Source organism: Buttiauxella sp. 3AFRM03 (assembly GCF_003675305.1).
Taxonomy (GTDB): Bacteria; Pseudomonadota; Gammaproteobacteria; order Enterobacterales; family Enterobacteriaceae; genus Buttiauxella; species Buttiauxella ferragutiae.
On sequence record NZ_CP033076.1, the window covers coordinates 1,838,822 to 1,954,164 of the forward strand.

106 protein-coding genes, 1 other RNA gene and 1 other annotated feature (1 of these 108 cut by a window edge) are annotated in these 115,343 nt (G+C 50.8%); of the genes, 46 read left to right on the forward strand and 61 right to left on the reverse strand.

Annotation, left to right across the window (positions count from 1 at the left end):
* Together D8682_RS10050 and ybaL are read left to right on the forward strand one after the other, a co-directional pair.
* A protein-coding gene (locus tag D8682_RS10050) for an MFS transporter (protein ID WP_064549035.1) crosses the window boundary here: on the forward strand, nucleotides 1-1,061 show its 3' portion. Its footprint begins 148 nt before the window's first position; only the last 1,061 of its 1,209 coding nucleotides appear in the window; its start codon lies off the left edge, out of view; the stop codon is at nucleotides 1,059-1,061.
* Nucleotides 1,062-1,275: 214 nt separating this feature from the next.
* Nucleotides 1,276-2,934: a YbaL family putative K(+) efflux transporter gene (gene ybaL, locus D8682_RS10055; protein WP_121814197.1), complete on the forward strand. Its 1,659-nt coding sequence runs from the start codon at nucleotides 1,276-1,278 to the stop codon at nucleotides 2,932-2,934.
* An 87-nt stretch (nucleotides 2,935-3,021) separates the two neighbouring features.
* Here ybaL and D8682_RS10060 read toward each other — a convergent pair whose 3' ends face one another.
* The 7 genes from D8682_RS10060 to D8682_RS10090 form a co-directional block, all read right to left on the reverse strand.
* A complete protein-coding gene (locus D8682_RS10060; RefSeq protein WP_064549039.1) occupies nucleotides 3,022-4,326 on the reverse strand; it encodes an inosine/guanosine kinase in 1,305 nt (434 codons plus the stop codon).
* Nucleotides 4,327-4,390: 64 nt separating this feature from the next.
* Nucleotides 4,391-5,353 carry a ferrochelatase gene (hemH, locus tag D8682_RS10065; protein ID WP_121814198.1) on the reverse strand — a complete coding sequence of 321 codons (963 nt, stop codon included), beginning with the start codon at nucleotides 5,351-5,353 and terminating at the stop codon, nucleotides 4,391-4,393.
* A gap of 135 nt (nucleotides 5,354-5,488) precedes the next feature.
* The gene (gene adk, locus D8682_RS10070; protein WP_121814199.1) at nucleotides 5,489-6,133 is read right to left on the reverse strand and encodes an adenylate kinase; all 645 of its coding nucleotides are present in this window, start codon (nucleotides 6,131-6,133) and stop codon (nucleotides 5,489-5,491) included.
* 207 nt (nucleotides 6,134-6,340) lie between these two features.
* Nucleotides 6,341-8,215: a molecular chaperone HtpG gene (htpG, locus tag D8682_RS10075; RefSeq protein WP_121815679.1), complete on the reverse strand. Its 1,875-nt coding sequence runs from the start codon at nucleotides 8,213-8,215 to the stop codon at nucleotides 6,341-6,343.
* A 111-nt stretch (nucleotides 8,216-8,326) separates the two neighbouring features.
* A complete protein-coding gene (gene recR, locus D8682_RS10080) occupies nucleotides 8,327-8,932 on the reverse strand; it encodes a recombination mediator RecR (RefSeq protein ID WP_064549045.1) in 606 nt (201 codons plus the stop codon).
* A gap of 108 nt (nucleotides 8,933-9,040) precedes the next feature.
* Complete coding sequence (locus D8682_RS10085) at nucleotides 9,041-9,718, reverse strand: isochorismatase family protein (protein ID WP_064549047.1); 678 nt, start codon at nucleotides 9,716-9,718, stop codon at nucleotides 9,041-9,043.
* Between the two features lie 74 nt (nucleotides 9,719-9,792).
* Nucleotides 9,793-10,659 (reverse strand): pirin family protein, encoded by an 867-nt coding sequence (locus D8682_RS10090; RefSeq protein ID WP_064549049.1) that lies wholly within the window; start codon nucleotides 10,657-10,659, stop codon nucleotides 9,793-9,795.
* 110 nt (nucleotides 10,660-10,769) lie between these two features.
* Here D8682_RS10090 and D8682_RS10095 point away from each other — a divergent pair, with 110 nt between their 5' ends.
* Nucleotides 10,770-11,675, forward strand: coding sequence for a LysR family transcriptional regulator (locus D8682_RS10095; RefSeq protein ID WP_121814200.1), 906 nt, complete (start codon nucleotides 10,770-10,772; stop codon nucleotides 11,673-11,675).
* 98 nt (nucleotides 11,676-11,773) lie between these two features.
* Here D8682_RS10095 and D8682_RS10100 read toward each other — a convergent pair whose 3' ends face one another.
* The 4 genes from D8682_RS10100 to D8682_RS10120 form a co-directional block, all read right to left on the reverse strand.
* A complete protein-coding gene (locus D8682_RS10100; protein ID WP_034458087.1) occupies nucleotides 11,774-12,103 on the reverse strand; it encodes a YbaB/EbfC family nucleoid-associated protein in 330 nt (109 codons plus the stop codon).
* 86 nt (nucleotides 12,104-12,189) lie between these two features.
* Nucleotides 12,190-14,103, reverse strand: a complete 1,914-nt coding sequence (gene dnaX, locus D8682_RS10105; protein WP_121814201.1) for a DNA polymerase III subunit gamma/tau — start codon at nucleotides 14,101-14,103, stop codon at nucleotides 12,190-12,192.
* Nucleotides 12,790-12,854 (reverse strand) — a sequence feature (DnaX frameshifting element). (Overlaps the previous gene by 65 nt.)
* 297 nt (nucleotides 14,104-14,400) lie before the next feature.
* The gene (gene apt, locus D8682_RS10115; RefSeq protein ID WP_034493753.1) at nucleotides 14,401-14,952 is read right to left on the reverse strand and encodes an adenine phosphoribosyltransferase; all 552 of its coding nucleotides are present in this window, start codon (nucleotides 14,950-14,952) and stop codon (nucleotides 14,401-14,403) included.
* A 126-nt stretch (nucleotides 14,953-15,078) separates the two neighbouring features.
* Nucleotides 15,079-15,456, reverse strand: coding sequence for a DUF454 family protein (locus D8682_RS10120; RefSeq protein ID WP_064549056.1), 378 nt, complete (start codon nucleotides 15,454-15,456; stop codon nucleotides 15,079-15,081).
* Nucleotides 15,457-15,500: 44 nt separating this feature from the next.
* Here D8682_RS10120 and priC point away from each other — a divergent pair, with 44 nt between their 5' ends.
* A complete protein-coding gene (gene priC, locus D8682_RS10125; protein ID WP_064549058.1) occupies nucleotides 15,501-16,037 on the forward strand; it encodes a primosomal replication protein PriC in 537 nt (178 codons plus the stop codon).
* Nucleotides 16,038-16,189: 152 nt separating this feature from the next.
* A complete protein-coding gene (gene rsmS / locus D8682_RS10130; protein ID WP_064549061.1) occupies nucleotides 16,190-16,345 on the forward strand; it encodes a pleiotropic regulatory protein RsmS in 156 nt (51 codons plus the stop codon).
* Nucleotides 16,346-16,348: 3 nt separating this feature from the next.
* Here rsmS and mscK read toward each other — a convergent pair whose 3' ends face one another.
* Nucleotides 16,349-19,726, reverse strand: a complete 3,378-nt coding sequence (gene mscK / locus D8682_RS10135; protein ID WP_255424169.1) for a mechanosensitive channel MscK — start codon at nucleotides 19,724-19,726, stop codon at nucleotides 16,349-16,351.
* A 130-nt stretch (nucleotides 19,727-19,856) separates the two neighbouring features.
* Nucleotides 19,857-20,498, reverse strand: a complete 642-nt coding sequence (gene acrR, locus D8682_RS10140; protein WP_064549064.1) for a multidrug efflux transporter transcriptional repressor AcrR — start codon at nucleotides 20,496-20,498, stop codon at nucleotides 19,857-19,859.
* A gap of 143 nt (nucleotides 20,499-20,641) precedes the next feature.
* Here acrR and acrA point away from each other — a divergent pair, with 143 nt between their 5' ends.
* The 6 genes from acrA (at nucleotide 20,642) to D8682_RS10170 (ending at nucleotide 27,514) form a co-directional block, all read left to right on the forward strand.
* The gene (gene acrA, locus D8682_RS10145) at nucleotides 20,642-21,841 is read left to right on the forward strand and encodes a multidrug efflux RND transporter periplasmic adaptor subunit AcrA (RefSeq protein WP_064549066.1); all 1,200 of its coding nucleotides are present in this window, start codon (nucleotides 20,642-20,644) and stop codon (nucleotides 21,839-21,841) included.
* Between the two features lie 22 nt (nucleotides 21,842-21,863).
* A complete protein-coding gene (gene acrB / locus D8682_RS10150; RefSeq protein WP_121814204.1) occupies nucleotides 21,864-25,013 on the forward strand; it encodes a multidrug efflux RND transporter permease subunit AcrB in 3,150 nt (1,049 codons plus the stop codon).
* Nucleotides 25,014-25,568: 555 nt separating this feature from the next.
* A complete protein-coding gene (gene tomB, locus D8682_RS10155; protein WP_064549070.1) occupies nucleotides 25,569-25,943 on the forward strand; it encodes an Hha toxicity modulator TomB in 375 nt (124 codons plus the stop codon).
* Nucleotides 25,944-25,972: 29 nt separating this feature from the next.
* Nucleotides 25,973-26,191, forward strand: a complete 219-nt coding sequence (locus D8682_RS10160; RefSeq protein WP_064549071.1) for an HHA domain-containing protein — start codon at nucleotides 25,973-25,975, stop codon at nucleotides 26,189-26,191.
* Between the two features lie 195 nt (nucleotides 26,192-26,386).
* Entirely contained in the window at nucleotides 26,387-26,953 is a 567-nt protein-coding gene (gene maa, locus D8682_RS10165; protein WP_064549075.1) for a maltose O-acetyltransferase, read from the forward strand.
* Between the two features lie 102 nt (nucleotides 26,954-27,055).
* The gene (locus D8682_RS10170; RefSeq protein ID WP_064549077.1) at nucleotides 27,056-27,514 is read left to right on the forward strand and encodes a YlaC family protein; all 459 of its coding nucleotides are present in this window, start codon (nucleotides 27,056-27,058) and stop codon (nucleotides 27,512-27,514) included.
* Nucleotides 27,515-27,553: 39 nt separating this feature from the next.
* Here the strand turns inward: D8682_RS10170 and ykgO are convergent, their stop codons facing one another.
* Nucleotides 27,554-27,694, reverse strand: coding sequence for a type B 50S ribosomal protein L36 (gene ykgO, locus D8682_RS10175; RefSeq protein ID WP_034458060.1), 141 nt, complete (start codon nucleotides 27,692-27,694; stop codon nucleotides 27,554-27,556).
* 294 nt (nucleotides 27,695-27,988) lie between these two features.
* Here ykgO and D8682_RS10180 point away from each other — a divergent pair, with 294 nt between their 5' ends.
* From D8682_RS10180 to D8682_RS10195, 4 genes are read left to right on the forward strand one after another with little or no spacing between them, the layout of a single operon-like run.
* Nucleotides 27,989-29,026, forward strand: a complete 1,038-nt coding sequence (locus D8682_RS10180; protein WP_064549079.1) for an isopenicillin N synthase family oxygenase — start codon at nucleotides 27,989-27,991, stop codon at nucleotides 29,024-29,026.
* A gap of 18 nt (nucleotides 29,027-29,044) precedes the next feature.
* The gene (locus tag D8682_RS10185; protein WP_064549081.1) at nucleotides 29,045-29,854 is read left to right on the forward strand and encodes a MetQ/NlpA family ABC transporter substrate-binding protein; all 810 of its coding nucleotides are present in this window, start codon (nucleotides 29,045-29,047) and stop codon (nucleotides 29,852-29,854) included.
* Entirely contained in the window at nucleotides 29,851-30,642 is a 792-nt protein-coding gene (locus D8682_RS10190) for a methionine ABC transporter ATP-binding protein (protein ID WP_121814205.1), read from the forward strand. Before D8682_RS10185 ends, D8682_RS10190 begins: the two co-directional genes overlap by 4 nt.
* Entirely contained in the window at nucleotides 30,627-31,298 is a 672-nt protein-coding gene (locus tag D8682_RS10195) for a methionine ABC transporter permease (protein ID WP_064549083.1), read from the forward strand. Before D8682_RS10190 ends, D8682_RS10195 begins: the two co-directional genes overlap by 16 nt.
* A 64-nt stretch (nucleotides 31,299-31,362) precedes the next feature.
* On the opposite strand, the gene D8682_RS10200 is transcribed toward D8682_RS10195, so the two are convergent.
* Nucleotides 31,363-32,733: a PTS transporter subunit EIIC gene (locus D8682_RS10200; protein WP_121814206.1), complete on the reverse strand. Its 1,371-nt coding sequence runs from the start codon at nucleotides 32,731-32,733 to the stop codon at nucleotides 31,363-31,365.
* Between the two features lie 306 nt (nucleotides 32,734-33,039).
* Between D8682_RS10200 and D8682_RS10205 the strand changes: the two genes are divergently transcribed.
* Nucleotides 33,040-34,239 carry an enolase C-terminal domain-like protein gene (locus D8682_RS10205; RefSeq protein WP_121814207.1) on the forward strand — a complete coding sequence of 400 codons (1,200 nt, stop codon included), beginning with the start codon at nucleotides 33,040-33,042 and terminating at the stop codon, nucleotides 34,237-34,239.
* On the opposite strand, the gene D8682_RS10210 is transcribed toward D8682_RS10205, so the two are convergent.
* Nucleotides 34,227-34,949, reverse strand: coding sequence for a GntR family transcriptional regulator (locus tag D8682_RS10210; protein ID WP_064549124.1), 723 nt, complete (start codon nucleotides 34,947-34,949; stop codon nucleotides 34,227-34,229). The genes D8682_RS10205 and D8682_RS10210 overlap by 13 nt on opposite strands.
* A gap of 142 nt (nucleotides 34,950-35,091) precedes the next feature.
* Between D8682_RS10210 and D8682_RS10215 the strand changes: the two genes are divergently transcribed.
* Entirely contained in the window at nucleotides 35,092-36,663 is a 1,572-nt protein-coding gene (locus D8682_RS10215) for an EAL domain-containing protein (RefSeq protein WP_121814208.1), read from the forward strand.
* Nucleotides 36,664-36,704: 41 nt separating this feature from the next.
* Here the strand turns inward: D8682_RS10215 and D8682_RS10220 are convergent, their stop codons facing one another.
* The 3 genes from D8682_RS10220 to D8682_RS10230 all read right to left on the reverse strand — a co-directional run bounded on the left by D8682_RS10220 (nucleotide 36,705) and on the right by D8682_RS10230 (nucleotide 38,622).
* The gene (locus tag D8682_RS10220) at nucleotides 36,705-37,058 is read right to left on the reverse strand and encodes a DUF1428 domain-containing protein (RefSeq protein ID WP_064549091.1); all 354 of its coding nucleotides are present in this window, start codon (nucleotides 37,056-37,058) and stop codon (nucleotides 36,705-36,707) included.
* A gap of 96 nt (nucleotides 37,059-37,154) precedes the next feature.
* Nucleotides 37,155-37,973: a GNAT family N-acetyltransferase gene (locus D8682_RS10225; protein WP_121814209.1), complete on the reverse strand. Its 819-nt coding sequence runs from the start codon at nucleotides 37,971-37,973 to the stop codon at nucleotides 37,155-37,157.
* Between the two features lie 34 nt (nucleotides 37,974-38,007).
* Nucleotides 38,008-38,622, reverse strand: a complete 615-nt coding sequence (locus D8682_RS10230; RefSeq protein WP_064549126.1) for a YitT family protein — start codon at nucleotides 38,620-38,622, stop codon at nucleotides 38,008-38,010.
* Between the two features lie 90 nt (nucleotides 38,623-38,712).
* Between D8682_RS10230 and D8682_RS10235 the strand changes: the two genes are divergently transcribed.
* Nucleotides 38,713-40,143, forward strand: coding sequence for a PLP-dependent aminotransferase family protein (locus D8682_RS10235; RefSeq protein WP_121814210.1), 1,431 nt, complete (start codon nucleotides 38,713-38,715; stop codon nucleotides 40,141-40,143).
* A 23-nt stretch (nucleotides 40,144-40,166) separates the two neighbouring features.
* Here the strand turns inward: D8682_RS10235 and ffs are convergent.
* An RNA gene (ffs, locus tag D8682_RS10240) (signal recognition particle sRNA small type) lies at nucleotides 40,167-40,263 on the reverse strand.
* Between the two features lie 172 nt (nucleotides 40,264-40,435).
* Between ffs and D8682_RS10245 the strand changes: the two genes are divergently transcribed.
* A complete protein-coding gene (locus D8682_RS10245) occupies nucleotides 40,436-40,747 on the forward strand; it encodes an MGMT family protein (RefSeq protein ID WP_064549097.1) in 312 nt (103 codons plus the stop codon).
* 107 nt (nucleotides 40,748-40,854) lie between these two features.
* Here D8682_RS10245 and D8682_RS10250 read toward each other — a convergent pair whose 3' ends face one another.
* Complete coding sequence (locus D8682_RS10250) at nucleotides 40,855-41,391, reverse strand: YbaY family lipoprotein (protein WP_064549099.1); 537 nt, start codon at nucleotides 41,389-41,391, stop codon at nucleotides 40,855-40,857.
* A gap of 215 nt (nucleotides 41,392-41,606) precedes the next feature.
* Here D8682_RS10250 and tesB point away from each other — a divergent pair, with 215 nt between their 5' ends.
* A complete protein-coding gene (gene tesB / locus D8682_RS10255; protein WP_064549101.1) occupies nucleotides 41,607-42,467 on the forward strand; it encodes an acyl-CoA thioesterase II in 861 nt (286 codons plus the stop codon).
* A 204-nt stretch (nucleotides 42,468-42,671) separates the two neighbouring features.
* Here the strand turns inward: tesB and amtB are convergent, their stop codons facing one another.
* Genes amtB through D8682_RS10280 form a run of 6 tightly spaced genes read right to left on the reverse strand, consistent with a single transcriptional unit; the run spans nucleotide 42,672 to nucleotide 48,650 of the window.
* Complete coding sequence (gene amtB, locus D8682_RS10260; RefSeq protein WP_064549103.1) at nucleotides 42,672-43,958, reverse strand: ammonium transporter AmtB; 1,287 nt, start codon at nucleotides 43,956-43,958, stop codon at nucleotides 42,672-42,674.
* A gap of 32 nt (nucleotides 43,959-43,990) precedes the next feature.
* Nucleotides 43,991-44,329: a P-II family nitrogen regulator gene (gene glnK, locus D8682_RS10265; RefSeq protein ID WP_002891893.1), complete on the reverse strand. Its 339-nt coding sequence runs from the start codon at nucleotides 44,327-44,329 to the stop codon at nucleotides 43,991-43,993.
* 45 nt (nucleotides 44,330-44,374) lie between these two features.
* Nucleotides 44,375-44,557, reverse strand: a complete 183-nt coding sequence (locus D8682_RS26750; protein WP_162303011.1) for a hypothetical protein — start codon at nucleotides 44,555-44,557, stop codon at nucleotides 44,375-44,377.
* A gap of 25 nt (nucleotides 44,558-44,582) precedes the next feature.
* On the reverse strand, nucleotides 44,583-46,361 hold the full coding sequence (locus tag D8682_RS10270; RefSeq protein WP_064549105.1) for a SmdB family multidrug efflux ABC transporter permease/ATP-binding protein: 1,779 nt from the start codon (nucleotides 46,359-46,361) through the stop codon (nucleotides 44,583-44,585).
* On the reverse strand, nucleotides 46,354-48,132 hold the full coding sequence (locus D8682_RS10275; RefSeq protein ID WP_064549107.1) for a SmdA family multidrug ABC transporter permease/ATP-binding protein: 1,779 nt from the start codon (nucleotides 48,130-48,132) through the stop codon (nucleotides 46,354-46,356). The genes D8682_RS10270 and D8682_RS10275 overlap by 8 nt, the downstream gene beginning before the upstream one ends.
* Nucleotides 48,133-48,188: 56 nt before the next feature.
* Nucleotides 48,189-48,650 carry an Lrp/AsnC family transcriptional regulator gene (locus D8682_RS10280; RefSeq protein WP_202914400.1) on the reverse strand — a complete coding sequence of 154 codons (462 nt, stop codon included), beginning with the start codon at nucleotides 48,648-48,650 and terminating at the stop codon, nucleotides 48,189-48,191.
* A 126-nt stretch (nucleotides 48,651-48,776) separates the two neighbouring features.
* Between D8682_RS10280 and D8682_RS10285 the strand changes: the two genes are divergently transcribed.
* On the forward strand, nucleotides 48,777-49,829 hold the full coding sequence (locus D8682_RS10285; protein ID WP_064549109.1) for a PLP-dependent cysteine synthase family protein: 1,053 nt from the start codon (nucleotides 48,777-48,779) through the stop codon (nucleotides 49,827-49,829).
* 64 nt (nucleotides 49,830-49,893) lie between these two features.
* Entirely contained in the window at nucleotides 49,894-51,108 is a 1,215-nt protein-coding gene (locus tag D8682_RS10290; RefSeq protein ID WP_202914384.1) for a lysozyme inhibitor LprI family protein, read from the forward strand.
* A 61-nt stretch (nucleotides 51,109-51,169) separates the two neighbouring features.
* Here the strand turns inward: D8682_RS10290 and cof are convergent, their stop codons facing one another.
* The gene (cof, locus tag D8682_RS10295) at nucleotides 51,170-51,991 is read right to left on the reverse strand and encodes an HMP-PP phosphatase (protein WP_064549111.1); all 822 of its coding nucleotides are present in this window, start codon (nucleotides 51,989-51,991) and stop codon (nucleotides 51,170-51,172) included.
* 101 nt (nucleotides 51,992-52,092) lie between these two features.
* Here cof and D8682_RS10300 point away from each other — a divergent pair, with 101 nt between their 5' ends.
* Nucleotides 52,093-53,796: an SgrR family transcriptional regulator gene (locus D8682_RS10300; protein WP_121814213.1), complete on the forward strand. Its 1,704-nt coding sequence runs from the start codon at nucleotides 52,093-52,095 to the stop codon at nucleotides 53,794-53,796.
* Nucleotides 53,797-53,874: 78 nt separating this feature from the next.
* Nucleotides 53,875-54,570 carry a 7-cyano-7-deazaguanine synthase QueC gene (queC, locus tag D8682_RS10305; protein WP_121814214.1) on the forward strand — a complete coding sequence of 232 codons (696 nt, stop codon included), beginning with the start codon at nucleotides 53,875-53,877 and terminating at the stop codon, nucleotides 54,568-54,570.
* A 33-nt stretch (nucleotides 54,571-54,603) separates the two neighbouring features.
* On the opposite strand, the gene D8682_RS10310 is transcribed toward queC, so the two are convergent.
* The 9 genes from D8682_RS10310 to bolA all read right to left on the reverse strand — a co-directional run bounded on the left by D8682_RS10310 (nucleotide 54,604) and on the right by bolA (nucleotide 65,259).
* Nucleotides 54,604-55,002, reverse strand: a complete 399-nt coding sequence (locus tag D8682_RS10310) for a YbgC/FadM family acyl-CoA thioesterase (protein WP_064549116.1) — start codon at nucleotides 55,000-55,002, stop codon at nucleotides 54,604-54,606.
* 123 nt (nucleotides 55,003-55,125) lie between these two features.
* A complete protein-coding gene (locus tag D8682_RS10315) occupies nucleotides 55,126-55,491 on the reverse strand; it encodes a helix-hairpin-helix domain-containing protein (RefSeq protein ID WP_064549132.1) in 366 nt (121 codons plus the stop codon).
* A gap of 163 nt (nucleotides 55,492-55,654) precedes the next feature.
* Nucleotides 55,655-57,526, reverse strand: a complete 1,872-nt coding sequence (gene ppiD, locus D8682_RS10320; protein ID WP_121814215.1) for a peptidylprolyl isomerase — start codon at nucleotides 57,524-57,526, stop codon at nucleotides 55,655-55,657.
* Nucleotides 57,527-57,794: 268 nt separating this feature from the next.
* Nucleotides 57,795-58,067 carry a nucleoid-associated protein HU-beta gene (gene hupB / locus D8682_RS10325; protein WP_034457998.1) on the reverse strand — a complete coding sequence of 91 codons (273 nt, stop codon included), beginning with the start codon at nucleotides 58,065-58,067 and terminating at the stop codon, nucleotides 57,795-57,797.
* A 211-nt stretch (nucleotides 58,068-58,278) separates the two neighbouring features.
* Nucleotides 58,279-60,633 carry an endopeptidase La gene (gene lon, locus D8682_RS10330; RefSeq protein ID WP_064549120.1) on the reverse strand — a complete coding sequence of 785 codons (2,355 nt, stop codon included), beginning with the start codon at nucleotides 60,631-60,633 and terminating at the stop codon, nucleotides 58,279-58,281.
* Between the two features lie 307 nt (nucleotides 60,634-60,940).
* Complete coding sequence (gene clpX, locus D8682_RS10335) at nucleotides 60,941-62,215, reverse strand: ATP-dependent protease ATP-binding subunit ClpX (RefSeq protein WP_034457994.1); 1,275 nt, start codon at nucleotides 62,213-62,215, stop codon at nucleotides 60,941-60,943.
* Between the two features lie 130 nt (nucleotides 62,216-62,345).
* Nucleotides 62,346-62,969: an ATP-dependent Clp endopeptidase proteolytic subunit ClpP gene (gene clpP, locus D8682_RS10340; RefSeq protein WP_034457992.1), complete on the reverse strand. Its 624-nt coding sequence runs from the start codon at nucleotides 62,967-62,969 to the stop codon at nucleotides 62,346-62,348.
* A gap of 318 nt (nucleotides 62,970-63,287) precedes the next feature.
* Nucleotides 63,288-64,586 (reverse strand): trigger factor, encoded by a 1,299-nt coding sequence (gene tig, locus D8682_RS10345; RefSeq protein ID WP_064549134.1) that lies wholly within the window; start codon nucleotides 64,584-64,586, stop codon nucleotides 63,288-63,290.
* A 355-nt stretch (nucleotides 64,587-64,941) separates the two neighbouring features.
* Nucleotides 64,942-65,259 carry a transcriptional regulator BolA gene (bolA, locus tag D8682_RS10350; protein WP_064549136.1) on the reverse strand — a complete coding sequence of 106 codons (318 nt, stop codon included), beginning with the start codon at nucleotides 65,257-65,259 and terminating at the stop codon, nucleotides 64,942-64,944.
* A 305-nt stretch (nucleotides 65,260-65,564) separates the two neighbouring features.
* Between bolA and D8682_RS10355 the strand changes: the two genes are divergently transcribed.
* The 8 genes from D8682_RS10355 (at nucleotide 65,565) to D8682_RS10390 (ending at nucleotide 74,420) form a co-directional block, all read left to right on the forward strand.
* Nucleotides 65,565-66,143 (forward strand): lipoprotein, encoded by a 579-nt coding sequence (locus tag D8682_RS10355; RefSeq protein WP_064549138.1) that lies wholly within the window; start codon nucleotides 65,565-65,567, stop codon nucleotides 66,141-66,143.
* Between the two features lie 48 nt (nucleotides 66,144-66,191).
* Nucleotides 66,192-67,667 carry a muropeptide MFS transporter AmpG gene (ampG, locus tag D8682_RS10360; protein ID WP_121814216.1) on the forward strand — a complete coding sequence of 492 codons (1,476 nt, stop codon included), beginning with the start codon at nucleotides 66,192-66,194 and terminating at the stop codon, nucleotides 67,665-67,667.
* A 473-nt stretch (nucleotides 67,668-68,140) separates the two neighbouring features.
* On the forward strand, nucleotides 68,141-69,088 hold the full coding sequence (gene cyoA / locus D8682_RS10365) for a cytochrome o ubiquinol oxidase subunit II (RefSeq protein ID WP_121814217.1): 948 nt from the start codon (nucleotides 68,141-68,143) through the stop codon (nucleotides 69,086-69,088).
* A 19-nt stretch (nucleotides 69,089-69,107) separates the two neighbouring features.
* On the forward strand, nucleotides 69,108-71,099 hold the full coding sequence (cyoB, locus tag D8682_RS10370) for a cytochrome o ubiquinol oxidase subunit I (protein ID WP_121814218.1): 1,992 nt from the start codon (nucleotides 69,108-69,110) through the stop codon (nucleotides 71,097-71,099).
* Entirely contained in the window at nucleotides 71,089-71,703 is a 615-nt protein-coding gene (locus D8682_RS10375; protein ID WP_064549145.1) for a cytochrome o ubiquinol oxidase subunit III, read from the forward strand. The genes cyoB and D8682_RS10375 overlap by 11 nt, the downstream gene beginning before the upstream one ends.
* On the forward strand, nucleotides 71,703-72,032 hold the full coding sequence (locus D8682_RS10380) for a cytochrome o ubiquinol oxidase subunit IV (protein ID WP_064549147.1): 330 nt from the start codon (nucleotides 71,703-71,705) through the stop codon (nucleotides 72,030-72,032). Before D8682_RS10375 ends, D8682_RS10380 begins: the two co-directional genes overlap by 1 nt.
* A gap of 11 nt (nucleotides 72,033-72,043) precedes the next feature.
* Nucleotides 72,044-72,931, forward strand: a complete 888-nt coding sequence (gene cyoE / locus D8682_RS10385; protein WP_064549149.1) for a heme o synthase — start codon at nucleotides 72,044-72,046, stop codon at nucleotides 72,929-72,931.
* Nucleotides 72,932-73,049: 118 nt separating this feature from the next.
* A complete protein-coding gene (locus D8682_RS10390; RefSeq protein WP_121814219.1) occupies nucleotides 73,050-74,420 on the forward strand; it encodes an MFS transporter in 1,371 nt (456 codons plus the stop codon).
* Nucleotides 74,421-74,492: 72 nt separating this feature from the next.
* Here D8682_RS10390 and D8682_RS10395 read toward each other — a convergent pair whose 3' ends face one another.
* On the reverse strand, nucleotides 74,493-74,984 hold the full coding sequence (locus D8682_RS10395) for a YajQ family cyclic di-GMP-binding protein (RefSeq protein WP_034457969.1): 492 nt from the start codon (nucleotides 74,982-74,984) through the stop codon (nucleotides 74,493-74,495).
* A gap of 138 nt (nucleotides 74,985-75,122) precedes the next feature.
* Here D8682_RS10395 and panE point away from each other — a divergent pair, with 138 nt between their 5' ends.
* Both panE and yajL read left to right on the forward strand, forming a co-directional pair.
* Nucleotides 75,123-76,037 carry a 2-dehydropantoate 2-reductase gene (gene panE / locus D8682_RS10400; protein WP_064549153.1) on the forward strand — a complete coding sequence of 305 codons (915 nt, stop codon included), beginning with the start codon at nucleotides 75,123-75,125 and terminating at the stop codon, nucleotides 76,035-76,037.
* Entirely contained in the window at nucleotides 75,997-76,590 is a 594-nt protein-coding gene (gene yajL, locus D8682_RS10405) for a protein deglycase YajL (protein ID WP_121814220.1), read from the forward strand. Before panE ends, yajL begins: the two co-directional genes overlap by 41 nt.
* A gap of 86 nt (nucleotides 76,591-76,676) precedes the next feature.
* Here the strand turns inward: yajL and thiI are convergent, their stop codons facing one another.
* Nucleotides 76,677-78,125 (reverse strand): tRNA uracil 4-sulfurtransferase ThiI, encoded by a 1,449-nt coding sequence (gene thiI, locus D8682_RS10410; RefSeq protein WP_064549157.1) that lies wholly within the window; start codon nucleotides 78,123-78,125, stop codon nucleotides 76,677-76,679.
* Nucleotides 78,126-78,329: 204 nt separating this feature from the next.
* Here thiI and xseB point away from each other — a divergent pair, with 204 nt between their 5' ends.
* Genes xseB through D8682_RS10430 form a run of 4 tightly spaced genes read left to right on the forward strand, consistent with a single transcriptional unit; the run spans nucleotide 78,330 to nucleotide 82,381 of the window.
* Complete coding sequence (gene xseB, locus D8682_RS10415; protein ID WP_034493701.1) at nucleotides 78,330-78,572, forward strand: exodeoxyribonuclease VII small subunit; 243 nt, start codon at nucleotides 78,330-78,332, stop codon at nucleotides 78,570-78,572.
* Nucleotides 78,573-79,472, forward strand: coding sequence for a (2E,6E)-farnesyl diphosphate synthase (gene ispA, locus D8682_RS10420; RefSeq protein WP_064549159.1), 900 nt, complete (start codon nucleotides 78,573-78,575; stop codon nucleotides 79,470-79,472).
* A 17-nt stretch (nucleotides 79,473-79,489) separates the two neighbouring features.
* Nucleotides 79,490-81,352 carry a 1-deoxy-D-xylulose-5-phosphate synthase gene (gene dxs, locus D8682_RS10425; protein ID WP_121814221.1) on the forward strand — a complete coding sequence of 621 codons (1,863 nt, stop codon included), beginning with the start codon at nucleotides 79,490-79,492 and terminating at the stop codon, nucleotides 81,350-81,352.
* A gap of 54 nt (nucleotides 81,353-81,406) precedes the next feature.
* On the forward strand, nucleotides 81,407-82,381 hold the full coding sequence (locus D8682_RS10430) for an aldo/keto reductase (protein ID WP_121814222.1): 975 nt from the start codon (nucleotides 81,407-81,409) through the stop codon (nucleotides 82,379-82,381).
* 168 nt (nucleotides 82,382-82,549) lie between these two features.
* Here the strand turns inward: D8682_RS10430 and D8682_RS10435 are convergent, their stop codons facing one another.
* Nucleotides 82,550-83,230 (reverse strand): DUF1120 domain-containing protein, encoded by a 681-nt coding sequence (locus D8682_RS10435; protein WP_121814223.1) that lies wholly within the window; start codon nucleotides 83,228-83,230, stop codon nucleotides 82,550-82,552.
* Between the two features lie 374 nt (nucleotides 83,231-83,604).
* Here D8682_RS10435 and D8682_RS10440 point away from each other — a divergent pair, with 374 nt between their 5' ends.
* Nucleotides 83,605-84,267: a DUF1120 domain-containing protein gene (locus D8682_RS10440; RefSeq protein ID WP_121814224.1), complete on the forward strand. Its 663-nt coding sequence runs from the start codon at nucleotides 83,605-83,607 to the stop codon at nucleotides 84,265-84,267.
* A 571-nt stretch (nucleotides 84,268-84,838) separates the two neighbouring features.
* Here the strand turns inward: D8682_RS10440 and pgpA are convergent.
* The 6 genes from pgpA to nrdR form a co-directional block, all read right to left on the reverse strand.
* Nucleotides 84,839-85,345, reverse strand: coding sequence for a phosphatidylglycerophosphatase A (pgpA, locus tag D8682_RS10445; protein ID WP_064549170.1), 507 nt, complete (start codon nucleotides 85,343-85,345; stop codon nucleotides 84,839-84,841).
* The gene (gene thiL / locus D8682_RS10450; protein WP_121814225.1) at nucleotides 85,332-86,309 is read right to left on the reverse strand and encodes a thiamine-phosphate kinase; all 978 of its coding nucleotides are present in this window, start codon (nucleotides 86,307-86,309) and stop codon (nucleotides 85,332-85,334) included. Before thiL ends, pgpA begins: the two co-directional genes overlap by 14 nt.
* Before the next feature lie 57 nt (nucleotides 86,310-86,366).
* Nucleotides 86,367-86,786 (reverse strand): transcription antitermination factor NusB, encoded by a 420-nt coding sequence (nusB, locus tag D8682_RS10455; RefSeq protein WP_034457944.1) that lies wholly within the window; start codon nucleotides 86,784-86,786, stop codon nucleotides 86,367-86,369.
* A gap of 20 nt (nucleotides 86,787-86,806) precedes the next feature.
* Entirely contained in the window at nucleotides 86,807-87,277 is a 471-nt protein-coding gene (gene ribE / locus D8682_RS10460) for a 6,7-dimethyl-8-ribityllumazine synthase (RefSeq protein WP_121814226.1), read from the reverse strand.
* A gap of 76 nt (nucleotides 87,278-87,353) precedes the next feature.
* On the reverse strand, nucleotides 87,354-88,472 hold the full coding sequence (gene ribD / locus D8682_RS10465; protein ID WP_121815680.1) for a bifunctional diaminohydroxyphosphoribosylaminopyrimidine deaminase/5-amino-6-(5-phosphoribosylamino)uracil reductase RibD: 1,119 nt from the start codon (nucleotides 88,470-88,472) through the stop codon (nucleotides 87,354-87,356).
* A 5-nt stretch (nucleotides 88,473-88,477) separates the two neighbouring features.
* Nucleotides 88,478-88,927 (reverse strand): transcriptional regulator NrdR, encoded by a 450-nt coding sequence (gene nrdR, locus D8682_RS10470; protein WP_064549177.1) that lies wholly within the window; start codon nucleotides 88,925-88,927, stop codon nucleotides 88,478-88,480.
* A gap of 151 nt (nucleotides 88,928-89,078) precedes the next feature.
* On the opposite strand from nrdR, the gene D8682_RS10475 reads away from it, so the two are divergent.
* Both D8682_RS10475 and D8682_RS10485 read left to right on the forward strand, forming a co-directional pair.
* A complete protein-coding gene (locus D8682_RS10475) occupies nucleotides 89,079-89,639 on the forward strand; it encodes a DUF3251 domain-containing protein (protein WP_121814227.1) in 561 nt (186 codons plus the stop codon).
* A gap of 885 nt (nucleotides 89,640-90,524) precedes the next feature.
* Nucleotides 90,525-91,418 carry a nucleoside-specific channel-forming protein Tsx gene (locus tag D8682_RS10485; RefSeq protein WP_064549181.1) on the forward strand — a complete coding sequence of 298 codons (894 nt, stop codon included), beginning with the start codon at nucleotides 90,525-90,527 and terminating at the stop codon, nucleotides 91,416-91,418.
* 36 nt (nucleotides 91,419-91,454) lie between these two features.
* On the opposite strand, the gene D8682_RS10490 is transcribed toward D8682_RS10485, so the two are convergent.
* From D8682_RS10490 to queA, 7 genes are all read right to left on the reverse strand, one after another.
* Complete coding sequence (locus tag D8682_RS10490; protein WP_121814229.1) at nucleotides 91,455-92,171, reverse strand: YafY family protein; 717 nt, start codon at nucleotides 92,169-92,171, stop codon at nucleotides 91,455-91,457.
* 72 nt (nucleotides 92,172-92,243) lie between these two features.
* Nucleotides 92,244-92,609 (reverse strand): VOC family protein, encoded by a 366-nt coding sequence (locus D8682_RS10495; RefSeq protein ID WP_064549342.1) that lies wholly within the window; start codon nucleotides 92,607-92,609, stop codon nucleotides 92,244-92,246.
* Nucleotides 92,610-92,749: 140 nt separating this feature from the next.
* Nucleotides 92,750-93,721 (reverse strand): protein translocase subunit SecF, encoded by a 972-nt coding sequence (gene secF / locus D8682_RS10500; RefSeq protein WP_064549185.1) that lies wholly within the window; start codon nucleotides 93,719-93,721, stop codon nucleotides 92,750-92,752.
* Between the two features lie 10 nt (nucleotides 93,722-93,731).
* On the reverse strand, nucleotides 93,732-95,579 hold the full coding sequence (gene secD, locus D8682_RS10505) for a protein translocase subunit SecD (RefSeq protein WP_121814230.1): 1,848 nt from the start codon (nucleotides 95,577-95,579) through the stop codon (nucleotides 93,732-93,734).
* A 27-nt stretch (nucleotides 95,580-95,606) separates the two neighbouring features.
* Nucleotides 95,607-95,939 (reverse strand): preprotein translocase subunit YajC, encoded by a 333-nt coding sequence (gene yajC / locus D8682_RS10510; RefSeq protein ID WP_034457929.1) that lies wholly within the window; start codon nucleotides 95,937-95,939, stop codon nucleotides 95,607-95,609.
* A gap of 21 nt (nucleotides 95,940-95,960) precedes the next feature.
* Entirely contained in the window at nucleotides 95,961-97,088 is a 1,128-nt protein-coding gene (gene tgt / locus D8682_RS10515) for a tRNA guanosine(34) transglycosylase Tgt (protein ID WP_064549189.1), read from the reverse strand.
* Nucleotides 97,089-97,168: 80 nt separating this feature from the next.
* On the reverse strand, nucleotides 97,169-98,239 hold the full coding sequence (queA, locus tag D8682_RS10520; protein WP_064549191.1) for a tRNA preQ1(34) S-adenosylmethionine ribosyltransferase-isomerase QueA: 1,071 nt from the start codon (nucleotides 98,237-98,239) through the stop codon (nucleotides 97,169-97,171).
* Between the two features lie 107 nt (nucleotides 98,240-98,346).
* Here queA and acpH point away from each other — a divergent pair, with 107 nt between their 5' ends.
* Nucleotides 98,347-98,928: an ACP phosphodiesterase gene (gene acpH, locus D8682_RS10525; RefSeq protein WP_121814231.1), complete on the forward strand. Its 582-nt coding sequence runs from the start codon at nucleotides 98,347-98,349 to the stop codon at nucleotides 98,926-98,928.
* A gap of 200 nt (nucleotides 98,929-99,128) precedes the next feature.
* A complete protein-coding gene (locus D8682_RS10530) occupies nucleotides 99,129-99,731 on the forward strand; it encodes a peroxiredoxin C (protein ID WP_064549195.1) in 603 nt (200 codons plus the stop codon).
* A 51-nt stretch (nucleotides 99,732-99,782) separates the two neighbouring features.
* Here D8682_RS10530 and D8682_RS10535 read toward each other — a convergent pair whose 3' ends face one another.
* The 4 genes from D8682_RS10535 to malZ all read right to left on the reverse strand — a co-directional run bounded on the left by D8682_RS10535 (nucleotide 99,783) and on the right by malZ (nucleotide 104,905).
* Complete coding sequence (locus D8682_RS10535) at nucleotides 99,783-101,651, reverse strand: amidohydrolase (RefSeq protein ID WP_121814232.1); 1,869 nt, start codon at nucleotides 101,649-101,651, stop codon at nucleotides 99,783-99,785.
* Nucleotides 101,652-101,674: 23 nt separating this feature from the next.
* Nucleotides 101,675-102,217 carry an antibiotic biosynthesis monooxygenase gene (locus D8682_RS10540; protein WP_121814233.1) on the reverse strand — a complete coding sequence of 181 codons (543 nt, stop codon included), beginning with the start codon at nucleotides 102,215-102,217 and terminating at the stop codon, nucleotides 101,675-101,677.
* A 55-nt stretch (nucleotides 102,218-102,272) separates the two neighbouring features.
* Nucleotides 102,273-102,914 carry a hydrolase gene (locus D8682_RS10545; protein ID WP_121814234.1) on the reverse strand — a complete coding sequence of 214 codons (642 nt, stop codon included), beginning with the start codon at nucleotides 102,912-102,914 and terminating at the stop codon, nucleotides 102,273-102,275.
* A gap of 173 nt (nucleotides 102,915-103,087) precedes the next feature.
* Nucleotides 103,088-104,905, reverse strand: a complete 1,818-nt coding sequence (gene malZ / locus D8682_RS10550) for a maltodextrin glucosidase (protein ID WP_121814235.1) — start codon at nucleotides 104,903-104,905, stop codon at nucleotides 103,088-103,090.
* Nucleotides 104,906-105,090: 185 nt separating this feature from the next.
* On the opposite strand from malZ, the gene D8682_RS10555 reads away from it, so the two are divergent.
* A complete protein-coding gene (locus D8682_RS10555; protein ID WP_064549205.1) occupies nucleotides 105,091-105,384 on the forward strand; it encodes a YicS family protein in 294 nt (97 codons plus the stop codon).
* A 45-nt stretch (nucleotides 105,385-105,429) separates the two neighbouring features.
* Here D8682_RS10555 and proY read toward each other — a convergent pair whose 3' ends face one another.
* The 4 genes from proY to phoB form a co-directional block, all read right to left on the reverse strand.
* Nucleotides 105,430-106,797 carry a proline-specific permease ProY gene (proY, locus tag D8682_RS10560; RefSeq protein WP_064549207.1) on the reverse strand — a complete coding sequence of 456 codons (1,368 nt, stop codon included), beginning with the start codon at nucleotides 106,795-106,797 and terminating at the stop codon, nucleotides 105,430-105,432.
* A gap of 71 nt (nucleotides 106,798-106,868) precedes the next feature.
* The gene (gene brnQ / locus D8682_RS10565) at nucleotides 106,869-108,191 is read right to left on the reverse strand and encodes a branched-chain amino acid transporter carrier protein BrnQ (RefSeq protein WP_121814236.1); all 1,323 of its coding nucleotides are present in this window, start codon (nucleotides 108,189-108,191) and stop codon (nucleotides 106,869-106,871) included.
* Nucleotides 108,192-108,757: 566 nt separating this feature from the next.
* Nucleotides 108,758-110,056, reverse strand: coding sequence for a phosphate regulon sensor histidine kinase PhoR (gene phoR / locus D8682_RS10570; protein ID WP_121814237.1), 1,299 nt, complete (start codon nucleotides 110,054-110,056; stop codon nucleotides 108,758-108,760).
* Between the two features lie 22 nt (nucleotides 110,057-110,078).
* Entirely contained in the window at nucleotides 110,079-110,768 is a 690-nt protein-coding gene (gene phoB / locus D8682_RS10575; protein WP_064549213.1) for a phosphate response regulator transcription factor PhoB, read from the reverse strand.
* A 191-nt stretch (nucleotides 110,769-110,959) separates the two neighbouring features.
* On the opposite strand from phoB, the gene sbcD reads away from it, so the two are divergent.
* Both sbcD and sbcC read left to right on the forward strand, forming a co-directional pair.
* The gene (sbcD, locus tag D8682_RS10580; protein ID WP_064549215.1) at nucleotides 110,960-112,177 is read left to right on the forward strand and encodes an exonuclease subunit SbcD; all 1,218 of its coding nucleotides are present in this window, start codon (nucleotides 110,960-110,962) and stop codon (nucleotides 112,175-112,177) included.
* Nucleotides 112,174-115,329, forward strand: coding sequence for an exonuclease subunit SbcC (gene sbcC, locus D8682_RS10585; protein ID WP_121814238.1), 3,156 nt, complete (start codon nucleotides 112,174-112,176; stop codon nucleotides 115,327-115,329). Before sbcD ends, sbcC begins: the two co-directional genes overlap by 4 nt.
* The last annotated feature ends 14 nt before the right edge of the window (nucleotides 115,330-115,343 follow it).

Genomic DNA, 115,343 nt, shown 5'->3' on the forward strand with positions numbered 1-115,343 from the left:
AGTTCTCGCTGAGTTTTGTGCAGATAGGGATGATCACGCTGACCTTCCAGGTCACCTCATCGCTTCTTCAGCCGGTGGTAGGATACTACACAGATAAATACCCGATGCCATGGTCATTGCCGATTGGCATGTGCTTCACACTTTGCGGATTGGTCATTCTGGCCCTGGCGGGTAGCTTCCCGATGGTACTACTGGCAGCAGGCCTGGTGGGCACCGGTTCTTCAGTATTCCACCCGGAATCCTCCCGTGTGGCGCGTATGGCATCCGGCGGTCGCCATGGTCTTGCGCAGTCGCTGTTCCAGGTTGGTGGCAACTTCGGTAGTTCATTAGGTCCGTTGTTGGCCGCGCTGATTATTGCTCCGTATGGTAAAGGTAACGTCGGCTGGTTTGTACTGGCTGCGCTGTTGGCGATTATTGTCTTGCTGCAAATTAGCCGCTGGTATGCCGCGCAACATCGTATGGCGAAAGGTAAGACTGCGGCTCCCGTAGTAAACCCACTGCCACGCAAAAAAGTGATTCAGGCGGTGAGTGTGTTGCTGGTGCTGATTTTCTCTAAGTACTTTTATATGGCGAGTATCAGCAGCTATTACACCTTCTATCTGATGCACAAATTTGGTTTGTCAGTACAAAACGCCCAGTTCCATCTGTTCGCCTTCTTGTTTGCGGTAGCCGCTGGAACTGTGATTGGCGGGCCTGTTGGCGATAAAATTGGCCGTAAGTATGTCATCTGGGGTTCGATTCTGGGTGTCGCGCCATTCACGCTATTCCTGCCGTACGTTTCGCTGTACTGGACAGGCATACTGACAGTAATTATCGGCTTTATTCTGGCCTCGGCATTTTCCGCTATTCTGGTTTACGCGCAAGAACTGATGCCTGGACGTATCGGTATGGTTTCCGGGCTGTTCTTCGGTTTTGCCTTTGGCATGGGCGGGCTGGGCGCTGCGATATTGGGCTTAGTGGCTGACCACACAAGTATCGAGTTAGTCTATAAAATATGTGCTTTCCTGCCACTTCTTGGCATATTGACCATATTCCTGCCTGACAATCGCCATAAGTCTTAGTTATAAGGGCCAGATAGTTTCTCTGGCCCTGCACTTCCCGCATGTTCCTCAATGTCTTTTAGAGATTAACCTTGTAAAACCCCCTTCCTGCACCCATTTTTGTCTAAATGCGCCTTTTCTTAAAAAATCACTTATTTAACACCCACACCGATTAAAAAATTGTCATAAACTAAAAGTAGAGTATTGGATCTTATTTGTTACGAAAGGAGACTGAATGCATCATGCCACCCCGCTTATCACCACCATTGTCGGAGGCCTTGTCCTGGCCTTTTTACTCGGTATGCTCGCCAACAAACTGCGAATATCGCCACTGGTGGGCTATTTGTTAGCTGGGGTATTAGCTGGCCCTTTTACGCCAGGTTTTGTCGCAGACACTAAACTGGCCCCGGAACTGGCCGAACTGGGCGTTATCTTGCTGATGTTTGGCGTTGGTTTGCATTTCTCTTTAAAGGATTTGATGGCGGTAAAGGCCATCGCCATCCCCGGAGCTATCGCCCAGATTGGTGTGGCGACGCTGCTGGGTATGGCGCTTTCATCGCTGATGGGCTGGTCATTGATGACCGGTATCGTGTTCGGCCTGTGTCTTTCCACCGCCAGTACCGTGGTGCTGTTACGGGCGCTGGAAGAGCGGCAATTAATTGACAGCCAGCGCGGGCAAATCGCGATTGGCTGGTTGATTGTTGAAGATCTGGTGATGGTGTTAACGCTGGTTCTGCTGCCCGCAGTTGCCGGAATGATGGAAAAAGGCGACGTAGGCCTGGCTTCGTTGTCACTGGATATGGGTTTGACGATAGGCAAAGTGGTCGCGTTTATCGCCATTATGCTGATTGTTGGCCGCCGTCTGGTGCCGTGGATTCTGGCACGTAGTGCTGCGACCGGTTCACGCGAGCTGTTTACGCTGGCGGTTCTCGCGCTGGCGCTGGGTATCGCTTTTGGCGCGGTTGAGCTGTTTGATGTGTCGTTTGCACTCGGTGCGTTCTTTGCCGGGATGGTGCTCAACGAATCTGAGCTGAGCCATCGCGCGGCACACGACACCCTGCCGCTACGCGACGCGTTCGCGGTGCTGTTTTTTGTTTCGGTCGGCATGTTATTCGACCCAATGATTCTGATTCAGGAACCGCTTGCGGTGCTGGGTACTGTCGCCATCATCGTGTTTGGTAAATCCCTGGCGGCCTTCTTCCTGGTGCGCCTGTTCGGCCACTCGCAACGCACCGCATTAACCATTGCAACAAGCCTTGCGCAGATTGGTGAGTTTGCCTTTATCCTGGCTGGGCTAGGAATGGCGCTGAATCTGTTGCCGCAGACCGGGCAAAATCTGGTGCTGGCCGGGGCGATTTTGTCGATTATGCTCAATCCAATTTTGTTTGCCATCCTTGAGCGTTATCTCGCCAAAACCGAAACGCTGGAAGAGCAGACGCTGGAAGAAGTGATTGAGGACGAGAAGCAAGTCCCGGTCGATATTTGCAATCACGCCTTGTTGGTTGGGTTTGGGCGCGTAGGGAGTTTGCTGGGCGAGAAATTAATAGCGCAAGGCATTCCACTGGTGGTGATTGAAACTTCACGTAGCCGGGTTGATGAACTGCGCGAGCGTGGGATCAGTGCGGTGTTGGGGAATGCTGCCAATGAAGAGATCATGAATCTCGCCCATCTTGATTGCGCGCGTTGGTTGTTGTTGACCATCCCGAACGGTTACGAAGCCGGTGAAATTGTCGCGACAGCGCGAGCGAAATGCCCGGACATCGAGATTATTGCCCGCGCTCATTATGACGATGAGGTGAATTACATCACCGAACGTGGTGCCAATCAGGTCGTTATGGGTGAGCGTGAAATTGCTAATACTATGATGGGAATGCTGGATAAAGCGGTGGTGTGATTAGCGCCCTCATCCCGGCCTTCTCCCCCAGGAGAAGGAGTAAACCGGATAGTCCCCTCTCCTGGGGGAGAGGGTGAGGGCGTTTGATTAGCGATCCCAGTAAGACTCTTCGAGGCTGTCTTCACGCTCGGGCAACCCACGAGTCAGACGCGGAGAATGCTGGTTCAGCACCTGATAACTCACGCGATTGGCGTATTTACACACCTGTGCCAAAGACGAATAGGTCAGCCAGGTGAACTGGTGTTTGCTGGAATTTGGCACGTTAGAACGGTGGTAATTATTCGCTGTAATATCGTGCAGCAGTGCCGCCAGCGCACCATCACCCGCGCCATTGGTATTCATGATTTTCTCAGGCCCACCCATATATGGCGCAATGTGCGAGAAAATACGCTTCGGGTTCTGGCAATCTTTATGGCGCATCGCACGGCTAAATTCGTACTGGTTAAATTCAGCAATCGCCCCTGGCAATAGCGGATGCTGCGTAGTGCGTTTAGCAGATTCTTCAGTAAAGGCCGCCATGTACAACCCAACTGGCCCCGCGGTACATAAGACTAAATCGACCCAATCCAGCGCCTTATCGGCCGCCAACAGCGGATCGTTTTCACCAGTCAGCGCCAGCCCTTCTTCTTCGTTCATCGCCAGAATCGAGACATGCTCTTTCAGGAACGCCTGCCACCATTCTGGGTTTTCAGCGATAACGTATTTGGTGCCGAGTGTGAGTACCACCGGTACGTTGTACTTTTTCGCGTAAGCGATAGCCTGCATGGTCGCTTCCGGCATCGGCTCGCCGTCTTTGCAACGCACCAGATAGGAAGTCAGCACCAGCGCGGAGGCACCGGCAATCACCTCTTCGGGAATGCTGTCGGCGCGAAGCTGGTTCATGTGGCCAGGGCTGATGGCAAAGGTGCGTTCGCCCTGCTCGCCAATCAGCGTAAAGCAGCGGCCAATCGCGCCATTCACGCCTTGCAGGTAGTTGAGGTCGGTACGGCTGGAGGTGTTGCACAGATAGCGGTAGGCGTAGCTACCAATTTCGATATTGCTGCACATCACGCCCAGTAACACCGAGCGGTCATCGGCTAATACCGAATAGTTATGCATGGTGTTACCAATGGTGCCACCGGCAAACTGATGAGTAATCAGATCTTTTTTCACCAGATCCTGATATAAGGCTTCGGCCACATCATCTTCAATCACCAGCGAATGGCCAAAACTCAAACCGTAACGACGAACAAACTCGTCATCCACTTTTGCTTCAATATCCACCAGCGTTTGGTCAATCCCGACAATCCAGGAGGTGCCAGTTTCATGTTCAGGCTGAACCTGTTGCAGAAGAGGGTCGCGCGCGCTAACAGGGAAGTAGTGTTTGGATTTTCGTTTGCCGGGAAATTTCATGATGTTGTTCGAAAGGTTGCTAATCAGGCCGGAAATGGTAGCACATTAACGGCCATAAGCGGGATTAGCGATATTTATCTACCAGATTGATCATCATGGCGATGTGTGCCGGATCGTCGTTAAGCGCAGGAATATATTCATATTTGGTGCCACCCGCTTCAATGAAAACTTCACGGTTTTGTACCGCCATTTCTTCAAGCGTTTCCAGGCAATCGGCTGAAAAACCTGGGCACATCACCTGGATGTGTTTCACCCCTTTTTCCGCCAGCATCTTTAGCGTTTCGTCGGTGTACGGCATTAGCCACGGCTCGCGCCCAAAGCGTGACTGGTAAGTCATCATCACTTTTTCAGGTGGCAGTTCGAGTGCTGAAAGCAGCTCACGCGTGGTGTCGCGGCAGCGCTGTGGATAATCATCGCCTTCATTGGCATAACGCTGCGGAATGCCATGGTAGGAAAGCAGCAAAACATCCGGCTCACCGTGTTGGGCGAAAGAGTGCCTGACCGAAGCCACCAGCGCATTTATGTAGGAGGTATCTTCAGCGTAGTCGCGGATCAGCGAGATCGACGGCAGCGAGCGGTAGTCGGCAAAAATGCGCCCTAATTCATCCCAGACGGCGGCGACCGTCGAGCAAGAAAACTGCGGATACAGCGGCAACACAACGATGTGATCGACGTGGTGGGACAAAAGTTCATCCACGGCACTTTTCAGCGATGGCGAGCCATAGCTCATGCCGAGTGCGACGGGGGTATCAGGCAGTTGTGCTGCCAGGGCAGCTTGCTGGCGACGGCTATACACCAGCAGCGGTGAGCCTTCGTCCATCCAGACAGACTGATAAAGTTTGGCTACGCGGGCAGAACGCAGCGGCAGAATCACGCCACGTAATAGCGGCCACCAGATTAAACGCGGGGTATCCACGACACGTTTGTCGCTGAGAAACTGGCGCAAGTAGCGTTTCACCGCCGCCGGAGTGGGGGCATCAGGTGTGCCGAGGTTTGCCAGTAAGATGCCCACTTTTTCCTGATTCATTTCCACTCCTTATCAACAAATTACTGATAATTGTAACGTAAAAGTGCTTCAGGAAAACCGATTACAGCGAAAGGGCAAAATTTGGGCAAAAAAATACCAGGAACACGTCCCGGTATTTTTTGTATCAGCAATGAATTAGCCGAGGATTTTAGCCAGCTCTGCGCTAACTTCGGTCACTTTACGAGTGCCGTCGATTTTCGCATATTTGGTGTTACCGGCAGCCGCTTCTTTGCTGTAGTAAGAGATCAGCGGAGCAGTCATCTGATGGTATTCCACCAGACGCTTACGCACGGTTTCTTCTTGATCGTCTTTACGGGTGGTCAGCTCTTCGCCAGTCGCATCGTCTTTGCCTTCCACTTTTGGTGGATTGAAAGTGACGTGGTAAACGCGGCCAGATGGCGCGTGTACGCGACGGCCAACAATACGCTCAACAATCAGTTCGTCCGGTACGGCGAATTCCAGAACCACGTCCACCTTGATGCCAGCTTCTTTCATCGCATCAGCTTGTGGAATAGTGCGTGGGAAACCATCAAGCAGGAAACCGTTACGGCAATCTTCCTGGGTAATACGTTCTTTAACCAGAGCAATAACCAGTTCATCTGTAACCAGTTTCCCGGCGTCCATGATGTCTTTTGCTTGTTTACCCAGCTCTGAGCCAGATTTTACTGCGGCACGCAGCATGTCACCGGTGGAGATTTGCGGAATGCCGTATTTCTCCATGATGAACTGAGCCTGAGTTCCTTTACCTGCGCCCGGAGCGCCAAGCAGAATAATACGCATTGCGTAATTCCCCATTCGTTTGGATTTTTGATTTTTTAAAGCAGAAGTTGAGACCTTACCATTAAAGGCGTATTCAGCTCAAGAATGGCGGGTATTTCGGAGTGGTTAGTTGATTAGGACGCCCTCACCCCGACCCTCTCCCCCAGGAGAGGGGGAATAATGGCGATTCCCTCTCCCAGGGGAGAGGGTTAGGGTGAGGGGAAGAACTTAGGAAGCCAGCAGCTGGTTCATACGACGGATAAACTGGTTTGGATCTTCCAGCGTACCGCGTTCAGCTAACAGCGCCTGATCAAGCAGCAACTCAACCCATTCAGCAAACTGGGTTTCGTCCTGGGTATCCGCGACGCGTTTCACCAGCCCGTGATCCGGGTTCAGCTCGAAGATGTACTTCACTTCCGGCACTTCCTGGCCCGCCGCAGCAAACAGTTTTGCCATTTGCGTGCTCATGTCGTTGCTGTCGGTGGTCACAATAGCTGGCGTGTCGGTCAAACGGTGCGTCAGACGCACTTCTTTCACACGCTCGCCCAACAGGTTTTTCACACGATCAACAAACGGCTCAAGGGCTTTTTCAGCTTCTTTCGCTTCCGGAGTTTCTTCGTCGGCCATTTTTTCCAGCGACTCGTCAGTTTTGCTGACTGACTGGAACATTTTGCCGTCGAATTCGGTCAGGTAGCTCATCATCCACTCGTCGATGCGGTCAGAAAGCAGCAATACTTCGATGCCTTTCTTACGCAGCAATTCCAGATGCGGGCTGCTTTTCGCGGCTGCATAGCTGTCGGCGGTGATGTAGTAAATCTTCTCCTGCCCTTCTTTCATGCGTGACACGTACTCTTCCAGCGACACGGTTTGTGCAGCGGAATCGGTATGCGTGGTCGCAAAGCGCAGCAGTTTAGCGATAGCTTCCTGGTTGGCGTTGTCTTCAGCAGGGCCTTCTTTCAGCACCAGGCCGAAGTGTTTCCAGAAGGTCTGGTATTTTTCGCTGTCGTCTTTCGCCAGTTTTTCCAGCATCTGCAATACGCGTTTGGTCAGCGCGCTACGCAGGTTTTGCGTTACGCGGCTGTCTTGCAGAATTTCACGCGATACGTTCAGCGGCAGGTCGTTGGAATCTATCAGTCCACGCACAAAACGCAGGTAGTTCGGCATGAACTGTTCAGCATCGTCCATGATGAATACGCGCTGCACGTACAGTTTCAGGCCGTGTTTATGGTCACGGTTCCACATGTCCCACGGAGCCTGGGATGGGATGTACAGCAGGCTGGTGTACTCTTGTTTCCCTTCCACACGGTTGTGGCTGTATGCCAGCGGGTCGGTGAAGTCATGCGCTACATGCTTGTAGAACTCGTTGTACTCTTCGTCTTTAATTTCAGACTTGCTACGAGTCCACAAAGCCTGAGCTTTGTTGATTTTTTCCCAGCCGAGAATGGTTTCGCCGTCTTTTTCTTCACGGGTTTCAATCTCAACCGGCAAGGCGATGTGGTCGGAATATTTGCCGATAACATTGCGCACACGCCAGTCGTCGAGGAACTCGTCTTCACCTTCGCGCAGGTGCAGGGTAATTTCAGTCCCGCGATCGGCTTTAGTGATATGCGCGACGGTATATTCACCCGCACCTTCAGATTCCCAGAACACCGCTTGATCGGCTGGAACACCAGCCGCACGGGTGCGCACGGTGACTTTATCAGCCACGATAAACGCAGAGTAGAAGCCGACACCAAACTGGCCAATCAGTTGGCTATCTTTCGCCTGGTCAGAACCCATAGATTCCAGGAACGCTTTGGTCCCGGATTTTGCGATGGTCCCGAGGTGATCAATGGCTTCGTCACGTGTCATACCGATGCCGTTATCGGCAATCGTCAGGGTGCGTTTTTCTTTATCGAAAGAGACACGCACGCGCAGTTCGCCGTCACCTTCATACAAGTCAGCATGTGACAGCGCGCGGAAACGCAATTTGTCTGCCGCATCAGAGGCGTTGGAGATCAGCTCACGCAGGAAAATTTCTTTATTTGAATAGAGGGAGTGGATCATCAGGTGCAGAAGTTGTTTCACTTCGGACTGGAAGCCACGAGTCTCTTGTCCTTTCATGGTCATTGATACCTCAACAAAATACATAGGGGTGATGAAAACGTTGAGGGTGATATGAGGATAGAAACGGAGGTTTTCAAGCGGGGAGCCTAATAAACTCCCCACAAGTGATTAAAAAACAATCTTGTGGCGGCCCGCTAAAGAATGCGAAAGCGTGGTGCCATCGACCATTTCCAGCTCGCCACCAACCGGCACCCCATGCGCGATTCGGCTGGCATCAACACCATATTGCCCACACAATTCAGCAATGTAGTTTGCAGTGGCTTCACCTTCAACCGTTGGGTTGGTCGCGAGGATCAGCTCTTTGATAGTCTCGCGCTCAAGGCGCTGTTCCAGCCTGTCGAGGCCGATGTCTTGCGGGCCGATACCGTCGAGCGGGGACAGATGCCCCATCAGCACAAAATAGCGCCCGGAAAACTGGCCGGTCGCTTCAATAGCGTGAATATCCGCCGGGGTTTCCACCACGCAAATCTGGCCATTTTCCTGGCGGCGTGGGTTGGCGCAAATGGCGCAGATTTCTTGTTCGGTAAAGGTACGGCAATCCGCACAGTGCCCAATTTCGGACATTGCGCGCGTTAATGCTTGAGCCAGACGCATCCCACCACTGCGGTCACGTTGCAGTAGCGCAAACGCCATACGTTGGGCAGACTTCGGGCCAACACCTGGCAGGCAGCGCAGGGATTCCATAAGGGCAGTAAGTAAAGGACTGGTTTGCATCGCTCAGACTTCTGAAAAAAGAGTGGGACATAGCCTAACATTAGCCCGGAGCAAGGGGATAGAAAAAGATATTCCCCCTGCGCGATGTCTCGCAAAGGGGGAAATATATTAAGCGCGCTGGGAGTCGAGTTGCTCTTGATTACTCACCACATCTTGCGCTTTCTGGTAGCTTTCCATCAGCAAGCCGTACTCAATGAATACGCCGCCCCACAGATTTGCCCAGTCCATCGCATCGTCGCGATTCCAGGTATGCTGGATTTCAGCAACAACCGCTGCGGTATCCATCGGCACCACTCCAGCCTGAACCACACGCGCCAAAGTCACTTCCTGCGCCATTTTGGAATAAGTGCCTGAAGCATCAATCACCGCAAAGACTTTGAAACCTTCCGCCACAGCACTGATGGCCGGGAACGCCATGCACACGCTGGTCACGGTACCGGCAATAATCAGAGTTTTGCGACCTGTCGCTTTAACAGCGGCGACGAAATCCGGATTGTCCCAGGCGTTGATTTCGCCTTTACGCGGCACATATTGCGCATGGGGAGCGTACTGGTGAATCTCAGGAATCAGCGGGCCGTTCGGGCCTTGTGGTACGGAAGCGGTGGTGATGACCGGAATATTCGCCAGTGTCGCAACTTTGGCCAGCACCGTGGCGTGAGTGCGTAAAGTCGGCATTGGCATATCGTGGACCAACTGGAACAAACCGCTCTGGTGGTCGATGAGCAGCATGACCGCGTCGTTGGCATCGATGGTCGGGATTTGTCCGTTAAAATTTGCAGGTGCCATGTTTATATCCTCTTTGCTATCTGAATAAACTGCTGAAAATTAACGGCTACCGGAACGATAGCCGTTTGAGTTTGTTAAACTTTCTGACCAAATTTGCCCTGATTAAAATCGTCAATGGCCTCTTTGATTTCCTCGCGGGTGTTCATCACAAACGGCCCGTAACCGACCACTGGCTCGTTTAGTGGCTCACCGCTCAACACCAACACGACGGCGTCGTTATTGGCTTCCAGGGTGACGGTTTCGCCTTTCGCGTCCAGCACTACCAGTTGCGCTTCACGTGCCACTTCCTGACCATTGACCTGCACGGTGCCTTTAAGCACCACCAGTGCGGTGTTCCAGCCATCAGGCAGCGTCAGTTGGGTGGTGCTGTGCGCATTGAGCCGCATATCCAGCACACGCAATGGTGAAAAGGTGTGTGCCGGGCCTTTTGCACCATCCATTTCACCCGCGATAACCCGCACCTGGCCGGCGTTATCCGGCAATGTCACCACCGGAATGTCCGCATCGGTAATCGACTGGTAGTTCGGTGGCGTTGATTTGTCTTTGGCTGGCAAATTGACCCACAGCTGAACCATTTCCAGCGTACCGCCCTGCTCGCTGAATGCCGGCGAGTGAAACTCTTCATGCAGAATGCCGCTACCGGCGGTCATCCACTGCACGTCGCCTGGGCCAATTACCCCGCCGCTGCCGGTGGAGTCGCGGTGTGCCACTTCGCCTTTGTAAACGATGGTGACGGTTTCAAAACCGCGATGCGGGTGGACGTCTACACCGCGTTGCCCTTTATTGCTCGGTTTAAAGTCTGCCGGACCTGCGTAATCCAACAGCAGGAATGGGCTGAGCTGTTTTTCGAATTTTGAGTAAGAAAACAGTGAGCGAACCGGGAAGCCATCGCCCACCCAGTGGGACGCCGGTGCTGAATAAACGCCAAGAATTGATTTCATCGTTATCTCCATTGAGTGTCGATTTCTGTTGAGATAAAGCTTACTCATAAGACGAAATCCGCGGTAGACTCTGAAAATGAACTCAGTGTTCCATATACAGGACAATAGCCATGCAGGACCTCAACGATCTGTGGTACTTCGTGCAAGTGGTGGATAACGGCGGTTTTTCTCCGGCGAGCCGCGTTATCGGTATTCCCAAGTCGCGCCTGAGTCGGCGTATTGCTTTGCTGGAAGAAAGCCTGGAAACCCGCCTGATTCAGCGTTCAACGCGCAGTTTCACGGTGACCGAAGCCGGGCAGATTTTTTATCGCCATTGCAAAGCGATGATTATTGAAGCCGAAGCGGCACAGGAAGCCATCAACACACTGCGTGCCGAGCCGCGCGGGCTGATTCGCCTGACCTGCCCGGTTGCTTTGCTGCATGTGCATATCGGCGACATGCTGGCGCGATTTATGACGCTGTATCCGCAGGTAACGGTGCAGCTTGAAGAGACTAATCGCCAGGTTGATGTGCTGAATGAGAATGTCGATTTAGCGGTGCGGGTGCGCCCGTTGCCGCTGGATGACAGCGATCTGGTGATGCGTAAATTGGCCGATCGCGGCATGTGCCTGGTCGCCAGCCCCGAGTTAGTCGCGCGTTTTTCCCAGCCGAAGTCGCCGGCCGATCTTCAACACTGGCCGAGCCTGGCGTTATCCAAACCACAGCAGGTTTACCGCTGGTGTCTGTTTGGCCCGGATAATCAGGAAGTGACGCTGCACCATACTCCGCGTTTTGTGACCACCGATATGATTGCGTTACGCGCCGCCGCGCTGGCGGGTGTGGGAATTGTTCAGTTGCCGATGTTGATGATTCACAAGCAAATCGCAGAGGGAACTTTGGTGCATTTGTTACCGGACTGGCGGGCAAGACGGGAGGTGATACATTTGGTGTTTCCTTCACGGCGCGGTCAGTTACCGGCGGTCAGGGCATTGATTGATTTTCTGGTGGAGAGTTATGCGGCGTTTGAGGAGGAGTGAGAATGTCATGTCGGGTGACGCTGCGCTTACCCGACCTACAAAAGACAAACAGTGTCAATCGTAGGGCGGATAAGCGCATGCGTCATCCGCCAAACTGATCAGAATGGCATTTTGAAGCCTGGTGGCAACTGCATCCCGCTGGAAACACCCGCCATTTTCTCTTTCTGCGCTTCGCCAATACGACGTGCGGCATCGTTGAAGGCTGCAGCAACCAGGTCTTCAACCATTTCTTTGTCATCTTCCATCAGGCTTGGATCGATTTCCACGCGACGGCAGTTGTGAGCACCGTTGATGGTTACTTTCACCAGACCCGCGCCAGATTCGCCAGTGACTTCCATTTGGGCGATTTCTTCCTGAACCTGGGCCATTTTTTCCTGCATCTGCTGGGCTTGCTTCATGATGTTGCCCAGACCGCCTTTTCCAAACATAGTCTTCTCTCTTTTGCTCGGGCCGTTAATCGTACTTAACGATTAACGGCTATCAGGGTTTACAACAAACCGGCATGACCAGTCTGTCAAATAGGTCGAATACTGTCTTCATCCAGTTCTGCATCAAAAAAACGACGCAGCGTTTGGATATTGTTGTCAGTAGTCATAGATTCCCGCGCTTGTGCCAGCTTCTCTTCGTAGATAGCCTGGCGCCACTCCAGCGGGGTGCGTTGTGCAAGATTATCATCTTCAATAATAGTCAGCTCAACAGTTTCGCCGCTAAAAGTACTCATTGCGTCAGACAGTGTTTGCTGTGCCGACGGTGAGTTCAAATGGCGTAATGCCGGGCGCAAGTGCAAACAAACGCGGCTGCCATCCTGCTCTTTCCAGGCGTTTAGCGCCAATTGTTGCACCAGTTTTGGTAGCACCAGTTGGCTAATTTCCGCCGCCCAACTGTCACGTTCAATGGCTTCCTGCGCCAGCTTCAATGCGAGCTCTGGTGTTTTCTCATGCTCCATCGCGCGCTTTAATGCTTTTGGCGTGGCAACCGGCTCTTCGACAACCTCAGAAACGTTCTGCGACTTCCAGCGATACGCCTCCGGCTTCTCGACTTTCTCTTCGGTTACCGCAGCGGGCCGGGACTGGATACGATCGGTGACTGATGCCAGACGTTCCAGGGCAGTACTCTTTGCCGGCCGCGCTTGATTTGGCGCTGCCGGCTCACTCTTTTTTGCTTTGTTGGCTCCCTGCTGGCGCATTAACTGTGTTCGCGCTTGCAGCACCTGGCTTGTGGTGTCCGGCAACGGGGTTTCATTTTGCCGTGGCGGAGGTGACGCTTGTTGCCGAACCGGAACCGGGTTGATGACCGGAATACTCGGAGCCTGACGCGGTTGTTCTGGTTCCGGTAAAGGTTTTCTCGGATGGAATGCCAGCGCGCGCAGCAGTGTCATCTCAATGCCCATGCGGCGGTCGGGAGCCCAGGAAAGCTCTTTGCGACCAATCAGCAAGGTTTGGTAATAAAGTTGTACTTCAGCAGGCGGCACCACGCGCGCCAGCTCACGCATACGCTGTTCGATGGCCGCCATGTCGCTGCCCAATGCGGCAGGAGACAATTGCACCATCGCCACACGGTGCAGCAAGCCGAGCATTTCCACCAGCAACGCTTCCCACTCAATTCCGCGACTTGCGGCATCGTTAAGCAAGCTCATCACGCGCTCGCCATCTGCCTGCACCATCGCTTCTATCAGCGCCAGAGCCTGGTCGTCGTCCAGCGTGCCGAGCATGGTGCTAACAGCCGCAGTGGTCACTTGCCCATCGCCGCTGGCAATTGCCTGGTCGGTAAGACTTAGCGCATCACGCAGGCTGCCATCTGCGGCACGGGCCAACAGTTGCAAAGCGCGAGTTTCGCTGGGGACTTTTTCTTCGCCAAGAATGTATTCCAGCTGATGGCGGATTTGTTCGACATCCAGCGCTTTCAGGTGGAATTGCAGGCAGCGAGAAAGAATAGTGACCGGCAGTTTTTGTGGATCGGTGGTCGCCAGCAAGAATTTGACATGCGAAGGTGGCTCTTCCAGCGTCTTCAACAGGGCGTTGAAGCTGTGGCGAGAGAGCATGTGGACTTCATCGATTAAATAGACTTTGAAGCGGCCACGCGCCGGTGCGTACTGAACGTTGTCCAGCAAGTCACGGGTGTCTTCGACTTTGGTACGCGAGGCGGCGTCAATCTCAATGAGATCAACAAAGCGCCCCTGCTCAATTTCGCGGCAGTTATCGCAAACACCACAAGGCGTGGCGGTAATGCCTGTTTCACAATTTAACCCTTTCGCCAGCAAGCGAGCGATGGACGTTTTCCCCACGCCGCGCGTCCCTGAAAAGAGATAGGCGTGGTGGATTCGGCCCATGGATAAGCCATTAGCCAGCGCAGTCAACACGTGTTGCTGGCCGACAACATCAGCAAAAGTTTGTGGCCGCCATTTGCGGGCTAAGACCTGGTAGCTCATTCGAGATAGGCTCTACATCGCGGGTGTGAATTCAGGGGGTAATGCTAACATAAGCCTCACCCATCGGGCGAGGCTTCTATACCCATCCTCCTTCAAGCTGCAGGGGTGTTGGCTGCATACGCTCATCCCAGTCACTTACTCAAGTAAGCTCCATGGGATTAATGAGAGACTCCTGTCTCTCACCGGAGGCCAGCCTTCGGCTGGTCAAATTCGTTCCCGACGAATTTGTCTCGTCCTTACCGCCTACCTGCAACTCGAATGCTAACGGGTATAATTTGGGGAATACGGAGGCAGGACTCAGTGGCCAGGGAACAGTACGAGGCTGTAGCTTTTCACGCCCATTTTTTCCAGACGTTGCTCACCACCAATATCAAACAGATTGATGATAAACGCAGCGTCGGTCACTTCACCACCCAGACGACGGATCAGCTTAACGGTCGCTTCAATGGTGCCACCGGTTGCCAGCAGATCGTCAACCACCAGAACTTTGTCACCAGGCTGGATCGCATCAACGTGGATTTCAAGTTGATCGGTGCCGTATTCCAGTTCGTAGTTTTCAGCGATGGTTTCACGCGGCAGTTTACCTGGCTTGCGTACTGGCACAAAACCCACGCCTAATTCCAGCGCAACCGGTGCGCCGAACAGAAAACCACGCGCTTCAGTGCCCACCACTTTGGTGATACCGGCATCTTTAAAGCGTGAAACTAAGAGTTCAATGCTGGTGGCGTAGGCTTTCGGATCTTCAAGCAAGCTGGTAACGTCACGGAATAAGATCCCAGGCTTTGGGTAGTCTGGAATGCTTTTGATGCTGTTTTTCAGATATTCAAGCTGCTGCGCAGTCGCGGTCATAATTAATGCCTGCTAAAAACATGGTTCTAACAAAGCACGAGACTACTTATTAAACAGTCATACCGTGCTCGAAAACGGTCGAATTTACTGGCTGGCATCAACAATTGCAACCACTGCAAATGCGGATTATGGCTTTTGTTGCTTTTCGTCAATGACCGGCATGCGCCACATAAAGAACAGCAGTGCGCACATCATCATCAGTAAGAGTAGTCTGACCCAAAGAATGTTGACCAGATAAAGGGAGACAGCAAAGGTGATAACAATAAAAATCAATGCTCTGGGTTTCGCTCCCGGTGGTAGCGCACGATGTTCTTGCCAGTGACGAATGTAACTACCAAACCACGAACGATACAGCAGCCAGTGATGAAAGCGCGGCGAAGAACGGGCGAAGCACCAGGCCGCCAGCAGTAAAAATGGGGTGGTAGGCAGCAAAGGCAACACCACACCCAGCGTCGCAAGGACTACCGCCAGCCAACCGATGATGATTAAAATGGTCCGTTTCATTCATTCCTTAAATTTAAACACCTGCAACCCTGGAGAGCCATTTTGTGAAAACCGCTTCGCTGTTACAAGCCCTGGATGTTCGCGTCGCGGATCTCGCCCAAGCCATTGCGCCCATTTCGTTGCAACGCGCCTCTCAGGCCCGCTTCGATCGTAATTTATTTTCCACTCACAGCACACAACTTAAAGATTATCTGAGCGAAGTTCAGGCTAATCTCGCACAATTACAGCTTAGCGTGAAAGTCGGAAAAGCAGATCAAGTGGCGTATCTTGCCGAAAAACTGGTGGCGCAAATTGCCGCTTTGCAGCGTGAACTGGCGACGTTGCAGATGCGCAAAAACGATCCCCAACCGCCGGTGGTTGAAAACCTGTATGAGAAACTCTCCACTCATCAGGATTATGAACGCCGTCTGCAAACGATGATTAGCGATCGTGACAGCCAACTTGCGATTCAAACGACGCTCGTTGGGCAACAAAAGATCCAGAAAGAAATCGCGGCTCTTGAAGGTCGTTTGCAACGCTGCCGCCAGGCGATTACGCGAATTGAACGTGCGATTGAACGGCGGGAACGTGGGCTAAGCTAATCACAGCCACTAAATTGGTGTTGTAGGGTGGATAAGCGATAGCGTCATCCACCACCTGCGCTGGTTGTGTCGGATGGCGCTGCGCTTAGCCGACCTACGAAAAAGGTTTCGTCAGCCGTCTCTTTTTATTTCGCAAATTACGGGTTAATACAATGTCGCTGGAAAATGCACCAGATGAAGTGAAACTGGCTGTCGATTTGATAATGCTGCTGGAAGAACATGAAGTCCCGACGGAAACCGCGCTTGCTGCGTTAGAGATTGTCCGTCAGGATTTTTTGCGTAAGCGGGAAGAAAGCACCTCCCGCTAATTTTTACTGCACCGGGACGATGCCGCCGTTCGATTTACCGTTGTTATCGCGTTTCACTTCTGTCAGTTCATCGCCTTTGTCATTACGCAGATGCACTTCGAGTTGGTTGAAGGCGATGTTAATGCCATTTTCACGGCACAGACGATCGATGGTCCGATTCAGTTCATCAACCGTATAACTACGATCGCGCAGTTCGCGCACATACAGGCGCAATTCATGATCCAGCGTGCTGGCCCCGAAGGTAGTGAAGAACACGGTCGGTTCAGGATCGTGCATCACTTTCGGATGTTCATGAGCGGCTTTCAGTAAGATTTCACGCACTTTATCCAGATCCGATCCGTAAGCAACGCCAAGGCGGATAACCACGCGCGTGATGGTGTCGGACAGCGACCAGTTGATCAAACGTTCGGTCACAAAGGCTTTGTTCGGGATGATCACTTCTTTCCTGTCGAAGTCAGTGATGGTGGTGGCACGAATACGAATCTTGCTGACGCTGCCCGAGAAGGTGCCGATGGTTACGGTATCGCCGATACGCACCGGGCGCTCAAACAGGATAATCAAGCCGGAAACAAAGTTACCGAATATCTCCTGCAAACCGAAGCCCAGGCCGACTGATAACGCCGCTGCCAGCCATTGCAATTTATCCCACGACACACCGAGCGAACCAAAGATGGTCATCGCACCAGCGCCAATAATCACATAATTAAGAATAGTAGTGATGGCGTAAGAAGCGCCCTGGCGCATCTTCAGACGCGAGAGCACCAACACTTCCAGCAAACCCGGTAAGTTGCGTATCAGTACCCAGGCAATCGCGAAGGCAATCACCGCAAATAACAAGCTGCCCATGGTGACGTTTTTCACCACCGCGGCCCCCGCTTCAGTGCCGTTGTAGCTCCAGAGCTGGATGCTGTCGAGATAACCGAATACCCCAAACAAGTCTGACCAAATGGTGTAGAAGAAGATGGCAAATAGCGCAAACAGCGCAATGATCGCCAGGCGCATGGTTTGCTGGTTGATTTGATCCAGAGCCAACGGCGGTTCTTCTACCGGCTCGCCCCCTTCAGCCCCCTCTCTCACCAGGTTTTCACGGCGCAACACGGCGCGACGATAAGCCATACGGCGCGCCGTCACACTTAGCCCACGCAGTACGGTCTGGTAAACCAGATTCCAGATAAGCACCAGGTAGATGGTTTCAATCCAGCGGCCGGCAAGGCGCAAAGTGGTATAGAAGTACCCCATCGCCGTCAGCACAATTAACACCGCAGGCACCACCCCCATCACCGTAACGGTAAAGAGCTGCATAGTATGGTTATTTTTGTTGCGCCAGTTTTCACGGCACATTGGGAAGACAAATGCGGTGATCAGCAACAGGTTGAAGAAGATTAGCAACTGACCAAACGCATCTTCCACGAGGTGCAGCGGCGAACGCTCGCCCAACACCGACCAAAACAGCAACGGCATGAGTGCAAAGCCAATGCGCACTAATTGGCGGCGATAATGGCTACACAGTTGTGGGGGCATATTAAAGTGGCGAACCGCAACACCATCGCTCGACAACACTTTGTAGGTCAGGCCAAAAACAATCCAGAACAGGGAAAGCTTTTTACAAAACGCCAGTATCGATTCGCTGATATTCAGGTCAATGCCAGCAAATACTAAGCCGATGGCATAGATGATAAGCGCCCCCGGTAAGACTTTCACCAGGGTCAACGCAATGGCTTTCGGGGTCAGCATTTGGCTGTCGTTACGCAGTTGCCCCACTCGACTTGCCTGCTTCTCCAGATAGCGGTCGATTGCTTTAAAGCGCCAGCGAATCCCCCCTGCCAACAGCAATGCGGGAATCATCAACAAGAGAATCGCGAGAATTTTAAACGAGTTTTCCGCTCCATTAAAATTGATATGGCTGTTTTTAAACTGATCGCGTAACGAAGAAGGCAACGATTTCAGCCAGTCCCAGTCCATCGGCTTATTACTGGTGACCCAAAAAATCTGCTCGGTCAGAATTTGGTCGAGGGATTTGGTCACGTTTTGCAGTTGCTGTTTATTATTCTGCAGGTTGATTGCCAGCATTAGCTGCATGCCGAGCTGTTTATTCAACTGGTCGAGTAATTCGCGGCGCGTATCCAGAACCTGTAACAGTGCATCGTGAACGTCAGGCGTGACTTCAGCGCTGTGCCCTTCTTCAATTTTCGCCACCATTTCGTCAGGCTGGAATAGCGCGTCACGCTGCTGATTGATATCAAACTGCTCGAGGCGAATATCCGCAATACGGTTGGTCAGGTCTTCTGTGTCTTCCGCTGAAGGCATGTTCTGTTGTTGCTGCTGATACAAAATGCGCGATAACAGCAAGCTGCCTTTCAGGACGGCGATTTGCTCTTTCAGATTGCGTTCCGATTGCACCGCACGATCCAGCGTGTTTTTGATGCGGATACTCGGCGGCACCATCTCATTGGCTCGCTCGGTGGCATCGATCAACCGCTGACTTAATTGGTGGTTAATATCCAGCTCTTGTTTCACCAACGGGTTTTGCTGAATTTTAACCGTGTCTTCGGAGTCGATGGCTTCTTGCGCGGTCTGCTGGGTTAGCGTCAGACGCTTGCTGCTGACTGCCTTTTGTAACAGTTGCAGCGTGTGTTCCATCTGGTTGATATGGGCGTTGGTGTAATCACGTTGTTTTTGCAGGGTATCTTGCAACAGCGTGTTGCCTTTCAGGCTGTCACGTTGCTGGTCGAGTTGCGCATTCAGTAACGCCTGCTGCGCCAGTAATAAGGTTTGCTGGCTGGGGCGTAATTCTGCTGCACCGGGTGCGACACCATTCAGCCGGTTACGGATGGTTTCGAGTTGCGCCGACGCGGCCATCATCGCATTCTGCACACGTTCTGGCTGCGTTTGCAGCGAAATCAGTTGGCTATTCCAGGTGGCTAAATCGCTCTGTGAATTCTGTAAATCCGTCATCAAATCATTCAGGCGAGATTCGAGCTGGCGTAAGTTCAGCGCTTCAATTTCGGCCTCTTCATTGGCCTGGTTATCTCGCTGATTCTTTATCTCATTTAAAGCATCGGTGGCTTTGCGCAGCGTTTTTGGTGCTTCAGTGATCTGCTGATGCAGTTTTGCCGCTTCATCCTTGACCCGGTCAATTTTGTCCAACACTTCAAGTGTTTCATTGAGATCTTGCTGGGTGAGTTTGTCATTAGGTGACAGCGTCTTTTGCTTATTAAGCGCAGTTAGCTGGTTTTGAATTTCATCGCGGCTCGGGAGATCGCTGCTGTTATTTTTCGCCCAAACTGGCTGCGCCAGCAGGCAAAACAGGCTCATAAAAGCGATAAGTAAAAACCGTGCAGATAAGCGACGCGAATACAGTGAACACAAGAGTTGCGGCATAGTTTGACAGTGTTTGAGAACAGGCCGAAAGGATGGCGAGTTAAAGACGAAATACGAGCGCTCAGATTAGCACGTCTTGTCAAAAAATCCTTGGTCAACTCGCTTCGGAATTGCCCTAATAAGCATATTTTTAGTGTGGAGTATTTCTCAGGGTTGGGCAGGTCTGAAACATTTCTATCAAAATAGCGATGTAGTCTTCGGCCTGGCCGTGGAGATCAAAGCTATCTGGCGCAACCAGCCAATTTTCGATGAGGCCAGTGATATAACTGCGCATCAGAATAACCGCGACAGGGATACGTAAACCCTTTGGCAACATTTCTGCATCAATACAACGCTGCAAACTGCTCTCGATTCTTTCGTTTCCTTCGAGATGAAGTTTGCGTCTGGCCTGTTGTAATACCGCAAGTTCTCCAACAAATTCACATTTATGGAAGATGATTTCCGTCATTAAGCGGCGACGTTCATCAGTGACAGTTGCTTGTAATATGTAAATTAATAACTCTCTTACAACAGAAAGTGGATCGTCAGGAAATTTTGCCTGATACTCAGTCTCTAAATCACCAATACTGGATTCAGTTAGCTCCCAGATTTCATTAAACAAATCCGACTTATTTTTGAAATGCCAATAAATTGCACCACGGGTGACGCCTGCCGCTTTAGCAATATCTGCCAGCGAAGTTGATGAAACACCGTGTTGAGAAAACAAGCGGATTGCCACATCAAGAAGATGCTGACGAGTCTCAAGAGCTTGTTGTTTGGTTTTTCGTGCCATAAGTGGGTGAAAGTAAGGTGGTTAGATTTACATACATTTGTGAATGTATGTACCATAGCACGACGATAATATAAACGCAGCAATGGGTTTGTGGACATTTGATCCATTGAACAACTTTGAAATCGGACACTCGAGGTTTACATATGAACAAAAACAGAGGGTTTACGCCTCTGGCGGCCGTTCTGATGCTTTCAGGCAGCTTAGTGCTTACAGGATGTAATGACAAAGATACACAAAAGAGTGCGCCGCATACCCCTGAAGTGGGTGTCGTCACGCTAAAAAGTGCTCCTTTGCAGATAACCACAGAGCTTCCAGGCCGTACAAGTGCTTATCGTATTGCAGAAGTTCGCCCGCAAGTCAGTGGCATCATTCTGAAACGTAACTTCGTAGAGGGAAGTGAAATTCAGGCTGGTGTGTCGCTGTACCAAATTGACCCGGCCACCTATCAGGCCGCATATGACAGCGCCAAAGGCGACCTCGCGAAAGCACAGGCGAGTGCAAATATTGCTCAGCTGACGCTGAAACGTTATGCGAAGCTTTTGGGTACTAAGTACATCAGTCAACAAGACTACGACACCGCTCTTGCCGATTCTCAACAGGCAAATGCGGCAGTTGTTGCTGCTAAAGCCGCTGTTGAATCGGCACGCATTAACCTGGCTTATACCAAAGTGACTTCACCAATTAGTGGTCGCATCGGTAAGTCTTCTGTTACTGAAGGCGCGCTGGTAACGGGAGCCCAGGCCACCGCTATGGCGACCGTACAACAGCTTGATCCTATCTACGTGGATGTCACCCAGTCCAGCAACGATTTCTTGCGCCTTAAGCAAGAGTTGGCTGACGGCAAACTGAAGCAAGAAAACGGCAAAGCGAAAGTCAAATTAGTCACTAACGACGGTATTACATTCCCGCAAGAAGGCTCTTTAGAGTTTTCTGATGTGACAGTTGACCAGAGCACCGGCTCTATCACTCTGCGTGCCATCTTCCCTAACCCAGATAAAACGCTGCTTCCGGGCATGTTTGTCCGCGCACAACTGGAAGAAGGTACTAATCCAAACGCACTGCTCGTTCCGCAACAAGGTGTCACTCGTACACCGCGTGGTGATGCTTCCGCCCTGGTCATTGGCAAAGATGACAAAGTAGAAGTTCGCGATATCACAGCAGCTCAGGCTATCGGCGATAAATGGCTGGTTACCAGTGGGTTGAAGGATGGCGATCGCGTAATTGTGACCGGTTTGCAAAAAGTGAAACCCGGTGTTCAGGTGAAAGCGCAGGAAGTAGCGGCAGATGATAAAGGTCAGAATCAAGCAGCCGCTGGCACTCAGTCTGAACAAACGAAGTCTTAACTTAAACAGGAGACGTTAAGACATGGCTAAGTTTTTTATCGATCGCCCGATTTTTGCCTGGGTAATCGCCATCATTATTATGTTGGCGGGCGGGCTTGCGATCATGAAATTGCCTATCGCGCAATATCCAACCATTGCGCCACCGGCGATTTCGATCTCAGCAAACTATCCAGGTGCAGATGCGAAGACGGTACAGGATACCGTGACACAGGTTATCGAACAGAACATGAACGGTATCGACAACCTGCTGTACATGTCCTCTTCCAGTGATTCCTCTGGTTCTGTCACCATCACCATTACCTTTGATTCTGGTACTGACGCGGATATCGCCCAGGTACAGGTTCAGAACAAACTGCAACTTGCGATGCCGCTACTTCCTCAAGAAGTACAGCAACAAGGTGTTAGCGTTGAGAAGTCTTCCAGTAGCTTCCTGATGGTTCTCGGTATGATCAACACCGATGGCTCCATGACCCAGGAAGATATTTCGGACTACGTTGGCGCAACCATTAAAGACCCTATCAGCCGTACTCGTGGTGTCGGTGATGTTCAGCTGTTTGGTGCTCAGTACGCGATGCGTATCTGGATGGATCCGAACAAACTGAACAACTACCAACTCACGCCGGTCGATATTATCAATGCTATTAAAGCGCAGAATGCCCAGGTAGCAGCAGGTCAGTTAGGTGGTACGCCACCGGTTAAAGGTCAGCAACTTAACGCCTCTATCATTGCTCAGACCCGTTTGAAATCTGCCGATGAGTTCAGCAAAATTCTGCTGAAAGTGAATCAAGATGGCTCACGAGTTCTGCTCAAAGATGTGGCAAAAGTTGAGTTGGGTGGCGAAAACTATAACGTTGTTGCACGTTACAACGGCCAACCGGCTTCTGGTTTAGGTATCAAACTGGCAACCGGTGCTAACGCCCTGGATACCGCCAACGCGGTACGCGCCACAGTTGAAAAACTGCAACCGTACTTCCCGGCTGGCCTTAAAGTGGTTTATCCGTATGACACCACGCCATTCGTTAAAATCTCTATCAAAGAGGTAGTCAAAACTCTCGTTGAAGCCATCGTGCTGGTGTTCCTGGTAATGTATCTGTTCTTGCAGAACTTCCGCGCCACATTGATTCCAACGATTGCCGTGCCGGTGGTACTACTGGGGACGTTCGCTATCCTTGCCGTCTTTGGCTATTCGATAAACACCCTAACGATGTTCGGGATGGTGCTGGCGATAGGCCTGTTGGTTGATGACGCCATTGTGGTAGTAGAAAACGTTGAGCGTGTGATGGTGGAAGAAGGATTGCCACCGAAAGAAGCCACACGCAAATCGATGGAGCAGATTCAGGGCGCTCTGGTCGGGATCGCGATGGTTCTGTCCGCGGTATTTATACCGATGGCATTCTTCGGCGGTTCTACAGGGGCAATCTATCGTCAGTTCTCCATTACCATCGTATCGGCAATGGTGCTTTCTGTACTGGTAGCAATGATTCTGACACCAGCACTTTGCGCCACCCTGCTCAAACCGGTTGCTAAAGGCGAACACCACGAGAAGAAAGGCTTCTTCGGTTGGTTCAACAACATGTTCGATAAGAGCACGCATCATTATACCGACAGCGTCGGTAACATCTTGCGTAGCACTGGTCGTTACCTGGTGTTGTATCTGCTGATTGTGGTTGGCATGGCCTTCCTGTTTATTCGCCTGCCAAGTTCCTTCTTGCCAGATGAAGACCAGGGCGTATTCCTGACTATGGCTCAGTTGCCTGCGGGTGCGACACAAGAACGTACCCAAGCCGTTCTTGATGAGGTGAGCAAGTATTACCTCGAAAAAGAGAAAGACAACGTTAACTCGGTATTTACCGTTAACGGCTTTGGCTTCTCAGGCCAGGGGCAGAACACCGGTCTGGCATTCGTTTCCTTGAAAGATTGGGATGAGCGTCCTGGTGAAGAGAACAAGGTTCCGGCAATTGCTGCTCGCGCCAGTGCCCAATTCTCGAAAATCAAAGATGCCATCGTGTTCGCATTTAACCTGCCAGCGATCGTAGAACTGGGTACCGCAACGGGCTTCGACTTCCAGTTGATTGACCAGGCGAACCTTGGACACGAAAAACTGACTCAGGCGCGTAACCAGTTGTTTGGTGAAGTCGCTAAACACTCAGACCTGTTAGTGGGCGTGCGTCCAAACGGTCTGGAAGATACGCCGCAGTTTAAAGTCGATATCGACCAGGAAAAAGCGCAAGCATTGGGCGTTTCTATCAGCGACATCAACACCACTCTGGGTGCTGCATGGGGCGGTAGTTACGTAAACGACTTCATCGACCGTGGTCGTGTGAAGAAAGTTTACCTGATGGCTGATGCTCCATTCCGTATGCTACCAAGCGATATCAACGACTGGTATGTGCGCGGTTCTACCGGCCAGATGGTACCATTCTCAGCGTTCTCTACCGCGCACTGGGAATACGGTTCACCACGTCTGGAACGTTACAATGGTTTGCCATCCATGGAAATCCTTGGTCAGGCGGCGCCAGGTAAGAGTACCGGTGAAGCGATGGATCTGATGCAGGAACTGGCGAGCAAATTGCCAACCGGTATCGGCTACGACTGGACGGGTATGTCTTATCAGGAGCGTTTGTCTGGTAACCAGGCCCCTGCCCTGTATGCGATTTCCTTGATAGTGGTATTCCTGTGTCTGGCAGCACTGTATGAGAGCTGGTCAATTCCGTTCTCGGTCATGCTGGTTGTTCCATTGGGTGTTGTCGGTGCACTGCTGGCCGCCACATTACGTGGGCTGACTAACGACGTATACTTCCAGGTAGGCCTGCTGACAACCATTGGTTTGTCGGCGAAGAACGCGATACTTATCGTAGAATTCGCCAAAGACTTGATGGAGAAAGAAGGTAAAGGCTTGATTGAAGCTACGCTTGAAGCGGTGCGTATGCGTCTGCGTCCAATTCTGATGACATCACTGGCGTTTATCCTCGGGGTAATGCCGCTGGTCATCAGCTCCGGTGCAGGTTCCGGTGCGCAGAACGCCGTAGGTACTGGTGTAATGGGCGGGATGGTGACTGCAACTGTTCTGGCTATCTTCTTCGTACCTGTGTTCTTCGTGGTAGTACGCCGTCGCTTCAGCCGTAAGACTGAAGACCTCGAGCACGCTCACCCGGTTGAGCACCACAAGTAAGTCTTAGACTGCAAGTACAAGGCCGCGCAAGCGGCCTTTTTTATATCTGTGCCCCATCCTCATTTGCTATATTATTAAATATCGAAAATGCTGACTCTGGCCCTGAGTAGGTTTCAAAGTGTTGCCGTTCAGGAGATGTTTCATTCGAATATCATGACAAAATATTTCCCAAACTGACTGGTGAATTTGTAAATACGGATTCATACTTATTTATTAGGAACATTCCTAGTCGATTTTTTATTTACACCTGCCCGCGAGATATTACAGCAACAGGAGATTAACCTGTTGAAAGCAAACTGTTTTCTTAAGTACCCTTTTAGGATAATTTATAAGACATTGCTTTTAAAAAACGTGAAAGTCTTTATAAACATTACGTTAGGGTAAACACATTTGCTACAAATGTAATTTTTCGTAATAGTGAAAGGAAATCTACTGCAGATTGATTTATAGTGAAAGTATATGGAATAATCGTTGTTATTGATCCCCACCTCATCCAGGTGTGTCCACCCCAACGCGTAGTGTTTATCAATTTTCTTCGATAAAAGGGGCTGCATTATGGACGAATACTCACCAAAACGGCATGATATTGCGCAGCTTAAATTTCTCTGCGAAAACCTGTATCATGACTGCCTTACCAACCTTGGCGAGAGTAATCATGGTTGGGTTAATGATCCTACTTCGGCCATTAACTTGCAGTTGAATGAATTGATTGAGCACATAGCTGCCTTCGCACTTAATTACAAAATTAAGTATGATGATGAGAGTAAATTGATTGAACAAATTGACGAATATTTGGACGATACCTTTATGCTGTTCAGCAACTACGGCATCAATGCACACGATTTGCAGAAATGGCGTAAGTCCGGGAATCGATTATTCCGATGTTTCGTCACAGAGAGCCGCGCTAACCCTGTAAGCCTCTCCTTTTAAAAATATTACAAGATGTATAAGGTGATTTCATGACTACTAAACCATTAACTAAGACTGATTATTTGATGCGTCTGCGACGCTGCCAAACAATTGAGACCTTAGAACGTGTAATTGAAAAAAATAAATACGAATTATCAGATAATGAATTGGCGGTATTTTATTCAGCTGCCGACCACCGACTTGCTGAACTCACCATGAATAAGCTTTACGATAAAATACCACCCTCTGTATGGACATTTATCCGCTAATACCTCGTAATTGTTATTAGGTTCATGGTTTAAACAGTTAACTGCTGAATGCGTCAGTCGCGGTTCATTGTTAGTGATTGTTGATTACCAGCTTTGCAATGTGATTAAAGTCACAAAAAGAAACAACATTTTCATCAATAACAACCTCATCGCTTACGGTAACCACTGTTCTGTCTATTTAATTGAGGCATCGCGATGAGTGAAGAGAAACAGAAAATGATTGCCGGCGAACTTTATCGCCCTGGTGACCCACAACTTCGTGACGATAGTATTAAAGCGCGTCATTTGATTTACCGTTTTAATCACACCGAACCCGATGAACAAGCTGTGCGTGCACAATTGCTTGAACAACTGTTGGGCCAAAGTCTGAATGCTTATATTGAGCCAACGTTTCGCTGTGACTATGGTTACAATATTTTTCTCGGCAAAAACTTCTACGCCAATTTTGACTGCGTCATTCTCGATGTTTGCCCGGTTCACATTGGTGAAAACTGCATGTTGGCGCCAGGCGTTCATATCTATACTGCAACACACCCGCTGGATGCTGAAACACGCAACAGTGGCGTTGAGTTTGGCAAACCCGTTACGATTGGTGATAACGTCTGGATTGGCGGACGTGCGGTCATCAATCCCGGTGTCACCATCGGTGATAACGTGGTGATTGGCTCGGGTTCTGTCGTCACGAAAGACATTCCAGCCAACTCAGTGGTTGCAGGAAACCCGGCACGAGTGATTAAAACGGTTCCCGTCATCGGCCACTAACTGTTATGGTTTTTTTTGGCATAACTGTTACTTTTTTACCCGTACAGGGCTTCTTAAAATAACAGTTCTCTGCCCGTAACGTTTCCGTTCAGAAGGCTCATCATGACCGAAATTCAGCGCCTGCTCACCGATACTATCGAGCAACTTAATGCCGAAGAAAAACGCGATAACCGTCCGCGTTTTAGCATCAGCTTCATTCGCAAACACCCGGGGTTGTTTATCGGCATGTGGATAGGCTGGTTTGCCACACTGTGGGTGATGCTGGAATCAGATACTCTGGCAGGCTCGGTCTGGTTACTGGTGGTGCTATTTGCGCTACTTAATGGTTTCTTCTTTTTTGATGTGAACCCCCGTTATCGCTACGACGATATCGATGTACTGGATTTACGCGTTTGTTACAACGGCGAGTGGTACAACACGCGCAATGTCCCGTCGACATTGATTGATAAAATCCTGCATTCCCCTGGTGTTGACGAACAACAAAAATCTTTACTGCATAAAATGGTTGCCACAAAAGGCGAACTCTCTTTTTACGATATCTTCTCTCTTGGGCGTTCGTAACCCTCTCATTAAGAAAGAAAGGGGCCAAAGCCCCTTGTTTTAACGCCGTTTTTTCCCGCCCTGCACCGCTTTAAAACGCGGATTACTTTTGCAAATCACATACAGCCGTCCTTTGCGTTTCACAATCTGGCAATCCGGATGACGCTGCTTTGCGCTGCGTAATGAATTCAAAACCTGCATAAATCTACGCCCAATAAATTATGTTATAACATAACAATAAATAACGAATAAAAAGAATGCAACTCTGTTTTGTTGGCATTGCTGAATTTCGCAAAAGCTTAGAACCCAACACAACCATAACTTAGAAGATAACAATATTGGGCGGCACGACGCGCTTACGGCAATGTAATTTCCATGTACTCCACCTCAGTCAGAAGGGTTAAACCATGAATCAGCGCTGTCGTTGTGAAAATTATTGTTGGGACAAAAAATCAGAGTTTGTCGGGAAAACATTTGTCTTACGCGGAGTTCATTATGAGCAACACAACGACCCAGGCCTTGCCAATACTCGATCTACTGGCCCTTAACGGCACCGCGACAGATCGAGCCGCATTTCTTGAACAACTGCGCCATGCCGCGCGTGACATCGGTTTCTTCTACCTGATCAATCACGGCATCAGCCCAGAATTGCAACAGGCCGTCCAGGATGAAGCGCAGCAGTTTTTCGCTTTACCCGCAGCTGAAAAACAAAAAGTGGCGATGATCCACTCCCCTCATTTTCGTGGTTACAACCGTGCTGCCAGCGAATTAACTCGTGGCAAACCGGACTGGCGCGAACAGTTTGATATCGGCGCAGAACGTCCGGCGCTGGCAATTCATGAAGATCAGCCAGGCTGGCTGCGCTTACAAGGCCCAAATTTGTGGCCAGAATCGTTGCCTTCTCTAAAACCTACCCTGTTGCAATTTCAGCGTGAAATGACGGCGGTGGCACTCAAGCTGCTGCGTACTTTTGCGCAGGCGTTACAACTGCCGGCCAACAGTTTCGATAACCTGTACGGCCATCAACCCAACGAACACATCAAACTGATTCGTTATCCAGGCCAACAAGCAACGGAAGGCAATCAGGGTGTCGGTGCGCATAAAGATTCAGGCTTCCTGAGCTTCCTGTTGCAGGACCAGCAGCAAGGTTTGCAGGTCGAAGTCTCACCAGATAACTGGATAGATGCCGCCCCATTGCCAGGCAGTTTTGTGGTGAACATCGGCGAGTTGCTGGAACTGGCAACCAACGGCTATTTACGCGCCACGGTTCATCGGGTGGTTTCCCCATTACCTGGGCTGGAACGTCAGTCGATTGCCTTTTTCCTCGGCGCGCAGTTAGACGCTGTCGTGCCCGTTTATGCTCTGCCACCCGAACTCGCTCAACAAGCTCATGGGCCAGAAAGTGACCCAGACAACCCGTTGCTGCGCGATGTCGGCTGGAATTATCTCAAAGGTCGCCTGCGGTCGCATCCCGACGTGGCGGAACGTTATTACCCGGATGTCTTGCGTAACAGCAGTGAACTCATCGCTTAAACCTTAAAGGAAAACACCATGAAAAATGCCTCTTTTAAACTGGCAGGGATCGCGCTGTCTTTGACTCTGGCCTTCAGCGCTCACGCAGCAGAAACTTTGCGCATCGCCGCTGACGCAGTACCGCATGCCGAGATCCTCGCTTTTGTGCAGAAGCTCGATCCGAATTTAAAACTCAAAGTGGTTGAGTTGAGTAACGGTGTGAATGCCAACGAATTGCTGGCAAACGGGGATGTGGATGCCAACTATTTCCAGCACGTTCCTTATTTGCGCGATCAGGAAAAAGCGCTGGGTAAAAAATTCACCGTCGCCGCAACCGTGCATATCGAGCCGCTCGGAATCTATTCACACAAATATAAAGACCTGAAGTCGGTGCCGGAAAACGCCACCATTGCCCTGCCGAACAACGTCACCAACTTGAGTCGCGCACTCTATTTGTTACAGGACAAAGGGCTGATTACGCTGAAGCCGGAATTTAAAGATGCCGCGCAAAACCAGGCCACACCGCGTGATATCGCCAGTAATCCGAAGAAGCTGAAGATCGTCGAGATCGAAGCCCCGCAACTGCCGCGTTCGCTCGATGATGTTGATCTGGCGGTGATTAATGGCAACTACGCGCTGGAAGCCGGGTTAACGCCGTCGAAAGACGCACTGGGTCTGGAAAGTGCCACGCATAATCCTTACGCCAATATTCTGGTTACCAACCCAAATCTGGCTAACGATCCGCGCATCAAAGAGCTGGCGAAAGATCTGCAATCCCCACAAGTTGCTGACTTTATTCGCAAACAGTTCAATGGCTCAGTCATCCCTGTCGCTACTCCGCAATCATGATTACCGTTGAGCGGCTGAGCAAAGTGTATGCCGGAGGAGGCCAACCGGCACTGGATGATGTCTCGCTGACTGTGCCAGACGGTGCAATCTACGGCATTCTCGGGCGCAGTGGCGCGGGGAAAAGCACCTTGATCCGCTGTCTCAATTTACTGGAGCGGCCCACTTCGGGCCGTATTCTGATGCAGGGCGTGGACATTACCACGCTCAATAACCGCGAATTGCGCACCCATCGCCAGCGTACCGGAATGGTGTTCCAGCACTTCAACCTGATTCATGCGCGTAATGTCACGGACAACATTGCCGTACCGCTGGAAATCGCCGGGCAACCGCGTGAGGTGCGCCAGAAACGCATTATCGAGTTGCTTGAATTAGTTGGGCTGAGCGATAAAGCCCAGGCTTTTCCGTCGCAGCTTTCCGGCGGGCAGAAGCAGCGCGTAGGCATCGCTCGTGCCCTGGCCGCGCATCCTGATGTGCTGCTTTGTGATGAAGCCACCAGCGCATTAGATAGCGAAACCACCACTTCCGTACTGGCGCTGCTGATGGATATCAACCGTAAACTGGGCGTCACGATTGTGCTGATTACCCATCAACTGGAAGTGGTGAAAGCAATATGCGATCACGCGGCACTACTGGAAAACGGCAAATTAGTGGAAAGCGGTTCGTTATCTGAATTGCTGGCAACCCCCTATTCCCGACTGCGCCAGGCGCTATTACCTGGCGACGCTGCGGAACAAGCATTTTTACGCCGAATCGGTGTGTCAGGGAGAGTGTTATGCGAAGTCGCCTAGCCTGGGAAGATTTGTGGCCTTTATTGCTCGATGGCACGCTCGATACGTTATATATGGTCGGCCTTGCCGCGCTTTTCACCGTGATTATCGGTTTGCCGCTGGGCGTGTTGCTGTTTCTCACCCGTCGTGACGGCGTCCTACCGGCACCGGTTTTGAATCAGGTTATTGGCAGCGTGGTGAATGTTGGGCGTTCACTACCGTTCATTGTGCTGTTGATTGCCTTAATCCCATTCACCCGCATTATCATCGGCACTACGTTGGGCAGCACGGCGGCAGTGGTCCCCATCACCATTGGTGCGTTTCCATTTTTTGCCCGAGTAGTGGAAAACGCCCTGGATGAAGTCGATAAAGGCCGTATTGAAGCCATTTTGTCGATGGGTGGAAATGTCTGGCATATCGTCGGCAAAGTGCTGCTACCCGAAGCGCTACCGGCCATTCTGGCAGGGATTACGCTCACCGTGGTGATGCTGATTGGCTTTTCCTCGATGGCAGGTGTGATTGGCGGTGGCGGTCTGGGAGATCTGGCGATTCGTTACGGTTACCAGCGTTTTAACGACCAGGTGATGGTCGGCACGGTGGTGATTTTAGTGGTGATGGTGCAGCTTGTACAAAGTATTGGTGACCGCCTGGTACGCCGTCTCGCGCACCGGCGGTAAAGCGTCGGATGACGCTAACGCTTATCCGACCGACAAGACACATTGGTCGGATAAGCGCCTGTTTTCAGTTCTTCTCGCGCACCAGTAAAGTTGTCAGCGTAAACGACAGTCCCAATGCCAGCGCCACGCCCATCAACGCAAAGATAAAGTACGGGCCGATGTACGCCGGCAAACTGAAAATGCTCGACAAAATATAGCCATACAAACGCACACCGAAGAAAGCAATGAATGCCGAAGCGAGGGAGCTGGCAACCGTGGCGGCAATAAACGCTTTCTTGTAGCGAGTCAGTACACCAAACAGTGCCGGTTCAGTGATACCCAGCAGCGCGGAAATTGCCGCTGGCAGAACCACAGCACGTTCTTCACGGGATTTGCTCTGCTTCCAGATGGCAAACGTGGAACCGGCAATCGCCATATTGGCCATGAACATCATTGGCATCAGCATGTCGTAGCCGCGATCGGTAAAGTTTTGCAGTGCGATTGGCGTCATGGCGTGGTGCATACCGGTCAGAATAGCCACCGGACGAATCGCCCCTACGACTAATCCGGCAAAGCTCGCCGACACCCCAAATAGCCCTTCAATAAACCACGCCAACCCTTTGCCAAGATAAATCCCCAGCGGCCCAATCACCACCAGCGCCACTAACGCCGCAAGGAACAGGGTGAGCGTCGGGGTAAACACCGTTTTCAGCACATCCGGCATGATTTTATCCACCCAGCGATGGATGTAACTTAATGCCAGAACCGAAAAAATCACCGGAATCACGCTTGAGGCGTAGTTGAACACCGAAACGGGGATCACATTCAGGAAGTAAAACGCACCGACCGCATCAGGTGCGTGGCCCGCCAGTGCTTTGGCGGCTTCAATCAGCGATGGATACATAAAGCATGCCGCGACAGCCGCAGCCAGGTATTCATTGGTCTTGAAGATTCGCGCCGCGGAGATGGCCAAAAAGAACGGTAAAAAATAGAACACGCCACTGGCGATTAAATCGATAACGATCACCGTGTCGCTTTTCGCCGAAACCACTTTCAAGGCAATCAAACCCGCCAGCAGGCCTTTAATCATCCCGGCACCGGCAATGGCGGGAACAATCGGGCCAAACACGCCCGACACGGTATCCATAAACATTGACACCAGGCTTTTGCGCGCTTTCTTCGCGTGGGTTGGCGCAGTTTGTTCAGGAGTGGAGCCAAGCTCGTGGGTCAGTTGTTCATACCAACTGTTGACCTGCGGGCCAATAATTATCTGGAATTGATCGCTCTGAATCTGCGCCCCTAAAACACCAGGGATTTTTTTAATCCCGGACTGATCAATTTTATTCTCGTCAATCAGAGAGAAGCGCAAGCGCGTCATACAGTGCCAGGCTTTACTAATATTATCCGCCCCACCAATCAGGTGAATAATATTATTAATGGCATCACGGGTCCCCATCTGTCACTCCCCAAAAAATTGCTTATTGTTATGTGTTGAATGCCCATGATGGTAGGGAATCGCAACCACTAAAACAAACCAATAAACTTTGAACAACATCACAATTAGCCTATACAAAAGCCATGAAACCACCTAAAGAGACAAATTGGTACGGTTTTTATGTTCACCGCACACCTTTTCCTGACCAATAAAAATAAGCAAAAAAAATGATTTACCCGCAGTCAAAAATAGGGTGATAGTAAAAAGCAGAAGCCTTAAACCTGAAAAGCCAATGAACGTTTTTAAAACGCATTGCGGAGTCATCTTGTGCAGCCAACCATTATTGAAAATATCGAATGTTTTATTACCCGCCCCGACCGTCACAACCTGGTCACAGTGCGAGTTACCACCAATAAGGGTGTGACCGGCCACGGCTGTGCCACCTTCCAGCAACGCCCGCTGGCCGTGAAAACCATGGTCGATGAATACCTCAAACCACTGCTTATCGGACGCGATGCCAATAATATCGAAGACTTATGGCAGATGATGACCGTCAACGCTTACTGGCGTAACGGCCCGGTCATCAACAACGCCATTGCCGGTGTGGATATGGCACTTTGGGATATCAAAGGCCAGCTTGCCGGAATGCCGCTATACCAATTGCTGGGCGGAAAATCGAAAGACGCTATCGCCGCTTACAGCCACGCCGCCAGTGAAACCCTGGAAGGGTTGTATCTGGAAGTGGACAAACTGCTGGCGCAAGGTTACCGCTACATTCGCTGCCAGTTAGGTTTCTACGGTGGCACGCCGCAAGGTTTGCATGCCACTCGTGAGCCAACGCCTGGCGCCTATTACGATCAGGACGAATATATGGCGAATACCGTGGCGATGTTCAAAGCGCTGCGCGAGAAGTACGGCAACCAGTTCCATATTCTTCACGATGTGCATGAACGTTTATTCCCGCAGCAAGCGGTGCAGCTGGCAAAAGCGCTTGAGCCTTATCAACCGTGGTTTATCGAAGATATTCTGCCGCCGCAACAAAGTGCCTGGTTAGAGCAAGTCCGCGCGCATTCATCAGTGCCGCTGGCAATGGGCGAATTGTTTAATAACCCGGCTGAATGGCATGATTTGATTGTGAATCGGCGCATCGATTTTATTCGCTGCCACGTTTCACAAATTGGCGGGATAACTCCAGCGTTGAAACTCGCCATTCTTTGCCAGGCATTTGGTGTGCGTCTGGCCTGGCATGGCCCATCTGACATGACGCCAATCGGCGTGGCGGTGAATACCCATTTAAATATTCACCTGCACAATGCGGCGATTCAGGAGTTTATTCCGAATAAACCGAATACCGAAGCGGTGTTCCCCGGCGCGCCAATTGCAGAGCGCGGTTATATTTATCCGCTTGAAAAGCCGGGCATTGGCGTCGGTTTCGATCAACAAAAAGCGGAAGCCTTCCCGGTGGAATATCGCCCACACGAGTGGACGCAAAGTCGCTTGCCTAATGGGGCGATTCACACGCCTTGAGTGCCCTGCCGATACGCTAAATTGTCATGGTTATAGGGGATGACGTAGGTGCAGGAATAGTTGATGTCGATGATGTCGCTGATTTCAAAAACGCGCCCCCCTTCCAGAATGCCCCGGTTGATGATGTGCATCGCCGGGATACCTTTTTTACATTCCAGTAAGGCCGCCTGTTCTTTGCTAACCGCCACCGCCTGATAACTGGTTAGCAGGTGAGAAATTCGCAACCCCTTGCTCAGCACATATTGTTGAATCGAGCGTTCAATCACTTGCTGGTTTAAATCAGGGAAATCCTGTACCGGCATACGCGAAATCTCGATTTGTACCTTTTGATTATCGACATATCGCAAGCGGCAAAACTGCCAGATGTAGTCATTTTCACCCACACCAAAAACTTGCTGCTCTTCGCGATTAGGTAATTTCTTATGCAGATTCACCATGCGAAACGCCATCTGATCAAAACGCTTTTCGGTGATGGAGTTATAGACCAGCGGGTTATTACGGGCCTGTGGGTTAATCCAAATTCCAGATCCCTGGACAATTTCCACGACCCCAATACTCACCAGTTTTTCCAGCGCTTTGCGAATAGTAAAACGCGAAACATCATATTCCATGGCAAGCTGGCGTTCAGGGGGTAATTTGCGTCGCTGTGAATCATTATGTTGATAAATCTTGCTCAACAAATCCTGAATAACAAACTCTTTTTTCTTCATTTTATGCTCACCAGATGCTCGCATCTCAAGACTCCATGCCCACTCAGCATGAAAACATAACATCCCTCATTCATGTGAGATAGACTAACCTCTTCTATGAAAAACCATTATAAAAACGAAATTTCTCACGGGGTCTAAAAGAATGACATCCCGAAAGCTTATTAGCCTGGTCAGTGGCATACTTATTTTGGCGGTTTTGCTGCCTATTTTGTTAAGCATTTATCTTGCTCATCGTAATGCCGAGCAAGTTTTTCATAACGAACTGGGAGAGTTTGCCGATCACGCCTTGTACCGCACCGGCAATGTTATCGAGCAGGCTGTTGCTGCTGTTGATGATATTAACCTCAATAAAGACAATACCTGCTCTCCGGCTCATGCGGAGGCCATGCATCGCATCGCCCTTGAATATCGCTATGTGCAAGAAGTGATATTTCAAAAGGATGACCATCTTCTGTGTAGTTCGCTGGAGTTATTCAGCCACGGTGAAACCCTGGGTAAACCCGAACATTCTGGTAGTTATGGCTTTAATGCATGGTATACCACGCCACCGCTGCCAGGCTTTAAACGCAAGATGATCTATATTGGCAAGTTCTCTCATGTTGCCTTAGTTGACCCGATGTCCTTTATTGACGTACTACCATTTGGTAAATACACGCTAAATATTGCCATGGTCGGTCTGGCTAAACAGAGAATAATTGCCAGCAATAGTCACTATATTCCAGACGCGTGGCGTGAACCGCTGAAACAAGGTGTAGAGGAATTTCAAAGCGAGAACGATTTTTATGTTATCCGTCGCAATCCAGAAACTGGCCTGGCCATGGTGGCCTGGGCTTCACTGGAGCCGCTGAATACGGTTTGGTATGAGCAACTATTGATTTGGCTACCCGTCGGTTTAGTGATTAGTCTTCTTGCGGGTACATTCTTAATTCGTGTTCTACGCCGGTTATTATCACCACGTAACCGCTTGATGGACGCCATTAAAAACCGTGAAATTAGCGTGGTATATCAACCTATTGTCCATCTTCAAAGCGGTGAAAGCGTTGGAGCTGAAGCATTAATTCGCTGGAAGCAGCAAGATGGTTCAATGCTGAATCCTGATGCGTTTATTCCGCTGGCGGAACAAACCGGGCTGGTCACGCAATTAACTGAACAAGTCATTGAGCTTATTTTCCTCGAGCTTGGCGAGTGGCTTAGCCAAAACCCAGACCACCATATTTCGGTTAATCTGGGCGTGCGCGACGCAAGAAGTCTACATATTCTTGAAGTCATTACCCCTTATCTAAGTCGTTATTCCGTTAAACCAGAGCAAATTGCACTTGAAATTACCGAGCGGGGTTTTGCCGATCCGAAAGTGACAGCACCGATTCTTGCGCAATATCGCAAAGCGGGCCATGCCATTTATATTGATGATTTCGGTACTGGTTACTCGAGTCTCAGTTATTTGCAGGATCTCGATGTCGATATCATTAAAATAGATAAGTCGTTTGTCGATGCGCTGGAATATAAAAACGTCACGCCACATATCATTGAAATGGCCAATACTCTGGGGGTTTTAATGGTGGCCGAAGGTATTGAAACCCCCGCTCAGGCCTCGTGGTTACGCCAGCAGGGTGTGCAGTACGGGCAAGGTTGGTTGTACAGTAGAGCGCTGCCGAAAGAGGAGTTTATTGCCTGGGTGGCGAACTATCACGCCAGGGCAACGAAGCGCTCTTGACGCCAGATCAGGCTACCTGGCCTGGCGTCACCCACCCTTTTTTACTCGTCAAGCAGTGGTGCAAAGCCACCATATATCATGCGCTTGCCATCAAATGGCATTGACTCACCAAACTCTTTCATCCGTGGGTCAGACATCATTTTGGCATTTGCTTGATCGCGAACTTCTTTGGAAGGATATTCAATCCAGCTGAAAACCACTTCTTCTTTCTCTTCAGCTTTCACCGCCATACGAAAATCAGTGAGTTTGCCATCGGGCACATCGTCAGCCCAACATTCTACTACGCGTAACGCACCAAACTCTTTGAATAGCGGCGCCGCTTTCGCGGCCATTTGCTTATACGCATCTTTATTTGCTGCCGGTACAGCAACAACGAAACCATCAACATAATGCATGGTGAACCTCCACGGTGTGGTGAAGACGGGCAGATGTTTTCCACCCGTGATGATTGCGATTGATAAGTTTAGTCGTTGAGAATGAAAACTGCTTACTCAGAGTTTGAGTAGCATTTCATATTGCGTAATGGGGTCTTGACGGTAGCCGCAGCTCAGGAAAAGAGGAGACATTTGTTCAGGGATAGCCGCTGCAGTTGCAATACCTGGGAAGCGCTCACGCAATAACATCAGCAGCTTTTTCGCCAGCCCTTTGCCTCGCGCAGCCGGATCTACATACAGCATTCGTAACCTGAGGTATGGCGCCGTCACTACCATGGCGTAAGCGGCATCTTGCAGCGAAAATGCCTGGCCGGGTAATTTAAACAGCGTCTCCCCCCCGCTTAACCACGGCAAACGCAGGTGCGTATCGGCCATCATTTTTTTGGCAACCATCAGAGGATCGACTTCAGTTAATTCGTTGGTGGCAATAAAGCGCGCCGGGCTTGTAGCGTAAAATCCGACGAACGTATTCTGACGCACAAATCCCATACGCTCATACAGTGCCAGCCCACTGTCGTTACCGACGATGACTTCCAGCCACATGTTGCGGTCGCCACGCGCTTTCGCTTCATCAATTAATTGCTGCATGAATTGCCTGCCAAACCCCTGCCCACGCAGTTCAGGGCGAATAGCAAATGCGGCGAGGCGACAGGATTGGCCACGGCGACTGATGATCGCCAACGCTTTCGGTTCATCGTTTTGCATCCACACACGGCTATCATTGAGGCTCATATCTTCAGCGGCAAAACGCGAGGCAAAGGCCTTGCCGTCAATGGTGAAAGGGACTAAATACCCTTCAAAACAGTGAGATAAAATTTCTGCTAACTGATAGCTACTAAAATGTGCCGCCGCTTTGCTAATGACCGTGTTGTGCATCGTGACCTCAAACTGTCGGTTTTAGGTTTCAACATTAGGGTACTATTGTCGGTTCAACCAGTTTTTTCTCCCGTTGAATATGAATACGAAACCACGGTAAACAGAGTTGAATTAATGGGCCAATCGCCAGCGCGTATAACACCGTCCCGACGCCAAATGTGCCGCCCATCAACCATCCCGCCAGTAAAACCGTCAATTCGATGGCGGTGCGTACACTGCGCACCGACCAACCCGTTCGCGCGTTAATCCCGGTCATTAAGCCATCTCGTGGCCCTGAACCAAACCCAGCGCCGATGTACATCCCCGTGGCAATCGCATTCACCAGTATCGCTGCCAACAGCAAAATACTGCGCGCTGCCAGCGATTCAAGCGGCGGCATTAAGGCTAACGCGGCATCAGCGGCCAACCCCAACACAATCACGTTGCTGATGGTCCCAAGCCCAGGTTTTTGGCGCAACGGGATCCACAGCAGCAGCACCAACGCGCCGACCACAATCATCACCATGCCAATATTAAGAGAGAAGATTCGCGCCACACCAAGGTGGAACACATTCCATGGATCGGCCCCTAAATTGGCTCGCACAAACATGGCGGTAGAGACACCGTATAGCACCAGACCGGTATACAGTTGCAGCAAGCGACGAGCGATCATAATCTTCACCTCAGAAATCTTTTGTGGCTTTACTTTCACGCAAAATGGATCTGATATTAAGGTCCAGTTAATACAAAGTGGATTGCTATGACACAGCGCAGAACCGGTTCATCATCGCTGACAAAATTGCTGGGAAACTGGCAACAGGATTTACCGCGCTCCCCGGTTTATCGCCAACTGGCGGATGGGCTACGGTTGCTGATTCTGGATGGACGCTTGCCGCTCGATTGCCGCCTGCCTGGCGAGCGAGAACTGGCAGCCGCACTCGGTATTAGCCGCACCACGGTTGCCACCGCGCTGGCTCAGTTGCGGGATGAAGGATATCTGGCAAGCCGACAAGGTTCAGGTTCTGTCACCATGCTGCCGGAAGGGCGGCAAACCGTCTCTCCTCTTCCTGGCCGGGCGACCACATTAGATCTTTCCACTGCGGCACTCACTGCCGGGCCAGAAATTCATCAGGCCTATGCTCAGGCACTGATTGCCTTGCCAGAACATTTAGCGACGACCGGTTATAACCAGCAGGGTTTGCCTGAACTGCGTGAGATTATCGCGCAACGCTATGCCGCCCGCGGGCTGCCAACTGACGCCGATCAGATTATGATCGTCAACGGTGCGCTGAGTGGTTTTGGCTTGATCTTACGTTTGTTAACCGGCCCTGGCGACCGCGTGGTCATCGACCAGCCTACTTACCCGATGGCACTCGCCGCCATTAAAGGAGCGTCATGCCGTGCTGTTCCCGTTAGCCTGACACAACAAGGTTGGGACACTGAAGGAATGGCAGCCACCATTGCACAAACTTCGCCACGGCTGGCCTACTTGCTGGCCGATTTTCATAATCCTGTCGGCTGCTGTATGGATGCCACAACTCGTGCAACCATCGCTGATATTGCCGCCCGAACACGCACCACGATAGTGGTCGATGAAACCATGGCCGACCTGTGGTACGACGCCCCACCACCGCCACCACTGGCCGCTTTTGATGATGCCGACCGGGTGATTACGCTAGGTTCCGCCGGAAAAAGCTTCTGGGGTGGTTTGCGCCTCGGCTGGATACGCGCCAGTACACGCACCATTGCTTCGCTGATACAAATCCGCGATTCGCTGGATTTAGGCTCGCCAATCCTTGAGCAACTTGCCGCGATTAACCTGTTTAACGACGCTGAAAACTTTTTACCCCAACGCCGTGAAATTTTACGCCAGCGCAGAGATGCCTGCGGTGCAGCCATTAAAGAACTGTTTCCCGACTGGAAACTGACCGTGGTGCCACAAGGGGGATTATCGTGGTGGATTGAGTTGCCAAAACCATTGGCGACGGTGTTTGCCGCAAGTGCAGAATCGCAAGGCATCCGCATTGGCGCAGGGCCACGTTTTGGCATTGATGGCGCATTTGAACGCTATTTAAGAATGCCGTTTACGTTAGAAACCACGGAAATGCGCATCGCGCTGGAACGATTAAAACCGATTTGGGAGAGTGTTGCGCAAGCAGGTAGTGAATATCTAAGAAGAACGGTGGTTTAGCAGACCGCAGAATTGGGTGGGGGCCCTGCCAGCTACATCCCGGCACACACGTCATCTGCTGCGGCTGCTTCCTTCCGGACCTGACCGAATTCACAAATTAGTGTTGCGGGAGAACCAACAGGGCCCCCATTGAGAGCGCTAGTTACCTAACGCGCTGGCGCATTATCCATGTTGCCCCCGGCAATTGCAAGCAAGGAGCGGTCAGGTGTTGCTTTCTTGCGCACCCTCAGTTTTTCTTTCTAGTTTAGTACACGACGATTATCCTTACCGGCATCCTGATTTGGAGTTTGCTATGGATAACAACGATTCATTCCCGCAGCGTGTTTATCAGATTATTGCCGCTATTCCTGAAGGTTGCGTCACCACATATGGCGATGTGGCGCGCCTGGCGGGTTCACCGCGTGCCGCACGACAAGTCGGAGGTGTTCTCAAGCGCTTACCTGAAGGCAGTAAATTACCGTGGCATCGCGTCGTGAATCGTCATGGCACGATTTCGCTGACCGGTCCGGATCTACAGCGCCAGCGGCAAGCTTTGCTATCAGAAGGCATTATGGTGTCTGGGGACGGGAAAATTGAGATGGAACGTTATCGCTGGAATTACTAGCAGCGCCTCCGTGAGGGGATTAGCCAGTTGTGTCGGATGACGCTGCGCTTATCCGACCTACGATATCAGCGTCAAGCGCCTCCGCAGAGGCGCTTATGTGCTTAGTATCAGTACTGCGTTGGCGCAGGAACGGTCGATACCGCACCACCGTTATCCTGGACTGGAACCGCCGTTTGCTGAACGGGCACCAGGGTCAGGTCTGCTTTGGTCCCACCGTTGTTAATGACCGGCTGAATGGTATCGGTGATAAACATCAGCTGATTGTTTACAGTGATCGCCGCACTCAAGATGATGCGAGCGTTAGGCTGAATATCCGCTGGGTTAAACGGCAACACAAAGCTGAAAGGTGATTGCTTCCCTTCAGTACGGACCGCTCTTTGCGACAGCACTCTTGACGGAGCATCTGCCAAAGATGCGTCAGACAATGTCACCGTTAGCACCGCATCCGGCGGAAGCGCAATACGCTGACGAATCCAGACTGTCCCCGATACATTCGGCTGTTGAATATCAGATTGTGCTAATGCCGCCGCTGACGACGTCGTCGCAGCTGGGGCTGGCGTTGGGATGTCAGCACTTTTGTTATGCGCGCATCCCGTCAACGCAACTGCCATGGCTAAACCACTTAACGTGTGCACAAGTTTCATTGATTTGTTCTCCTTTTATCAACGCACCAGCAGGCTTCAGGCCCACGAGTAATGAGTGGTTAAATATACTTATCATGCTAAGTGTGGCACAAACTTCTGACTTTTTCTGAAAACTAAGACATTTCGTCAGGTCGGGCCACTGAGTGGCGATTACAGGAAACCTGTTATAATCAGGCCAATTGCGCGATTTTTGTTAATTCCATTGAGGACCTTTTATGAGTCAGGCGCTCAGCAATTTGTTGGCATTACTCAATCTGGAAAAGATTGAAGAAGGTATTTTTCGTGGCCAGAGCGAGGACTTAGGTTTACGTCAGGTATTCGGTGGGCAAGTTGTTGGCCAGGCGTTGTATGCCGCCAAAGAAACCGTGCCAGCTGAACGTCTGGTGCATTCATTCCACAGTTATTTTCTGCGTCCCGGCGATAGCCAAAAACCGATTGTTTATGACGTCGAAACCCTGCGTGATGGCAATAGTTTCAGCGCTCGTCGCGTGGCGGCGATTCAAAATGGCAAACCCATTTTCTATATGACCGCCTCTTTCCAGGCGCCAGAACCCGGTTTTGAACATCAAAAAGCTATGCCTGGAGCCCCTGCGCCGGAAAACCTGAAGTCAGAAACAGAAATCGCCATGGCGTTTGAAAAGCTGCTGCCTCAGAGCCTGAAAGAGAAGTTTCTCTGTGAAAAACCGCTGGAGATCCGCCCGGTAGTGTTCCACAACCCGATGCAAGGGCATGTCGATGAGCCGGTACGCCAGGTGTGGATGCGTGCCAACGGAAAAATGCCAACCGAGTTACACGTCCATCAGTACTTGCTGGGTTACGCCTCTGATTTTAACTTCCTGCCCGTCGCCCTTCAGCCTCACGGCGTAGGTTTCCTGGAGCCGGGCATGCAGGTGGCGACAATCGATCATTCGATGTGGTTCCACCGCCCGTTCGATATGAATGACTGGCTGCTTTACAGCGTGGAGAGTACTTCGGCTTCTAGTGCGCGCGGTTTTGTTCGAGGTGAATTCTATTCACGCGATGGCGTGCTGGTGGCGTCTACGGTGCAAGAGGGGGTTATGCGTAAGCGAGGTTAAGATTGGCTCGCCCTCACCCCGACCCTCTCCCCCAGGAGAGGGAGAAGGTCAGAGAAAACACCGGTTATCCCCTCTCTCTGAGGAGAGGGAGAAGGTCAGAGTAAACACCGGTTATCCCCTCTCCCTGGGGAGAGGGAGAAAGTCAGAGAAAACACCGGTTATCCCCTCTCCCTGGGGAGAGGGCCAGGGTGAGGGGGAAATCATTTATGCGTTGTAAGCATTCTCACCGTGGCTGTTCACATCCAGGCCTTCACGCTCATGTTCTTCTGGTACACGCAGACCAACTGTCAGGTCAGCCACTTTGAAGCCAATGAACGCGACTACCGCAGACCAGACAATCGTCACACCGATACTTTCCAGTTGCACCAGGATTTGATGGCCCATAGTCACGCCTTGTGCATAGCCCACACCACCCAGTGAAGTTGCGGCAAAGATACCGGTCATGATGCAACCTACGATACCGCACACGCCGTGGACACCGAACACATCACAAGGGTCATCGACACGCAGCCATTTTTTCAGCAGCGTCACACCCCACAAACCGGCCAGACCCGCTACGATACCGATAATCAGTGCACCGCCGACGCCAACATAACCACACGCTGGAGTGATACCGACCAGACCTGCAATGGCACCGGAACACGCGCCCAGCAGAGAAGGTTTGCCACGCAATGCCCACTCACCAAATACCCAGCCGAGGACGGCAGCGGCAGTTGCAACAACCGTGTTCACAAAGGCCAGAGCGGCGATTTCGTTTGCAGCACTTGCCGAACCGGCGTTGAAGCCAAACCAGCCGAAGTAGAGGATCGCAGTACCGGTAAACACCATCGGTAAGTTGTGCGGTTTGAACGCTTCTTTACCGTAGCCAACACGTTTGCCAATCAGGTAAGCACCTACCAGGCCCGCAACCGCGGCATTGATATGGACGACAGTACCACCCGCGAAGTCCATTGCACCGTGTGTTGCCAGTAAGCCACCACCCCACACCATATGGGCAATCGGCACATAAGAGAGCGTCAGCCAAATCACGACGAAAATCAGCACCGCTGAGAAGCGAATACGTTCAGCCAGCGCGCCAACAATTAGGCCCACGGTGATACAGGCGAAGGAACCCTGGAACGCCACATGAATATATTGGTAGAAAGAGCCCATCAACGCGGTGAGCTGAATATTCTTCAGCAATACCCAGTCGAAGTTACCAAAGAAGCTGCCACCGGAGCCAAAGGCCAGGGTATAGCCATAAACCACCCACAGCACACAAACCAGCGCAAACGTGACCGTTATCTGAGTCAGCATCGACAGCACGTTTTTGGAGCGAATCAGGCCACCGTAAAACAGCGCCAGCCCAGGTATTGTCATAAACAGCACCAATGCGGTGCTAATCATCATAAAGGCGTTGTCTGCTTTATCGGCCACAGCGGGTGCCGCAAGCGCGATTGATGGCGCAAGTGCCAGGGCTACAACGCCTAAGATAGAGGCTAATTTCTTCATTTTTTCCATCCCTTTCACGAGTGGCAAGACGATTACAGTGCAGCTTCGTCGGCTTCGCCGGTACGAATGCGGATGACGCGTTGCAGTTCAGCAACAAAAATTTTGCCATCGCCAATCTTGCCGGTGTAGGCAGCTTTGCTAATGACATCAATCACTTCATCAAGTTGATCATCGGCAATTGCCACATCAATTTTCACTTTAGGCAGGAAATTGACGCTGTACTCAGCACCGCGGTACAACTCTGCGTGACCTTTCTGGCGGCCAAAGCCTTTAACCTCGGTAACAGTCAGCCCTTGAATACCGATTGAAGACAGCGCTTCGCGTACATCTTCGAGTTTGAACGGTTTGATCACCACGGTAACCAGCTTCATAGATCCCCTCCAGTCAGAATTGGGTAATTGCCCTTGCAACACTGATTACATAAAGCAAAGGCCATGCCAAAAATGAAAAACAGGTTTTTTCAGCGCGTTAAGCCGCGCCGAATAAGGGTTGATGGGGAAGGAATAACGATGACTGGGATTAAGAAAGTTCTTAGGTAATAAAAACGCACCATTCCAGTGCATGGTGCGTTTCGCTTCTGCACCAATGGAGATACCCATTGGATTTATGCGTGCTTTTGGTGCATCAAGCCGTGGCAGGCTCTTCGCGAGTTGCCGCGGCTAATTCTTCACCTGCCAGTTGCAGCTGGTACATCTGCCAGTAACGGCCCTGTGCTGCCAGCAATTCACTGTGCGTACCACGTTCAACAGCCTGCCCACGGTGCAACACCAGAATGGTATCGGCATCGGTAATGGTCGATAAACGGTGAGCAATCACCACCAGCGTGGTGTGCTCACGCACCGCGGCCAGCGCATGTTGAATGGCCTGCTCGGTGCCGGAGTCGATATTTGCTGTTGCTTCATCGAGGATCAAAATCTGCGGTGCATCCACCAGCACGCGTGCCAGAGCCAGTAATTGCTTCTGACCAACAGACAAGTTATTGCCCTGCTCGCCCAACCGCGTGTAGATGCCATCACTCATGGTGCGAGCCAGTTCTGCCAGTTGCACCGTTTCCAGCGCTTGCCAGACCGCCGCTTCGCTGATGTCGCGCCCTAGCGTGACGTTAGCAAAGAAAGAGTCCGCCAGTACCACTGGATCTTGTTGCACCATCGCTACACCCTGGCGCAACACACTATGGCTCAGCGTATCCAGAGGGCGGCCATCAAGACGAATTTCACCGTTGGTCAGCGGGTAATAGCCCATCAACAAGTTTGCGAGGGTACTTTTCCCACTTCCGGTATGTCCCACCAGCGCCACAAAACTACGCGCCGGGACATCAAGGTGAATATCCTGCAATACCAGACGGTCACCGCGATAGGCGAAAGAGACGTTATCCACCTCGATATGGCCGCTTTCCAGCGGGCGAGTATCGTTGCCGTAATCCTGGCGCTTACCGTCCATTAATTCGAACACGCGTTCACCTGCCACCACTGCCTGTTGCAGCATCGATTGTTGCGTGGTGAGTTCAATCAGCGGCTCGTTAAGACGCCCCAAATAGTTGATAAACGCGTATAACACGCCAACTTCAATGGTGCCAACTGAGGTGAAACCGAACAGCATCAGCAAGCCGCACAGCACCATTGCGGAAAACAGGCTCAACAACGGTCGTAATAAAAAACCATCGAGGCGCAAGGTTTGCATCCGCGCTAAATAGTGCGAACGGCTCGCCGCCCCCATCCGCTCGCCAAATCTTGCCTGTTGGCGGAACTGCTGGATGACGCTCATCCCGTTAATCACTTCGTTAAAGCCATCGTTGATATCCGCCAGATAGCTACGCACCCGGCGCACAATCGGTGTGCTGTAACGCTGGTAGATAAACATCACGATGATCACCGCCGGGAAGATGCAGACCGCCACCGACGCCATGCGCCAGTCGAGGCTGAACATCGCCACCAGCATCGCGCCAATCAGTGCGGCACTGCGCAATACTGTCGCAACGACCGTCACGTAGAGATCGCGAATGACTTCGGTGTCGTTGGTAACACGGGAAATTAATTGCCCAACCGGCTGGGTATCAAAGGTACTCAGTGGCTGGCGCAATGCGGCATCCATCACGTCAGTACGCAGCTTTTGTACTACGCCAACAGCGGCCTGGTTAAATAATAAAGCCTGCCAGTAATGCAGCGTCGCCGCCGAAATTGACAGCAACAGGTAGGCTGTTCCTAGCCCCGCTGCCGCCGCAATCGGCATGCGATGCTCAGACACCATGTTATCAATAAAATAACTCACTAAAATCGGGCCGCTGACTTCGGCTGCCGCCGCAATCCACAACATCACTACCGCCCCTGCGAGCGGTTTACGCCACGGTGAGCCATATGCCAGCAGGCGTTTGATGGTTGGCCATTGCTGTATGGATTTACGCATTGGCAGGTTCCTCGTCTACCGTCGTTTCTGGCGCATCATCCAGCGCCGCTTCCAGTTGTTGATAACGATACATGTCGCGATACCAACCAGACTTCCCTACCAGCACATCGTGATTGCCGCGTTGGGCAACATGCCCGTGCTGCATCACGAGGATTTCACTGGCTTCGGTCAAAGCCGACAGACGGTGCGCGCTAATAATAACGGTGCGGTTTTCGCCCCACTGGCGCAGGTTATGCAGGATTTGGTGCTCGGTACGCCCGTCAACGGCAGAAAGCGCGTCGTCGAGGATCAAGATTTCTGCATCAAGCAATAATGCACGAGCGATAGAAATACGCTGTTTCTGGCCGCCGGATAGCATCACGCCACGCTCACCGACTTCAGTTTCGTAACCTTGTGGTAAACGCAGAATATCGTCATGAACGCTGGCAAGCCTGGCAACATGTTCAATTTCCTGCTGCGTGGCGCCCGGTTTACCCAAAGCAATATTGCTGGCCACCGTGTCAGAGAACAAGAATGGTGTCTGGTTGACCACCGCCAGACGGCTACGCCAGGAATCGAGCTGCATCTGCACCAGCGGAATACCATGGAAACAAATCTCACCCTGGTCGATGTCAAAATGACGCTGGAGCAAGGACAGAATGGTACTTTTCCCGGCGCCCGTTGGGCCACATAACCCCAACATTTCGCCTGGTTTTAAGGTGAAGGAGACATTTTCAAGTGTCGGGCGTGCGGTTTGCGGATAATGGAACGCCTGAATATTCGCTTCAACTGTACCGCGACCGGCTGGCGCTTCTTTAGTGCCATCGGTGACTGACGGCGCTTCGGAGAGCATGCTGCGAATTCGGCTGTACGCCGCACTGCCGCGCTCAACAATATTGAACATCCACGCCAGCGCCAGCATCGGCCAAATCATCAGGCCGAGGTACATCACAAAGCTGGTGAGTTGCCCAAGGGTGAGCGAACCCTGAATCACCATCCAACTGCCGCCGCCGATCGCCAGCAGGTTTGCGGTGCCGATGGTGATATAAATCGTCGGATCAAAGCGTGCATCCACCCGCGCCACTTTCATGTTTTTCTCGCCAGCATCTTTGGCTTCAGCGGCAAACAGCGCGGATTGGCGGTCTTCAAGACCAAAGGCTTTAATCATGCGGATGCTGGATAAACTTTCCTGCGTGCGGTCATTTAGCGTTGAGAATGCGGCCTGGGCGAGTTTGAAGCGTTGATGTAATTGGTCGCCATAACGTTTGATGACCAGCGCCATAACTGGCATAGGTAACAGCGCGAGCAGCGTCAACTCCCAGCTGATTTGCGTCGACATCACGATTAATACCGCGCAGCCCATCACCAGCGAATCCACCAGCGTTAACACGCCTTCACCTGCAGCAAAAACCACGCGATCAACATCGTTTGTCGCGCGTGCCATTAAGTCACCGGTGCGGTGACGTAGATAAAACTCGGGATGATGGCGGCTCAACTGGCGGTAATAATCTTCGCGCAATTCAACGGCAAGCTGGTAGCTTGCCCCGAACAACAGCACGCGCCAGACGTAACGTAGTATGTAGACGATCACCGCGATAACCAGTATCACGCCAATCCACATCAGTACGTCGCTGCCAGAAAGGCGCTGTTGAGTCACACCATCGACAATTACGCCCACCAGTTTTGGCGGCACAAGTTGCAAGATAGCAATGATAATAAGCAAGGCGACAGCCCCGAGATAGCGTCGCCATTCGCGGGTGAAGTACCAGCTTAATTGAGCAAATAATCGCACGCAGTCAAATTCCTGAGAAATACTAGTGAAATGCTATTGAGGCCGGAGAACCTAACTTAGCGTTCCAGTGGCAAGGCCGTGGTGTATTTTATCTGTTCCATGGCAAAACTCGAAGTCACGTCGGTTAAACCTGGAATACCATTCACCAGCCGTTTGTAAAAATCATCGTACCGTTTCATGTCTTCTACCTGTACACGCATCAGGTAGTCGTACTCCCCCGCCATGCGCCAGAAACCGAGCACTTCAGGCATCTGCTCCACGACAGAAACAAATTTGCAGTACCACTCACTGCTGTGGTGTTGGGTTTTTATCAACACAAATGCTGTCAGACCGAGGCCGAGTTTTTCCGGGTCTAATAACGCAACTTTGGCGCGGATGATGCCGTCGTCTTCCAGCCGTTTCAGGCGTTTCCAGCAGGGTGTGGTGGTCAGATTAACGGCATCAGCGAGTGCCTGCAAAGAGAGGGTGCAATCGTTTTGCAGCAAGGATAGCAGTTTGCGGTCAATTTTATCTAACATGGCGACCTCCGGGAGAAATTTTTTCTCCATTGAACGTTCCTGACAGGCTAAAAGGCAACTTTTTTATCTCATTTTTGCATTACTCTAGGCACAAATAGACAAACGAAAATTCATACGGACAACAACATGACCAGCATCTGGGTAAACCACGCAATAAGCGAAATTAACGCCGATTACCAACGTTCCGCCGATACACATTTAATTCGCCTGGCGCTGCCTGGTTTTCCCGGTATTCAGCTGTATCTGAAAGATGAAAGTACACATCCGACAGGTAGCCTGAAACATCGTCTTGCCCGTTCGCTGTTTTTATATGGTTTGTGTAACGGCTGGATTAAAGAAGGCACCACCATCATTGAGGCGTCTTCCGGTTCTACCGCTGTTTCAGAGGCCTATTTTGCCCGTTTGTTAGGGCTGCCTTTTATCGCCGTGATGCCCGCCTACACGGCGAAACGTAAGGTTGAACAAATTGAGTTTTATGGTGGCCGCTGCCATTTCGTGGAAAACGCCTGCGAAATTTACGCGGCTTCTGAAACGCTGGCTCGCGAACTGAACGGCCATTATATGGATCAGTTTACTTACGCCGAACGCGCCACCGACTGGCGTGGCAATAACAACATTGCCGACAGTATTTTCCGCCAAATGGAACATGAGCCTAATCCAGTGCCTGAGTATATTGTGATGAGCGCCGGTACCGGCGGCACTTCCGCAACGATTGGCCGTTATTTGCGCTACCTGGGGTATCCGACGCAGCTGGCGGTTGTCGACCCGCAAAATTCAGTGTTCATGGATTATTGGCAGAACCGCGATTGCAGCCTGCGCAGTGCTATCGGCAGTAAAATTGAAGGGATTGGCCGCCCACGCTGCGAGCCGTCGTTCATCCCGGATGTTATCGACGAAATGATGCGTGTCCCTGATGCGGCCAGTATTGCCACGATGCAATGGCTGGAAACGATACTGGGCCGTAAAGTCGGCGCATCGACCGGCACCAATATGTGGGGTGTGTTGCAGCTTGCCGCACGGATGCGTGATGAAGGGCGCACCGGTTCTATTGTGACGTTGCTTTGTGACAGCGGTGAACGTTATCTGGAAACCTATTACAACACGGATTGGGTGAAGGCGAACATCGGCGATGTTGCGCCGTGGATGGCTGAAATTCACAAACAGGTGGCTGCACAATAGAATCCACAGGCGAGAAGTGAGGTATTATTGTTCTCCCCAAAAAGGACACTGAAAGGAACTCACTGTGCATATTCACGCTTCTCTTCGCTTTCCACGCCGGTTAGTTGACCGGCGTTTGTTACTGAGTCTCAGCCTGGCAGGCTTCTTCGTAGTTCATTCAACACATGCGGCCTCGTTCGATTGCAGCAAAGCGACAACGGCCATCGAACACGCTATTTGTGATAACGAAACACTGAGCCAGCTCGACAGTACTCTCAATGAAAAATACCAAACGGCAATGGCGAACCTGTCTGATGAAGGGGCAAGTGAGTTACGCAAAAACCAGCGTAGCTGGCTAAAAGAACGCGATGCGTGTAACGCCGATGCGGCTTGCTTGGAAAACCTGTTTAACCAGCGTAAATCCAGTCTACAAGCAACAACGCAACAGGCGGAAACTCAACTCGACGCGATTATTGCCAGTATTCCTGCCGATCCGGCAAATGCCGCTTATCAGTTGAAGCAGTATCGTGGCCCGCTTGCCTCCGCATGGCTGGTCTACCTCAATCGTTTTGAACCCACCAGTGGCGTCACGGCGGAAGAAGCGAAACAACGCCACCAGGTTGCGGTCACCGCGTTAAATAAACAGAACGACTTTGCAGCCTCATTGCTGAAAGATATTGAGAACGATCCTAAAACCAGCAAGAACGTTGCCGTACTGACCTTTCTGCGCATGACCATTGAGCAGGGCAGGTATGATGAAGTCCCTCCCCGCCCTGATGTTCATTGCTTTGTTTTTAGCCGCCAGGGCGATGCGGCTTATCGCGCTTTTGGGGCATTATGGGGTTCCTCTCGCGATAGCCAGGCCCCTATCTGCCCACCGCAAGGCAATCTTTTTGAACTACCTGCGTGGAAGCAGCTTAATAAAATCCTCGATCCAGTCATGAGTGCTGCGTACCCAAATTCGGGTACCATTCGTTATGCCAGCTATGCGGATTGGGCGATACTCCGGCTGCGTGCAACGCTCTCACCCACCGATTTCCTTAAGCCAATTGAAGGTCAATCGCAGGAATCCCCTGAGAAGAGAATTAGCGAATGGGATGACAAAAGCTGGCCAAAGGTGCAACGTGAACAGCTACTTATCGCGATAGATCCGGCACGTAAAGCGACGATGGAGTGGCTACAAACAGAGCGAAAATTCACCGCCAGCGATGCCAGTAAAGCCTCAACAGCTATCGTTAATGCGTGGTTAAATGAGCAACTGGATTATCTCAGCGAGAATTTGTCGACAGGGGATCAGTGACGAGTTTTTCAGGCAATAACGAAAAAAAGCCGGGCTAATGCCCGGCTGGCTTAATGCCTTATCATTCGGGGGAATAAGTGAGGTTTGGTGTATCAAGCCAATGAGTCAAATAATGAGAAACGGCCTGTTTTTGGCAATGACCAATAACAGGTAAATGCGGTAAATCTGCTTTCAGTTGTGCCATCGCGTTGCCCATGATTAATCCATGACCCACGCTTGAGAGCATTTCGCGGTCGTTCATCGCGTCGCCAAATGCCATACAATCTTTCATCGTCAGGCCAAGATGCTGACTTAATACCTTCAGCGCCGAGCCTTTGTTGCAGCCCACCGGTAACACTTCTAAGCAATCTACCGCCGAGAAACAGAGAAACGCGCGGTCACCCAGCGCCTCTTCCAGTTGAACTTTCAGCCGTAGCAGGTCATCGTGCGGGCCACAGAAACAGGTCTTCGTCACTTCATCAGAAGGGATGCGTTTTACATCAACAATTTTCGGGCTAAAGCCGCTGTAAACGTGGGCGTTGAGCATTTCCCCAACTGCATATTCCGTTAACCAGCCGGTGTCATTAAACACGTGCAGGCTAGCCTGGGTTTCCCACTGCCCGTGAATCACGGTTTCCGCTGCCTCTGCTGCAAGATCCTGGCGGTGCAGAAGTTCGCCTTCCGTTGAGTGAATGCGTGTCCCGTTGCCGGTTATCAAAAACGCTTCCAGTGAGAGTTTGTTCAGGACATGGCGCATTTCCAGCACATGGCGACCCGTGGCAAATGCGAGTGTCATCTGGCGTTCATCGCGCAACCGGTTTAGGGTACGCACCGTTTCTTCGCCCAAAAGATGATTGGGCATTAACAGCGTACCATCCATATCAAATGCAGCCAGACGAGCCATGTTTACTCCGATTTGTGACGACTAAAACACAGCTGGCAGTATCACCTGGTATATACGGAACTAATAGTGAATACTTTTTTAAAATTGTTCCGGGTTTAACTATGCGACTACTCAATCGACTCAACCAATTTCAACGTTTGTGGCAACCCTCGGCGGGGGAAATTCAACACGTCACCGTAGCGGATTTGGCCGCTCGCTGTTTTTGCAGTGAACGCCATGTGCGAACGTTGCTCAATCAGCTACAGGATGCGGGGTGGTTAACCTGGGAGGCGAAGTCCGGGCGCGGGAAACGCGGCACCCTGACATTTTTGGTGACGCCGGAAAGCGTTCGTTCAGGAATGATGGAACAGGTGTTGCACAAAGGACAGCATCAGAATGCGCTCGAACTGGCGCAGATCGCACCGGAACAACTGCGCCATTTGCTGCAACCATTTTTAGGTGGGCAGTGGCAAAATGATACGCCGACGCTACGTATTCCCTATTATCGTCCGCTAGAACCTTTGCAGCCGGGTTTTCTGCCAGGTCGTGCCGAGCAGCATTTAGCTGGGCAAATCTTTGCTGGCCTCACCCGATTCACCTCCTCTGGCACGCTCCCACAACCTGACCTTGCTCATCATTGGGAAGTCTCCGAAGACGGCCTGAACTGGAACTTTTTTATTCGCTCCACACTTCACTGGCACAACGGCGAGCCAGTGGAAAGCACGCAATTACAGCAACGTTTAATGATGCTGCTGGCACTTCCGGCAATGCGGCATCTGTTTGTCAGCGTGAAAAGCATTGAGCTCGCCCATACGCAATGCATCCGTTTTGTGCTGCATAGCCCCGACTACTGGCTGGCTCATCGGCTGGCGAGTTATTGCAGCCGCCTGGCCCACCCAGAAGATGACCAAATCGGCTGCGGGCCATTTCGCATCAGCAGCTATAAAGAGAGTCTGGTACGCATCGAGAGCTTTGAGTCTTACCATCTCGGCCATCCGTTACTCAAAGCAGTGGAATACTGGATTACCCCACAATTGTTCGACACCGAACTAGGCACCAGTTGCCGCCATCCGGTGCAAATTGCCATTGGGCAACAAGATGAACTGGTCCATCTTCGCCCTGTCAGCAATAGCATCAGCCTCGGCTTTTGTTATCTGGCAGTGAAGCAAAACAGCAACTTGTCACCAGAGCAGGCGCGCTTTCTGATGCAGGTAATCCACCAGCAACAGTTGATCGCCAGCCTGCCCGTCGATGAATCGCTGATCATGCCAAGCGTTGAGATGATCCCCGGCTGGAAAATTCCCGAGTGGACTCAGTGCGACGCGATTGCGCTGCCGCCACAATTGACGCTGCTTTATCATTTGCCGGTTGAATTGCACGTGATGGCCCAGCAGCTTAAAACATCTCTTGCTGCCTTAGGTTGTGAATTAACGCTAGTCTTCCACGACGCGAAAAACTGGACCGGGTGTGATGCGTTAGCTGAAGCTGATTTAATGATGGGCGACCGGTTAATTGGCGAGGCACCGGTCTACACGCTGGAGCAGTGGTTACGCAGCGATGTGCTGTGGCCTGCGGTTCTGACTGAAAACCAGTACACCCATTTGCAGGCAACACTCGATACCGTGCAAATCCACCCCGACGAAAATGCCCGCAATACTGGTTTGCAAGAAGTGTTCAGCGCATTAATGCGCGATGCCATCGTGTCGCCACTGTTTAATTACCGTTACCAGATTAGTGCGCCGCCAGGTGTAAATGGCATTGAATTGAACGCCTGGGGTTGGTTCGATTTTACTCTGGCGTGGTTACCGCCACCGACCATGGTTTGAAAACAATGGCGTCAAGGAGCTGGGCAGCCATACGCCCACGCGTTACCATATATTTTTAGTTGTTTAACAGGATTACACATGAAACGTGCAGTTGTCGTCTTTAGTGGTGGCCAGGATTCCACAACCTGCCTGATTCAGGCATTACAACAGTATGATGAAGTCCACTGTGTGACGTTTGATTATGGCCAGCGCCACCGTGCTGAGATTGACGTTGCCCGTGAGCTTGCTCTGAAACTGGGCGCGCGTGCGCATAAAGTTCTCGATGTCACTTTGCTGAACGAACTGGCTGTCAGCAGCCTGACGCGTGACAGCATCCCGGTGCCCAATTACGATCCGACAGAAAATGGCATTCCAAGCACTTTCGTACCCGGTCGTAATATTCTGTTCCTGACGCTAACCGCGATTTATGCCTATCAGGTTGAAGCGGAAGCGGTGATTACCGGCGTTTGCGAAACTGATTTCTCAGGTTACCCGGATTGCCGCGATGAATTCGTGAAAGCGCTCAATCATGCAGTCAGCCTCGGTATGGCGCGGGATATTCGTTTTGAAACGCCGCTGATGTGGCTGGATAAAGCAGAAACCTGGGCGCTGGCAGATTACTGGCAGCAACTGGATTTGGTACGCCAGCAAACCCTGACCTGTTACAACGGCATTCAGGGGGATGGCTGCGGTGAGTGTGCGGCCTGCAACCTGCGGGCTAACGGGTTAAACCATTACCTGGCAGATAAACCCGCGATCATGGCGGCCATGAAGCAGAAAACGGGTCTGAAGTAATTCAGCGGGCGTGGTTTTGCCACGCCCCATCAGTTATTCCATCATCTGCACTAACTTCTCGCGCAGTTCTCCTTCCAGCGGCACCGACTTCTGAGTTTTCAAATCGATACACACGAATGTCAGCAGCGCGTCCGCCACAACCTCGCCTTCAGGCTCAAGTTTAACCACCTGGCTTAAAACACCGCTTTTGCCATTGAGTTGTTGCAGGGAGCTTTCAATGCGTAATACATCACCAAGCACTGCCGGACGGCGGTAGTTAATATTGATGTTTACCACGATGAACGCAATGTTGTGGGCCGTCATCCATTGGAAACCCGCTGCGTTCTCCAGCCCTTCCCAGCGGGCTTCTTCAAGGAACTCAAGGTAGCGGGCATTGTTAACATGCTGATAGAAATCAAGATGGTAACCCCGAACTTTGATTTGTGTTTGCATAGCGCTAAAACCCTATTTTTAGTTTTGGTCATCAGGTGAAGTAAACAGGCCACACCAAACTGGTATGACCTGTCATTTAGCATAGCAAACTTTTTAACGTATGCGAGTAACGGGGCTAATCCGTCAGAGCTTAATGCGAGACAGATTGCGTTCGACTAACGCGCTGCCAATCCCTGGCACCTCCTGTAATTGCTCAATCGCCTTAAATGGGCCGTACTCTTCACGATAGCTCACAATCGACTGAGCTTTCTTCAGCCCCACACCATTCATCGCCTGCGCCATAGCTTCTGCACTGGCAGTGTTAATACTTACTACGCCATCGTCGGCATCACCTTGCTTCGCGGTGGTGACAGGTGCGGCTGGGGTTTTATCGCTTTGTTGCTGAGCCGCTTCATTTTTGACGGCAGCCGGTGCTGCTGTAGCCAGAGAGCACGCGCTGGCACCGATAAGAGCTACCGCAATGCAGACTGCTTTCATTCCGCTTTTGATTCCTGTTTTCATGCTGTTCCTCCTTGTGTGTTGACAGCGAATTAACCTTAACGGGAGGGAAAAACAGGGGCAAATGGCAATCTTCAAATGTGGAAAAGGCCGCGAAAGCGGCCTTTGAATGTTGCAGAGCGTTGCACTGGAGTGCGAGCAACGCCGAAGAACGTTACTGCTGTTCGATGCTGTCGCCCATCTTGATTTTGGCTTCTTTGCGCAGATTGGTCATCAACGCTTCGAAAGCAATTTGGGCATTGTTCTGGGTGATACCTTGTACCATTGCTTTTTTCTGCTCAGCTGGCATATCACCGGGTTTAACTTCATCGACCGCTAACAGAACAACGTTACCCTGCATGTCGTTAGCCACGCCGAAGGAAGGCTTGTCTTTAGCTGGTAATGGCAGAGTTAAAGCAGCCTGGCTGATTGGGTCCTGGCCAGTACGCGCCAGCGTTTTTGCGGAACCGAAGCTCAAACCTGCAACTTTCATCGCTTCGTCGCCTTTACCCAGTTTCAGTTCGTTCAGGATTTTATCTGCATTCAACTTCGCTTGTTGCTCAGCTTTTTGGTGTTTAACCTGCGCGATAACCTGCTCACGAACTTCAGCTAACGGTTTAATTGCTTCTGCTTTATGTTCTGCTACACGCACCACGAAAGCACGGTCACCCTCAACGGTAATGATGTCAGAGTTGCTTCCTGGCGTACCGTTAGCACCGACCAGAGCACCATTGAAAATAGCATCTGAAACCGGTTTGAAGTTCAGCTCAGCAGGTAGGTTATCGTGACCGAACCAGCCAGTCTCAACCGCTTTAACGCCAGCGACTTTTTCAGCACTTGCCAGAGATTCGTTATCGTTGCTTGCCGCGTCGCTTACTTTCTGTTGCAGCGCATAGTAAGCATCAACCGCTTTATCTTGCTTCACTTTCGCCGTAATCGCGTCTTTTACTTCAGACAGCGGCTTGGTTTGCGCAGGTTGAACATCATCCAGACGAACCACCAGGAAACCAACTGAAGATTTGATTACCCCAGAAAGTTGGCCTTTATCTTTCAGACCTGCATTTTTCAGCTCGTCCGGTGTAGTGCCTGGCTCCAGCCAACCCATGTCACCCCCCTTACGTGCAGAGATGATGTCCGCAGATTTTTCTTTAGCCAGTGCAGCAAAGTCAGCACCTTTGCTCAGCTCATCAAGAACCGCTTTAGCTTCGGCTTCAGTTTTGGTCTGAATCACGCTGTAGCGATTACGCTGAGGCTGGGTGAACTCGTCCTGATGCTGGTCGTAGTACGACTGGATATCAGCATCTGCGACTTCCACTTTCTGAGACGCCGCATCAAGCATGATGTAGCTGACCCGGAATTGCTCAGGAGCGATGTAGTTGTTTTTGTTTTGCTCGTAGCTGGAGTTAATTTCCTGCTCGGTAACTTCTTGCTTCGCAGCCAGTGCGTTCACATCAATTGTCGCTTCACGAACAACACGCTGCTGTGATACCAGGGCTGCCAGCTCATCAGTTTCACCGGTCAGCATGAAATCGGTGCCAACGACGGCGTTAATCAGTTGCTGAGTGGTCAGTTGATTGCGAAGTGCCTGCGCGTATTGATCGGGTGTCATGCCCATGTTGTTGAGGATGGAGGTATAACGCGCGTTATCAAACTTGCCGTTGTTCTGGAATGCCGGCTCTTTAAAGATGGCTTGTTTGATTTGTTCATCGCTGATACCAAGGCCAAGGTGTTTGGCGTATTGATCCATTAACGCTTCATCAACCATGCGTGACAGCACCTGCTGACGCATCTGCTTAATGTAGCCTTCGTTGCCAGCCAGCACAGAGTACTGTTCGCCCAGTTGCTGCTGTTGACGATTACGTTCGCTAGCAACGGCGTTTTCAAACTGACCACGGCTGATTTCTTGACCATTCACTTTTGCGGCATAGTTGGCACTACCGCCAATCAGGTAGCCACTCACGCCAGTCAAAATGAATGACACGATAATGATGCCGAAAATTATCTTGATTACGAGGCTGTTTGCCGCCGTACGTAAATTGTCCATCATGGTGTAACAACACTCCACTGTAGTGTGAATGGTAAACCCAGCGCAGCCGCTAAATGGGCATCCCTGAATATGCGTACTGCTGTGCCGCTGTGTGCAAGCGGGTATTGTGACAAGAAAATGGGTTCAAATCATCAAACATGCGCAAAATTAGGCATCAGCCATAAAAAAAGGCACATCTAACGATGCGCCCTGACCTAACTTTACTCGACTTGCCCTATATCCCCGTCATCATTCAACCCGAATCACGCAGGTTAGGGCTCGCGATATATCAGTTAACAGCTTCTTTCAGCGCTTTACCAGCACGGAAGCCTGGTACTTTTGCAGCCGCGATGGTGATTTCTTTACCTGTTTGTGGGTTACGGCCAGTACGGGCAGCACGTTCACGAACAGCAAAAGTTCCAAAGCCAACCAGTGCCACGTCTTCCCCGGACTGCAGAGATTCGGTAACAGAAGCAATCACAGCGTCTAATGCACGTCCAGCCGCGGCTTTAGAAATATCAGCACCTGCGGCAATTTTGTCTATCAGTTGAGATTTATTCACTCTTCTCTTCCTCTCTTTATAATTTATATCGCACCAGATATCCTTCAAAGTGCGACCGCGCAGCAGTTATATCAGGCCTGTCATGCCCTTACAACACCCGTTGTTCAGGACATGCCTCACCAGCAGTCTAAAGTAGCGATACAAAAAAAAGCTGGCAAGTGACAATTCACCAGCCAGCTCTGATTTTATTGACCGAATATGCGTCAGGTCACTATTTTGCAGTTACAACCTGCATTCCGTAGGGTTCGTTTTGCAATGCAAGAGCCAAAACTTCCTCGATGCGCTTCACCGGATGGATATCCAGATCGGCGATAACATTGTCAGGAATCTCTTCCAGATCACGTTTATTTTCATCCGGAATCAGAACAGTTTTAATTCCACCACGGTGTGCCGCGAGCAGTTTTTCTTTCAAACCACCGATTGGCAGAACCTGACCACGCAGCGTAATTTCACCGGTCATCGCCACATCTGCACGAACAGGGTTACCAGTCAGGCAAGATACCAGCGCAGTACACATCGCAATACCCGCACTTGGGCCATCTTTCGGTGTTGCACCTTCCGGTACGTGAACGTGGATGTCGCGTTTTTCGTAGAAATCAGCATTAATGCCCAATTTCTCTGCACGCGCACGCACCACGGTCAACGCAGCCTGGATAGATTCCTGCATAACTTCACCCAAAGAACCGGTGTAAGTTAATTTGCCTTTGCCCGGCACACATGCGGTTTCAATGGTCAGTAAATCACCACCTACTTCGGTCCACGCAAGGCCTGTTACCTGCCCTACACGGTTTTCGCTCTCTGCACGGCCATAGTCAAAGCGCTGCACGCCAAGGAAATCTTTCAGGTTATCGCCGTTGATGGTGATGTGCTTGAGCGTTTTATCCAGCAGTAGCTGTTTAACCGCTTTACGGCATAGTTTGGAGATTTCACGTTCCAGACTACGCACACCCGCTTCACGGGTGTAATAACGGATAATGCCGCTAATGGCGCTGTCTTCAACCGTCAGCTCACCTTTCTTCAATGCGTTACGTTCGATTTGCTTGGTCAACAGATGCTGTTTAGCAATGTTCAGTTTTTCGTCTTCGGTGTAACCGGACAGACGAATCACTTCCATACGATCCAGCAGCGGTGCCGGAATGTTCATGGAGTTTGACGTTGCTACAAACATCACGTCGCTCAGATCGTAATCTACTTCCAGATAGTGGTCGTTGAACGCCACGTTCTGTTCTGGATCAAGAACTTCCAGAAGTGCAGATGCCGGATCGCCACGCATGTCTGAGGACATTTTATCGATTTCATCCAACAGGAATAATGGGTTTTTAACGCCCACTTTCGCCATTTTCTGAATCAATTTACCCGGCATGGAACCGATGTAAGTACGACGATGCCCACGAATTTCAGCTTCGTCACGTACGCCACCCAAAGCCATGCGCACATATTTACGCCCGGTCGCGCGAGCGATGGACTGACCCAGTGAGGTTTTACCCACACCTGGAGGCCCAACCAGACACAGAATTGGCCCTTTGAGCTTGTTAACGCGGCTCTGGACTGCGAGGTATTCCAGGATACGATCTTTCACACGCTCAAGGCCGTAATGATCGGTATCGAGGACTTCCTGCGCCTGACGCAGATCTTTTTTCACTTTGCTGCGCGCATTCCACGGTACCTGCACCATCCAATCGATATAACCACGAACTACGGTTGCTTCCGCAGACATTGGCGACATCATTTTCAGTTTTTGCAGTTCCGCTTCGGTTTTTTCACGCGCCTCTTTCGGCATTTTAGCCGCGTCGATTTTGCGTTTTAGCGCTTCATTTTCGTCTGGAGCGTCGTCCATTTCGCCGAGTTCTTTCTGAATCGCTTTCATTTGCTCATTCAGATAGTACTCACGCTGGCTCTTTTCCATCTGCTTTTTAACACGGTTGCGAATACGTTTCTCAACCTGCAGCAGATCGATTTCTGACTCCATCATGGCCATCAGATATTCAAGACGTTCGTTAATATCGGACATCTCAAGAACGGACTGTTTGTCAGTCAGTTTCAATGGCATGTGGGCCGCGATGGTGTCTGCCAGACGCGCAGGATCGTCAATGCTGTTCAACGATGTCAGCACTTCTGGCGGGATTTTTTTGTTCAGTTTGATATAGCCTTCAAACTGCCCAATTGCGGTGCGTACCAACACTTCCTGTTCGCGCTCTTCGATAGCTGGCGAATTCAGGTACTCAGCCTGGGCTGAGAAATGGTCACCGTTGTCAGAAAGCGTGGTAATACGCGCACGCTGTAACCCTTCAACCAGCACTTTAACGGTGCCGTCTGGCAGTTTCAGCATTTGCAGGATGGATGCCACGGTCCCCACTGAGAACAGGTCATTGATACCTGGCTCATCTGTCGAGGCTTCTTTCTGCGCCACCAGCATGATTTTTTTATCATGATCCATGGCCGCTTCCAGGCAACGAATGGATTTTTCTCGCCCGACAAACAGTGGAATTACCATGTGCGGATAAACCACCACATCGCGCAACGGCAATACGGGGATTTCAATGCGTTCAGAACGCTCAGGATTCATAGAGCTCTCTCTTAGTTAAGGTCCGCCTGGTGATGGGGCGATGCCTCAGTCTATATTCTAAATCATTCAAATTGCAGCAAGGCGACCAGACCACGAATCTCCAGGAGCATAGTTGACTATGTGACTGGAGCGAGTGGGTGCAGTCAACGCACCTGCGGTTTGAAGGATGACGAATATCATGACATCACCAACAAGTAAGTCAGTATATGGGGATGTTTCCAGAGCATTCAATGCCAGGAATGAAGGAAAAGCAAAAGGGGGATATAAATCCCCCTTTTTATACTAACTGACTGGTTATTTTGGCGAATTATTCACCGGATGCTTGCTGTGCTTCCGGCTTACCATAAATTAATAATGGTTTGCTTTGACCGTCGATGACGGACTCGTCAATCACCACTTTCTCGACATCTTCCATAGAAGGAAGGTCGTACATGGTATCCAGCAATGCGCCTTCTACGATGGAACGCAGACCACGAGCACCCGTTTTACGTGCCATTGCTTTCTTAGCAATCGCATCCAGTGCTTCGTCGCGGAATTCCAGATCCACGCCTTCCAGATTGAACAACGCCTGGTACTGCTTGGTCAGGGCGTTTTTCGGCTCTTTCAGGATTTGAATCAGCGCTTCTTCGCTCAGTTCGGTCAGCGTAGCAACCACTGGCAGACGGCCGATAAACTCAGGGATCAGACCAAACTTGATCAAATCTTCTGGCTCAACCTGGCCTAACAACTGGCCTTCGGTCGCCTTCTGAGATTTACCTTTTACGGTCGCACCAAAGCCAATGCCTGAACCGGTTTCAACGCGGTTAGCAATAACTTTATCCAGCCCTGCAAATGCACCGCCACAGATAAACAGAATCTTAGAGGTATCAACCTGCAAGAATTCTTGTTGTGGATGCTTACGGCCACCCTGTGGTGGAACCGCCGCAACAGTACCTTCGATAAGTTTCAGCAACGCCTGCTGCACACCTTCACCAGACACATCACGGGTGATGGACGGGTTATCAGATTTGCGGGAGATTTTGTCGATCTCATCGATATACACGATACCGCGCTGTGCTTTCTGCACATCGTAATCGCACTTCTGTAGCAGTTTCTGGATGATGTTTTCGACATCTTCACCCACGTAACCCGCTTCGGTTAACGTTGTGGCATCAGCCATGGTGAATGGAACATCCAGCAAACGCGCCAGGGTTTCAGCCAGCAGGGTTTTCCCGCTACCGGTCGGCCCGATGAGCAAAATGTTACTTTTGCCCAGTTCGATACCGTTGGTGCTGTCGCCGTTACGCAGACGTTTGTAATGGTTATAAACCGCAACCGCCAGGACTTTCTTAGCCTGTTCCTGACCGATGACGTAATCATCGAGATGGTGACGGATTTCATGCGGAGTCGGCAGCGCACTACGTTCGCGATGCGGCGCGACTTCTTTAATCTCTTCGCGAATAATGTCGTTACATAAGTCGACACACTCATCGCAGATATACACTGACGGCCCGGCAATCAGTTTACGCACTTCATGCTGGCTTTTGCCGCAAAAAGAGCAGTACAGTAATTTGCCTGAACCGTCTTTGCGCTTATCTGTCATCGGTAAAACCTCTTTTCTGTTTCTTTGCACCGTACTGGACGGCACAAGTGCCATTCTACGGCGCAGCCAATCGTAAGCGCGCTATGAGCCGCTACTTCAACTATAGTATACGGCTCACTGTTTTCGGGCGTTAGCTACGGTGAGTCAGGATTGAGTCAACTAATCCGTACTCTACCGCCTCGCTTGCCGCGAGGAAACGGTCACGCTCGGTGTCTCTTTCGATTTCTTCCAGAGACTTACCAGTATGTTGCGCCATGAGTTCGTTCATACGAGCTTTCACTTTCAGAATTTCGCGCGCATGGATTTCGATATCCGTTGCCTGGCCCTGATAGCCACCCAGCGGCTGGTGAATCATCACTCGTGAGTTCGGCAAGCAGAAACGCTTACCTTTAGCCCCAGCGGTCAGCAGGAAGGCGCCCATTGAACAGGCTTGTCCCATACAGATAGTGCTGACATCTGGTTTAATAAATTGCATCGTATCGTAGATAGACATACCAGCGGTAATGACGCCACCTGGTGAGTTGATGTAGAGATAGATGTCTTTTTCTGGGTTTTCAGCTTCCAAAAACAGCATCTGCGCCACAATCAGATTAGCCATGTGGTCTTCGACCTGGCCTGTCATAAAGATGACACGTTCCTTGAGCAGACGGGAATAGATATCGTATGAACGTTCGCCACGCGATGTCTGTTCAACAACCATCGGCACCAGGGCCATATGGGGTGCAAATTGATCTCTTTCGCCACTGTATGACATTTCCGTCTCCTGGAATAATTTTGCCTTCGATACCTGCTGCACTGATTCTACTTGAGGCGCCAAAAGAAGACTACGCTCCTTGCCGCCTATCACCTTATCTGGACGGATTATCAGTCAGGGATCCATGTTTGAGCCATACCCGTATTTATGGGGATGAGCTTACCCTGTTTCAAGCATAACAACCTTTTCTTGTTACGCTAACCCTGAAACTGCGTTTTATTGATGGGTTTTCAGAGAGTCACTGATAAAAAAAGCCCGCCACCAGTAGGTGACGGGCTTGATGCAGCAATATTTTGGCGATGATGCCAAAAATTATGCTTACGCTTGCTGGTTCATCAGTTCGCTAAAGGTAGTCGCTTTTTCAGACACTTTCGCTTTAGACAGTACGGCTTCAACAGCTTGTTCTTCCAGAGCAACATTACGCATGTTGTCCATCAGTTCTTTGTTTTTGCCGTAGAACTCGATAACTTCAGTCGGATCTTCGTAGGCAGAAGCCATTTCTTCGATCAGACCTTTAACGCGTTCTTCGTCAGCTTTCAGCTCATGGGTACGAATCACTTCGCCCAGCAGCAGGCCAACAACTACGCGACGTTTAGCTTGTTCTTCGAACAATTCACGTGGCAGTTCCAGCGCTTGTTTCTCGTTGCCACCAAAACGCTGTGCAGCCTGGCGACGCAGAACGTCGATTTCGCTGTCGATCAGTGCTGCTGGAACGTCGATATTGTTCGCGTCAACCAGACCGTCGATTGCTTGCGACTTGATGCGGTTACGCACAGCACCTTTCAGCTCACGATCCATGTTTTTACGCACTTCGGTACGCAGGCCTGCAACAGAACCATCTTCAACGCCAAAGCGCTTGATGAATTCTTCAGTAAATTCTGGCAGTTCACGCTCTTCAACTTTCTTCAGAACGATGTCGAACTTAGCCGCTTTACCTTTCAGGTTTTCAGCGTGGTAATCTTCCGGGAAGGTCACTTCGATAGTGAATTCTTCGCCAGCTTTGTGACCAACCAGACCGTCTTCGAAGCCTGGGATCATACGACCCTGGCCCATTGCCAGTACGAAGTCAGATGCTTTGCCGCCTTCGAATACTTCGCCGTCAACAGAGCCGGTGAAGTCGATAGTTACGCGGTCTTCTGCAGTTGCAGCAGCTTCTGAATCTTTCCAGGTCGCTTGCTGTTTACGCAGGGTGTCCAGCATTGCATCAACGTCTTCGTCAGTCACTTCAACAACCGGTTTTTCAACTTCGATTGCTTCCAGACCTTGCAGCTCAACTTCTGGGTACACTTCAAACTCAACCGCGTAGGTGAAGTCTTCGCCCAGTTTGTATTCGCCTGGAACGTAGTTCGGTGCACCAGCTGGATTGATTTTTTCTTTGATGATCGCGTCAACGAAGTTGCGGCTCATCAGTTCGCCCAACACGTCCTGGCGAACAGAAGCGCCATAGCGTTGTGCGATAACAGTCATCGGCACTTTTCCTTTACGGAAACCGTCGATACGGGCTTTCTTTGCCACGTTGACCAGCTCGCTTTTTACAGCGGTTTCGATGCTGTCTGCAGCGATAGTAATCGTGAGACGGCGGCCAAGGCCCTGAGTGGTTTCAACTGAAACTTGCATCTTGTTACCTCAAAAAATCACAGTGCTCGGTCAACTCTGGAAACGCTCAATTGCGCTTCACAGAACCGGGATGCCTTCTGAATCAGAATCACATTCCCTGTCGTCAGAATCGTCCCGAAGACATTCCGAAAAATAAGACGCAGCATTATAGCGGCATCACCAAGGTGAGTCGAGAACGGCAACACAGTGTTGCTGCGGCCCTTTTCACAGTTCTTTTGGATTTATTGCCCAAGCCTTGCGTTAACAACGGCTATTTCAGACAAAACAAAACGGCCCGCAGGCCGTTTATAAAACACGATTCATATACCGCAACATAAAGGAAAAGTTCCCTCAGTTGCAAGCCTGAAGGTTAACTTCAGGCGATTGTTCCTGCTCCACGGCAAGGTGGAGAGGCGAAAATCGTATCCTGCAACCCTTCCCATTCCTTAATGGTGTAGGTGTGCAGAGCCAACGCATGAACAGTGGTAGAGAGTTCAGCACTTAAGGTGCCGTAAATCATTCGATGGCGATTTAAAAAACGCTCGCCGGCGAAACGGTCACTCACAAGAACCACTTTGAAATGGCTCTCCGAACCCGCCGGGACATTGTGACGATAGCTTTCATCCACGACTTCCAGGAACACGGGTTCAAACGCTGCCCTTAATTTTGATTCTATTTGCTCGCGTATCATCATGAACTTTCTCCTCGACTGCGTAGAGATGCCACTCATCCCTTTAAATGTTAGCCGCTTTTTGCCGTTTTAATAACAGAATAACAACAATTATTTAGCTTTCGTCTGATTTTCTTACCCAAGCCCCTGTAGCTTAATGTGATTACGGCACTAATCGAGACCAAAATGGTCAGATTGCTTTGCAACCGCTCAGAAAAAGCGCAACGCGATGAAATTACGTGCGTTAACTGCTTCCACTGGGCATCCGCAGTGTTATGATGGCGTGATTTTTTATCTGCCTGCCCCTTGAGTACATTGAGATAGCGAACATGTTAAAAAAATTATTCTTCCCGTTGGTTGCCATTTTTATGCTGGCCAGCTGCGCAACACCACCAACCACCATTGATGTTTCTCCAACTATCAGCCTGCCACAGCAAGATCCAAGCCTGATGGGCGTAACTGTAAGTATCAATGGTGCAGATCAGCGCAAAGATCAGGCTCTGGCAAAAGTCAGCCGCGATAACCAATTAGTGACGTTGACTCCATCACGTGACCTGCGTTTCCTGCTGCAAGAAGTGCTGGAAAAACAGATGACTGCTCGTGGTTATATGGTTGGGCCAAGCAGCCCGGTTGACCTGCAAATCATCGTAAACCAATTGTATGCTGACGTGTCTCAGGGCAGCGTGCGTTACAACATCGCCACCAAAGCTGACATCATGATTATTGCGACGGCGAAAAATGGCAACAAGCTGAACAAAAACTACCGTTCTAATTACAACGTAGAAGGTGCTTTCCAGGCGACCAACAAGAATATCGCCAATGCAGTAAACTCTGTATTGACTGATACCATTGCTGATATGGCCCAGGACACCAGCGTTCATGACTTTATTAAGCAGAACGCTCGTTAATTAATACCCCACCAGCCCGTGTCATGCGGGCTGGCTGCAGAGCAAAGTATGCCCAACCATTATCTTCGTCTTTTTCAGCAGCCTAAATCAGCCATCCTGTTGATTTTAGGCTTTGCTTCTGGCCTCCCTCTCGCTCTCACCTCCGGCACACTTCAGGCATGGATGACGGTTGAGAACATCGATCTTAAAACCATTGGTTTCTTCTCGCTCGTCGGGCAAGCCTATGTGTTTAAGTTCCTGTGGTCGCCAGTGATGGACAGATATACGCCACCGCTGCTCGGTCGGCGGCGTGGTTGGTTGCTGATTACACAGATACTGCTGTTGGTTGCGATTGCCGGTATGGGTTTTCTGGAACCCGGTTCGCAATTGCGGTGGATGGCGGCACTGGCCGTTATTATTGCTTTTTGCTCTGCCTCGCAAGATATCGTCTTTGATGCCTGGAAAACCGATGTTCTCCCGGCCGAAGAACGGGGTACAGGCGCGGCAATCAGCGTGTTGGGCTACCGCCTGGCGATGTTAGTTTCTGGTGGTTTAGCGCTCTGGCTTGCCGACAGATACCTCGGCTGGCAAGGCATGTACTGGCTGATGGCGGCACTGATGTTGCCATGTATCATCGCAACTTTACTGGCCCCAGAACCGACTGACGTGATACCGGTTCCCAGAAGCCTGGAACAAGCAGTCGTCGCCCCGCTGCGTGATTTTTTTGGTCGCAACAATGCGTGGCTCATTCTGCTGCTGATTGTGATGTACAAACTTGGCGATGCATTCGCCATGAGTTTAACCACCACATTTTTGATCCGTGGTGTGGGTTTTGACGCGGGTGAAGTCGGCATGGTGAATAAATCACTGGGTCTGATTGCCACCATTATCGGTGCCTTGTACGGCGGCATTTTGATGCAGCGCCTGTCGCTGTTCCGCGCCCTGCTAATATTTGGCATTTTACAGGGGGTTTCCAACGCGGGTTATTGGCTCCTGTCGATAACCGATAAGCATATGATCAGCATGGCTTCAGCGGTCTTCTTTGAAAATCTCTGTGGCGGTATGGGCACAGCAGCATTTGTCGCGCTGCTGATGACGTTATGTAATAAATCGTTTTCTGCGACCCAATTTGCGCTGCTATCTGCACTCTCCGCCGTAGGGCGAGTTTACGTGGGGCCGATAGCCGGTTGGTTCGTTGAAGCTCAGGGCTGGCCGACGTTTTATTTATTCTCCGTTGTTGCAGCAGTGCCGGGCATCCTGCTCCTGCTGGTTTGCAGAACCACGCTGGAATACACCCAGAATAACAATAGTTTCTTACCGCGAAGCGAGTTTTCTTCAGCCTATCGCATTGCGCTAAGAGCGTTAATGCTAGGTTGTGCACTTCTGGCGGTCTGGCTTGTGGTGTTGATTACCAACGCTACGGGTCTGACTAATTGGGCGTTCAACATTCAGTTCCTGGAGTGGGGAGCGTTGTTTGCTATCGGTGGGATTGTGTTTGGCGGGTTACTTGATTACCTGGCCTTACGGAAAACAGCTTTAATGTAGAAGTCGTAGGTAAATAAAAATAATAAGTTTCGGTGTGTAACTATATTGTTCGATTAACACACAACGTTGTCTGGGGTGAATTATTTCTCGTCAGCAAAACTCTTTTTTTACATTATTAGCAGGAAAATTATTTCCCCCCTGCCTTTAACCGATTCAGCTTTTGGTTAAATAAATTTGTAGATCATTTCGTTTAGCAATTGATGCTAATTTGTTAAAATTATGTTTATTAAAATGATTGGTTATACCAATTAACCTGTACTATTTGTGACAAAGCAGGTTTTCGTTATAACTCAGCCAGCCTGCGGGCTATCTCGATATTTTACAGTTTGTTGCATTCTATGTGACATTGTTGGCAGAACCCGGTAACACCCTACTGACACTACGCCATTCATGTTTACAGTAATGTAACCTTCCCGTAAAATGCCTTCACACTTTAAACGACAATTAGAGCTCCCCGGAATTGAGGTCGTTAAATGAGACTCAGGAAATACAATAAAAGTTTGGGATGGTTGGCATTAATTACAGGCACTTTTTTACTGAGTGGCTGTGATTCTGCGCTTCTGGACCCCAAAGGACAAATTGGACTGGAACAACGTTCATTGATACTGACAGCTATTGGGCTGATGTTGATAGTCGTTATACCCGCTATCGCAATGGCTATCGGTTTTGCCTGGAAGTATCGTGCTTCAAACAAAAACGCCAAATACAGCCCCAACTGGTCGCACTCGAACAAAGTTGAAGCTGTGGTCTGGACGATTCCTATCCTTATCGTCATCTTCCTCGCGGTACTAACCTGGAAAACCACGCACGCTCTTGAGCCAAGCAAACCGCTTGTTCACGATGCGAAGCCGGTGACCATCGAAGTTATCGCTATGGACTGGAAATGGTTCTTCATCTATCCAGAGCAAGGTATTGCAACGGTTAATGAAATTGCCTTCCCGGCCAACACCCCGGTGGAATTCAAAATCACTTCTAACTCGGTGATGAACTCCTTCTTTATTCCGCAACTGGGTAGCCAGATCTACGCAATGGCAGGTATGCAGACTAAATTGCACCTGATTGCAGACGAAGCAGGCACCTACGACGGTATTTCGTCTAACTACAGCGGTAAAGGTTTCTCCGGTATGAAGTTTAAGGCTATCGCCACACCGGATATGGATACCTTTAACCAATGGGTTGCTAAAGCGAAACAATCTCCAGAAGTCATGAATGACATGGCGACTTACGAGAAGCTTGCAGCACCAAGCGAATACAACAAAGTCGAATACTTCTCCGCTGTTAAACCTGATTTGTTTAAAGACGTTATTAACAAATTCATGGGACACGGGAAGAGCATGGACATGACCCAGCCAGAAGGTGAGCACGCAGCACATGAAGGTATGGAAGGCATGGACATGAGTCACGCGGAAACCTCTCACTAAGGGGCCGAGGAATAATACGATGTTCGGAAAACTTACACTGGATTCAGTCCCATACCATGAACCCATTATCATGGTTACGGTGGCAGCAATTATCGTCGGGGGACTGGCGCTAGTTGCAGCTATCACTTACTTCGGTAAGTGGGAATATTTATGGAAAGAGTGGTTCACCTCGGTTGACCACAAACGCCTCGGCATCATGTATGTGATCGTCGCTATCGTCATGCTGCTGCGTGGCTTTGCCGATGCCATCATGATGCGTAGTCAGCAAGTGCTGGCCTCCGCCGGAGAAGCAGGCTTCCTGCCACCTCATCACTACGACCAGATCTTTACCGCCCACGGCGTAATCATGATCTTCTTCGTAGCGATGCCATTTGTTATCGGCCTGATGAACGTTGTCGTGCCGTTGCAGATTGGTGCGCGTGACGTAGCCTTCCCATTCCTGAACAACCTGAGCTTCTGGTTCACCGTTGTGGGTGTGGTGCTGGTTAACCTGTCTCTTGGGGTAGGTGAATTCGCGCAAACCGGTTGGGTGGCTTATCCACCGCTATCAGGCATTGAATACAGTCCGGGGGTCGGCGTCGACTACTGGATATGGGCACTGCAACTCTCGGGTATTGGTACGACATTAACGGGTATTAACTTCTTCGTTACTATCCTTAATATGCGTACGCCTGGCATGACAATGTTCAAAATGCCGGTGTTTACCTGGGCTTCGCTGTGTACCAACGTACTGATTATCGCGGCATTCCCAATCTTCACCGTGACCGTCGCACTGTTAACCCTTGACCGCTACCTTGGCACCCATTTCTTTACCAATGATATGGGTGGCAACATGATGATGTATATCAACCTCATCTGGGCATGGGGCCATCCGGAAGTTTATATTCTGGTGCTGCCGGTGTTTGGTGTGTTCTCTGAAGTGGTTGCGACATTCTCGAAAAAACGCCTGTTCGGTTACACCTCTCTGGTGTGGGCGACCATCGCGATTACGGTACTGTCGTTCATCGTTTGGCTGCACCACTTCTTCACCATGGGCAGCGGCGCGAACGTTAACGCCTTCTTTGGTATCGCCACCATGATTATCGCCATCCCGACCGGGGTGAAGATCTTCAACTGGCTGTTCACCATGTATCAAGGCCGTATTGAGTTCAACTCCGCAATGCTGTGGACCATTGGTTTCGTCGTCACCTTCTCTATCGGTGGCATGACCGGTGTTCTGTTAGCGGTTCCGGGTGCTGACTTCGTACTGCATAACAGTCTGTTCCTGATTGCTCACTTCCATAACGTGATTATCGGTGGTGTGGTATTCGGTTGCTTCGCAGGCCTGACTTACTGGTGGCCAAAAGCCTTTGGCTTCACGCTGAATGAAACCTGGGGCAAGCGCGCCTTCTGGTTCTGGATCATCGGCTTCTTCGTAGCATTTATGCCGTTGTACGTGCTGGGCTTCATGGGTATGACCCGTCGTCTGAGCCAGCAGATTGATCCGCAGTTCCACACTCTGCTGGTTGTTGCAGCTTGTGGTGCCGCGCTGATTGCTCTGGGCATCCTGTGCCAGCTGATTCAGTTCTACGTCTCAATTCGTGACCGTGAGCAGAACCGCGACCTGACCGGTGACCCGTGGGGTGGCCGTACGCTGGAGTGGGCAACCTCCTCCCCTCCTCCGTTCTACAACTTTGCCCACTTGCCACACGTTCATGAGCGTGATGCATTCTGGGAAATGAAAGAGAAAGGCGAAGCGTACAAACAGCCAGCGCATTATGAAGAAATTCATATGCCACGTAACAGCGCTGCGGGCATCATTATTGCCGCGTTCGCTACCGTGTTTGGTTTCGCGATGATCTGGCACATCTGGTGGCTGGCGATTGTTGGCTTTGCCGGCATCATCATCACCTGGATTGCGAAAAGCTTCGACGAAGATGTGGATTACTACGTTCCGGTTGCGGAAGTCGAAAAACTGGAAAACCAGCATTTCGATGAAATTACCAAAGCAGGGCTGAAAAATGTCAACTGAAACTCTCACTCACGCTAACGCCCACGCCGCTGAGCATGGGCATCACGATGCAGGAACCAATAAGGTCTTTGGTTTCTGGATCTACCTGATGAGCGACTGCATTCTGTTCTGTTGCTTGTTTGCTACTTATGCTGTTCTGGTGAACGGCACTGCCGGCGGCCCGGCAGGGAAAGACATTTTCGAACTGCCGTTTGTGCTGGTCGAAACTGCCCTGCTGTTGTTCAGCTCCATCACTTACGGCATGGCGATCATCGCCATGAACAAAGACAACAAGAGCCAGGTTATCTCCTGGCTGGCGCTGACTTTCCTGTTTGGTGCGGGCTTCGTCGGGATGGAAATCTATGAATTCCATCACCTGATTAAAGAAGGTTTCGGGCCGGATCGTAGCGGCTTCCTGTCAGGCTTCTTTGCCCTGGTCGGAACGCACGGTCTGCACGTGACTTCTGGTCTGGTCTGGATGGCGTTGATGATGTTCCACGTCTACCGTCGCGGCCTGACCAGCGCTAACCGTACTCGCCTGATGTGCCTGAGCTTGTTCTGGCACTTCCTGGACGTAGTATGGATCTGCGTATTCTCTGTTGTTTATCTGATGGGGGCGATGTAATGAGTCATTCAACTGAACACGCAGGCGCCCACCACGGTAGCGTTAAAACGTATCTGACCGGCTTTATCCTGTCGATAATCCTAACGGCAATCCCGTTCTGGATGGTGATGTCAGGAACAGCCTCCCATGCCGTGATTCTCGGCACGGTACTGGTTAGTGCCGTGGTACAGATTTTGGTTCACCTGGTGTGCTTCCTGCACATGAATACCTCTTCTGAAGAGCGTTGGAACCTGGTGGCCTTTGTCTTTACCGCACTGATAATAGCCATTCTGGTGGTCGGCTCTATCTGGATTATGTGGAACCTCAACCAGAACATGATGGTTCACTAAGAGCAGCCTATATGATGAAGCGGTACCTACAAGTCACTAAACCAGGAATTATTTTCGGCAATTTAATTTCTGTCATTGGGGGATTTTTACTGGCCTCAAAGGGCAGCATTGATTATTCCCTGTTCATCTCCACTCTTGTTGGGGTGTCGTTGGTCGTGGCGTCGGGTTGTGTATATAACAACTTCATCGACCGCGACATCGACCGCAAGATGGAGCGAACCAAGAACAGGGTTCTGGTCAAAGGCCTGATTGCGCCGAAAACCTCGCTGGTATACGCCACCTTGTTGGGTATTGCTGGCTTCATGCTGCTGTGGTTTGGTGCTAATCCGCTAGCCATGTGGTTAGGCGTGATGGGCTTTGTGGTTTATGTCGGCGTTTATAGCCTGTACATGAAGCGCAAATCTGTCTACGGCACACTGATTGGCAGCCTTTCCGGTGCAGCACCGCCAGTGATTGGTTACTGTGCGGTGACCGGCGAGTTTGACACCGGTGCTTTGATCCTGCTGGCTATCTTTAGCCTGTGGCAGATGCCGCATTCCTATGCGATTGCCATCTTCCGCTTTAAAGATTACCAGGCTGCTAACATTCCGGTGTTGCCAGTGGTTAAAGGGATTTCGGTCGCCAAGAACCACATCACGCTGTATATCATTGCGTTCGCTGTTGCCACGCTGATGCTGACTCTGGGTGGTTACGCTGGGTATAAATATCTGGTGGTAGCTGCTGCGGTGAGCGTCTGGTGGTTGGGCATGGCATTACGCGGATATAAAGTGGAAGACGATAAAGTCTGGGCGCGCAAACTGTTCGTCTTTTCCATCGTCGCTATCACTTCACTGAGCGTGATGATGTCGGTCGATTTCATGGTGCCAGATTCACATAATCTGCTGACTTACGTCTGGTAAGTTCTGAACCTGATAAAAGGGCACTTCGGTGCCCTTTTTTATTAGTACTATCAATGTATCCATTTACCCCCCTTTACCCACGCACTACACTAAGGCCTGCATTTTATCTGAGGTGGTAATGAACGATTATAAAATGACGCCCGTCGAGTTACGTGCGACGTGGGGTTTAGGCACGGTCTTTTCACTGCGCATGCTCGGCATGTTTATGGTGCTGCCCGTTCTTACTACTTATGGGATGGCCTTACAGGGCGCAAGCGAAGCACTGATTGGCATCGCCATCGGTATTTATGGCCTGGCGCAAGCTATCTTCCAGATCCCTTTTGGCCTGCTTTCTGACCGCATTGGCCGCAAACCGCTGATTATTGGCGGCTTGCTGATTTTCGTTCTCGGCAGCGTGATTGCGGCACTTTCTGAATCTATCTGGGGCGTGATCCTTGGCCGTGCGTTGCAAGGCTCGGGTGCCATTGCCGCAGCCGTCATGGCACTGCTTTCTGATTTAACCCGTGAGCAAAACCGAACCAAAGCGATGGCGTTTATCGGTGTGAGTTTTGGGGTTACGTTCGCCATTGCGATGGTCCTCGGCCCAATCATTACTCATAGCCTTGGCTTAAATGCTTTGTTCTGGATGATTGCGATTCTGGCAGCCTGCGGCATTCTGATAACTCTGTTGGTGGTGCCAAATTCCAAAAATCATGTGCTGAACCGCGAGTCAGGCATGGTCAAAGGCTGCTTTAGCAAAGTGCTGGCGGAGCCGAAATTACTCAAGCTCAACTTTGGCATCATGTGCCTGCACATTATGTTGATGTCGACGTTTGTCGCCCTTCCGGGCCAGCTCGAACAAGCCGGTTTCCCGGCAGCTGAGCACTGGAAAATTTACCTCTGCACCATGCTTATTGCTTTTGCATCGGTGGTGCCTTTTATCATTTATGCAGAAGTAAAACGCCGCATGAAGCGCGTGTTTGTTGGCTGCGTGGCACTGCTGCTGATTGCTGAAATCGTGCTTTGGGGCTCAGGCCCGCACTTCTGGGAACTGGTGTTGGGTGTGCAGTTGTTCTTCCTCGCCTTTAACCTGATGGAAGCGATTTTACCTTCGCTGATCAGTAAAGAATCGCCAGCGGGTTACAAAGGTACGGCGATGGGGATTTACTCCACCAGCCAGTTCCTGGGCGTGGCGATTGGCGGTTCGTTGGGTGGCTGGATTGATGGCTTGTTTGATTCGCAAACCGTCTTCCTGGCGGGAGCATTACTGGCAATGATATGGCTGCTGGTCAGTAGCACCATGACAGAACCACCTTATGTCGCCAGCCTACGAGTTGAGCTGCCTGAAGATGTCGCCGCCGATGAATCTTTGAAGCAGCGTTTGCTGGCTCAAGCGGGCGTAAGTGAAGTGAATATTATTGCGCAGGAGCGCAGTGCTTACGTGAAGATCGACAGTAAGCTGACGAACAGGTTTGAGATTGAGCAGTTGGTAAAACAACCCTCACCCTAACCCTCTCCCTGAGGGAGAGGGAATATTCTTTTCCCCCTCTCCTGCAGGAGAGGGCCGGGGTGAGGGCGAGCTTTAATCGCGGAAGTTCTTAAACTGGAACGGCTGACCCAAATCACCACCACGAACCAGCGCCATTGCGGCCTGTAAATCGTCGCGAGACTTGCCCGTTACGCGCAGTTCTTCACCCTGAATCTGCACCTGAACTTTGGCCTTGCTGTCTTTAATCAGCTTGACGATTTTCTTGGCGATAGCAGATTCAATGCCCTGCTTGAGCTTAGCTTCCACGCTCCAGGTTTTACCGCTGTGCACAAACTCTTCCGGCACATCAATTGAAGCCCCTTCGATACCGCGCTTGAGTAGCTTGGCACGAAGAATATCCAACAGTTGGTTAACCTGGAAATCAGACTCGCTGGCAACTTTAATGGACTGATTTTTCTCATTCAGTTCAAACGTTGCTGGCACATTACGGAAGTCAAAACGAGTTGCAACCTCGCGCTCCGCGTTTTCAATCGCGTTACGTACTTCCTGGATATCAATTTCAGACACGATGTCAAAAGATGGCATGCTTTCTTCTCCCTCTCTTCTTGTTGCGTTGCATAATACCTGCTGAGCCGAGCAAAACAACCCGTTAAAGCAGCCCAGAGCCCTGTATAATAGAGAATATGTACAACATCAGTGGCTAAACGCTGATGGGGAGGCAAAATGAAAATTACCGTGCTGGGTTGCGGTGCGCTCGGCCAACTTTGGCTGGCATCACTTTTTAAACAAGGACATGAAGTTCAGGGATGGTTGCGTGTGCCCCAGCCATTTTGTCATGTCAACGTGATTGAAACCGATGGCAGCGTCTTCAATCAAACGTTTATCGCCAACGATCCTGATTTTCTCGCCAATAGTGATTTACTGCTGGTAACGCTGAAAGCCTGGCAGGTTTCAGGTGCTGTGAAAACCCTGGCCAGTACTCTACCGGTACACTGCCCTATTCTGCTGCTACACAACGGCATGGGTACACTTGAAGAATTGCGCACAATCCCGCAGCCGCTGTTGTCTGGCGTCACCACTCATGCGGCGCGTCGTGACGGAAACCTGATTATTCATGTCGCGAACGGCATCACGCATATTGGACCAGGAAACGAAGCGGGCAACGATTTTAGTTTCCTTGCCGATATGCTGCACCACGCATTACCTGAAATGGCCTGGCATAACGATATTCAGTTCGCCAACTGGAAAAAGCTAGCGGTAAACTGTGTGATAAACCCACTGACCGCACTCTACAATTGCCCGAACGGTGAGCTGCGCCATCATCAATTTGAAATCACCGAGATTTGCCAGGAAGTCGCCGTGGTGATGGAGCGCGAAGGCCACCATACCTCTGCCGAAGACCTGCTTTATTATGTCAGCAACGTTATCGAAAGTACGGCGGCGAACATCTCATCAATGCTTCAGGACGTGCGAGTCGAACGCCACACCGAGATTGATTACATCACGGGTTATTTACTGCAACGCGCGCGCGCCCATGGCCTGTCTGTGCCAGTGAACAGCCGCTTGTATGAACAGATTAAGCGTAAGGAGAATGAATATGAGCGCTCGAGCACTGGTTTGCCTGGCTCCTGGAACTGAAGAAACAGAAGCGGTCACCACAATTGATCTTCTGGTTCGCGGTGGTATTAGCGTCACCACAGCAAGCGTTGCCAGCGACGGAAACCTGACGATAACCTGTTCACGTGGGGTAAAACTACTGGCGGATGCCCCGCTGATTGAAGTGGCAGACGGAGAGTTCGACATCATCGTGCTACCCGGCGGATTGAAAGGCGCGGAGTGTTTTCGCGATAGCCCGTTGTTAGTTGAAACCGTGCGCCAGTTCCATCTTTCAGGGCGTATTGTCGCCGCCATTTGTGCCGCAGCCGGTACGGTACTCGTTCCACATGAGCTATTTCCAGTGGCGAATATGACTGGTTTTCCTGGCCTGAAAGAAACCATTCCGGAAGCCCAGTGGCAGGATAAACGAATAGTCTGGGACCCGCGAGTCAACTTGTTAACCAGCCAGGGGCCGGGAACGGCAATTGATTTTGCACTGAAGATTATTGATTTACTGGTGAGCCGTGAGAAAGCTCATGAGGTTTCACAACAGTTGGTGTTGGCGGCAGGGATTTACAGTTACCGGGATTATTAATACTGACGTTTCGGTGGATGACGCTGCGCTTATCCACCCTACAACTTCTTGCTGTAGGTCGGATAAGCGCAGCGTCATCCGACAAATTACGCGCGATAAACCTTCACGTTCTCAAAACCTTGCTCGCGCAGATACAGCGCCTGCAAACGGCTCATCACACCGCGGTCGCACCACAGCAAATAATTTTTGCTCTGATCCAAATCACCGAATGCGGTGCTCAGTTTATAGAATGGCAGTGAAGCCACTTCCACGCCTTCTGGCTTAAATGGCTTATCGTCTTGTTCGTCGATAGAACGAATATCCAACAGCACATCATTCGGGCCAAATGCGTCAACGGTTTCAACTTCCGTTACCACTTCTTTGGATTGATTGGCTATCTCACGGATGTCGATATTGGTTGCTTCTTCAACCACGCGGTCAAGAATGGAGAAATCGAAATTGGCTTCTTCTGCTTCAATCTTCGCTTTCACCGCTTTGACGGTTGGGCTTTTCGAAATCACACCGCAGTATTCCGGCATGGTACGCGCAAAGTCAGCGGTACCGATTTCACGTGCCAGATCGATGATGTGCTCTTTATCGTGAGAGATCAGCGGACGCAAAATCAGCGTATCGGAAACGTTGTCGATTAAACGCAGGTTGGTCAGCGTCTGGCTGGAAACCTGGCCCAATGCTTCGCCGGTCACCAGTGCCTGCACGCCATAACGCTCGGCCACTTTGGAAGCCGCGCGCACAAACATACGCTTCAGCACCACGCCCATCTGGCCGTCTTCCACTTTCTCGAGGATTTCGCCAACCACAGGTTCGAAGTTAATCGCCACGAAACGCACGCGGTGCGAACTACCAAAACGGTTCCACAAATAGTGCGCCACTTGTTTAACGCCGATTTCGTGCGCTGCACCACCGAGGTTAAAGAAGCAATAGTGCACACGGCAACCACGGCGCATCAGCATGTAGCTGGAAACACCGGAGTCGAAACCACCGGAAATCAGCGACAGCACATCTTCTTGCGTGCCAATCGGGAAACCGCCAATGCCTTCATAACGGCCTTTCACCAGCAGCAGGCGATCGTTTTCAATTTCCAGATTAACGGTCACATCAGGTTTAGTCAGTTTTACACGCGCTGATTCAATGTGTTGATTCAGGCCGCCACCAACATAACGTTCAACTTCAATTGAGCTGAACTCATGCTTACCACGACGTTTCACACGCACACAGAAGGTTTTGCCTTCCAGTTGCTCGCGATAAAGCTCCAGCGCCTGTTCAAAGATATTGTGCAAATCGGTAAACGGCACATCTTCGACTTCCAGAATATGGTGAATCCCAGGAATGCGGGTCAACGCTTCACGAATGGCGATACGCTGATTTTCATCTTTAGCGCGAACTTCAATGTTGTCCCAGTGGCGAACAACCGCCAGATCTTCATCGTAGTGTTTTAAAACGTTGCGAATGTTCCCGGTGAGCATTTTAATAAAGCGTATGCGCACAGATTGACTCTTGATGGTGATTTCCGGGAACAATTTAATGATAAACTTCATGGCGGCTTAGATTCGTTGATGAGCCAGGCATGACTAATCATGCGGGCTGGAAGACTTAAAGAACTGCAACGGCGAGTTGCCGCTGCATCCGAGGCGCGCAAGTATATCACTAACCTCTGCTAACCAACATGCTCATGGTTACTTGCTTGCCAGTTTCCGCTACCATTGCAGAGTCGCAAAAATTATTAGAGTCAGACATTCACTATGCCGAAAAAAACCGAAGTCCCGGCCAGTTTTGAAACTGCGCTTGTGGAGCTTGAGCAGATAGTTACTCGTCTTGAGAGCGGCGATTTAGCACTCGAAGAGGCGTTAAATGAATTTGAACGTGGTGTGCAGCTCGCACGTCAAGGTCAGGTGAAACTGCAGCAAGCAGAACAACGCGTGCAAATCCTGCTAAACGATAGCGAAGACGCTCCACTCAAGCCTTTTACCCCGGATAACGAGTAAATGGATTTTAACCATCAGTTGCAGGCCCACGCCGAGCGGGCCAACGATGCGCTGCTGCGTTTTTTAGCGCCGCTACCGTTTCAGAACACTCCTCTGGTTGAGGCCATGCACTATGGTGCACTATTTGGTGGCAAGAGACTGCGCCCTTTCCTGGTCTACGCGACCGGGGAAATGTTCGGCATAGCGCAAGAAACTCTGGATGCCCCAGCTGCGGCAATCGAATGCATCCACGCTTATTCATTGATCCATGACGATTTACCTGCCATGGATGACGACGATTTGCGTCGTGGCCAACCGACCTGCCACATCAAATTCGGTGAAGCGAGCGCCATTTTAGCCGGAGATGCCCTACAAACCCTGGCGTTTTCTATACTAAGTGATGCGCCAATGGCTGGCGTGGCGATTGCAGACAGACTGGCGATGGTAAAAGAACTGGCAACCGCCAGTGGCGTTGCCGGTATGTGTGGCGGCCAGGCGTTAGATTTGGAAGCCGAAGGCCAGCATGTTGACCTACAAAGTCTTGAGCGTATTCATCGTCATAAAACCGGCGCGTTAATTCGTGCAGCAGTTCGCCTGGGCGCATTAAGCGCAGGTGATGCGGGCCGTAACGCCCTGCCGTTACTCGACCATTATGCCGACAGCATCGGCCTGGCATTCCAGGTGCAGGACGATATTCTCGATGTCATCGGTGATACCGCGACACTGGGTAAACGTCAGGGCGCGGATCAGCAACTGGGTAAGAGCACTTATCCGGCACTGCTAGGGCTAGAAAATGCCAAAACCAAAGCGTGGGATCTCTATCAGGAATCTCTCCGGGCGCTGGAAGGCCTGGCTCGCCAGTCGTTAGACACTACCGCACTTGAAGCGTTAGCGAGCTATATCATCCAACGTGATAAATAAGATGAGTTTCTAATTTAATGAGTTTTGATATTGCCAAATACCCGACCCTCGCACTGGTGGAATCAGCCCCTGAGCTACGCCTGTTGCCAAAAGAGAGTTTACCGAAACTGTGCGACGAGCTGCGTCGTTACCTGCTCGATAGCGTAAGCCGTTCCAGCGGGCACTTTGCCTCAGGTCTTGGCACGGTAGAACTGACCGTGGCGCTTCACTATGTGTATAACACGCCGTTCGACCAGTTAATCTGGGACGTCGGACATCAGGCTTATCCGCATAAAATCATTACTGGCCGCCGTGACAAAATTGGCACCATTCGTCAGAAAGGTGGCCTGCATCCTTTCCCATGGCGCGCCGAAAGCGAATATGACGTATTGAGCGTCGGCCATTCGTCGACCTCAATCAGTGCCGGAATTGGCATTGCAGTGGCCGCCGGAAAAGAAGGTAAAGACCGCCGTACCGTCTGTGTGATTGGCGATGGCGCAATCACCGCGGGTATGGCGTTTGAAGCGATGAACCACGCGGGTGACATTCGCCCGAACATGCTCGTTATACTCAACGACAATGAAATGTCGATCTCCGAAAACGTCGGCGCGCTGAATAACCACCTCGCGCAACTGCTTTCCGGGAAACTCTATTCTTCGCTGCGTGAAGGCGGGAAAAAAGTGTTCTCCGGCGTACCGCCGATTAAAGAACTGCTCAAACGCACCGAAGAACACCTGAAAGGCATGGTCGTTCCTGGCACTTTGTTTGAAGAGTTAGGTTTTAACTATATTGGCCCGGTTGATGGGCATGACGTTGTCGGCCTGGTCAATACGCTGAAAAACATGCGCGACCTGAACGGCCCGCAATTCCTGCACATCATGACCAAAAAAGGCCGTGGCTACGCGCCAGCTGAAAAAGACCCAATTAGCTTCCACGCGGTGCCTAAGTTTGACCCGCAAAGCGGCACGCTGCCGAAAGCCGCTGGCGGCCTGCCAAGCTATTCGAAAATCTTTGGCAACTGGTTATGCGAAACCGCAGCCAAAGACGACAAACTGATGGCCGTAACGCCTGCGATGCGCGAAGGCTCAGGCATGGTCGAGTTTTCACGCCAGTATCCGTCACAATATTTTGATGTCGCTATCGCAGAACAGCACGCTGTGACGTTCGCCGCTGGTCTGGCGATTGGCGGTTATAAACCCGTTGTCGCCATTTACTCCACCTTCCTGCAACGCGCGTACGATCAGGTGATTCACGACGTCGCTATCCAGAAGTTGCCGGTGTTATTTGCCATCGACCGCGCTGGTATTGTCGGCGCTGACGGGCAAACCCACCAGGGCGCGTTCGACATCTCCTTCCTGCGCTGCATTCCAGAAATGGTCATCATGACACCCAGTGATGAGAACGAATGCCGCCAGATGCTGCACACCGGTTATCACTACAACGACGGCCCATCAGCGGTGCGTTATCCACGTGGCAACGGTACTGGCGCTGAATTACAACCGCTGGAATCGCTGCCAATCGGTAAAGGTGTTAAGAAACGCGCAGGTGAAAAAATTGCGCTGCTGAACTTCGGCACATTGTTGCCAGAAGCCGAAGCCGTTGCTCAATCCCTTAACGCAACGCTGGTCGATATGCGTTTTGTGAAGCCGCTTGATGAAGCGTTGATTCTTGAGTTGGCTGCCAGCCATGAATCGCTGGTCACCATCGAAGAAAATGCGGTAATTGGCGGTGCTGGTAGTGGCGTCAACGAAGTGTTGATGGCTAACCGTAAGGTGGTTCCGGTGCTGAATATCGGTTTGCCTGATTACTTCATCCCGCAAGGTACACAGGAAGAGGCACGCGCCGCCATCGGCCTTGATGCAATCGGTATGGAAACGAACATTCGCGACTGGCTTAAATAATTCCCTGCTCCACTCCTGCTATGCTTAAAGAACCTGAATAGCCGGAGTGGAACCATGCAATACAACACGTTAGGAAAAACAGACCTCAAGGTTTCCCGTCTTTGCCTGGGTTGTATGACCTATGGTGAGCCAGACCGTGGCAATCACGCCTGGACGCTTCCTGAAGAGAGCAGCCGTCTCATCATCAAACACGCCATCGATAACGGCATTAATTTCTTTGATACCGCCAATAGCTATTCCGACGGTAGCAGCGAAGAGATTGTCGGGCGCGCCTTGAAAGATTTCATGCGCCGTGAAGATGCCGTCCTCGCCACCAAAGTTTACTTCCCGGTTGGTGATTTGCCAGAAGGACTTTCGCGCGCGCAGATTATGCGTTCGATAGATGACAGCCTGAAACGCCTGGGAACCGATTACGTCGATCTGTTACAAATCCACCGCTGGGATTACAACACGCCAATTGAAGAGACCCTTGAAGCACTCAATGACGTGGTGAAAGCGGGCAAGGCGCGATATATCGGAGCTTCATCGATGCACAGTTCACAACTGGCTCAGGCGTTGGCTTTGCAAGATCAACATGGCTGGGCGCGGTTTGTCACTATGCAGGATCACTACAATCTGATCTATCGTGAAGAAGAACTCGATATGCTACCGCTGTGCTACGAACAAGGGATCGCGGTGATCCCATGGAGCCCGTTGGCCAGAGGCAAATTGACTCGTCCGTGGGGTGACACTACGGCGCGCTCAGTCTCTGATGAAGTCGGTAAAGATCTATACGATGCCAGCCATGAAAACGATGCGCTAATTGCGGAGCGGCTGGCGAATGTTGCAGATGATAAAGGCGTTACGCGCGCGCAAGTAGCACTGGCGTGGTTGCTGAGTAAACCGGGGATTGCTGCACCGATTATTGGCGTTTCTCGTGAACATCAGTTGGATGATTTATTGGCAGCGGTGGATTTAACACTGAAGCCTGAGGAGATTGCGGAGCTGGAAACGGTATATCAACCGCATAAAAGGGTCGGATTTAAGTAACGCCCTCACCCTAGCCCTCTCCCCCAGGAGAGGGAACAGAACCAGGTAAGCGGGGCCGGGTCGCCCACAAAAGCCCCGCTAATTTTGTCACAAGGATGTACGCTACTTTATAAACTTAATCTCAACTCATTCGCTCTTGCGAGGGTATTAAATTGTTATATTACGAAATTAAAGATATACCATACTGATAGTGAGTTCACCATCCAGAATGGCTTCATCGGTAATCCCTAAAGTATCCGTTGGAGCAATAGCCATTGCAACTTCCAGCGGAATAGTCGCGGTTGTAAATGCCACTGGAACTCCATCAATCCCAACAGTCATAGTACGAATGTTCGCTTCCTGGAAATACACCCCGGCACCCGCATCAGTGATCACTGTCCAGGAGCCAGATAAACTTTGTTCGTAAATCATTTGAGCAGAAACACCATCAGCCAGGGCCTGGTCATATTTAACCTTCACCCCATAAGCACCGATTTTAGCCCCTTCGGCAGTGGTACCTAAACCATTAATATAACCCGTATACGACTCACCTGCCTTTTTACCGTTAGCAAACACTACATCCATCGGCACTTTAGTATTTGGGCGATTATCAATTGATGTAAAACCGACTTTCACTGGAGATTCACAATTAATTTCAAGCGTGACATCTTTTGAGCCCATTTGATTATCTTCTGTAGCTGACAAGTCACCTAAAGTTATATTTCCGTAATCAATCACGCCACCATTGCTGAGAACGGGTGTACAGGCCCCCATAGTTAACGTGCCATTAACGTTCAGAGTGGCGGTATTAGCCGCATAAGATGAACAAGTAGCGGTAGCAATAAGACTAGCCAGAATGATTTTCTTCATTGTAAAACCTTTATGTAATTAAGTGATTTATTTATTTTATAAATACATGTAACACATACATATAATTTATCTATAATTGCCATGTGTGATTGACAATTACATTCTACTCAGAAAAAAGATTATACATATTTGCTTGCCGCTTGATATATGCACTTACAATAAAAATATAATAAGGTTTGGATTTTTAATGTATTACAACCTGCTCAATCAACCATTCGAATTAATGCCAATACCCTGGTGTTTTAAATATAGTTAAAAACTTAATTATTACCTGCATCACTACTCTAAAAAAATGTTTTCGTAGATAATGCCTGGTTCGAAAAAAAACAAGACGCAAATATATTTATATTAATCACCTATCACCAGGAATTACTATGAAAAAAATTATTCTGGCAAGCTTGATTGCTGCCACTTCTTCATCCTCTTATGCTACAGATACAACAGCATTGAAAGTTCAGGGCAAGCTGATTATGGCTGCCTGCACACCAAACATGAGTAACGGCGGGGTAGTTGATTTTGGTTCTCTTTATGTAGGCTCAATGAACTCAACAGAAATTAATGAAGTGGCTGTTCAGCATATGAATTTTACTATTGAGTGTGGTTCTACTGTCAAAGTGGGTTTTACTACAACAGACAATCGTCAGGATAGCGATGCTGGCCTACCAGTAAAATTTAGCGATGGGGTTGTTGTAAGCGATATTCAAAGCCTCTTTGGTTTTGGTAAAACAGCGAGTGGTGTTGATATTGGTTCTTATAGTATTCGAATCGATGAAAATAATGTCACTATTGACGGCGTTATTACACCGATTCTTTCTCGGGATCATCATGCTGCTACTGGATGGGTTCTCAGCGATGGTATTCTGGCAGAGGGTGATCTTCGTACCATAGCCGTTGGTTCTGGTCTGATGCCACAATCCTTTACCACATGTGCTTTCCCTCTAACGTTGGCTGCGACTGTTCAGCCAACAAATACACTGGGCATTACTGATAAAACGGAACTGGATGGAGAAATAACGTTTAGCCTGACTTACCTCTAATAACCAGGTTACATGTTGAGTGCTTTACTGGGGTGATGCTTCCCCCAGTAAAGACCGGCCAAAATGAAGATTGCTTTTAACCAGCACCAGGATATTCCATTCTTAATAGTGCATAAATCTGATTAACCTATTTTCTACTCTCCTGAAACTTGAACTTTTCTTTAAACTTGAAAAAACTGATTAAAAAAATTCATAACAAGTTGTTTTTAAAGATATTTAAAGGGTCTGTTTATGTTCCCTCTCCCTTAGGGCTGTCTCTTAGTCACATCTGCGTGAGTCGGGAGACAGTTCCGTTCACCCGATGTTCAGTGTTTTACATAGCCACTGAACCGGTGAACGTCTTAGGGTGGCCACCGTCGCCACCCTAAGAACCCGGACTCCCGGCAAATCAAGGGGTTGGCGTTAACCCCTTGATTCGCTCACCGTTTTCTGGAATTAAAGAGATAACTGAACTCACGGGTGAACGGAAAATCAGCGAGGCTTAAAGATCTCACCCTGATAAAATTGCCAGGGCGAGTTGTGTATAAGAGACAGCCCTTAGGGAGAGGGCTGGCGTGAGGATTGTCCTAAATCAGAACAAGCCAATCGGCCAATGGTGCCCAATCAGATAAATCACGCCCGCAGAAATAACACCCGCGACAATGTCATCTACCATGATCCCCATACCGCCGTGAATATTGCGGTCAAACCAGCGGATTGGCCACGGCTTCCAGATATCAAAGATGCGGAAAATCACAAAGCCTGCAGCCACCCAGCGCCAGTCGTTAATTGGCAGCGCCATCAGGGTTATCCACATGCCGATGAACTCATCCCACACGATGCTGCCGTGGTCATGAACGCCCATATCACGTGCAGTCTGGTGGCAAAGATAAACCCCGATACAAATGCCGAGCATGATAACCATCGAGTAGAGCTGCCACGGCAGCAGGGTCATCAGATACCAGAACGGGATCGCCGCGAGCGACCCCGCTGTACCGGGCATAATCGGGCTTAATCCGCTACCAAACCCGGTGGCGAGCAAGTGCCACGGGTTGCTAAGCTTTAGACGGCTTTTAGCCACATCTTTAGAGCGAGGCAAAGTGGTCGTATCCTTTTAAATCCAGGGTTACCGGTTTGCCATTTTGCAGGAACTGTAGCCCTTCAGAAGCGGGTCCAACCTGGCCGATACAGGTAAACGGAACGCCAAGATTGCCGATGGCGACGTCCAGCGCACCGCGATTAACTTCTGGCACGGTGAAACACAGTTCGTAATCTTCGCCGCCAGAAAGCGCCCATTGCAAAGCTTGATCAGCACTGACATTCGCTTTCAGGGCATCAGAATATGGCAGAGCATCGAGATCAACGCGTGCACCACATTCACTAGCTTTAAGGATATGACCCAAATCGGAAATTAGCCCGTCAGAAAGATCAATTGCGCTGCTCGCCAGATCGCGCAAGGCCTGGCCCTGTAAAATCCGAGCTGTTGGGCGTAAATGCCGTTGTTTCAGATAGGCCGCTTGAGCGGGATCTTTGACGGTTAAACGGTCCTGCAAGATAGCCAGGCCCGCGGCGCTATCACCAGGCGTGCCGGTGACATAAATCCAGTCGCCAATGCGCGCACCGCTGCGTTTTAGCGCACGGCCAGCAGGCACCAGGCCATGAATGCCAAGCGTCATGGAAAGTGGCCCACGGGTCGTGTCGCCGCCAATCAGCTGCATATCGTAGTATTCGAGTTGCTCAAACAGGCTGTCGCTGAAGGCTTCAAGCCAGCTTTCATCGACTTCAGGAAGGGTAATAGCCAGCGTTAGCCAGGCAGGATCAGCGCCCATAGCGGCCAGATCGCTTAAATTTACCGCCAGCGCTTTGTAACCCAAATCGCGGGGGTTAATATCAGCCAGGAAATGAATGCCCGAGACAAGTGTATCGGTACTGATCGCGAGGACCTGCTTTTCGGCTACCGTTAGCAACGCACAATCATCGCCAATTCCGGTTTCCACATCGCGGCGGGAACTGCTTACGCGATCAAAATAACGGGCAATTAAGGAAAACTCACCGCATGCCATGCGTTATGCCTATAAATGAAATAGATAAAGAAAGGCCGGAATTAACCGGCCAGAAGATTACTTTTTGCGGGGACGAATTTGCGGAGCAGCTTTATCAAGAACACCATTCACGAACTTGTGGCTATCTTCGGCACCGAAGGTTTTCGCAAGATCGATGGCTTCGTTAATCGCCACTTTGTATGGCACGTCATCACGTTTAGCCAGTTCAAACAGTGCGATACGCAGAACCGCTTTTTCTACCTGACCCAACTCTTCGAGCTGGCGAGACAGGTAAGGCTTCATCAGCCCATCCAGATACGCGCTGTTAGTAGCCACCCCGACCAACAGTTCGCGGAAGTAGTTAACGTCAACGTCTTTGACGTCCTGTTCCGCCAGGAACTGGTATTCGACATCAGCGATGTCATTTCGAGATAACTGCCAGGAGTATAGCGCCTGAACGGCACACTCACGGGCACGGCGACGAGCAGCAGGTTTCACAGATTTCCCCTTACAAAAAATCAGGCCTTGATGGCTTTCAATACATTAATCATTTCAAGCGCGGTCAGTGCAGCTTCTGCACCTTTGTTACCGGCTTTTGTGCCAGCGCGTTCGATGGCTTGTTCAATACTTTCGGTGGTCAGCACGCCAAAGGCGACTGGAATACCACTTTCCTGCGCAACATGTGCCAGGCCATTGCTGGCACCACCAGCAACATATTCAAAGTGAGCTGTGCCGCCACGGATAACCGTACCCAGCGCAATAATCGCGTCGTAACGACCGGTTTTCGCCAGTGCGTCAGCCGCAAGTGGCAGCTCATAAGCACCCGGAACCCAGACCACGGTGATGTTTTCATCTTTAACCTGGCCGATACGTTTCAGGGCGTCAATCGCACCATCCAACAGGCTGTTATTGATGAAGTTGTTAAAACGCGCGATGGTGATGGCGACGCGAGCGTCTGGAGTTGCAACGGCTGCTTCAATAATGTTCATAATCTTCCTTTACGGGTTCTGTTTAGCCCCGCAGGGGGGCGGATTTTATCATAATCTTTTCGCGGCTGCTTACGTTTTACAAGCCGGCGTATCGCGGCGTCAAATGCAGACACAAATCAGGGCCAACCTGACGGACTTCACTAAAGCTAAATTCAGGCGCATCGGCTAATTTTTCAAGCCCAGGCAGGTTACATAAACCCCGCGCGTCATTACCCAATAATTTCGGCGCAACGTAGACAATCAGCTCATCAACAAGGCCTGCCTGTAGCAGCGCACCGCCAAGCGTTGGGCCAGCTTCCACCCAAACAGAGTTTATCTGACGCTTGCCAAGCAACATCATCATTACCACCAGATCAAGGTGGCCTTTATGTTCTGGCACGATAAATTGTTCAACACCCGTAGGCCAGGTTTGCTGATCGGCCTGGCAACGGGCAAGCCAGGTCTCACCTGACTGAGCAATAATTCTGTGCTGTGGCGTCACCCGGTTTTCACGATCGAGAATAATACGCGTTGGCTGACGCAAATTTTCTTCGGCGTAAACCGCCTGAGTCGCGCTATCTAATTCATTCCAGCGCACTGTTAAAGAAGGGTTGTCCGCCAGAACGGTAGCGCTGCTGCTAAGAATCGCTGAACTTTGTGCGCGCAGACGCTGCACGTCACGGCGTGATTCAGGCGAGGTAATCCATTGGCTTTCACCGCTAGCCATCGCAGTGCGCCCATCCAGAGAAGCCCCAAGTTTGAGCTGAATAAACGGGAAACCTGTGCGCATGCGCTTGAGGAAACCGCGGTTAATCGCCTCAGCTTCGTTCATCATCAAACCGTGGCTGACTTCAATACCCACCTGTTGCAGCGCATACAACCCGCGACCAGCCACTTGCGGATTCGGATCCTGCATCGCGGCAACAACACGCGAAACACCAGCAGCAATTAACGCTTCACAACAAGGTGGCGTGCGCCCGTGATGGCTGCAAGGCTCGAGCGTGACATACGCCGTGGCACCGCGAGCTTTTTCTCCAGCCATCCTTAAAGCATGCACTTCCGCGTGGGGTTCACCGGCACGAAAATGAAAGCCCTCACCGACAATTTCACCACCTTTGGCAATCACACAGCCGACATTCGGGTTAGGTGACGTGGTAAAACGGCCATGCTTTGCCAGTTGCATTGCACGAGCCATAAATTTTTCATCAAGCGACATCAGCATTAATCCTGTAAGCGGGCAATTTCTTCGCCAAATTCGCGGATATCTTCAAAGCTGCGATAAACCGAGGCAAAGCGGATATACGCCACTTTATCGAGTTTTTTAAGCTGCTCCATCACCAGATTACCAATCATTTTGCTTGGTACTTCTCGCTCGCCGGTTCCGCGCAACTGGGATTTAATATGGTTGACTGCCATTTCCACGTCGTCGGAACTGACCGGACGTTTCTCCAGCGCTTTTAGAATACCGCTTCGCAGCTTGTCTTCGTTAAATGGCTCGCGAACATCATTACTTTTTACTACCCGCGGCATCACCAACTCCGCCACTTCAAAAGTCGTGAAACGTTCATTGCAAACCAGGCACTGACGGCGACGACGCACGGAAGACCCTTCGCCAACAAGACGGGAATCAATCACTTTGGTGTCTACTGCGAAACAGAATGGGCAATGCATGGCGCGTCCTGAAGGATTATTCAAATGAACAATAGTTTACCGCGAAGTGGCAGGAGTACAAAGGCAACGCCGCCTCATCCCGCGAAATATGACTTTTCAATGGCGAACAGCTACGCTTAAATCAGGACAAAACCTTAAGGAAAAACTATTCATGACAAAGAGTTACCTAAGAATTATCCTGGTTACCAGCCTGGTGAGTCTCAGTGCTTGTGCCCAACAAACTGAAGTGCGCCAGATGAAGAGCGAAGTGGGTTCATTGAATAAAGAGATGACACAACTCACTGACCAAACCGTCAAACTTACGCAGCAAAATGCGCTGAATGCCAAATCAACAACCGGCGTCTATTTATTACCCGGTTCAAAAACGCCAGCGCGCCTGAATAGCCAAATAGGCAATTTGCAAATGTCACTGAGCAGCATCACCCAGGAAGCGAACGGTAGCCGCGTCATGCTGATTATCAAAGGTGAATCCAACGATCCGCTGCCTGCTTTCACCGGCAAAGTCGAATGGGGGCAGATTCAAGGCACCACGGATAACTACCAGGAAGTTAACGTGCAATCGCAGCAATTCGATGCACCTGCGAGTGTATTAGCGCCGAGTGATATCAGTATTCCGTTACAGCTTTCCGGGCTTTCACCTAATCAACCAGGTTTTGTTCGTATTCATGACATTCAGCCTGTAGACCCTTCACAGGCATTGCCCGCGCAATAATAGCCACAACCCTCACGCTTGTGCCGTCTCTTAGTGACATCTCTGTGAGTTGGGAGACTGTTCCGTTCACTCGGTGTTCAGTGTTTTATATAGCCACTGAACCGGTGAACGTCTTAGGGTGACCACCGTCGTCACCCTAAGAACCCTGACTCCCGGCAAATCAATCGCCGCAAGCGGTAAACACCGTTTTTCACCCAACATTCGCGGTCGTTCGCGATTCGTTCCCGACGATCGCTCACTCACGTGGTTCCCGACCACGTGACCCCGATTGAAGGGTGAAAAATGGCGCGATTGAAGCCGGAACCCAGGGTCAACGTCAAAGGCTAAAGACAGCACCGAGCCGGTTTTGACCTTGTTCCCGGTATAAATTGCCCCGGTGTTCCCCATAAATCAGGGTTGAGCTGCCGGAGCAGCGAAAGAGAGCGATCGTCAGACAAAAATGTCAGGAACATTTTTGAACAACGCTTGCGTTGGCCACGAAGTGGTTCGGCACAGGGATGTGCCGAATATAAGAGACAGGTCTTTGCGGGGGGTAAGCCACAGTCACATCTACGATTTTTGTTACATCTCCCTGGACGCTATGCGTTAAAAACCCTCTCATCACAGCATTAAATCTAGTGATCTTAATCACATAAACTTGTAACCAATTAGCTTCTGTTTGCTTAAATTGGCGATACAGGTAAAATCTCGCCCGTTTTTAATGTGCGCAAACGTGAACGCAATCGATTACGCATGCAGCGATAATGTGAAATGAAGCATATTTTTGTGAGCAGGGATTTCTATAATAGGCGCGTCAATAAGAAACCAGCTGAATGGTTGATGACTTTAGGTGATCACTCGCTCCCTGCCCTCACGGGAATCATGTAAAAAACAGTGGCATATAAAATGAAAAAAATTATTTTGGCGGCTAGCACCGTCCTGGCGCTTTCAAGTTCTTTCACGGCTCACGCCGAAGATACAAAAAATTCCGAATATGTTTCCGACTGGTGGCATCAAAGTGTCAACGTTGTGGGCAGCTACCACACCCGCTTTGGACCACAGATCACTAACGACGTATATCTGGAATATGAAGCATTTGCCAAAAAAGATTGGTTAGATTTTTATGGCTACATCGATATTCCAAAAACTTTCGGTTGGGGTAACGGCAACGACAAAGGTATCTGGGACGACGGTTCACGTATGTTCATGGAGATCGAACCGCGCTTCTCTATTGATAAGCTGACCGGCACCAGCCTGGCATTTGGCCCATTCAAAGAGTGGTACATCGCCAACAACTATATCTATGATATGGGCGCGCACGGTAACGATGCCAGCAAACAAAACACCTGGTACATGGGTCTGGGCACCGATATCGACACCGGTCTGCCAATGAGCCTGTCTCTTAACGTGTATGCGAAATACCAGTGGCAGAACTATGGCGCATCCAACGAAAACCAGTGGGATGGCTACCGTTTTAAAGTGAAATACTTTGTACCGATTACCAGTCTGTGGGGTGGTAACCTGAGCTACATCGGCTTCACCAACTTTGACTGGGGTTCAGATCTGGGCGATGACAACTTCATCGACAATAACGGCAAACATGCGCGTACCAGCAACTCTATCGCTTCCAGCCATGTCCTGGCTCTAAACTACGATCACTGGCACTACTCAGTTGTTGCCCGTTACTGGCACAACGGTGGTCAGTGGGCAGATAACGCCAGCCTGAACTTCGGTGAAGGTGATTTCAACGTGCGCTCTACCGGTTGGGGTGGTTACTTAGTGGTTGGGTACAACTTCTGATAACCGTCTGAAGCTTTAGAAAAAGCCGATCTGCTCTTAGCCGATCGGCTTTTTTGTTTCCGGCAAACATCCTTCACTTTGCTGCAATTGGATAAAATGGGCCAATGAACGATCTGGCCGCTCTGAAAAGTATCGTCCTGTTGGATCTACCGATACACAGCGATCGAGTCGAAAACTGCGGTAATCCTCACGCACTTCGCACCAGGCGACTAGCAGCCATACCTCGCCCCAAAATGTCAGCCCAAGTGGATGGACATTCCTGTTCGACGCTCGCCCCTTCTCATCTTCATAACAAACATGAAGCACCTGTAACTCCCCGATTGCACGATGAAAAATATCAAACCAGGTCTTAACCTGCGGGTATTTGTTAAAGTCTGGCGAAATGATGCGGCAACGCTCCGCAACAACTCGCCGCTGCGGCGTCAGTACCCCAAGCAACTTTTCCTCTGCTGTGCCCGCCGCTTGCGCAAGTGTTTCACCACTCCACGTTTGCACTAAACGTATCGCCGCAACTAACGCTTCCACTTCACCAGGGGTGAACATCAACGGCGGCAAATCGTAGCCGGGTAATAAGCGATAACCGCAGCCCGCTTCACCCTCAATGGGAACGCCAGACAGGGACAAATCACGAATATCACGGTAGATAGTACGCTCGGATACTTCGAGGCGTTCGGCAAGCAGAGCCGCCGTCGACAACCGACGTCCACGCAGAATTTGTACTATTTGAAAAAGGCGATCCGCTCTTCGGCTCATAGGTTTCTTTTGTGAACGATGTGATGCCTGCCAGCATAACCGGCAGGCGTTTTCTGTTCAGTATATCCGTACTCAAGACGGTTGATGTAAGCCAACCCGATTCCCTTCGCTGTCGGTGATGAGTGCAAAAGTACCAATGTCATCCGGTAATTCCTGCGGGCCGAACACACATTCGCCTCCAGCCTTGGCCACCCGTTCAAGCATGGCGCTTAAATCAGGCGCATGCAGGTAAACCACCGTGCCTTGCGCAGAAGGTTTAAACGCATCAGATTTTAGTAGTGCTCCACCGGGATTCGGCTTGGTATGTGGGAAGATTGCCATTTCCATTCCAGACATCGTTTCACGATGAAAATCAGTCGCGAAAACAGCCTCATAAAATGCTGTTGCACGTTCCAGATCCTGTACCGGGATTTCAAACCAATTGATGATAGTGCTCATGTTTAACTCCTCATTGATGATGTTCAACATTGAGTCTAACTAGCCCCTCCTGACAGCATACTGTCAGGAGACTTTTACTCAGACGAAAAAAAACCGCAGCACAATGGCTGCGGTTTTAGCTTCCAGCAAAACCCTAAAGGTTAAGGCAGAATCGATGGCTGATCCGCACCTTCTTTTTCCACTTTCTGCTGCAACATGTGCTCGCGCTTCATGCCCAGCTTCAACGCCAGCGCGGACGCGACGTAAATGGAAGAAACAGTACCGATAGAAACACCGATAAGCATCGTCAGGGAGAAGCCTTTCAGCATTGCCCCACCGAAGAGATACAACATCAGAATCACCACCAATGTGGTACCAGAGGTGATCAACGTACGATGCAGAGTCTGCGTCAAAGAAACGTTGAAGATCTCATATGGAGTCCCGCGACGGATCTTACGGAAGTTCTCACGGATACGGTCTGATACCACGATACTGTCGTTCAGTGAGTAGCCGATAACCGACATCAATGACGCGACGATGGTTAAGTCTATCTCAATGTGGAACAACGACAGCACACCCAGAGTGATAACGACGTCGTGCATCAACGCAATAACCACACCGGCAGCCAGACGCCACTCAAAACGGAAACCGACGTATACCAGAATGGAGATAAGCGCAGCTAACAACGCCAAAGCACCATTCTGAGCCAGATCCGCACCCACGCTTGGGCCAACGAACTCAATACGTTTTACACCGGCATTCTGGCTGGTTGCTTCGTTAATGACCTTAACGACCTGGCTACCCAGCACCTGACCACCGGTTTCCCCTTGGGCAGGTGGCATGCGCACCATGATGTCACGGCTGCTACCAAAATTCTGAACCAACGGATCCTGGAATCCAGCTTTCTCCAGTGCACTACGCATCATGTCCAAATCGGCTGGTTTTTCCAGCGAGATTTCGATGACGGTACCGCCGGTGAAATCCAGACCCCAGTTAAAACCTTTCACCCCGATAATCACGACGGAAAGGATTAACAGGAATCCGGAAATACCGAAAGCCCAGAAATCCCAGCGCATAAAGTCATGGACTCTACGGCCGTAGTTTAATTGTTCAACAGTATATTCCTGTGCCACAACGCACTCCTCAGATAGACAGCTTGTTGATGCGTTTGCCGCCGTACAACAGGTTTACGATGGCACGGGTACCGACAATTGCGGTAAACATGGACGTCGCCACACCAATACCGGTCGTGATCGCAAAGCCTTTAATTGCCCCGGTGCCTACGGCATACAGGATGATGACCTTGATAAGCGTCGTGATGTTAGCATCGAAAATAGAGCTGAACGCGCCCTGATAACCTTCGTGGATAGCCTGTTGCACCGAACGCCCGTTACTAAGTTCTTCCTTAATACGTTCGTTTATCAGTACGTTAGCATCGACGGCTACCGCAAGGGTTAACACGATCCCCGCAATCCCCGGCATGGTCAACGTTGCCCCTGGAAGCAGGGACATAATCCCGACAATCATCACCAGGTTTACCAACAATGCGGAAGTCGCAATCAGACCAAACTTCTTATAGAAGAACAGCATAAAGATGATTGAAACTGCCAGACCTGCCAGACACGCTTCCAGACCTTGCTTGATGTTTTCCATACCAAGGGTTGGACCGATGGTACGTTCTTCAACAATTTGGATTGGTGCGATCAATGCACCCGCACGCAGCAGCAAAGAGAGCTGACGCGCTTCGTTCGGGTTGCTGATACCGGTGATACGGAAGCTGTTACCTAAGCGCGACTGAATGTTTGCCACGTTGATAACTTCTTCTTGTTTCGCCAGAATTGAACGACCAGTTGCATCTTTCTTACCGCTGTCTTTGTACTCCACAAACAGGGTTGCCATCGGTTTACCGATGTTGTCCTTGGTGAAGTTAGACATGATGTTACCGCCAGCACTATCCAGTGAAATATTCACCTGTGCCTGGTTGTATTCATCGGTGCTCGAAGTGGAGTCAGTGATATGGTCACCGGTCAGAATCACACGCTTGTACAGGACAACCGGTTGACCTTCACGGGTATTTTTCACTTCGGAGTCACCCGGCACGCGGCCAGAGGCAGCAGCGGTGGCATCCACGTTGGTGTTAACCAAACGGAACTCAAGTGTTGCTGTCGCGCCGAGAATTTCTTTCGCACGCGCAGTATCCTGAATACCAGGTAATTCAACCACGATACGATCTGCACCCTGGCGTTGTACCAGAGGTTCAGCCACACCCAGTTGGTTTACACGGTTACGCAGGATATTAATGTTCTGCTGAACAGCATACTCACGCGCTTCGCTCAGACGAGCGTCCGTCATTACAGCACGCAATGCGCTGCTGCCCTGAGCGGAAATCACCAGGTCACGATGGCGTGGAGATAAATAAGAGATAGCGTCATCACGCGTTTTGCTGTCACGGAAGACAACATCAGCACCATAGTTATCGGCTTTACGCACGTTGGTGTAAGCGATGCTCTTTTCGCGCAAGTCAGTACGCAGGTTATCAATGGTTTGTTCCTGCAACTTGCTCAGTGCGGTATCCATGTCGACTTCCATCAGGAAGTGCACGCCACCACGCAGATCAAGACCCAGTTTCATTGGTTCTGCGGAAATAGCGGATAACCAGCGAGGAGTAGCCGGAGCAAGGTTAAGTGCGACGACATATTTGTCGCCTAATACGCCCATCAGCGCTTCACGAGCGCGCAGCTGCGTATCAGTGGTGTCAAAGCGTGCAAGAATTGCACCCTCGGATAGCGCCACAGACTTAGCGGTGATTTTATCTGCTTTTAAGGTGTTCTGGACCTGGATCAGCGTTTGTTCACTGGCGGCGACGCCGCGCGCGCCAGTGATCTGAACTGCCGGATCCTCACCATATAGGTTGGGAAGTGCGTATAGCAGACCGACGATAAAGACGACGATCAGCATGATGTACTTCCACAAAGGATAGCGGTTTAGCACGGTAGTTCCCTTAGGGAAAAACGAAAATTACAGCGCCTTCATAGTGCCTTTCGGCAGAACGGCAGCTACGAAATCACGCTTGATAACCACTTCAGTGGTGTCGTTTAGCGCGATTGAGATATAGCCAGTTTCAGCTACTTTCACTACGCGACCAACCAGACCACCAGTAGTCAGCACTTCATCCCCTTTAGAGATAGAGTCCATCAACTTTTTATGCTCTTTGGTACGTTTTTGCTGTGGGCGCAGGATCATGAAATAGAAGATCAGACCAAATACCACCAGCATAAGAATCAAAGAGTACGGGCTACCTTGCGCCGGAGCACCTGTTGCAGCAACCGCATCAGAAATGATAAAGCTCATTCAAAATCCCTCATTATTAAATTAATCAACATTCAAAGGTGGAACTGGTTTACCGGTTCGCTCGTAAAAATCACTCACGAAGTGCTCTAATTTACCCTCTTCAATGGCCTTGCGTAAACCAGCCATTAAACGCTGGTAATAGCGCAGGTTATGAATCGTGTTGAGTCGTGCGCCGAGTATTTCGTTGCAACGGTCAAGATGATGCAAGTAGGCACGTGAATAATTGCGACATGTATAGCAATCACATTCAGAATCCAACGGCGAAGTGTCATCTTTATGCTTCGCATTGCGGATTTTAACCACACCATCGGTGACAAAAAGGTGACCATTACGTGCATTGCGGGTTGGCATCACGCAGTCGAACATATCAATACCGCGACGAACACCTTCAACAAGGTCTTCCGGTTTCCCTACGCCCATCAAGTAACGAGGCTTATCTGCAGGGATTTGCGGGCATACATGTTCCAGAATCCGGTGCATGTCTTCCTTCGGCTCACCTACAGCCAGGCCGCCGACAGCGTAGCCATCAAAGCCTATCTCTACCAGACCTTTTACCGAGATATCTCGTAAATCTTCGTAAACGCTACCCTGAATAATGCCGAACAGCGCATTTTTATTCTCAAGAGAATCAAAGCGATCGCGGCTACGCTGTGCCCAGCGCAGAGACATTTCCATGGAACGCTTCGCGTAATCCCAGTCAGCAGGATATGGCGTACATTCGTCGAAGATCATCACGATATCGGAACCGAGATCGTATTGAATTTCCATGGATTTTTCTGGATCGAGGAAAATCGCGTCGCCGTTAATTGGGTTGCGGAAATGCACACCGGCTTCGGTGATTTTACGGATATCGCCCAGGCTAAATACCTGGAAACCACCGGAGTCAGTCAGGATTGGACCTTTCCACTGCATGAAATCATGTAAGTCACCGTGCAACTTCATGATTTCCTGACCAGGACGCAGCCACAAGTGGAAGGTGTTGCCCAGAATAATCTGTGCGCCAGTGGCTTCAACTTCTTCTGGCGTCATCCCTTTTACGGTGCCATAAGTGCCAACAGGCATGAAAGCAGGCGTTTCTACAACGCCACGGTCAAAGACCAGGCGGCCACGACGAGCGCGTCCGTCGGTTGTATCTAATTCAAATTTCACATTTCCTCCAGCATCAGAGAAACAGTCTGATGGTTAAGACAAAACGTCGTCGGATTGACCGGCGACGTAGAATTGACTGATTAGGCGCCAGGGCGCTCATTTATCGCCTGCGGATTGTACGTGATGTACATGGCATCCCCGTAACTAAAAAATCGATATTCGGAGTTAACAGCGGCTTTATAGGCGTTCATGGTGTTTTTATAACCAGCAAACGCGGAAACCAGCATGATCAGAGTCGATTCCGGCAGGTGGAAGTTGGTCACCAGTGCATCAATCACTTTGTATTGATAGCCTGGATAGATGAAGATTTGGGTATCACCGAAGAACGGTTCGATCAGGTCGTTTTTTGCGGCCTGCGCCGCACTTTCCAATGAGCGAACTGAAGTGGTTCCTACTGCGATAACGCGATTACCACGCGCTTTGCAGGCTAGCACCGCGTCAACCACGTCCTGTGGCACTTCCGCATATTCGGAGTGCATGATGTGGTCTTCGATGCTATCCACGCGCACAGGCTGGAATGTTCCGGCTCCTACGTGCAACGTCACAAACGCCTGCTCAATGCCTTTATTGCGCAACGCTTCAAGCAATGGCTCGTCAAAGTGCAAGCCGGCAGTAGGCGCGGCAACCGCACCAGGTTTCTGGCTATAAACGGTTTGATACAGCTCGCGGTCAGAGTCTTCATCCGGGCGGTCGATGTACGGCGGCAGCGGCATATGGCCGATGCTGTTGAGAATATCAAGGACACTGCGCTCGTCTTCAAACTGCACTTCAAACAACGCATCGTGGCGCGCAACCATCGTGGCATGTACGCTTTCATCATCGCCCAGCAACAATTCAGCACCCGGTTTAGGGGCTTTAGAAGCACGGATATGCGCGAGGATACGTTTGTCGTCAAGCATACGTTCGACCAGCACTTCAATCTTGCCGCCGCTGGCTTTACGGCCAAAAAGGCGCGCCGGGATCACGCGGGTATTGTTAAAGACCAGCAGATCTCCAGGGTTGAGCTTATCGAGCAAATCGGTGAAAGTGCCATGCGTTAAATTACCCGAGGGCCCTTCCAGAGACAGCAAACGGCACCCACTGCGCTGTGCTTGTGGATAGTGGGCAATCAAGGATTCAGGTAATTCAAAGGAAAAATCGGCAACACGCATGGTTTAGAGCTCAAGACTTAAAAAGTGGCGCTACAGTCTAGTGCCAGGGGACACTCCCTGCAAGGAAAAGGACGCCCGTTAATGCTGAATCGACAATTAAGGTTACTATGAATTTTCTCGCCCATTTACATCTTGCAAGCCTTGCTGACAGCTCACTTCTGGGGAATTTGCTTGCCGATTTTGTCCGTGGCAACCCGAATGAAAGCTATCCGGGTGACGTCGTGGCGGGTATCCATATGCATCGTCGCGTCGATGTGCTGACCGATAGCTTGCCGGAGGTGGCGATTGCGCGACAATGGTTCCGCCCTGAAACTCGCCGTGTCGCCCCGATAACATTAGATGTGATGTGGGACCATTTCGTTTCACGCCACTGGCAGACACTCTGCCCAAACACGCCGCTGCCAGAATTTGTCGCTTACGCGCGTGCCAATATCGAACCCTTTTTAATCGATACCCCAGAACGCTTTATCAATCTTAATCACTATCTGTGGGACGAGCGCTGGCTCGAGCGTTATAGCGACATGGCATTTATTGCTAATGTTCTCAATGGGATGGCTACGCGTAGACCAAAACTCGATGCTTTGCGAGCTTCCTGGCAAGATCTTGATACCCATTACGCTGCGCTTGAAGAATTGTTCTGGCAGTTCTACCCACGCATGATGGCGATGGCAGAACAAAAAAGTTTGTAACCGATCTCAGCGTGGTTATTTACTTCTTGCCCTTTTATAAAAAAGGGCTACTTTGGATCGCTGCTGTGCGAATATTCATTTTTTGATAGGTAATTCCTATCTGATTAATCGGCACAGTATGCTTGAGTTAGAGGGATTGCCGCCCCTATACTCCCCCCGTTGCGTTAACACTCACTTTAACAAAATTAACAGGAGTACATATGGTCCTGGTTACTCGTCCAGCCCCTGACTTTACAGCTGCAGCCGTACTCGGCAGTGGCGAAATCGTTGAAAACTTCAACTTCAAAGCACACACCAATGGTAAAACCACCGTTGTGTTCTTCTGGCCAATGGACTTCACTTTCGTATGCCCGTCTGAACTGATTGCGTTCGACAAGCGTTACGAAGAATTCCAGAAACGTGGCGTAGAAGTCGTTGGTGTATCTTTTGACTCCGAGTTCGTTCACAACGCATGGCGTAAAACCCCTGTTGATAAAGGCGGCATCGGTGAAGTGAAATATGCGATGGTTGCTGACATTAAGCGTGAAATTCAGAAAGCTTATGGCATCGAACATCCAGACGCAGGCGTTGCTCTGCGCGGTTCTTTCCTGATCGACAAAGCCGGTATCGTGCGTCACCAGGTTGTTAACGACCTGCCGCTGGGCCGTAACGTTGATGAAATGCTGCGTATGGTTGATGCGCTGCAATTCCACGAAGAGCACGGCGAAGTGTGCCCAGCTCAGTGGGAAAAAGGTAAAGAAGGCATGAACGCATCTCCAGACGGCGTTGCTAAATACCTGAGCGAAAACGTTTCTAGCCTGTAATTGCTAAACGTTTTTGACGAGAAAGGCCGCGCAAGCGGCCTTTTTTAGTTTCTAGAAAGCAAAACAAGAACAGCCCATCACGCCCCAGAATGCGCCTTCATCAGCAACAGGTATCGCTGATTTACGCGCCGTATCATGTTGATGACCATGCACATTACAGCTTCCGCAGCATTGGTGAACTTGCGCCATCATCCCCACTTTCCCAGCCTCTGGCGGTGCCGAACGGTAATGCCCAGGAACGTTCACCACAGGCGACCATTCGGGTAGCACTGGAATCGGTGGTGGAGCAAGCGCGGTAAAGGCACCTGCTGCATAAACCACTTTGCCATCCACCAGCGTTAACAGCGATTCAATGCCTTTGATTTCCTCTTCTGGCACCTTAAAGAAATCTTTTGAAAGCACGACTAAATCGGCAAGTTGCCCGGCTTTAATACGCCCTTTTTTACCCTGTTCACTGGAAAACCACGCGCTGCCAGCCGTCCATAGCTCAAGCGCCACATCACGCGAAAGCCGGTTATTGTCGTCATACATTTGCATCCCGCCTACCGTGCGCCCCGACACCAGCCAGTAAAGCGCCGTCCACGGATTATAACTGGCGACACGCGTCGCATCCGTCCCCAGCCCAACTGGTAATTCAGCGGCGAGCATTTTCGCGATAGGCGGCGTCTGTTTAACAGCTTCGGCACCATAACGTGCCGCGTAATATTCGCCCTGAAAAGCCATGCGATGCTGGACCGCGATACCGCCTCCCAACGCCTTAACGCGCTCAATATTCTTTTCACTGATGGTTTCGGCGTGGTCAAAAAGCCAGTGCAGGCCGTTAAACGGAATCTCACGATTCACCTTCTCAAACACCTCCAGCATACGGCTGATGGATTCGTTATAAGTCGCATGAAGACGGAATGGCCAACGATGTTCCACTAAATGGCGCACCACACGTTCCAGCTCTTGCTCCATACCGTCTGGTAAATCCGGACGCGGCTGCAAGAAATCCTCAAAGTCGGCGGCTGAAAAGACCAACATTTCCCCGGCACCATTTGCACGATAGAAATCAGTGCCCTGCCCCGGTTTCAGCATATCGGTCCATTTTTCAAAATCTTCCAGCTCATGCTGCGGACGCTGGGTAAACAGGTTGTAGGCGATACGCACCGTCATCTGCTTTTCGGCATGAAGCTGGTCGATTATCTGATAATCCTCCGGGTAATTCTGGAACCCACCACCGGCATCAATCGCGCTGGTAATCCCTAATCGGTTAAGCTCACGCATAAACTGGCGCGTCGAATTGACCTGTAAATCGAGCGGTAATTTCGGCCCTTTCGCCAGCGTCGAGTACAGAATCATGGCATTCGGTTTGGCGATAAGCATGCCGGTTGGATTACCGTTGCGGTCACGCATAATCTCGCCACCCGCTGGATTGGGCGTGTCTTTGGTGTAACCCACCGCTTTTAGTGCCGCCTGGTTTAACAATGCGCGATCGTAGAGATGCAACACAAAAACCGGCGTATCCGGTGCCGCCTCGTTGAGTTCTTCAAGCGTTGGCATACGGCGCTCGGCAAACTGAAATTCCGTCCAACCCCCGACCACGCGCACCCATTGTGGCGACGGCGTGCGTAATGCCTGCTCTTTGAGCATACGCAATGCATCGGCCAGAGAAGGCACACCTTCCCAACGCAGCTCCAGGTTGTAGTTCAAGCCGCCACGAATCAAATGCAGATGTGAGTCGTTCAGGCCTGGAATCACCGTATAACCTTTGAGATCAACACGCTGCGTTTCTTCATTGGCAAAATTCAGCACCCAGGATTCGCTGCCCACGGCAACAATTTTACCGTCTTTGATCGCCACGGCTTCGGCGAGCGGCGTTTCGCTGTCGAGAGTGTGAAACTGACCGTTAGTGAGAATGAGTGAGGCAATTTGCGACATAACCTGTACTCCTCAGTAAAACGTTATTTTTTCAGCCAACCGGCAAACAGCCGCGTCATGACTGGCATCCACAGCCACACCACCAGCGCGACAACCAGCGCATCATTGATGAGGTGCAACAAAAGCGAGCCATGCAGCGAAGGAAAAAGCATCGCGGTAACACGCGGAACGACGTTGGTACTCGGGAAAATGACTGCCAGGGTGATCAGGAATTGCTTCCATTGCGCGGGGCGTTTCAGCGCTGGGGTTTCCGGGGTAAACCAGAAGGCATTTTCGGTGCGAACTTCCAGATGATCGTCAAGGCGCAGCGCGGGTTTTATCTCCTCAACCAGCGTTTCTCGCTCAGCCGATTTAGTCCAGGCGGTGAGATTCTCCAGGGTGTCGAAACGAATCACGATGTTGTAAACATCGTTTCCGGTGGTGGGGCGAATAACGTGCACGCCAAGGTGTCCGGGATAACGCGCAGCGGCTGGCATGATTTTCGCCAGCCATTGCTCATAATGCGCCGCCTGGCCTGATTTAAGAGCGTGGGTTATCACCAGCGTGACAGTATTGTTGTCAGCCATAGGCTATTCCTGATGCAAAACAAGCAAAAGGCAGGAGGCTTCCTGCGGCGATAAATCAGGCTTTCCGTTCTGGCGCGCCATGGACCATGGTGTAAGCATAATCGACGCCTATGCCATAGGCACCGCTGTGCTCGCGCACCAGATCCATCACCGCATCGTAAGTGTCGCGGCGCGCCCAGTCGCGTTGGTATTCGAGCAACACCTGCTGCCAGGTCACCGGAACGGCCCCGGCCTGTACCATGCGGTCAATTGAGCGTTCGTGAGCATCGACCGACGTGCCGCCCGAAGTATCAGTCACAACGTAAACTTCAAAACCTTCGTCGAGCGCCATCAAGGCAGGAAACGTCAGGCACACTTCGGTCCACAAAGCAGAAATAATCAGTTTCTTGCGCCCGGTCGCTTTCACCGCCGCAACAAAAGCCGCATCTTCCCAGGAGTTCATTGAAGAGCGTTCGATAGGCGTAATTTCTGGGTGTATCGCCAGCAATTCAGGCCAGATATATCCACTGAAACTCTTCGTTTCTACCGAGGTAAAAATAGTCGGAACGTTAAAGATCTTTCCGGCCTTAGCTAGCGCAACGGTGTTATTTTTCAGCGTCTGGCGGTCGATATTCGCCACGCCAAAAGACATTTGAGGCTGGTGATCGATAAAGATCAGGGTGGAGTTGGTGGGGTCGATCAGTTCACGTATAGACATAAATTTTCCTTAAATTTCATCTGAATGATTAAGGAAGCGGCACAAGGTACAGCCTCCCAAATGGTATGAGATCTGGAAATGTCTAACTTAAGCAGAGGTTATTGATGAGAGGGAAAAGTAAGGATAGCACCGGTATTCCCCTTTGCCTGGCAAAAGGGAAACCGGTTGCAGAGCTAGAGACTATGCCACAATGAAACGGAGACCGCAGGTAGCGACAGTGCGCAATTTTCTAACGTCGCCTCGCCTTCAAGCTGTGTCCACGCTTTGCCGTGCAACAGCGGGTTCCACGGCAGCGTTCTCAGTGCTTCATCACCACGGTTAATCGCCACCAGCACACGTTCGTTTTGCCAGACACGAACGAATACCACCACGTCGCCCTCGGCGTAAATTACCTGGCAACCGCCGTGGCGCAAGGCGCGGCTTTTGTGGCGTAATTTTCCGAGCCGTTGATAAAGTGCCAGCAGCCCCAGATCTTGTTGATCCGGATTCCATGGGAAAGGTTTACGGCAAAACGGATCGTTATTGCCATCTAAACCCACTTCATCACCATAGTAGACGCAAGGCACGCCGGGCCAGCAATACAGCCACACGACGGCCAGAGGTAAGCGTGCCGCATCCTTGCCAAGGATCGACTTGAAGCGTGCGGTGTCGTGGCTGTCGAGCTGGTTAAACATGCGCAGTTGCTGCTGATGAGAAAGCCCCGCACGATATTCATCCATCCACGCCATACAGGTTTGTGCGTCGATATGTTGCGGATCATAGGAAATATCGGTGTTGGCAAGAAATCCCCACAGCGGGAAGGTGAAACCGCGATAGTTCATCGCCGCATCTTCGGCATCTGTCTGCAACCACTGGCGGGCGTCGCCAAAATGTTCACCCAAAATATAGGCATCAGATTTGGTTTCTTTCGCCGCTTTGGTGATACCGGAAACGTGCAGCAGGTTGTTTTTCGCGCCACCCTCTTCGCCTAGCATATGCACCACATCCAACCGCCAGCCGTCTATGCCCCACGGTTCACGCAACCAATGGCGCACCACGCTTTCGTCGCCCTGGTAAATCTCGTCAACCAGGTTGGAGGAGTGGTAATCCAGCTTTGGCAAACTGGAATAGCCGAGCCAGTCGAGCGCTTGCCCCTCCTGGTTATAGCTGTAAAAATCGCGCCAGGGTGATTGCGGGTTGTGGCTCGCACCGCTGCCGTGTGTTTGTTGGCGGTCAAACCATTGGTGAGTATCGCCGCTGTGGTTAAACACACCGTCGAGCATCAGGCGCATACCGTAACGCTGAGTGTTTTTACGCAACCGCAAATAGGCGTGATCGCCACCAAACTGCACGTCGACGTGGCGATAATCCTGAGTATCGTATTTATGGACGCTCGGCGCGGTAAAAATCGGGTTGAGATACAGCGCAGTGACACCCAGCTTCTTCAGATACGAAAGATTTTCACTGATACCGTCAAGATCGCCGCCATAGAAGGTCGATCCACCTGCGTCCGCGATCAGCGGCTCATCCCAGTCACGCAAGATAATGTCGCGCTTTGCGGCGTGGTGATAATAGATCCGATCCTGTTCCGGAGTACGTTGTTCACTGCGGGCAAAACGATCGGGGAAAATCTGGTAGAAGATCTGATCCTGTACCCATTGTGGGCCATCGTCAGGCAGATCGACCGCAAACTGCTCAAGACGTGCCGGCGGGATCGACCCGATACCTTGTGGCGTTAACCAGCGCTGTTTATCCAGCCACAACATTTTAAAACTGTAGCGGCGTCGCGGTTGCCCTTCCGATAAATCAATCACTCCGCGCCAGGCGACAATACCTTCAGCGGGTGCGGCTTTCTGGCGAGTCATCTGTACCGAGGTTTCTTCGTTATCCTTTTCATAACGGAGTACCACGCGGTGCGGCAAATCATCACCAGAAACCCACAAACTGATGTACAGCTTGTCTTTACGTGTCTGCATAAAAGGGGGCACCGGAAGGTGCCAGGCATTAAACATAATCGCTTTCCCAGAGAATAAATTGACGCCACCTTGCCACAGCGTAAGCGCTTATCACTCATCATTACTATTTTTATTGGGGGAGGAAAGCGGGGGCGGAGAAATAGCGTCGGTTGCTTAATAAGTTAGCGATACCTATAGTGAGAATATTCTTACTCCATCTGCCCTGCATCAAGGAGCTCGCCATGACTATTGCCCGTAGCCTTTCCTTGCTTCTGTTCGTATTTTACTCCGCCAACACGCTGGCTGCCTCGCCTTATGAATCGCTGCAATTTGGGAAGTATAAACAACAGATTACTGCGGATTTAAAAAAGACCTGCCATCCACAAAAGAAAATGACGGATGAAGCCTGGGGGAACAAAATTCTCGCCAACGAAGATAACAAAATGTATATCCGCGACGCGAGAATTGCGCTTGAACGCAACAACGAGAAAAACTACTGGGAAGCAATAAGTAAAGTAGAGTGCCCGGAAATGTAAGTTATAGGGTGGATTTTGCTAACGCTAGTCCACCCTGTAAGACGCTTACGAGTTTGTGGCGAGTATTTGACGACGTTTAAACATCCAGCCAACCAGCAGCAACACAATCCACACGCAGCCGACATACAGCGAGATGCGCGTGTCAGGATGCCAGCCAATCAGCGCGATAATAAACACCAGGAACACCAGGCCCACAATGGTGGTTACCACGCCGCCCGGTACCGGGAATTTGAGCGCCTTAGTTTCTTCAGGGGATAGCTTGCGACGGAACGCGATCTGCGACAGCAGGATCATTATCCAAACCCAAACCGTGGCAAAAGTCGCCAGCGAAGCAATCACCAGGAAAACGTTTTCTGGAATCAGGTAGTTGAGCACCACCGCCAGTAACAGTGCGCAGCACATGACCAACACAGTGACCCACGGAATACCGTTGCGTGATGTTTTGGCGAACACTTTCGGGGCGCTGCCCTGCTCTGCCATACCGTGCAACATGCGGCCGACACCGAAGACATCACTGTTAATGGCTGAAAGCGATGCGGTGATCACCACGAAGTTAAGAATCCCTGCCGCAGCCGTAATCCCCATATGCTGGAACGTCAGTACAAACGGGCTGCCTTCCGTACCCACCTGGTTCCACGGATAGATAGACATGATGACAAACAGCGTGCCCACATAGAACACCAGGATACGTAGCGGAACAGAGTTGATGGCGCGAGGAATCGACTTCTGCGGGTCTTTCGCTTCACCCGCAGTGATACCGATAATTTCAATCCCGCCGTAAGCAAACATCACCATCTGCAACGACATAATCATGCCAATCCAGCCATTGCTGAAGAAGCCGCCATTGCTCCACAAATTATGGATACCCGTTGGCTGACCACCGTTACCAATACCCCAAACGATGATGCCAATACCGGCAGCAATCATGATGATAATGGTCGCGACTTTGAAGAAAGAGAACCAAAATTCCAGCTCGCCAAACACTTTGACGCTCATCAGGTTAATGGCGCAGATAATTAGCACTACGCTCAATACCCAGACCCAATGTGGTACCGCCGGGAACCACAGCCCCATATAGATACCAAATGCGGTGACGTCGGCAATTGCGACAATCAGGATCTCAAAACAGTAAGTCCAGCCGGTGATGTAACCTGCCAGCGGGCCGAGGTTATCTTGCGCATAGCGTGAAAATGAACTGGCGGAAGGGTTATGAACCGACATCTCGCCAAGGGCGCGCATAATGATGTAAGCCGCCACCCCACCGATGATGTAGGCCAACAACACACTTGGCCCTGCCATTTTGATAGCGTCTGCCGAACCATAAAACAGCCCGGTGCCAATTGCCGAACCCAACGCCATAAAGCGTATGTGCCGGGTACTCAAGCCGCGCTTGAGCTTATTAGCGTTTTCCATTAATTCCAACCCTGCTTAACAATAAAAAAAACCACGGAGCAAAGCCCCGTGGTTGTACAAAATTATAATTTTTAGTGGGCGGCGGAGGCCACCTGTCGCCCTGCGGCGCGGTCCCATACGATGGCAATCACCACCATGATAATGGTCGGAAGCAACCATGCCAGGCCTTGTTCGGACAGCGGCAAGTGGGAAGTCCACGCGGGTAAAATATCGCTGATTGCCGAAGCTTTAATCCCGTCCATGATGCCAAACAAGGTGCTGATGACCATCGCTGGCGCAATCACGCGGGTTGAGTTATGCCACCACGGTCGGGTGAAACTCAGCACCACCAGCGCAATACACGGCGGGTAAATCGCCGTCAGCACCGGAATTGAAACCTGAATCAGATGACTCAACCCGAGGTTAGAAACCACCATCGAGAACAAGCCAAGGATAAACACCAGCGAACGGTAAGACAGTGGCAGATACTGGCTGAAGAACTCAGCACACGCACAAGTCAGGCCAACTGCCGTGACCATGCAGGCAAGGAAAATCAGCGCGGCGAGGAAGAAGCTACCAGCACTACCGAAGGTATGAGCCACATAGGCATGCAGGATCGCAGCACCGTTGGCATTTTGGTCAGCGACCAGCGTAGCGCTATCAGAACCCAGGCGGAACAGCGCAAGGTAAATCAGCGTTAAGCCAACACCAGCAATCAGGCCAGCCAAAATGGTATAGCGTGTCAGCAAGCGGGATTCAGTCACGCCACGGGAACGTGCCGCGTTAACAATCACAATCCCGAACACCAGCGAAGCCAGGGTATCCATCGTCAGATAGCCATTCACAAAACCGTTAGCAAACGCCGCATTCTGATACGCCTCAGTCGCAGTGCTGATACCGCCTGCTGGCCACAGCATTGCACCCGCCGCCAGCGCCAGGAGCGCAACGATTTTCACCGGAGCCAGCACGTGGCCAACGGTGTCCAGCAATTTACCTGGATACAGTGAAATACCGATAACAATCGCGAAGTAAACCAGGCTGTAGATAAACAGTGGCAGTTCACCCGAACCCACCAGTGGTGCAATCCCGACTTCGAAGGAAACAGTAGCCGTACGCGGGGTGGCAAACAATGGGCCAACCGCCAGGTAACAAATAGTCGCTAACAGCACACCGGCACGACGGCCAATCGGTGAGCTCAGGCTATCAATACCCCCACCGACACGAGCAATCGCGACGATAGTTAAAACGGGCAGACCAACCGCGGTCACCAGGAAGCCAAGTGAGGCAATCCAGACGTGTTCGCCAGCTTGTAACCCCACCATTGGTGGAAAAATGATATTGCCTGCGCCGACAAACAGCGCAAAGGTCATAAAGCCTAGCGCGAGGATGTCTCGAGATTTCAGATGATGGGTCATAAAATTTTGGCAGCCTGTGGATGTGTGGTGTTGTAAGTATTCAAATTTTTATGCGTGTATTTGCCAATCCTTAGACAGTCATACATCGGCATAAAAGCGGTGATTGGCAGTAACGACAGCGGAAAATCCTTTCCGGGATCGGTGGCGAAGAATAGTTGTTTGAATTACCACTCAAATCCAGTCGGTCTGCTATTCACAGGGGCGCAATTAAAACGCTTATAGCGTTTGAAGGCAAGAAGGGATCCAAAAACCAGATTGATCTCCTTAAATTAGACTTAAAATCAGTGGATTTGTTTATACATTAGAAAATTGTATGGTTTTTTGTGTGGTTAAAATATCACCAATTAAGCTTTTTTGATTTACATGTGGGCAAAAAAAACACAGGCCAGCAAGCTGACCTGTGGAAAGTTATTTTGACACTATTCAGCGATAAACGGGTTTTGCAGGGTAGATAAGCGATATCGTCATCCACCATTTGCGCCAGTTGTTACAGAGAGAAGTGTCGGATGACGCTTCGCTTATCCGATCTACGAAAAACTTGTCATCAGTGTCATAACTTACGCGGCTTACAGCACTTTATCGTTAACGATTAAACGCTCAGGCAACACAAAGGAAAACGTGGAACCTTTCCCTGGCTGGCTTTCGATATTCAGACGCGCATCGTGATGGCTTAACGCATGTTTCACTATTGCCAGACCTAACCCACTACCACCTGTTTGCCTTGAACGCGCTTTATCCACTCGATAGAACCGCTCGGTCAGGCGTGGGATATGTTCCGCAGAAATACCAGGACCAGTATCCGCCACGCTAAAGCCCACACCACCCGCGACCCGTTTCCAGCTCACGGTAATTTGCGTCCCTTCCGGCGTATGGTTTACCGCGTTGTACACCAGGTTTGAAATCGCGCTGCGTAGCTGTTCTTCATTACCGAAGACTTTGAGTGAGGGATCAATATCGAACTTTAACGTCTGCCTTTGCTGACTGAGGGTTTGCGCTTCTCGCTCCACCACACGCAGCATCAGTGGCACATCAATCTTTTCATTGAGCACCATTGCCGGTGCCGCTTCAATTTTAGATAGCGTCAAAAGCTGTTTCACCAGACCTTCCATCCGCGAAGTTTGCTCGCGCATGGTGCCCAGAGCCTTATCGCGCAGCGGCCCTTCAAGCGCCTGATCCTGCATCATCTCCAGATAACCTTGCAGTACCGTCAACGGAGTACGCAGTTCATGGCTAACGTTGGAAAAAAAGTTACGTCGCGCCCCTTCCAGTTGGTGCATCTGCGTGACATCACGTGCCACCATCAGCCACTGCTCGTCGCTGTATGGCATCACACGGAATTCCAGATGACGGCCATTGTTAAGCACCAGCGTCAACGGCCGGGCGAAATCTTTTTGCGTCAAATAGCGGGTAAATTCAGGGTAACGCAGCAAGTTAAGGATGTTCTGCCCGTTATCGTCCGGCCAGCGTAACCCCAACAACTGTTGGGCCAGCCCGTTACACCAAAAAATGGTCCCTTCTTCGGTAGTCAGCACTACCGCATCGGGCAGTGATTCCGCGCCGCTGCGAAAGCGTTTGATTAAATTGCCTAATTCTTTACGGCGTTTTTTATTACGCAGCTGCATTTGATGAAGACCGTATAACAACGGATCCCAGCTCCCGCGACCAGGGGGCGGTGTCATACTGCGATCAACCCACAACCACCACGACAAACGAAGCAAATTCCAGAAATGCCAAACCAGCAGTCCTGTGACCGCCAGTAATAAAAACCAGGGTAAATAGCCAAAAATAAGGCCCAAGATGACAGCAGGTAAGCAACAGAGCAGCAGCTCCATCACCAACCTTTTCCATGACAGCCGTTCCAGCACGCGTCACTCTCCTGATAAGGAACTAAAAGCGGGTTGAGAACCGATAACCCGTACCGCGTACTGTTTGTACCATTCGATCATGCCCGCTATGCTCGAGCGCTTTACGCAACCGCCTGATATGTACGTCCACTGTTCTGTCTTCGACATACACATTGGTGCCCCATACATGGTTAAGCAACTGTTCACGGCTATATACCCGTTCCGGATGCGTCATAAAGAAGTGTAATAACTTAAATTCAGTTGGGCCCATGTCCAGCGGGTTTTCACCGGTCATCACGCGATGCGATGAAGGGTCAAGGCTCAGCCCGTGCATCTCAATAACCTCTTCCACCGCCATCGGAGAGATTCGGCGCATCACAGCTTTAATGCGCGCCACCAGCTCCTTCGGTGAAAACGGCTTGGTAATATAGTCATCGGCACCAACTTCCAGGCCACGCACGCGATCTTCTTCTTCACCTCGTGCTGTCAGCATCATTACCGGGATTTCCCGCGTCAATGCTTCACGCTTCAGGTGCTTGATAAACTGAATACCCGAGCCGCCTGGCAACATCCAGTCCAGTAAAATCAGGTCCGGGAAGGGTTCGATAAGCAGATTCACTGCACTGTCATAATCTTCCGCTTCTACAGGCTGAAAACCGTTTTGCTCAAGCACAAAGCTCACCATTTCACGGATTGGAGCTTCATCTTCTACGACTAAAATACGCTTCGCCATGATTCGCCCTGCTCAAGGAATAATTATAGTTGTTTCAATGCGGCGCCATTATGCGTCAGATTTATGACAGATTTATGAAAAACATGACTGTTTAGTGACTCATCAATTTGATTTATGACACAGAGACCTATGCCGTTTTCCGCCTCGCCCCCTTATAATCGAGGCCTCGCTTTTAAGCCACCGGACAGGTTATGCGCATAATTCACACATCAGACTGGCACCTTGGTCAAAATTTTTATACCAAAAGCCGCGGGCCGGAGCATCAGGCTTTTCTTGAATGGCTGCTGAAAGCTGCCGTTGAACATGATGTGGATGCAATAATCGTCGCGGGCGATATTTTTGATACTGGCTCGCCACCAAGCTATGCGCGAGAACTGTATAACCGCTTTGTGGTGCAACTCCAGTCTACCGGCTGCTCACTGGTGGTGCTCGCCGGTAACCATGACTCAGTTGCCACATTGAACGAGTCCCGTGAACTGATGGCGTGTCTTAACACTTATGTCGTCGCCAGCGCACGCCACGATACCAGCCAGCAGGCAATTGTGCTGAATACGAAAGATGGCGCGCCTGGCGCTATTCTCTGCCCCATTCCCTTTCTGCGGCCACGCGATATTCAAAACAGTCTGGCGGGTTTATCCGGCCATGAAAAGCAGCGTTCATTAATGGAAGCGATCGGTGAACATTATCAGCAGTGTTTTAGCGCCGCTTGCGTTCTGCGCGCTGACGCGCAGTTGCCAATTATCGCCACCGGGCATTTAACCACCGTCGGCGTGACGAAAAGTGACGCCGTGCGTGACATCTATATTGGCACACTCGACGCTTTCCCGGCGCAGCATTTCCCGGATGCCGATTACATTGCCCTGGGCCATATTCACCGTGCGCAATTAATTGGTGGCACCGAACATATCCGCTACAGCGGCTCACCAATACCGTTAAGTTTTGACGAAACCGGTAAGACCAAAAGTGTTTATCTGGTTGAATTTTCAGAAGGTAAACTTCATGAAGTCACCCCACTTACGGTACCAGTTAGCCAGCCGCTGGCGGTGATCAAAGGTTCGCTGAACGAAATTGAACAGCAGCTTGAACAATGGCGCGATGCACCGACAGAACCCAAAGTGTGGCTGGATATTGAAATCGCCACCGATGAATATCTGCATGATATGCAGCGCCATATTCAACAGCTAACCGAAACGCTGCCTGTTGAAGTGGTTTTGCTGCGCCGTAGCCGTGAGCAGCGCGAGCGTGTTATTGCTCAACAACATAAAGAAACCCTAAGTGAATTGACGGTTGAAGAGGTTTTTGAACGCCGCCTGGTTCAGGAAGAAACCACTGAAGAACGCGCAAAACGCCTGCGCACTCTGTTTGCCCAAACGGTCGCCAGCCTGCATGACGCGGAGGAACAAGCATGAAAATCCTCAGTCTGCGATTGAAAAACCTCAACTCCCTGAAAGGGGAATGGAAAATTGATTTCACCCGCGAGCCTTTCGCCAGCAATGGTTTGTTTGCCATCACCGGGCCAACAGGAGCGGGTAAAACTACGCTACTTGATGCTGTCTGCCTCGCGCTTTATCACAAAACGCCACGTCTCAACACGGTCTCGCAATCACAGAATGACCTGATGACCCGCGACACTGCCGAGTGTCTGGCGGAAGTGGAATTTGAAGTAAAAGGTGTTGCCTACCGCGCATTCTGGAGCCAGAACCGGGCGCGTAATGCGGCCAACGGCAATCTGCAAGCCCCGCGCGTTGAGCTGGCTGAAGTAGAAAGCGGCAAGATCATCGCCGATAAAGTGAAAGATAAGCTCGATATCACCGCCAAATTGACCGGACTCGATTACGACCGCTTCACCCGCTCCATGATGCTTTCTCAGGGGCAGTTTGCGGCGTTTTTAAATGCCGACGCCAATGACCGTGCCTCATTGCTTGAAGAACTCACCGGTACTGAAATTTACGGTACAGTTTCTGCGGCGGTGTTCGAAAATCATAAAAATGTACGCAGCCAATTAGAGAACCTGCAAGCGCAGGCAGCAGGTGTAGCACTTCTGGATGAATCCCAGCGCCAGCAGCTTTCAGAGAGTTTGCAGGCACTTACTACAGAAGAAAAAAACCGCCTGGCTGAACAGCAGACACTCCAGCAACACCAGCAATGGCTCAGCCAACTCGACCTGTTGACTCAAAAACACTCGCATGCGGGAACGGCACTGAATGCGGCAACTCGCGCAATCGAAGAAGCAGCGCCGCTTCTCGAAAAACTAACACGAGCCCAGCCCGCAGAAAAACTGCGCCCTGACTGGCAACGCTTGCAGGAATTACAGGCCACGCTGCAAAACACCCGCGTACAAAGCGAAGAAGTGAATACTCGCTTACATCAGGCGACAGTGCGTCGCCAGCAGACCCGGCAGGCCGCCGCAAGCCAGGCAGCAAAACTGGCGCATGAAAACAGCGAGCTGCAAGCCTGGCTGAAAACGCATGACAGGTACCGCCTGTGGGGCGCTGAACTTGCAGGCTGGCGCATGGCATTCAATCAACAACAACGCGATGCCAGCCAGCTACAGACCTTGCAGCGTGATATTGAAACTAGCCAGAAAAAGCTGGAACTGCTGCCAGCCGTTGAGCTTACGCTCACTGCTGATGAAGTGAGTACTCATTTACAAGCAACGATTACCGCGCGCCCTTTGCGCCAGCAGCTTGCTGCTTTACAGCCGCAACTTGCCTCACTTCACAAGCGAAAAATCCAGCAGCAACAAGATATTACTGCGCTTGAAAAACAGATCACTCAAGGCGATGTCGAGCTGGCACTCAAACGCCAGCAATACAAAGAGCGCCGCCAGCATGAAAGTGACCTGGAAAAAGTATGCGAACTGGAAATGCGCATTGTCAGTCTCGAAGCTGAACGCGCCCATTTGCAACCCGATCAACCTTGCCCGCTGTGTGGTTCCACGCAGCATCCGGCAGTGGCGGATTATCAGGCCATACAGCCAGGAGAAAATCAGCAGCGTCTGACGGCACTAAAACGTGAAGTTGCCAGCCTTGCGGAAGCTGGTTTTGCGATGAAAGGCCAACTCGACACGTTGCGTTCACAGCGCGAAAACCTGGTTGTCGCCATCAAAACGCTTGATGAAGAAGAGAAGGCATTACGTCTACGCTGGCAGCAACTGTGCGCCAGCCTGCAACTGGCGCTGAAGCCCGAGGACGACCTCCAGCAGTGGCTGGAAAGCGAAGAAAAACGCGAGCAGCAGCTGCATCAACTCAGCCAACGGATCGTGCTGGAGGAGCAACTCGCTCGGACGCGTCTGCAACACAGCAAACTAGCGGCAGAGGCCGCGGCACAACGAGAAACACTCAATAGCGTGCTCGAAAATGCTGGCCTACAACATCCCGCTCACGGTGAAGAACATAGCTGGCTGGAACAGCGCCAACAGGAATCCCAAAGCTGGCAACAGCGCAATGAACAACTTCCACGTTTACAACAGCAACTAAACGCCCTGGAAAACCTGCTCAATGCGCTGATTGATGATGGCACCACGCCTGCTCCGCTATCCGAAAGCGAACAAATTTCAGCGTTGCAAAACTGGCATAACTTGCACAGCGACTGTATTGCGCTGGAGAGCCAGTGGAAGACGCTGCAACAGCAGTTGCAACAGGAAGAAGCCCGCGTGAGTCAGGCAAATGAGCAGTTCCTGTCCACCCTTGCCGCTAGCCAGTTCGCCGATGCACCGTCATTCCAGGCAGCATTACTCGATGAAAGTGAACGCCAGCAACTTGAGCAGAAAAAACAGCATCTTGAGCAACAGCATCAGCAGCAAACCATTCTTTGCCAGCAAGCTGAGAAAGCGCTCACTGACCATAAAGCGGCTCGCCCAACTACGCTTGCTGACGATGCAGAACTGAGTTTGCTGGACGCACAATTAACGCTGTGTAATCAGCAACTGCGCGAGAACACCACGCAACAAGGACAGATTCAGCAACAGCTTCGCCATGACGCAGAAAATCGCCTACGCCAGCAAGGGCTGATGCAGTCCATCGTCGAGTGCCAGCAGCAAGTTGAAGACTGGGGCTATCTCAATGCGTTAATTGGTTCGAAGGAAGGCGATAAATTCCGTAAGTTTGCCCAGGGGCTAACGCTCGATAATCTGGTGTGGTTGGCGAACAACCAGCTAAACCGTTTGCATGGGCGTTATTTGTTACAACGCAAAGATAGCGAAGCTCTGGAATTGCAGGTGGTCGATACATGGCAGGCCGATGCGGTGCGCGACACTCGCACGCTTTCAGGTGGTGAGAGTTTCCTGGTCAGCCTGGCGCTGGCGCTGGCGTTATCCGACCTGGTGAGCCACAAAACCCGCATCGACTCGCTGTTCCTTGATGAAGGCTTTGGCACGCTGGATGCAGAGACACTGGACACCGCGCTGGATGCGTTAGATACGCTCAATGCCAGCGGCAAAACCATCGGCGTGATAAGCCACGTTGAGGCAATGAAAGAACGTATTCCGGTACAGATTAAGGTGAAGAAGATCAACGGATTGGGTGTTAGCCGCCTCGCTAAGGAGTTTGCTGTCGAGTAATTTTATCGGATGAC

Bases quoted from the DNA above. Each gene is read 5' to 3' on its own strand.
- D8682_RS10475 (WP_121814227.1), top strand. From the start codon at position 89,079: ATGACAAAGAGTTACCTAAGAATTATCCTGGTTACCAGCCTGGTGAGT.
- bolA (WP_064549136.1), bottom strand. From the start codon at position 65,259: ATGATGATACGCGAGCAAATAGAATCAAAATTAAGGGCAGCGTTTGAA.
- D8682_RS10280 (WP_202914400.1), bottom strand. From the start codon at position 48,650: ATGTTAGATAAAATTGACCGCAAACTGCTATCCTTGCTGCAAAACGAT.
- recR (WP_064549045.1), bottom strand. From the start codon at position 8,932: ATGCAAACCAGTCCTTTACTTACTGCCCTTATGGAATCCCTGCGCTGC.
- clpX (WP_034457994.1), bottom strand. From the start codon at position 62,215: ATGACAGATAAGCGCAAAGACGGTTCAGGCAAATTACTGTACTGCTCT.
- mscK (WP_255424169.1), bottom strand. From the start codon at position 19,726: ATGCCGCAACTCTTGTGTTCACTGTATTCGCGTCGCTTATCTGCACGG.
- adk (WP_121814199.1), bottom strand. From the start codon at position 6,133: ATGCGTATTATTCTGCTTGGCGCTCCGGGCGCAGGTAAAGGAACTCAG.
- cyoB (WP_121814218.1), top strand. From the start codon at position 69,108: ATGTTCGGAAAACTTACACTGGATTCAGTCCCATACCATGAACCCATT.
- ampG (WP_121814216.1), top strand. From the start codon at position 66,192: ATGCCCAACCATTATCTTCGTCTTTTTCAGCAGCCTAAATCAGCCATC.
- tomB (WP_064549070.1), top strand. From the start codon at position 25,569: ATGGACGAATACTCACCAAAACGGCATGATATTGCGCAGCTTAAATTT.
- sbcD (WP_064549215.1), top strand. From the start codon at position 110,960: ATGCGCATAATTCACACATCAGACTGGCACCTTGGTCAAAATTTTTAT.
- D8682_RS10375 (WP_064549145.1), top strand. From the start codon at position 71,089: ATGTCAACTGAAACTCTCACTCACGCTAACGCCCACGCCGCTGAGCAT.
- yajC (WP_034457929.1), bottom strand. From the start codon at position 95,939: ATGAGCTTTATCATTTCTGATGCGGTTGCTGCAACAGGTGCTCCGGCG.
- D8682_RS10095 (WP_121814200.1), top strand. From the start codon at position 10,770: ATGCAGGACCTCAACGATCTGTGGTACTTCGTGCAAGTGGTGGATAAC.
- D8682_RS10170 (WP_064549077.1), top strand. From the start codon at position 27,056: ATGACCGAAATTCAGCGCCTGCTCACCGATACTATCGAGCAACTTAAT.
- D8682_RS10495 (WP_064549342.1), bottom strand. From the start codon at position 92,609: ATGAGCACTATCATCAATTGGTTTGAAATCCCGGTACAGGATCTGGAA.
- tesB (WP_064549101.1), top strand. From the start codon at position 41,607: ATGAGTCAGGCGCTCAGCAATTTGTTGGCATTACTCAATCTGGAAAAG.
- D8682_RS10310 (WP_064549116.1), bottom strand. From the start codon at position 55,002: ATGCAAACACAAATCAAAGTTCGGGGTTACCATCTTGATTTCTATCAG.
- acrA (WP_064549066.1), top strand. From the start codon at position 20,642: ATGAACAAAAACAGAGGGTTTACGCCTCTGGCGGCCGTTCTGATGCTT.
- queC (WP_121814214.1), top strand. From the start codon at position 53,875: ATGAAACGTGCAGTTGTCGTCTTTAGTGGTGGCCAGGATTCCACAACC.
- ribE (WP_121814226.1), bottom strand. From the start codon at position 87,277: ATGAACATTATTGAAGCAGCCGTTGCAACTCCAGACGCTCGCGTCGCC.
- ykgO (WP_034458060.1), bottom strand. From the start codon at position 27,694: ATGCAGGTTTTGAATTCATTACGCAGCGCAAAGCAGCGTCATCCGGAT.
- D8682_RS10210 (WP_064549124.1), bottom strand. From the start codon at position 34,949: ATGAAGAAAAAAGAGTTTGTTATTCAGGATTTGTTGAGCAAGATTTAT.
- D8682_RS10380 (WP_064549147.1), top strand. From the start codon at position 71,703: ATGAGTCATTCAACTGAACACGCAGGCGCCCACCACGGTAGCGTTAAA.
- D8682_RS10395 (WP_034457969.1), bottom strand. From the start codon at position 74,984: ATGCCATCTTTTGACATCGTGTCTGAAATTGATATCCAGGAAGTACGT.
- D8682_RS10355 (WP_064549138.1), top strand. From the start codon at position 65,565: ATGTTAAAAAAATTATTCTTCCCGTTGGTTGCCATTTTTATGCTGGCC.
- D8682_RS10285 (WP_064549109.1), top strand. From the start codon at position 48,777: ATGACCAGCATCTGGGTAAACCACGCAATAAGCGAAATTAACGCCGAT.
- xseB (WP_034493701.1), top strand. From the start codon at position 78,330: ATGCCGAAAAAAACCGAAGTCCCGGCCAGTTTTGAAACTGCGCTTGTG.
- D8682_RS10555 (WP_064549205.1), top strand. From the start codon at position 105,091: ATGACTATTGCCCGTAGCCTTTCCTTGCTTCTGTTCGTATTTTACTCC.
- D8682_RS10160 (WP_064549071.1), top strand. From the start codon at position 25,973: ATGACTACTAAACCATTAACTAAGACTGATTATTTGATGCGTCTGCGA.
- D8682_RS10195 (WP_064549083.1), top strand. From the start codon at position 30,627: ATGCGAAGTCGCCTAGCCTGGGAAGATTTGTGGCCTTTATTGCTCGAT.
- D8682_RS10535 (WP_121814232.1), bottom strand. From the start codon at position 101,651: ATGTCGCAAATTGCCTCACTCATTCTCACTAACGGTCAGTTTCACACT.
- cof (WP_064549111.1), bottom strand. From the start codon at position 51,991: ATGGCTCGTCTGGCTGCATTTGATATGGATGGTACGCTGTTAATGCCC.
- D8682_RS10180 (WP_064549079.1), top strand. From the start codon at position 27,989: ATGAGCAACACAACGACCCAGGCCTTGCCAATACTCGATCTACTGGCC.
- rsmS (WP_064549061.1), top strand. From the start codon at position 16,190: ATGTCGCTGGAAAATGCACCAGATGAAGTGAAACTGGCTGTCGATTTG.
- D8682_RS10120 (WP_064549056.1), bottom strand. From the start codon at position 15,456: ATGAAACGGACCATTTTAATCATCATCGGTTGGCTGGCGGTAGTCCTT.
- D8682_RS10245 (WP_064549097.1), top strand. From the start codon at position 40,436: ATGGATAACAACGATTCATTCCCGCAGCGTGTTTATCAGATTATTGCC.
- ppiD (WP_121814215.1), bottom strand. From the start codon at position 57,526: ATGATGGACAATTTACGTACGGCGGCAAACAGCCTCGTAATCAAGATA.
- D8682_RS10530 (WP_064549195.1), top strand. From the start codon at position 99,129: ATGGTCCTGGTTACTCGTCCAGCCCCTGACTTTACAGCTGCAGCCGTA.
- D8682_RS10545 (WP_121814234.1), bottom strand. From the start codon at position 102,914: ATGTCTATACGTGAACTGATCGACCCCACCAACTCCACCCTGATCTTT.
- yajL (WP_121814220.1), top strand. From the start codon at position 75,997: ATGAGCGCTCGAGCACTGGTTTGCCTGGCTCCTGGAACTGAAGAAACA.
- D8682_RS10250 (WP_064549099.1), bottom strand. From the start codon at position 41,391: ATGAAACTTGTGCACACGTTAAGTGGTTTAGCCATGGCAGTTGCGTTG.
- D8682_RS10100 (WP_034458087.1), bottom strand. From the start codon at position 12,103: ATGTTTGGAAAAGGCGGTCTGGGCAACATCATGAAGCAAGCCCAGCAG.
- D8682_RS26750 (WP_162303011.1), bottom strand. From the start codon at position 44,557: ATGGGTATCTCCATTGGTGCAGAAGCGAAACGCACCATGCACTGGAAT.
- ybaL (WP_121814197.1), top strand. From the start codon at position 1,276: ATGCATCATGCCACCCCGCTTATCACCACCATTGTCGGAGGCCTTGTC.
- malZ (WP_121814235.1), bottom strand. From the start codon at position 104,905: ATGTTTAATGCCTGGCACCTTCCGGTGCCCCCTTTTATGCAGACACGT.
- dnaX (WP_121814201.1), bottom strand. From the start codon at position 14,103: ATGAGCTACCAGGTCTTAGCCCGCAAATGGCGGCCACAAACTTTTGCT.
- tig (WP_064549134.1), bottom strand. From the start codon at position 64,586: ATGCAAGTTTCAGTTGAAACCACTCAGGGCCTTGGCCGCCGTCTCACG.
- sbcC (WP_121814238.1), top strand. From the start codon at position 112,174: ATGAAAATCCTCAGTCTGCGATTGAAAAACCTCAACTCCCTGAAAGGG.
- D8682_RS10190 (WP_121814205.1), top strand. From the start codon at position 29,851: ATGATTACCGTTGAGCGGCTGAGCAAAGTGTATGCCGGAGGAGGCCAA.
- D8682_RS10235 (WP_121814210.1), top strand. From the start codon at position 38,713: ATGACACAGCGCAGAACCGGTTCATCATCGCTGACAAAATTGCTGGGA.
- D8682_RS10085 (WP_064549047.1), bottom strand. From the start codon at position 9,718: ATGGCACCTGCAAATTTTAACGGACAAATCCCGACCATCGATGCCAAC.
- htpG (WP_121815679.1), bottom strand. From the start codon at position 8,215: ATGAAAGGACAAGAGACTCGTGGCTTCCAGTCCGAAGTGAAACAACTT.
- maa (WP_064549075.1), top strand. From the start codon at position 26,387: ATGAGTGAAGAGAAACAGAAAATGATTGCCGGCGAACTTTATCGCCCT.
- D8682_RS10270 (WP_064549105.1), bottom strand. From the start codon at position 46,361: ATGCGTAAATCCATACAGCAATGGCCAACCATCAAACGCCTGCTGGCA.
- brnQ (WP_121814236.1), bottom strand. From the start codon at position 108,191: ATGACCCATCATCTGAAATCTCGAGACATCCTCGCGCTAGGCTTTATG.
- lon (WP_064549120.1), bottom strand. From the start codon at position 60,633: ATGAATCCTGAGCGTTCTGAACGCATTGAAATCCCCGTATTGCCGTTG.
- nrdR (WP_064549177.1), bottom strand. From the start codon at position 88,927: ATGCATTGCCCATTCTGTTTCGCAGTAGACACCAAAGTGATTGATTCC.
- D8682_RS10060 (WP_064549039.1), bottom strand. From the start codon at position 4,326: ATGAAATTTCCCGGCAAACGAAAATCCAAACACTACTTCCCTGTTAGC.
- D8682_RS10435 (WP_121814223.1), bottom strand. From the start codon at position 83,230: ATGAAGAAAATCATTCTGGCTAGTCTTATTGCTACCGCTACTTGTTCA.
- D8682_RS10490 (WP_121814229.1), bottom strand. From the start codon at position 92,171: ATGAGCCGAAGAGCGGATCGCCTTTTTCAAATAGTACAAATTCTGCGT.
- queA (WP_064549191.1), bottom strand. From the start codon at position 98,239: ATGCGTGTTGCCGATTTTTCCTTTGAATTACCTGAATCCTTGATTGCC.
- D8682_RS10220 (WP_064549091.1), bottom strand. From the start codon at position 37,058: ATGCATTATGTTGATGGTTTCGTTGTTGCTGTACCGGCAGCAAATAAA.
- phoB (WP_064549213.1), bottom strand. From the start codon at position 110,768: ATGGCGAAGCGTATTTTAGTCGTAGAAGATGAAGCTCCAATCCGTGAA.
- acpH (WP_121814231.1), top strand. From the start codon at position 98,347: ATGAATTTTCTCGCCCATTTACATCTTGCAAGCCTTGCTGACAGCTCA.
- D8682_RS10440 (WP_121814224.1), top strand. From the start codon at position 83,605: ATGAAAAAAATTATTCTGGCAAGCTTGATTGCTGCCACTTCTTCATCC.
- acrB (WP_121814204.1), top strand. From the start codon at position 21,864: ATGGCTAAGTTTTTTATCGATCGCCCGATTTTTGCCTGGGTAATCGCC.
- D8682_RS10430 (WP_121814222.1), top strand. From the start codon at position 81,407: ATGCAATACAACACGTTAGGAAAAACAGACCTCAAGGTTTCCCGTCTT.
- D8682_RS10300 (WP_121814213.1), top strand. From the start codon at position 52,093: ATGCGACTACTCAATCGACTCAACCAATTTCAACGTTTGTGGCAACCC.
- D8682_RS10185 (WP_064549081.1), top strand. From the start codon at position 29,045: ATGAAAAATGCCTCTTTTAAACTGGCAGGGATCGCGCTGTCTTTGACT.
- dxs (WP_121814221.1), top strand. From the start codon at position 79,490: ATGAGTTTTGATATTGCCAAATACCCGACCCTCGCACTGGTGGAATCA.
- acrR (WP_064549064.1), bottom strand. From the start codon at position 20,498: ATGGCACGAAAAACCAAACAACAAGCTCTTGAGACTCGTCAGCATCTT.
- thiI (WP_064549157.1), bottom strand. From the start codon at position 78,125: ATGAAGTTTATCATTAAATTGTTCCCGGAAATCACCATCAAGAGTCAA.
- cyoE (WP_064549149.1), top strand. From the start codon at position 72,044: ATGATGAAGCGGTACCTACAAGTCACTAAACCAGGAATTATTTTCGGC.
- cyoA (WP_121814217.1), top strand. From the start codon at position 68,141: ATGAGACTCAGGAAATACAATAAAAGTTTGGGATGGTTGGCATTAATT.
- D8682_RS10200 (WP_121814206.1), bottom strand. From the start codon at position 32,733: ATGGGGACCCGTGATGCCATTAATAATATTATTCACCTGATTGGTGGG.
- apt (WP_034493753.1), bottom strand. From the start codon at position 14,952: ATGACCGCGACTGCGCAGCAGCTTGAATATCTGAAAAACAGCATCAAA.
- glnK (WP_002891893.1), bottom strand. From the start codon at position 44,329: ATGAAGCTGGTTACCGTGGTGATCAAACCGTTCAAACTCGAAGATGTA.
- ispA (WP_064549159.1), top strand. From the start codon at position 78,573: ATGGATTTTAACCATCAGTTGCAGGCCCACGCCGAGCGGGCCAACGAT.
- D8682_RS10540 (WP_121814233.1), bottom strand. From the start codon at position 102,217: ATGGCTGACAACAATACTGTCACGCTGGTGATAACCCACGCTCTTAAA.
- thiL (WP_121814225.1), bottom strand. From the start codon at position 86,309: ATGGCATGCGGTGAGTTTTCCTTAATTGCCCGTTATTTTGATCGCGTA.
- hemH (WP_121814198.1), bottom strand. From the start codon at position 5,353: ATGAATCAGGAAAAAGTGGGCATCTTACTGGCAAACCTCGGCACACCT.
- clpP (WP_034457992.1), bottom strand. From the start codon at position 62,969: ATGTCATACAGTGGCGAAAGAGATCAATTTGCACCCCATATGGCCCTG.
- D8682_RS10225 (WP_121814209.1), bottom strand. From the start codon at position 37,973: ATGCACAACACGGTCATTAGCAAAGCGGCGGCACATTTTAGTAGCTAT.
- D8682_RS10485 (WP_064549181.1), top strand. From the start codon at position 90,525: ATGAAAAAAATTATTTTGGCGGCTAGCACCGTCCTGGCGCTTTCAAGT.
- ribD (WP_121815680.1), bottom strand. From the start codon at position 88,472: ATGTCGCTTGATGAAAAATTTATGGCTCGTGCAATGCAACTGGCAAAG.
- amtB (WP_064549103.1), bottom strand. From the start codon at position 43,958: ATGAAGAAATTAGCCTCTATCTTAGGCGTTGTAGCCCTGGCACTTGCG.
- D8682_RS10215 (WP_121814208.1), top strand. From the start codon at position 35,092: ATGACATCCCGAAAGCTTATTAGCCTGGTCAGTGGCATACTTATTTTG.
- panE (WP_064549153.1), top strand. From the start codon at position 75,123: ATGAAAATTACCGTGCTGGGTTGCGGTGCGCTCGGCCAACTTTGGCTG.
- proY (WP_064549207.1), bottom strand. From the start codon at position 106,797: ATGGAAAACGCTAATAAGCTCAAGCGCGGCTTGAGTACCCGGCACATA.
- D8682_RS10090 (WP_064549049.1), bottom strand. From the start codon at position 10,659: ATGAAATCAATTCTTGGCGTTTATTCAGCACCGGCGTCCCACTGGGTG.
- D8682_RS10390 (WP_121814219.1), top strand. From the start codon at position 73,050: ATGAACGATTATAAAATGACGCCCGTCGAGTTACGTGCGACGTGGGGT.